This window comes from Streptomyces antnestii, from assembly GCF_004005495.1.
In the GTDB taxonomy this organism is placed as follows: domain Bacteria; phylum Actinomycetota; class Actinomycetes; order Streptomycetales; family Streptomycetaceae; genus Streptomyces; species Streptomyces antnestii.
The window spans coordinates 1-111684 of sequence record NZ_RZYA01000002.1; the positions used below are offsets into that span (position 1 = coordinate 1).

Below are 111684 nucleotides of genomic sequence, written 5' to 3' on the forward strand. Positions count from 1 at the left end.
GGCGCCCCATCGGCGGGTTCTTCCCCGCCGGAGCCCCGGTGACGGCGATCGCCAAGTCGCCCAGCAGCATCGACCTGTTCCTGACCGGGAACGACGGTGTCGTCTACACCTCCTGGTGGTACGAGGGCCAGGACTGGTCGGGTGTCGACAACAACTGGCGCCCCATCGGCGGCTACTTCCCGCCCGGGGCGAGGGTCGCGGCGACCTCGCGCAACGCCGGCAATCTCGACCTCTTCATCACCGGGAACGACGGTGTCGTCTACACCTCCTGGTGGTACGAGGGTCAGGAGTGGTCGGGTGTCGACAACAACTGGCGCCCCATCGGCGGGTTCTTCCCCGCCGGAGCCCCGGTGACGGCGATCGCCAAGTCGCCCAGCAGCATCGACCTGTTCCTGACCGGGAACGACGGTGTCGTCTACACCTCCTGGTGGTACGAGGGTCAGGACTGGTCGGGTGTCAACAACAACTGGCGGCCCATAGGCGGCTACTTCCCCTCGGGTGTACCCGTTGCCGTCACGTCTCGCAACGCCGGAAACCTGGATCTGTTCCTCACCGGGAACGACGGTGTCGTCTACACGCAGTGGTGGTACGACGGCCAGGACTGGTCCGGCGTCAACAACAACTGGCGGCCCATCGGCGGGTTCTTCCCCGTCGGAGCCCCGGTGACGGCGATCGCCAAGTCGCCCAACAGCATCGACCTGTTCATCTCCGGGAACGACGGCGTCGTGTACACGGAGTGGTGGTACGAGGGTCAGGACTGGTCGGGTGTCAACAACAACTGGCGCCCCATCGGCGGCTACTTCCCGGCCGGAGCCCCGGTGACGGCGGCTGCCCGCACGCCCGACAACCTTGACCTCTTCATCGCAGGGAACGACAACCGCATCTGGACCAATGTGTGGCAGAACGGGTCCGATTGGACGGGCCTTAGCAACAACTGGCGGGCCTTGGAGCCGGACGAGAAGAAGTTCTCCCAGGACGTGGTCACGCCGGCGGGTACCGCCCTGGGCGGGAACAGTTCCATCACGGTGCGCCGCGACGGGACGTGGACCTCGACCTTCCACATGCACGACAGTGGCGCGGTCGGCTACGACTTCCAGGTCACCTCGGCCCTGGTCTCGACCAATGGCCTGTCGCTGGTCGCCCAGCACGGCGGTCACGTCGGAGGCACATTCACCTCCGGCGACCGCAACGACGACCACACCGACGACGGATTCAGCCCCTTCATCAAGGACAACTGGGACGCCGTCGCGAACGGACGCTTCTCGGTGTCCAAGGACTACTCAGTGACCGGCGTTGCCGGCGTGGTCGACGACATCGCCAAGGCGATCCTGGACGTGGGGGCCGGAGCGGTCGGCGGTGCCCTCGGCACGGTCATCGCCCTCGGCTCGGAGGCCGGTCAACTGCTCGGCGACCTCGGCCTGGGTGGCACCTTCGGGCTGGTCTCCGGTGTCGTGGTCTTCGCCTTCGGCGGCGGCGTGGTGATGGCGATCGCCGACGGCGTCGTGGTGGGTGCGATGACGAACGAGTTGATCGACCAGCGGCCGCTGGCCCCGGACGAGGCGCAGTTCGCCGACGACGCGGTCTTCAGCGGGTCCCTGCCCGCCGACCGGATCACCCTGACCAACCTCGCGGGACTGGGCGGCCGGGCCTTCACCATTCCGGGCGCCGACGGCCGGATCTACGTCAACCTGGGCGGTGCCGCCTACGTGGCCCCGACGACCTACACCAACGCCAACTACCGGGCCAAGGGACAGTTGCTCATCCACGAGCTGACTCATGCCTGGCAGATTGCCCATTCCTCCTTCCTGCCCGGGCTGGTCTGCCAGGCGGTCGTCAACCAGGCCAACAACCAGGTGGGGGAGAACGTCTACGCATATCCGGGGCCCGGACTCGCCTGGTCCGGCTACAACCTCGAACAGCAGGCTGCCATCGTGGACCAGTGGTTCGGCGGTACCTCCATCGACGCCGCGCCCAACAGGACGCCCATGAACCCCGGTGACCCGTACTTCACCTATATCCGCGACCACATCCGGGTCGGCCAGGCCTGACCGGGAGCGATCGACCGGGCCCGCGCAGTGCGGCAGCGGTTCAGGGTGGTGGAGTTCGCGTTCGTGCTGCCGCGCATGGCTTCGGGGAAGGCGCGCAGGGCCGAGCTGCGCGAGCGGGCGGCGGGGGTCGAGTTCCGGGGTAGTCGGTGCCGCAGGCCGGGGCCGGGGCTCGTCATCCGACGGGCCCCGGCTTTCTGGCGTCCGGGGCCTAGGCGCCGTGCCGGGCGTAATGACGCTGGGCCGTCGGCCCGAGGACCCGCTCACCCCCGACGAGGTCGACCTGCGCGAACGGCTCCGGACCCAGCCCCACCCGAACGCCACAGGACACCCCCGTGGATGACGTCGCGACCGTACGCGCGAAGGTGTACGACGAACTTCTCACGCCGGCACTCCACCCGGAAACGCTGGCACTCCACCCGGAAAAAGTCGGCACTCCCCCCGGAAAGGCTCCACCCCTGAACGCCTCACTCGCAGAAGCATTGTCCGTCGTCCTGCTCCTGGCGGTGCTGGCCTGCGCGGTGATCCGGCCGTGGGGCTGGCCGGAGGCGGTCGTGGCCGTCCCCGCCGCCGGAGTGGTCATCGCCACCGGCTCGATCTCCCTCTCGCACGCGGCGGCCGAGGCCGCCCGGCTGGGCCCGGTGATCGGCTTCCTCGCGGCCGTCCTGGTCCTGGCCCAGCTGTGCGACGACGAAGGCCTGTTCCACGCCTGCGGCGCCTGGATGGCCCGCAGGGCGGCCGGCCGGCCCCGCCGCCTTCTCGTCCTCGTCTTCGTGGCCGCCTCGCTGATCACCGCGGTGCTCAGCCTGGACGCCACGGTGGTGCTGCTGACCCCGGTGGTGTTCGCCACCGCCGCCCGGCTCGGCGCCCGCGCGAAACCGCACGTCTACGCCTGCACCCACCTGTCGAACACCGCCTCGCTGCTCCTGCCGGTCTCCAACCTCACCAACCTGCTGGCGTTCGCCGCGAGCGGCCTGAGCTTCACCCGCTTCGCCGCGCTGATGGTTCTGCCGTGGCTGGTCGCGATCGGCGCCGAGTACTTGGTGATCCGCCGCTTCTTCGCCACCGACCTGGACGCGGGCGCCGAGGCCCCGCCCGCCGACGAGCCCCGCGAACTGCCGCTGTTCGCCCTGCTCACGGTGGCGGGCACCCTGGCGGGCTTCGTGCTGACCTCGGCACTCGGCATCAACCCGGCCTGGGCGGCGGCCGCAGGCGCGGCCGTCCTGGCGGCCCGTGCCCTGGCCCAGCGCCGCACCACCCCCACGGCGATCGTCCGGGCCGCGGCCCTCCCGTTCTGCGCCTTCGTGCTGGCGCTGGGCATCGTGGTCCGCGCGGTGGTCGACAACGGCCTCGGGGCCGCGCTGGGCCATCTGGTTCCCGGCGGCACCGGCCTGCCGGCCCTTTTGGCCCTCGCGGCACTGGCAGCCGTACTGGCGAACGTCATCAACAACCTGCCCGCCGTCCTGGTGCTGCTGCCGCTGACCGCCCCCACCGGACCGGGCGCCGTCCTGGCCGTGCTCCTCGGGGTGAACATCGGCCCGAACCTCACCTACGCCGGCTCCCTGGCCACCCTGCTGTGGCGGCGCATCGTGCGCGAACACGACACCGACGTGGAACTGGGCGAGTTCACCCGGCTCGGCCTGTTCGCCGTGCCCGCCGCCCTGCTGCTCTCGGTGGTGGCACTGTGGGTCTCACTGCAAGCGATCGGAGGCTGAACACCGTGACCGTCATCGTCTGGATCGTGGAGGGCACCTGGCCCGCCTGCGTCGATGCCGCGCGCACCCACGCGCCCGCAGACGCCGACCTGGTGCTGCTGCACGTCACCGGCCACGAGGTGCCCGGCGCCGCGCACGGTGCCTATGCCGGACTGCTGGGCCGGGCACGTCCCGACCGCGATCCCGGCACCGCGGTGGAACACCTGGCCGCCGCCTCCGCCGAACAGCTCCTGGCCGGCGCGGCCGAGCGGCTGGGACGCCCGTGCACCCGGCAAGAGCGCTCGGGCCGTGTCGAACGGGAAGTCGTGGCCGCCGCAGAAGGCGCCGACCTGCTCATCCTCGCCCGCGACGGGGACCGCACCCACCTCGGCCCCCGCAGCCTCGGCCCCGCCAGCCGGTTCATCGTCGACCATGCCCCCTGCCCCGTCCTGCTGGTCTGGCCGGAGACCGCACCCAGTACGGTCAACATCCCGCCACCGCCACCCCACCCGCCGCACCACCGCTAGCGGCAGCCAGGCCGGTCCCTCCACCGCTCAAGATCAAGTCCTTGGCGCCAACGGCTGTACCGATGGTCCCACCGACGCCAATTGCATCGGATGCGAATAGGCGACACTCGTCCTGGCAGCTGGCCGGAGACTGTACGGAAGCGGTCCGAGCAGGGCCGTTGGCCTCGGAGTCACCGGTAGCGGTCTTGTTGGCTGCCATCTGCGGGCCTCACTCCATCGAGCGATTGAACTGCGAAGACGCCTCCGAGTCGCATCTGATGCGAAATTCTCGCGTCAGATGCGATAGACGGAGAGTGATGGCGGATGGGTGGGGACGGTCTCGTTCCAGGGTCTGCTCGGCTGCACCTGATCGACGGTCTGCCGTTGCTGCGGCCGGACGAGCAGGTCTTCGAGGCGATGATCAAAGGCTGGCGCAACCAGCAGCTCGCCCGGAACCTCTCGCCGGGATACGTCGATGACCAGGAACGCACGGTCCGCGCCTTCACCCGGCACGCTGACGCGATGCCGTGGCAGTGGACGCCGCAGCACGTCGATGAGTGGTCGGCCGATCTGCGGGCCGTGCACGGATGCGTCCGCTCCACCCTGCGCAACTACCAGGGCTCCGTGCGGCAGTTCTGCGACTTCCTGACCAACCCGGCCTACGGCTGGAGCGACGAGTGCCTGCGGCACTTCGGTACCCACCCTGTCCAGGTGGTCTACGACTGGAACGCTGCCACGCACGCCGACGAAGCCGAGGGCGAGCCGGAACGACGGGCCTTCACCCGGCCCGAGCTGGAAGCGTTCTTCGACCACGCCGACGAGGAAGTGCTGCGTGTTCGCGGCAAGGGCCGCAAGGGCTGGCTGCCGGCCTTCCGGGACGCCGCCCTGTTCAAGGTCGCGTACGCCTACGGCCTGCGACGCAACGAGACCCGGATGCTCGACCTCACCGACTTCGGCCGCAACCCAGAAGGCCGGGAGTTCGGTGAGTACGGCACCCTGCTGGTCCGCTACGGCAAGGCCAAGAAGGGCTCGCCGCCCAAGCGCCGCAGCGTGCTGACCGTCTGGCGCTGGACACCCGGCACGATCGAGGAATGGATCAGCGAAGTCCGGCCCGGGATGCGGCATTCGCCAAGCCGGGCCCTCTGGCCGTCCGAGCGAGGCCCGCGAATCGGGGTCCAGCGGCTGGACTCCCGCTTCGCCGCCTACCGGGACGCCGTCGGCCTGGACCCCGCGCTGGAGTTCCACTCGCTGCGCAGGTCCTACATCACCCACCTGATCGAGGACGGCCACGACCCACTGTTCGTCCAGCAGCAGGTCGGCCATGCCCACGCCTCCACCACCGCGATCTACACCTGCGTCTCCTCCGACTTCCGCACTCGCTCCCTGCGCCGCGTCCTGGACGCCACCATCGAGGCCGCTCTGCGGCCGGGAAGGACCTCCTGATGCCACGCCAGATCAGCTACCGGTGGCGCCTGCGCGAGCTGATGGCCGCCCGCGGCATGTTCACTGTCGCCGAGCTCATGCCGCACCTGACCGAACGCGGCATCACGCTGTCCTCCTCTCAGGTCCACCGCCTGGTCTCCGGCACCCCGGAACGGCTCTCCCTGCCGGTGCTGGCCACCCTCTGTGACATCCTCGACTGCACGCCCACCGACCTGATCACCACCTCGGCCCAGAACCTCCCGGCCCGCCGCGCCGCCGGCGAAGAGTCTCCGATCAACCTGGCCGCCCGGCGACCCACACGGGTCCGGCTGACGCCGGAGGGGTGAGCGGTGACGCCGGAGGAGTACGAGCGGTGGATGATCCGTGACTGCGCACGCTGCGGCCGTCGGGCCTCGAAGTCCGCCGAGTGGTCGGACGGCCCGATCTGCCGGACCTGCTACGAACGCGCGATGCGCGTCCGCGGCCGCTGCCCCTGTTGCGGCACCGACCGGCTGCTGCCCGGGCGGGACACCGATGGCACACCGATCTGCCGCGACTGCGCGGGCATCGTCCGCGACTTCTTCTGTGATCGCTGCGGCTTCGAGGGGCTCCTACTCGGCGGGCGTCTTTGCGAACACTGCACCCTCGCCGACACGCTCGCCCACCTCCTCGACGACGGCACTGGCCGTGTCGCTCCGGCGTTCCTGCCGCTGGTCAAGACCCTGCTGGAGATGGACCGGCCCAAGAGCCGACTGATCTGGCTGCGCAACTCCAACGTCGTCCGCCTCCTCCAGGGACTGGCCACCGGCAGCATCCCACTCACCCACGACGGGCTGCACCAGGAAACCCCCTGGCGAACCGTTACTCACCTGCGTGACCTGCTGATGGACAGCGGAGTCCTGCCACGCCTCGACCGGCAGCTCCTCCTCTACCAGCGGTGGCTGACCGAACGGCTCGCCACCATCGAGGAGCCCGAGCACCGTCAGCTTCTCCGGCACTTCGCCACCTGGCACCAGATGCGGCGCCTGCGGGCAAAGGCAGAGAAGGCACCACTGGGACGCTCCCAGACCAACCACACCAAGCAGGAAGTCACCCAGGCCGGTGCCTTCCTCGCATGGCTCGCCAGCCAAGGACGTGCCATCGGGCAGTGCCAGCAGTCCGACATCGACGCCTGGCACACCGAGAGCCTGGCCACCCGCCGTCCGTCCCAGTCATTCCTGCGGTGGTGCATGAGGACCGGCCGGATGCCCCGCCTCACGCTGCCGCCCGCCGTCATCACCCAGGACCCGGAACCGCTGCACCAGCACCGCCGGCTCGCGATGCTCCGCCGCGTCCTCAATGACGACTCCTTGCCCCTGCGGGCCAGGGTCGCCGCCGCGCTCGTTCTCCTCTATGCGCAACCCGTCAGCCGCATCGTCCGCCTCACCATCAACGACGTCACCGACGACGAGATCACCGTCACCGTCCAGTTGGGAGACCCACCGTCCCCGCTGCCGGCGCCCGTCGCCGACCTGATGCGGGCCTACATCCGGTCCCGCCAGCACCTGCCCTACGCCAGCAGCAGAAGCTCACAATGGCTCTTCCCCGGCCGCCAGCCCGGACAGCCGATGAACCCGGTCAGCCTCCAGGTCCATCTGCGCGAGATCGGCGTCCCGCCGCAGCGCGGCAGGGCCTCCGCAATCCGGCACCTCGTCCTCCAAGCCCCGGCCCCCGTCATCGCGAAGGCACTCGGCTATCACGACAAGACCACTACCCGCCTGGTCACCGAGGCCGGCGGAACCTGGAGCCGATACGCCCCCGGCGACCACTGAGGAGTGCGTCCTCGATGGGGCCACGTGCCTGTCAGCCCCGCTCGATAGGGTCCGCATCGCAGCCAGCCGCGGAAGGACTCTCACATGACAACGTTTGACGAGCTCACTGCCTGGGCCGGCACAGGGAACGTCACAAGGGCAGACTCGGAAGTCGTGTCGGGCTGGCAGATCCCCGAGGATCAGAAGGCACTACTGGTTGATGTCGGGATCCCCATCGTCGACCAGTTGATCGAGTACGTATCGTTCCAGGTGGAAGCGGCTCCAGCACTCCAGACGTCAGATGGTAGGTCGCTCTACCGCCTAACCCAGAATCACCATGGCAACCTCGTGCCCGGCATGGAATGGTCGTTCGGCGTCGAACCCGGGACAGGCACGGTCCACTACGTCCTTCCGCAAGGCGAGGCATGGTTCGCCAACTCCTCCATCGACCTCTGGCTGCGGACCCTTCACCACTACGGCCGGCACGTCAGCGAGTCCGAGATCCTCAGCGATCCGGATGACCGCGAGGAGGAAGCCCTGGCCGAGCTCAGCATGCTCGCTGACGAACTCAAGAAGATCGATCCACCTGCCTTCGACGGCTACAACGGTTTCATCTGGGCCGAGTTCCTCGACCGCTGGCTCTGGTAGTTACCCGCGGCCGCCACGATCCCCAAGCGATCACTCACCGTGTCCCGCGAGTCGAGCGGCTCGCGAATACGCGACACCGCAACATGCGAGCCCACCAGTCCCACAGCCGGTCCTCGACGGCACCGCCGACGCGGCGGTGGACACGCTCGTTGAACGGACCGAGGACGTAGCGTCTGCCAAAAATTCTGACAGCTGCAACGGTTCCCTGTGGGTTCCCTGTTCAGTTCCTAGGGGGCCACCAAGTAGTTCCGCAGGATCCCGGCCCAGGCCCCGCCGACTCCGAGGTGTCCGGAGACGTACGTCGGGAAGTCGGGCGTGAAGCTCTAGCCGTCGAGGCCCGACTCCAGGGGCTGCCAGTGGTGTCCGGCTCCGTGCGGACCCGACCAGGCCCGCTCGATCGCGGCCCGGGCCCAGCCTGCGCCGGGCTGGGTTCTACGGTGGTTCACCGTGCGTCAGATCTGGTCCGCGAGGCGCACGTAGTCGTAGTAGAGAGGATCCCCGTCCTCGTCCACCGGGTACTCGTAGCTGCTCTGGTTGGCGAGGACGACCTTCAGATCCGGCAGCTCGTCGAAGCCGAGGTCGTTCTCGGTGATCTCGTGGCCCCGCTCCGCGAACAGCTCGAAGAGGTCCGCACTCGGGGTGCGGAAGACGTCGAGACCGTCGAGGAGTACGCGTACGTCGGCGTCCTCGTCGAGGAACCGGAACAGCTCCACGCCGCTCAGCGCGCCCTTGGTGAAGCCCAGCATCACGTTCAGGCCGGACGGGTCGTGCTTGAGCAGGATCTGCCCCGGCTCCGGGTCACTGGAGGCGACCCGCAGCAGCCCCCACGCCGGGACCGCGTCGCGCGCCTCCCGCGCCGACATGCCGAGCCGCAGCGGCCCGACACCGACCAGCGGCAGCAGTTCCAGTTCCATGTTCCGTACTTCGCCTTTCCCGATGCCCTGGTGACGTGCCGCCGGCCTCATCTGTCGCCTCGGCGATGCGGCGGCCGTCGGCCACGTCGAGCGCCACGCACAGGCGAGCGGCAGCGGTCGGTTCCCGCGGAGATCCGCGCCCATGTCGCCGATCACGGCGAGGCGCCGATGGTCGCGATCCGGCTCCTGGGCGCGTGGGCGAGCAGCCGCCCCTGGGAGGTACCCCGCCGCGGCAGGGTGTGGGCGGGCAGCCGCACGTGCCGGGGCGAGCGGCAAGCACCGGCCCCGGCAGATGCGGCCGTTGCTCAGCGCCGTGCCTCGCCGAGGTACTGGTCGGCCCAGGCGCTGATGATGTGCGCGGCCCGCTGTGCCTGCCCTCGCGCGGTCAGCAGATGGTCCGCCCCTTCGAGCGAGATGAAACTGCGCGGGTGCCGGGCCTCTTGGAAGATCTCCGCGGCATTGGAGATGTCGACGGTGGAGTCGGTGGGGGAGTGCGCGACGAGGAGCGGAACGTTCAGCTCGCCGATCCGGTCGCGCAGGTGTGCCTTGCGCACGTCCTCGACGAAGGCGCGCTTGAGGACGAGGGTCCGCCCCCCGACGAACCACTCGTGCGCCCCGTCGCTGAGCACGCGGTCCAGGACCGAGTCGTACTGCCGCTCGACGTGGCTGGGGTCGACGGGTGCGGCGATCGTGGCCAGCGCGCGCAGGCCGGGCATCTCGCCGGCGGAGGCGAGGGCGGCGGCGCCTCCCCACGAGTGCCCCACCAGCAGGTCCACGGGTGTCCCGCGCTCGGCCATGAATGCCGCGGCGCGGACCGTGTCCTGCACCTTGACGGTGAAGGAACCGTCTCCCCAGTCACCGTCGGAGTCTCCGATGCCGAGATTGTCGAAGCGCAGCATGCCGATGCCCTCGCGGGCCAGCTGCTTGCTGACGCGCGAGGCGGCCGGCGAGTCCTTGCCGAGGGTGAAGCCGTGGACGAAGAGCCCCCAGCCCCGGACCTTGCCCTCCGGCAGGTCGATCACCCCGGCAAGTTCGGGGCCGACGACGCTCGGGAATCGCACTTTTTCTTTCATCTGTGGTGCTCACCTAGGCAGAAATCGATCAGTGGGACAAGGGGCGGCGGCCCGCTCGGCGCCCGCACGGGACACGAGCGACACCAGCCGGCGCCACCGCTAGCCGACGAGCAGCATGCCACGTGCTGATCACCAGTCTCGACAGGCAAGACGCCAACCGCTCAGTGGAGGACCCGGCAACCCTCCGCCACCCACCAGCGGCCACGCGCCGCCACGCGGGCGGGCCGACGGCTGGAGATCCGCCCGGGCGAGTATCGACACACGCACCAGGGTGGCGTCAGGCGGGCTGCCGGGCGGGCGTCACCGAAGCGGCCACGACGGTGCGGGTCTCGCGCAGTATCAGCAGGCCGTTGACCACCATCAGGGTCGCGGTCAGGCAGTGGACGCCCAGCGCGGTGGCTACGGAGCCGTGGTGGGCCAGCACGTTGGTCATGTCGCCGTACGCGGCGAAGGCCTCCACCAGCATCGCCCAGCCCAGCGCCCGGCGATGCCCCGTCACCAGCAGGATGCCCAGGACCAGGGCCATGACGACGTCGCGGGTTCCCTTGACGATCAGGAAGCCGCCGCCGTCGCCGGACGGCCAGCTCGGCAGGCCGAAGGTCGGCGCCACCGTCTCCGGGATCAGGATGAACTCCGACCCGAACCAGAGGATGAAGAGGATGAAAGCGGCGGCCAGGACGGTGTTGATCTTCTTCAGCGACATTGCTGTTCTCCTTGCGAGTCTTCGTCGGCTTGGTGAACTTCGTGGAGCGTGCTGAGTCGTGTGAGGCCTGATCAGGCCGCGCGGACGCGGCTGATCGAGGGGAGTGGTTGGCCGGGATCGCCGTTGTGGGGTCTGAGCGGCAGCTGCGTTCCCGGATGGAGGCAGTTCGGCTGCCTGCTGCCGCCCGGGGAACGGGGATCGTGCGCCACCGGCGCGGCGTCGGCCCGCGGGCTCAGACGAGGGCGGCGACGAGCAGGGTGAAGGCGGCGATGATGACGGCGACGCGGGCGTAGTGGTAGCGCTCCCAGCGGTGCAGTTGCTGCTTCCAGTCGGCGGGCCGGTTCTCGGGGGTCCAGGTCTTGTTCCGGTTGTTGATCGGGACGAGCAGCACCACCGACATGACCACGCTGACGATCAGCAGTCCGGCGGCGGTGACGACGAGGCCGGTGCCGGGGTGGCCCCATCCGGCGACGGCCCAGACCGCGACGAGGACGACCGAGCCGATGTACCAGACCGGCATCACGGCGCCGAGCATCCGGCCGCCGTGGGCGTGGCCGAGCTGGCGGCTGTCCTCGGGAAGCGCGTCCAGGATCCGGTTCATGACGAAGACGACGGAGAACTCCACCCCCACCATCAGCCCGACAGTCACGGTGGTGAACACCTCGAGTGCGTTGAGCATGATGCCCCTCCAGAATCTAGCGTTGCTAGCTGATGAGGCAACGATAGTGCTGCTATCGCTCGGTTGTCTAGCGATGCTAGGATCGAATCATGTCGGTACAGGAACGCAAGCAGCGTGAACGGGCGGAGCGCGAACGCCTCATCGTGGCCACGGCCCGCGAACTCGCCGAGCAGCAGGGCTGGGACGCGGTCACCACCCGCCGGCTCGCCGAGAGCATCGAGTACAGCCAGCCCGTCCTCTACAGCCACTTCCGCGGCAAGCGGGAGATCATCGGCGCCGTCGCGCTCCAGGGCGCCACCGAGATGGCCGTGGCGGTGCGGGCCGCGACCGCTGCCGCGGATGGGCCCCGCGCCCGGGTCGCCGCGCTCGCCCACGCGTACCTCGACTTCGCGGCACGCAACCCAGCGGTCTACGACGCCCTGTTCCAGCTCGACGGTGGTCTGGCGTACGCGCAGGAGGACACCCCGGAGCCGCTGAAGGACGCCTTCGCCGCGCTGCTGGAGAGCCTGGGCGAGGTCGCCGGGGACGGCGTTCACCCGGGACTGTTCACCGAGACGTTCTGGGCGGCCCTGCACGGACTGGCCACCCTGACCCGCGCGGGACGGCTCCCGCCGGAGGACACCGAGCGCAGGGTGGAGCTGGTGGTGGACCGGCTCGCCATCGCCTGACACACCATCCAGGCAGGCACACAGCCGGGCCGCCCCTCGGACCCTGCCTGCCTACCTACCTACCTGCCTGCGGCAACGCTTCCGGTCGGGGCAGCTGAGGCGGGGCCGTTGCTGCGGCGGCCGACGGCGAGGTCGGCCGCATCGCACCTGGAGTCACTGCCGTGGCGGCGTCGCTCTTCACCGGTGTCTCCAGCTGTCCGGCCCAGACCGAGCTGAAGAGCCGAACGGGCGGCGGGCAGCCTCAGCCGGGAGGGCAGCGGCAGCCTCGCCCGGGAGGGCAGCGGGTCAGCGACCGCGAGCAGGCTGCGGGCCTGTACCGCGCGGCCAGGATCCGCGGCGGTGGCGGCGGGCGCCCGCTCGGCGTGTAGGCGATGAGTACCTCGTCGGCCAGTGCCGGCGGCCGGACGGGGCTTCGGGGGGCCTCTGCCCAAGCCACGTGCAGCGGCAGCGAGTCGAGGCCGAATTCAGAGGCCGCCAACTGGGGCTGGGATGCGCGGAGCCGATCGGCCAGGGGGCCGGGCAAGCCAGACAGTGCCACCCGAACGGCCCACGCTGGGGTGCTCTGTGTGGGGCTCACTGCGGTTCAGGTGGGCCAACGGTGCGCGCTCTTCAGGGCAGGGGCGTGGGCCCCGAGGGCCCGCCTGCGAGCAACTGAGGAGGTCCGGGTCGTCTACGGCAGCCGTCACATGGGGGCGCCGTGAACGAGCGGCGAACCAGGTGACAGGTAGCCCTTCGGCAGCCTGCGGATCGATGGAACGTCTTGGCCAGGGGGTGTGGGTCGGCGCGCCGGAGACGGACGCGGCTAAGCCTGGGGGTCGGCCGGTTCCCGAGTCGTGGTCTGTTGCGGGTTTTCGGTGGCGGCCCAGGCGGCGAGAAGCTGGAGCTTGTCGTGGTCGGGGGTGTTGTGGGGCGCGCTGTAGGCGGTGAGGGTGAGGCCGGGCTGGGCGGGCAGTTCCATGGCGTCGAAGTCGAGGGTGATCTCGCCGATGGCGGGATGACGGAAGGACTTGCGGCCGCCGTAGTGGAGGCGCACGTTGTGCTTGGCCCAGGCGGTGCGGAACTCCTCGCTGCGGGTGACGAGTTCGCCGATCAGTCCGGTCAGTTCGCTGTCACCGGGCGCGCGGCCGGCCTCGGTGCGCAGCAGGGAGACGGTGGTGTTCACCGATTCGTCCCAGGCAGGGAAGAAGTCGGGCCCGGCCGGGTCGAGGAACTGGAAGCGGGCGATGTTGGCCGGCTGCCGCATGTCGTCGGCGTAGAGAGGGCTGTACAGGGCCCGGCCGAGAGTGTTGGTGGCGAGGATGTCGAGGCGGCCGTTACGGATGAAGGCGGGGCAGTCGCTCATGGAGTTCAGCACACGCAGGGCGCTGTCGGGCAGAGGGCCGCGGGGCCGCCTGGTGCGGCGGGCGGGGCGTTTGGCGGTGGCGCGGGCCAGGTCCTGCAAGTGGGCGCGTTCGGCGTCGTCGAGCTGGAGGGCGTTCGCGACGGAGCCGAGGACTTCCTCCGAGGCGCCGGCGAGGTGGCCGCGCTCCAGGCGGACGTAGTAGTCGATGCTGACGCCTGCGAGCAGGGCGACTTCCTCGCGGCGCAGACCGGGCACGCGCCGGTTACCGCCGTAGGCGGGCAGTCCGGCCTGCTGCGGGGTGATCTTGGCTCGGCGGGAGGCCAGGAAGGCGCGGATGTCGTCCTGAGTGCTCACGCCCTCCAGGCTAGGGCGAAGGGCCCCTGCGTGGGGGGTTCTGTCAGTACCTGTAACGGCAGACCCTTCTGCACCCTGGTGGCCTGAGGTTTCCTCGATATCAGGCGCCGGTCGTACCGGCCGGCGCCGCCCCGACGAGCGGCCCACGGGCTGCCGCGGGAGCCCGGAACACCCAGGGTGGACCGTACTGGACCGTACCCACCCGCTGAGATCGAAGGACCCGTACTTCATGCCGAAGCAGCGTGCGCCGCAGGAGCTGGCCGCCATTGCGCCCAAGCTGGTCGAGGTGACCAACGACGTCCTGTTCGCCGACGTCTGGGAGCGCCCTGGGCTCTCCCCGCGCGACCGGAGCCTTGTCACCGTGAGCGTGCTGGCCGCGCTCTACCGCAGCGAGCAGCTTGGCTACCACCTCGGTGTCGCCCTGGACAACGGACTGAGCGTCGAGGACTTGTCCGAGGCCATCACCCACCTCGCCTTCTACGCAGGTTGGCCCAACGCCATGACCGCGATCACCCAGCTCAAGAAGATCGCCGACGAGCGCGCGAGCGCCTGAACCGCATCCCCTCCCGCCCCACCCGTACAGAACTGAGGAAGCAGTCAGCATGGAGCACATCACCTCGACCCCGACCGGCAAGGCCCCCGCGGAGCGGTTCACCGGTGACGTCTACCTCAACATGATCGAGGCGCCGACCGAGCCCGCCCGACTGGCCGCCGGCCTGGTCCGCTTCACCCCTGGCGCCCGCACCAACTGGCACACCCACGCCAACGGCCAGACCCTCTACATCACCGACGGCACTGGCCTGGTCGGCACCCGCGACGGCCACGTCGTGAAGGTCACCGCGGGTGAGACCGTCAAGTGCCCCGCCGGTGAGGAGCACTGGCACGGCGCCACCGAGAACACCCTCATGGCCCACATCGCAATGGTCGTCGGCGACGGCAACGGTGACGGCACCACCTGGCTGGAGCCCGTCACCGACGAGCAGTACGCAAAAGCTCAGGCCACCGTCGCCTGACCGCCCAGCCCAGCCCTGACCAGGGAACCCGCGGCCGTCAGCATGTCCGGCCACCGCGTGATCACCTTGTTCAAGGTCACCCGGTTGCTTGCGGGCCAGGTCCTCCACCTCCCCGTACGTGCCCGTCCCGACGCCGGGCATCGTGGCCCGCCAGAACCGCTGGTCGTCCTCGTCAGCAAGCCAGGGCGTTGTTGGAGTGTGGTCGCATGCGATGGCACGGCCCGAGATATCGAGAGGCTCAGGGAGAGCGTGGAGGCGTTCCTGGCTCTGGAGGCTGAGCGTCAGACTGCGGGACAGCACTGCCTGCGGTGAGGAGACGGCGCCCTGAGCGCCGGTGTGGATCCTGCGGTGGTCTGGAGCGAACTGGCCCGGCTGCACTGGCCGTTGGGTCCGCCAAGCGGCAGGTCGCAGGCGCGTCGTGTCGATCTTGCAGCCGAGATCCGTGCCTGTACTTCGAAGAAGGCGGCACTCACGGTGCTGGACCGCGAGCGGATCAAGCCGGAAGGCAGCCGAAGCCTCAACGCCCTTGCCGAGCAACTGGTCAAGGAGCTGGCCGGATACAGCGTGGAACTGGATCGCGGCGCCGCCCATACGTATATGGCCGAGCTGCACAAACACTGACAGCCCCAGCCGTTACGGATGACCTGGTGGGTGGCCCGGGTGCTCTGCTTCTACGGCGAGTTCGACGAACGGGACGCCGTCATCGCCGAGCGCACCTACCCCGGACGTCGTCCGCTGAGCAATCGGGCTCACGACCTGGAGGTACATCCCGCAGGACCCGGCGCGGGCCGTGTCCCGGCCGAAGGGTGAACTGGGCACTCATCACCACGATGACCCGCTGCCTGGCCCACCCCCCCCGCACCGACAACGGGTCGAAGAAGGCCAGGGCTGCTCAGGGGTGATTCCATACGAGCGTATAGCGCCAGAACAGCCGTCGCCGTATCCGCGCTCCGGGGAGGACGTCTCCGGCTTCACGGACGATGTCGTCGAAGGTCATGTCCGCTGAGCGAGTAGGAGCCGTCATAGAGACGGGCCGCGGCGAGGGACGGCCTCTGTTCTTCAGCCAGCCCATGACGACGTTCGCCGCAATGGCAGCGCCACCAAGCAAATGGTCAACAGAGGTCTGGGCGCGGGACAGGCCGACGACCACCAAGGTTCCTCCGGGCTCCAGATGCCGGCGGAAACAGGTGAGTGTCTGGGCGAACGGCAGATGGTGGATCGTGGCGACGCAGGTGATGACGTCGTAGGAGCCCGCAGGGAACTCGGCCACTGCATCCGCGACGGTGAAAGCCACGGGAAGCGCAGCAGGTGTCAGCTCCTGAGCCTGAGCGGTGATCACCGGATCAGAATCGACTGCCTTCACGGCGGAGGCACGTCCGGCCAGGAGCCGTGCGAGGTCACCACTCCCAGAGCCGACGTCCAGGGCATTGTTGAAGCGTCTCGGTAGTTGCCGCAGGATCCAGCGGTGGTAGTGGGCGTTGTGATCCCACGGATAAGCGGCATTGAACCGTTCAAGGGCCCGAAGGACACAAGGCGACAGCATCTTCATCCACCCAATCCACCTAGTCCACCTAGTCCACCTAGTCCACCAAGTCTCGGAAGCCAGCACACTCAGGCGGGCGCCAACAGTCCTACTCGCGGGTTACGTGTCCCCTGGTGTCCGAGGTGGGAATCCGGGGCGAAGATCGCCGCTGTCTTTCGCTGTCCTGCCGTAACCGCAGCGGGGTGGGGGGCGGGCCGGGCGCTGGATTGCAGGACCGACCGGGCGCGCGTCACCCTGATAGTCGAGGGCAGGTGCTGACGTGCACACCAGCGACGAGGTCTACCACCGGGTGCTCTGGGACCCGCGCTTCGACCCTGAGCGGTTCGTGATGGGGATCGCCGAGCGCGGGGCCCCGCCGAAGCGGGTCCTGCTCGGCGACTTCGTACCGGGCGGGGAGATCCCCTGGCACCGGGTGGTGTTCTTCGAGGCGGACGGCCAGGTCGTCTGGGACCGAGCCTTGGGCATCGACCGGCTCGACGAGACCCTCGTCTGGCCGGTCGGTCCCGTGCCGGCCCCGGCACCCGGCGACGTCCTCGCCGTCCCGTCGACGAACCGCACCGCCGTCGCCTGGCTGCCGCCGGCCAAGTTGTGGCCGCCGATCCAGCATATTCGCCGCGAACACGACCGGCAGATCCGCCGCTGGCCGCCGCACGTCAACGTGCTCTTCGGTTTCGTCCCCGAGGGCGAGTTCGCCCGGGCCCTGCCGCTGGTCGCCGCGGCGCTCGCCGAGACGCCGCCGTTCACCGCCCGCCTGGCGGGCGTCCGCTGGTTCGGACACCGCGAGGACGCGACCGTCTGGCTCGACCCGGCCGCCGCCGATCACGAGCCCTGGGCGCGGCTGCGGGAGTCCCTGGAGCTCCGCTTTCCGCTCTGCGGATCGCACGCGCACGGCTTCACCCCGCACCTGTCCCTCGGCCGTACCCCGAACCCGCGCCTCCTCGCCCCCAAGGCGGAGGCCCTCCTCGGCTCCATGACGGCCCGGGTCGACGAACTGGTCCTGCTCTCCCGGCGCGGCGACGAGCCGATGCGGGTCCGGGCCCGCGTACTGCTCGGCAGCGGTAACGTACGTCGCCCGGAGAATCCGGCCCTTCCGGGCAACTCTCCGCCGTCACCTCCCGTCTAGCCAGAGCCTGTCCGGCGAATCATTGCGGCCGAGAGGGTGCGCCGGGCCGTCTACCGCTGATTTGCCCGCACCGGACGCGCGCCGAGTGTGCCGGAGCTCTCCGCACTCACCGCACTCGCCTCCGACCGGGTGCGACAGGAGATGCGCACCCTCGACGCACGCCACGATGTGGTCCTGGACCCGCAAGACCAGGACCAGGACCAGGACCAGATCGGAATGGCCCACCCCTTCGCCTCTGTACCGCTCGGCTTCTCCGTCATGGGGACGCGCACCCTGTAGTGGGGCGGCGGCGCCTGGGACTCGTTCGCCCTGCCTCACCTGCTCAAGGACGAGCCTGACGTCCTGGTCGCCACCCGCTGCATGGCCTGTGGCACCCCGCACGCCTGGGTGGTCGGCCGGGAGGCGCCCCCGAAGGGTGACCAGGTGGCCCACTTCCTCACCCCCATGAGCCGGGCCTGGGACGACGTCGTGCACACCTGCGGAAACCAGCGCCTGTTCTGCTCCACCGACTGCGTCGACACCTGGCTGCACAAGACGAGCCACGAGCGCGGCTACGTCATGGATCTGCCCACGCTGTGGCGCTTCCCCGGCGACTGGTACACCGGACGCCTGGACGCGGGCTATGTCCGCCGTGACCCCGCCGCCGCAGCCTCCTACTTCGCCGAAGTCGGCCTGCACGGTTCGTTCTGGGGCCTGCCCGACTGAGATCCGTACGCCGCTCGGCGCGGAGCCAAGCCGGCCCTCCACCGCGACCAGGTCGCGCTGCGCATCCACGACGGCGCGTTCTCCGCGACGGACCTCACCGCCCGCCACCCACCCACGCATCGGCGAGCTGCTGTCCACCGTGAAGTTGAAGTTCATGGTGCAGACCCTCGCCGCCGGCGAACTCCAATGAGACCTCCAGCGCGAGCTGACCTACGACGGACTGCGCGCCGCCGAAGCCAAGGGCAACAAGGGGTGGACGCCGCCCGGCCGTCACGGCCGAGGACGGCGGCCAAGGTATCCCCGCAGTCCTGGCCCAGCGCAAGCCCGCCGCGAGTACGAGAACCGACCGAGTCGGCACCCTTACGCCCTGACCCTGATCGCTCTCAGCGCCAACGGCTGCGGAGCACGTGGTCTGCCGGGGAATGCGTGGGGCCCGTCCGCGCAGTGCGTGGACGGGCCCCACATGATCGAGCGCCGGGCAGGCCTTGCACCTGCATTTCCCCGCAGGAAGCGGGACGTCCTTCCTTGGACCACCAACGCAACACCAGCCGACCGGAGTTGCGGCGACCAGCTCAAGATCAAGTGTAGCGGATACGGTTCAGTGCGCCGTCGCACTACAGCGTGCTGTTCGCGATGCTCCGCGACGGCACGTTCTCCGAACCCCGATCCCCACGCCTCGCCTCGCCTCGTCTGACGAAACTGTGAGTCTTTACCTGGCTGGTCCGGGACCGGCTGGCAAGGTTGACGTCGGTCGCCCCGTCGCTGTCGTGACTCGTGACGAAAGTGGCCCCAAAGGGTGCCCTGCCTATGAACTGTCCGACTGCGGCGGGCGGCCGGCGTCGACCCGGCCCACCTCGGTGGCCTGATAAGAAGCCTGCCCGACCCTGAAGGGGCCGTGGCCCATCACAGTTCTGCCTCGAAGTGACCTCTCCCGGGCACGGCGCCGGTCCGCAGCGACCGCGATTACCGTCTCACGGAGAGGAATTCCGATCGCGTGAACACCATTGTCGCCCACACACGTTCGTTCGTCATCGGCGTCGATACCCACGCCAGGACCCACACCTACGCTGTCCTCGCCGCGAACGGCGAGCACCTGGACACGGAGACATTCCCCAACACCCACGCCGGCAGGGCTCGCGCGATCAACTGGGTCGGACGCCGCACCGGCGGGGACCTTGGCGCCCTGTGGGTTATCGAAGGCATCGGCAGCTACGGGGCCCAGATTGCCCGCCAGAGCGCCCTTGCCGGCTACCGGGTGGCCGAGGCCGCCCGCATGGGCCGCGGCGGGCGCCGCGGAATCGGCAAGTCCGACCCAATCGATGCCCGGCGCATAGCGGCAGCCGTGCTTCCGCTCCCCGAAGAACAGCTGCGAAACCCGCGGATGGACGAAGGGATCCGCGCGGCAGCCCAGATCCTCCTCACCGCGCGGGACGAACTCACCAGCGAGCGAACCAGGGCTGTGAACGCCCTGACCGCCCTGGTGCGCACCGCTGACCTCGGCATCGATGCCCGGCGTTCCCTCGGTGCCAAGAAGGTTGGCGAGATGGCTCGTTGGCGTCCCCGCGAGGAAGACCTCGCCACCGCGACGGCCCGCACCGAGGCAGTCCGTCTCGCCAAGAGGATCCTCGTCCTCGATGCAGAGATCACGGACAACACGAACCGGATAGGCGAGTTGGTCGACGCCAGCCCTGCCGCCGAGCTGGTTGAGGAAACCGGAATCGGTCCCGTCACCGCCGCCACCGTCCTGGTCGCTTGGTCTCATCCAGGTCGGATCCGCAACGAGGCCGCGTTCGCCGCCCTCGCCGGAGTGAGCCCGATTCCCGCCTCCTCGGGCAACACCACCCGCCACCGGTTCAACCGCGGTGGCGACAGGCGTCTCAACCGCGCCCTGAACGTCATCGCCATGGTCCGCATGGTGCATCACCCCCAAACCCGCGCCTACGCCGACCGACGGCGCACCGAGGGCAAGACAGACCGCGAGATCCGCCGCTGCCTCAAGCGATACCTCGCCCGACGCCTCTATCGCCACCTCAACAACGCCGCTGCGCCGATTGGGGTTGACGGGATATAGAAGCTTCACAGGGGAGTGGGCGGATGTGGAAGGCTTGCGCCTCGCCACCCGTCCTCTCCCGGTCGGACGTCGAGTACGACGGGCATTGCCCTTCGCAGCCAGATTGGATGTTGTCTCGTGACCAGCAGCGCCACGCCTCCGCCGTTCCGTCTCGTCGTGACGGGCGGTGGAACCGGCGGTCACACCTACCCGGCACTCACCGCCGTGCGTGCCCTGCGGAACCGGCTCGCCGGTGAGGGGCGTGGCCTGGAAGTCCTGTGGATCGGTACGGCCGAGGGCCTGGAGGCGCGCGTCGCGCCCGCCGAGGGCATCCCGTTCACCACGGTCGCCACAGGCAAGATCCGCCGCTCGTCGAACCCGCTGAAGATGCTGGGCCCGGCGAACGTGAAGGACATGGCGCGCGTACCGCTCGGCGTCGCGCAGGCCCGGTCGCGGATCTCCGACTTCGCCCCGGACGTCGTCCTCGCCACGGGCGGATACGTCGCCGTCCCCGCCGGCCTCGCCGCCCGCCTGTGCAGGCGCCCCCTCGTCCTGCACGAACAGACCGTGCGCCTGGGGTTGGCCAACCGGAAGCTTGCCGGATCCGCCACCCGCATCGCGGTGTCTTCGGAGTCCTCCCTCCCCTTGCTGCCGCAGGACGTGCGCGCGGCCGCCGTCGTCACGGGCAACCCCATCCGGCCGGAGGTGCTCACCGGCAACGCCGACAGGGCCGTTACCGCACTGGAGTTGACCGGATTCGACCGGCGCCTGCCCACCCTCTATGTGACGGGCGGCGCGCAGGGCGCGCAGCAGATCAACCAGGTGATCGCCCAGTCGCTGCCGTGGCTGCTGGAGCGCGCGAACGTGGTCCACCAGTGCGGTCCGGCGAACGTCGACGAACTGCTCACCGTTGCGGCGTCCCTGCCCGCAGCGCTGTCGGGGCGCTATCACCTGACGGGCTTCGTCGGACCGGAGCTGCCGGACGTACTCGCTCTGGCCGACGTCGTTGTGTCCCGCAGCGGCGCGGGCACCCTCGCGGAGCTCACGGCGCTCGGCAAGCCTGCCGTGTTCATTCCGCTCGCCTCCTCGGCGGGCAACGAGCAGGCGCACAACGCACGCCACCTACAGGAAGCCGGTGCCGCCGTCGCTCTGGAGGGAGAGACGAGCCCGGAGCGTCTGCAGGCGGCGCTCGGACCGCTCCTGACCGACCCGGCCCGGCGTGCGGGCATGGCTCGGGCCGCCCGCGAACACGGGCGGCCCGACGCGGCGGAGCGGCTCGTCGACGTGCTCCTCGAGGCCGCCCGCGTCGCGTAACAGCGCCAGCTTGACCGGTCGGGCCCGCGGTACTGCGGCAGCCTCGCGGGATGGCAGTTGACCATCATGGTGGCGGCATCGATAGGGGACCAGATCATGCCGAGCAGTCGCATTCCGCGCGCCCGCCCGGGGTCCTCCTCGGTGCGCGGCACGATCGCTCCGCTCTGCCCGCAGGTGAGTGTCTAGGGCGTGTTGCGAAAGTGCTGACCGTGCCGCACAACGTTGTCTGATTTCCGCGAGCAAGACGCGTCGTTGCTGATCATGCTGGCGGCATGACGATGTCATCCAATGTGGCGCTTGAGACGGTTGATTTCGCACTCCACGGCATGCCGCTCGCGGTAGTCGGTCTTGTCGAACTTCGGTGGCCGACCGCCCCGGGAGCCGAGCCTCTGGCGGTTGCGGACCCAATCCGAGGGCACTGGGATCGTCGCCTTGATCCCGCGTCTGCGCAGGTAGGCCCGGTTACTACGAGAGTCGTACGCCTATTGGGCCTACAGCAACGGACCTCGCCGTGACTACCTGCGCCGACGCGGCATCCGGCACACCATCCCGGAGAAGTCCGACCGCCAGGCCACCCGCCTGCGCAAAGGCTCACGCGGCGGGCGGCCACCCGGCTTCGACGAGGAGCGGTACAAGAAACGCAACACCGTCGAGCGAGCGATCAACAAGCTGAAGCAGTCCCGGGCTGTGTCCACCCGTTATGACAAGCGCGGCTACGTCTTCCTCGGCACTGCCACCGCGGCAGCCGTGGTCATCTGGCTCCGTACGTGATCGCTCGGACGGGTCCTTAATCGACCCGCACTTCGGTGTTCTGGCCGGCGTGCAGCAACCAGCTCCCGTCCTCCTGCTTGGTCATGACGTAAAGAGGGGCGCCCTCCGTGTCGCCGTCTGCGGAGTGGTAAACCTGCCGGACCTTGACGGCCACCACGTCGGGCCGCAGGAACTGCGTGTGCACTGCCTCGTAGGTGACCTTGCCGTCCCAGCTCGCATTGGGCAGGACGGCGCGGGTGAACTCGGTGATCGCGTCGAAGCCGATGAGGACCTTGCCATGGGCAGTCGTCCAGAGGGCGTCGGGATGGAAGAGCGCGAGGAACCCCTCGACGTCTTTGGCACGCTGAGTGCGCTCGACCGTAGCCACGACCTGTTCGATGGCCTTGATGTCTGCGGTTTCGGTGTTCATGCAGATCACCCTGAGCCCTCAAGTCAGCTTGAGGTCAAGGGCCGCAGCCGTCGAGATCGCCTGTACAAGTCCTGGTCAACCCGCCGCGGGACCGACCGAGTTCGTGGTCGGCCGGCTCGACGGGCATGCCGATCTTGATGCCCGAGCCGGGGACGGGGATTGAGGAACCTCCGTTGTGCACGGGTCGGGCACCCCTTGTCGTTCCGTCGGGGTGGCGGCTCACCGGAACCAGCAGGCGGCGAGGATGCCGAATCCTGTCGTGGCGAGCGCGAGCAGTCGGGCCGGCACGTACTCGCCCGTCAGCCGCCACCCGCCGGCGCGAAAGCCGAAGTACGGGCGGTGGGACGGCTCGGGAGCGGACTCGGGTTCGGTCGGGACGGCGGCGCTCTCGCTGCCCAGCGAGGCGAAAGAAGCCCGCGGTCTGCTCAGATCTGTGTCTGTGAGCTTCTGGCGTTACGCGGTGCCTTGGTCCCTTCGCTGGTTGAGTGCTCGCCATGTCTCTGTGACCGACAGCGTGACAGCTCCGATCCAGCTCGGCTGCTCAGGGTCGTCCCACGTCGCCGGATCTCGGAGGACTTCTGGGATCTCCGCACGGTGGAGTGGCGCGCTGTACGTCGCCCCTCTCTGTCCATCCGGCGCGGTCCAAGGCTCCAAGCGGTGCACTTGTACCCAACCGCGGTCAACAAGACCGAGCACGACACACGGGAGATCGAAGGGTCGGCCGTCCTCGTCCGTGCCGTTCGTCGCGTAGGCGAGGATGCCCCACGCCTCAGTTGCACTGATCATCAGGTCATGCTCGACCCGGGTGAGTGCCGTCCACGGAGAATCGATCACGTGGGGAGGATGTCATGCTCACGGGAGAGGTCCAGTTGTGGCCTGCTGCGCATGCGTGCTCGGGAACACCGCTTGAGGAGTTCGATCAACTCCTGCCCCAGGCGCCGTCGTCGGCCGGTTCGGCCGTCTCCCATAGGCGCCGCCGCTGTGTGCCGCCGTCCGGCCTCGTTGATGTCAACTGTGGATGTCGGACGGCTCTGGCATCCTGCGCCAGTGAGAATGACATGGGCCGCCTTCTGGGCGCTGATTGCCACCCTGAACGGCAAAGTCACGCAGGCGAGTTGCCAGCGTCTGGCCGAGGAGCTGAGCCGCCGTTCCGTCCCCGACATCATCGGCTTCGCGGAACGACATGCCGAGGCTCTCTATCGCCTGGACCAAGAGAAGTTCGGGACGCTTCCCGTTGCCGACATGACGGGCCGGAACGGCACCCCCTTCCCGCAGTGCGCCGACGGGTTCCTGTACGCCCGTTGCGCTGTAGTCGCCGCAGGACAAGCCGTATGGGAAGGGGTCTTCTTCGACGTCGACAAGTTCGCCCCGTACACCTCCACCGAGTGTGACGGGGAGTGGCTGCTGTATGTGCCGGATCAGGCATACGAACTCGCTACCGGGAAGGAGTGGGACCGCTCAACCCGGTACCGCTGCGAGAGCTACTCCAACAGGGACGGGTGGCCACACATGTAATGGTTTGCTGCGTTGTCCGGCGATCTGAAGACTTCCGCCGCCTGCACTCCGGAGCGCCATAGGGACGACCAAGGTAGCAGCGGAGTTGATCTCGAGAAGGAGCCTCAACACCCGTGCGATTGCGCTGTGCTGAGGGAGAATCACCCCACATTGATCTCCCGGGTGACGGGCAGCTTCCCGGGGAATCCGGGGCACACCCGGTAGGCGGCGTGCTCGGCGCCGGAGGCACCCTCGGCTCGTGAATCAGCCAAGTACCCTCGGCTCCGTGCCCCGCCATCCGAAGAAGCCCCGTCGACTGATTGCCGACGGGCGAACGTATCTGTGGACGCTCCGTCACAGCCACAGCGTGGCCGACAGCGGCCGGTCATGCTGCGAGACCCTCACGCTGCATACGCAGCCGGCCGGCACGGGCGGCTCACTGCGCATTGTCTTCACCCAGGGTCCGGGCCGGTACGTCCCGGGCGGGGCTCCCCTGGGCTCTGGGGACGTGGGGTACACCCGGGGCGCCTCCTTGAACCTGCACGAACCCGGCGCCGTCCGAGCCCTGCTCGACACGGCGTTGACCCGCGGGTGGCAGCCGGAGGGGCGGCGGGTGAGGGAGATCGACGGCTGGTCCCTGCTCGAGGCGGCAGCCTCCGCGCAGGCTGAGGCCTCAGATGGTCGATGATGCGGTCCGGTCCGCCGCCGACTTGGACACCGCGAACAGTGAAGTGAGCTGGCACATCGTCAAGTCCGTTCGCCGACACGCCGACACGCCGATACGCTGATACGCCGACACGCAGGCACGTCGACGTCGTCGATCAGCTGTCGGTCGACCAGCAGAGTGTCAGCGGTCGGCAACACGAGGTTTGTCGGTGGTGGCGGCGGCTTCGTCGTGCGCGGCCGGCGTCCGGTGGAGGGCGGAGCGGCCGACGCCGAGGTGCCGGGCGATCGCCTCATCCGTCGGTCAGGCCCGGAAGTCACTCTTGTAGAAGATGCTTGAGTCGAAGGTGGCCGGTGGCGAGCCGGTCTTCGAGGAGAAGCCGAAGGCGAGCCTGGGCGCCCTGCCGACCCGCCAGATGGCGATTCCCTGGGGCTCGCGGCCCGGGAGGGACCTTCCGGCGGTCGTGCGGAACTTCTCGACATAGCTCGACCCGGTGCCGTTCAGGTCGAGAGTGACGAGGTAGGAGGAGCCGTTCGGGCTGCCGAAGAGGAGATACGCGTAGCGACCGCAGGATGTGATGCCCTGGAAGAGGTCGTGGTCGGTGAGGCCCACCGTCGGCTGTGGGCTGTGGACGAAGCTGGAGACCCTGGGGGTTCGGTCGTAGGTGGAGGCGTCCGTAGTCTTCAGCGTCCCGCCATCGACCCAGCGGAAGCGGGCGACCTGGTTGCCGGAGTCGTTGGCCGAGTGGCTTTCGATCCATAGGTAGGGTCTGCTGCCCGCGCCCGTCGCCTTCACTCCCATTGACGAGCCGTGGCCGAAGCTCTTGAGAGCCATGGTGCTCAGCACTGTGCCGGACAGGTTCGTCTTGCTCAGCCAGAGATCCCCGGTTTTGCTGCCCGCTTGTGCTGGGCGAAGTAGATGCGGCCGTTGACGCTGTCGTAGGCGAACGACTGCATCGCCCCGTAGGGCTTATGGAGTGTCCGGCTCCGGACCGGATTGCCGCCCGCCCGGCAGATAGAACTTCGGCGAATTGGCCACTGCTGCCTGTGCGGGACTGCTGCGAGCAGACCGCCGCCGCCGAGCACCGCCGCCCCCGCGGCCGGCTTGATGCCGCCGGTCAGCAGGCTTCTGCGAACGGTCACGTAATTTCCCGGGCCGGCGTCACGTAATTCCCCAGGTCCTGGCCAGCCGGCAGGGAACGATGTATCGCTCTGGGCACGAGAATCACCCGGTAGACGCCGCCTGGGGTGCGCGGCTGATGACGGCCGGGTGTGCTGGACGGTGCGGGGTGTCCGGGGCAGCAGGGCCGCCGTTCACCCAGTCCCCCCGTGCGGAGCGCGGCTGCCGGCGGATGCGAAGGAGTGCACGATGCGACGAACTGCGTTGCGGCCGGAGCTGGCCGCGGCGGCGGGTGCGCTGCTGCTCGCGGTAGCCGTGAGCGCCTGCGGCAGCACCGGACCGAGCGCCTCCGCACTGGACAGCTCCTTCCTGAAGACCGTTCACCAGGGCAATCTCGCCGAGATCGCAGCGGGCAAGGACGCGCAGCGCAAGGCCACAGGCGCCTGCACCCAGAAGGTCGGGGAGGTCCTCGTTCGCGATCACACCGCGCTCGACGCCGGAGCCGAGAAGCTCGCGGCCCAGCTGCACATCACGCTGCCGAAGGGGCCGACCACCGCGCAGCAGCAGCAGCTCGCCCAGATCGACGAGCACGCCGGGACCCCCGCCTACGACGCGCAATGGCTGGCGGCCGAGGCCGCCGGCCACCAGGACACGCTCACGCTCATCGACCACGAGATCACCGCCGGCCGAGATCCGAAGGTGACGGCTGCGGCCCGGCAGGCGCGCCCGGTCGTGGCCCGGCACCTGAGCCTGCTGCGGTCATGCCTGGCCTCGGCGTCGCCCAGCGCCAGCCCCGGCGTCAGCTCGTCATCGCCTGGACGAAACCAGTGACGGCGTCTCGGCGCGGGCCCTCCGCGCCGCCAGCCACAACAGTCCTCCGGGCAGTGTCATCAACCGCCTGTTTCTCCTGGTGGCCATGCCGATCTGTGTCACTGATCGGCTGTCCTGTGTCACCCCCCCCGGCGCCGCCGGGTGCGGGATGATGCGCATGAGGCCCAACTGCGGGCGGCCCATGCGTCCTTCGACTACCCACCGATGAAGGTCGCGGGGACGGGTCTGATGTTCCTGCTCGTCACCCCGAACCGGGGCTACCCGTGCGCGGGAGCGCTGGCCGAGGGGGAGCGGACCCCGGTGCCCCACGGTGCTGACGCTGCTCGACACACCGAAGAGCACGACGCAGCTCGTCGCCCTGGCCGGGCAGCAACTTGTCTCTGTAGGCCGTCACTTGAGGGTGCTGCTCGACTCGGGACTGGCACAGCGGCGCCGGGCGGGCCGGTCGGTGCTTGCTCTACCACCGGACCGCCGCGGCCGACGTGCTCGTCCGGGCGCAGGACGGGTGGAGACCAGCGGCGGACGGCCGGAACACAGAGCCGTCATAACGCTCCGGACCCGGACCCGGACCTGGTGCGCGGACGGCCGGTCCGCCGCCGGTCGCGCGCTCACCCACGCCCCCGCCCCGCTTCGTTGCGCGGCACGGGCCGGCAGGGCCGTCGAGGCGAAGGCCAGGAGCACGGCTGTCGCGATGCACCGCGACCTGCCCCCAGACGGCGCCTGCACCCGCGTGCCCGCCCAGTCAGCCGTGCCCGCCGGTCATCCGCGCCGGGTGATCTCCGCCGGGCCGTAGCAAGCGGCGGTTTCCCCCGTGATCAGAGCCCAGTAGCGGTCACCGTAGGACCAGTGCCACCACTCGGTGGGGTAGTTGATGAAGCCGGCGTCGCCCATGGTTCGGGCCAGGAGGTCGCGATTGCGGCGTGCTCGGTCGGACAGTCCCGGGGCGTCCAGCGGACAGTACCTCTCGTCTCCGGTGCGGTGGCCGTTCACGGCGCCACCCATGTCCAGCTCGACGCCGTCGGCATCAATGAGCGTCAGGTCGAGGGCCGCCCCGGCACAGTGTGGCGCCACCTCGACCGGGGAGACGAAGGCGCTGGCCCGGCGCCGCAGGTCGACAGGGTCGGTGATGCCTGAGCGGCGTAGGCGGTTCTCGTAGAGGGCAAACCGCCGCGCCTGCTCGGTGCTGCTGCGATGGCCTTCTATGACGAGGAACCTGACGCCGTCGGGAAGCCGCTCGGAGGCCGAACCGAGACGTTCGAGCACGCCGGTCCTGACCCGGCCGTACGCCCCTTCCTCGTCTCGCTCCCGGGAGTCCAGTGCAATCGCCGGGACCGAAGCGATCTCTGCGAGAGGCTCGCCGCAGTCCTGCACCGGGATATTGACCACCTGGGGATCACTCAGCAGGATCATGATCCTGAGCCTAAACGTCGCGGCCCTACGACGAGATCGCCCCCGCGTGCTGTCGGCACGACCAGCCCCCAACCGCCGGGCGCCTACAGGCCAGGACCTGCCGTCGATCGCGGAAGCGGCCGTGACCCGGCAATCGCCCGCAGGCCAGGCCCCTGGAGCCGATACGCCCCCGGCGACCACTCAAGGTGACCCAGACCTACTCACCGGCGACATCTGGAGCCGCCTGCCTCCCTCATGTCTCCTTCATGCGCCTTCACGCTCCTTCAACACCAATGTGCGTGTGGTGGTGACGAGGGGCGTCGATCTCGTCGAGCAGGGCGAGCGCGAAGTCACTGTGGGAGATGCAGCTGGCCATGTTGACACCGGTCACGGAGTACCGGCCGGAGCGCGCTCCGGCGTTGTCGAAGTCACCGGCCGGGCTGACGATCAGCCAGTCCAGAGCAGTCACCGAGGCACGCAGCACAGATGTCCCGGCCGCATGAGCGAGGCGGAAGGGCCGGTATTCCTGCGGGAAGCCCGGAGTGTCCATCAAAGGCATCCCGTCATCGGTCTCCAGTGTTGCCGCCAGGCCGACAGCGACCAACCGTCCCACACCCGCTCGCGCCAGCCCATCGAGGAGAGCGTGGGCAGCGGCGGTGAAGAAGTCACCCGGCTGGGCGCCGGAGTCGTAGGCGGCCATGATCGGCCCGGTCACGCCGATGAGGCACAGGTCGGTGCAGCCCATCTCGACAATGTGGAGGAACCGGTCTCCTTGCAGCGCGTCCGGGTGGTCCACGTGATGGAATCCCCGCGGGGTGCCGTCTGGAGGCTGCCGGTCCATGGTGAACAGCCTGCAGTCCTCCAGCGGAAGCGGGCCCTAGAAGGGGCCGGCACCGCTGCCTCCGAGTTCGACGAGGAACTCGCGGTAGGCCGACGGCAAGGCGATGTGGTGTTTACCCTCGAAGGTGTCCGCCTGCGCGGAGCTGACGCGCGGGCCAACGCGAAACTGATGGCGCTCGGCGCCCATCGAGTGGCTGCGCTGTGCCTGGTACGGCGCCTTCGCCAACTTGGAGCGTATGCGCGATATACGGGAGTCCATCGGAGGATCTCTTCTCTCGTCTGCCACCACTCTACGGGCGCACTAGTCGCGGTGAAGTTGCCCTCGGCGAGGGCGTGCAGAGGCAGGCTCGTTGGTGCGGTCATCGTGCTGATCTCATCTTTCTGCCTTGCTTTCTTACCTGGTCGGAGTTGGTCTGCATGGTTCGGACGTGGGTGGTTCCCCGGCCGAAATCTTGCGTTGTCTTTGCGCCCCGGGTCTCGCGGATCGGAGAGGATGATCCTGCAGTGCGAGAACCAGCAGGGTGGGAAAATGTGCACGAGAGCAGACATTGGAAACGAAGGGGGCGCAGGTCAGACCGTCGAGATCTGCGCAGACGGCCTTCAGTACTACTCGGATGCGCTGCAGGGTCGGCCCACACGCGGTGAGTGTCCGCGATGCCTGCTCGACCTGGGGCTCGTCCAGCGTGTGCCGGACGGGACACTGGCCCCGATCCCGCCGCGACTGGCAGCCGGCGCCCAGATGGACCACATGGAACGCGCCATCGAAGAGAAGAGGAACGCTCTGGCGGCCATGCGGGCCGCCGTCGCCCAGGCGCAGGAGATCTATCTGGACAGTTACGGCAAGGGGGAGTCACATCTGATCCGCGTGGTCCAGGGGGCCAACGCGATCAGCGCCACCCTCTCGGCGGCGGTGCATGCCTGCCGGGAGGAACTGCTGACGGCGCAGCCCGGCGGCGGACGCCCCCAGGAGCTGCTGGACAAGGCGCTTGCCAGCGATCTCGGGGCGATCGAGCGGGGTGTGTCGCAGCGGACGATCTACCAGCACACGATCCGTTCTCACCAGCCCACGCTCACGTACGTCGAGCACATCGTGCAGGCGGGCGGAGAGGTGCGGACACTGGACGAAGTCTTCGACCGGCTGATCATCTGCGACCGCAAGGTCGCCTTCATCCCCGATCCCGGCTTGGAGCGGAGCGAGACCGCGCTCGCCGTGGAGCATCCGGGTGTGGTCCGGTACCTGGTCGGCCTCTTCGAACACACCTGGCAGCGGGCGTCGCCGCTGCGCAGTTTCCCCAGCACCCGGCTGCCCCCGCTGCTGACGGACGAGGTGCGCCGGGTGATCCTTCGGCACATGGTCAACGGCCACACGGACGAGGCGATCGCGGCCCGGCTCGGCATGAGCACCCGCAGTGTGGCCAACCACATGCGCTGGGCGGCGGAGCTGTTCGGGAGCCGCAGCCGGGCGCAGCTGGCGTACCTGATCGCCAAGAGCGACTTCCTGGACGACGTACCGGAGTGACGACGTACCGGAGTGACGGCGTGACATGCCAGACGGCGGGGATACGGCTTCAACTTCCCCCGGGCGTCATGTACGTTGTGCCCGCAGCACCATTCCTGTGTGGCCGTCTCTCGGCCGTCGCACCGCGCAGACCGGTTGGTTCCCCGTCGCGCCACGCTGGGCCCACGTCCCGGGTCATGATCCCGGTGGTCCGTGCCCTGTCTCTTCTCTCGTGCGCCCCGTGCCGTGCTCTTCGTACGGTACGGGGCGCACGTCATGGCGCGTTCCCACCGTCCGCCCCGGCGAAAGTCCGCCCGGCGAAAGGAATACGGGTCTTGACCGTCTACGCCCCATCCGTCTCCGTCTATGCCCCATCCGTCTCCGTCTACGCCACGTCCGTCGCTGACTGCGCCATCTCCGTGCCCGACGTACCGCCGCTCACGCACCCGCCCGGATGCCCGATGCACGCCGCGGCGGCCGGGCCGTCAGGGGCGGTTCGGCGAGCCGTGCGCGGAGTCGCCGCACGAGCCGGCCGACCTGGTGGCCACCGAGCTGATTCACAGTCAGGACGCCTATCCAGGCCAGCCGTTCGGCGTCTTGGGGCAGGGCATGGGCGCCTCCCTCGCCTTCGAGCTGGCCAGCCGGCTCCGCGACGCCGGATTCCCGCCCGCGATCCTGTCCGCTGTCCGCTGTCCGCAGCGACTACGTGGCAACCGAGACGTACCCCTTCCGCGGTGCCACGCCGCTTGACTGTCCCATCACGGCCCTGACCGGCGACATCGATCCCCGAGTCGGCGAGCCCGCCGCAGGCGCCGGCCTGGCGCACCCACACCACCGGAGCCTTCCGCCTGCGCGTCTGCGCGGGCGGCCACTTCTCTCTCCTGCCCCATCTGGACACCACCCCCATCCGAAAGGACCTGTCATGAAGTACCGCGTCATCGGAAGCTCCCCCGAAACCCGCCGCGAGGTCAGTGTGCTGAGCCTCGGCACCATGACCTTCGGCACGATCGTCGACGAGTCCACCTCCTTCGCGATCCTCGACCGGTTCGCCGAAGCCGGCGGCACGTTCATCGACACCTCCAACAACTACGCGTTCTGGGTGAACGGCACCCAGGGCGGCGAGAGCGAGGAGCTGGTCGGCCGCTGGCTGAAGAGCCGGGGCGTCGGCGACGAGATCACCATCGCCACCAAGCTCGGCGCCCGCCCCAACCAGGCGACCACCGGCTTCAGCCGGGACGTGGAGGGCCTGTCCGCCAAGGTCATCCGCGAGTCCTCGGAGCGCAGCCGCGAACGCCTCGGCATCGAGAAGATCCACCTGCTGTACGCGCACATCATGGACGAGAACACCCCGCTGGAGGAGACCGTCCAGGGCTTCGCCGACGTGGTCGCGGACGGTGTGGCCGGTCTTCTCGGCGCGAGCAACCACTGGGCCTGGCGCATCGAGCGCGCCCGCACCCTCGCCGCGGCGGCGGGCGTGCCCGGCTACGAGGTGCTCCAGCACCACCACAGTTACCTGCGTCAGCGCACCGACATCCCGAGCCTGCGCTCGCCCGACGGTAACCAGGGCCTGGTCAGCGGCGACCTCCTCAGCTACCTGCGCGCCAACCCGGAGCTCACGCAGGTCTCGTACTCGCCGCTGATCGCAGGCGCGTACGTAAGGGACGACAAGCCGCTCGGCCCCGGCTTCGAGCACGCCGGCACCCAGCCGCGCCTGACGGCGATCCGCGAAGTGGCGGCGGAGACCGGCGCCACCGTCAACCAGGTGGTGCTCTCCTGGCTGATGGGCGGCGACATCCCGGTCCTCCCCCTCGTCGGTGCCTCGTCGGTGGCCCAGCTGGATGAGAACCTGGGCGCGGTCGACCTCGAACTGACCGCGGAACAACGGGCGAAGCTCGACTCCGTGAACTGACGCTCCGTGAACTGTCGCTCCGGGGGCCCGGAGCGGGCTGGGGGTACGGGCGCCCGCGATGGGAGGATCGCCGTGCCACCACACCGTATCGAGGAGGGGCCGAGGTGCCGTCCACCGAGCTGAAACACACGTTCCGGATCGCGGCGCCGCCTGAGGAGGTCTTCGCGCACCTGGCCGAACCGTCGCATTACGTCGGCCTGTCGCCGCTCCTCGTCGCCGTCCGCGACGTGCGCCGCAGCGGCGGGACCGTGCACTACACGGCCGTGGAGCGCTTCCGGTTCCTCGGCGTCCTACGGCACGACAACATCATCGGCGTCACGCTCGTCGCCTTCTCGGACGGTCTTCCGGAGTCCGCCGAGATTTCCGGCGAGGTCCGCAGCCCCGGCCGGGTCCACATGAGCTACCGCTTCACCATCGACCGGCATGAGGCCGGCTGTGTCGTCATCGACACGCTGCACCTGCGGACGCCCCCGGGCCTGCTCCGCTTCGCCGCCTCCCAGGCGGGGGCGGTCCAGCAGGCCAGGGCCCGTGTTCTGGCGGCCCGCCTGGAGCGGCCGGCCTGACGTCGTGCCCGTCGACGTGGGTGCCTGATGCAACCTGTGCGTTCAACGGCACGGGACCGACGTGGTGGAGGTGTCGGTCGGGTCCGGCCGGGTCCGGTCGGAGCGGGACGCTGACCGTGGCCCGGATGCGGTGACAGCGCGTCACCTCCCGGCCGGGCGCTTCGTCGCCGAGTTGACATGAAATTTACCCGAATCACACCTGAACACCAGGGTTGTTGATGAACCGGTCACGGCCGCTGCCCGTCTGTAACACGTGACGATCTCCGCGTGAGCTCGTCATCGCGCCGCCACCGCCGGAGGCCGGGCGGCCGGACGAGAGGGACATGACGTGTACGACGCTGCCCGGAGCGACCGGGTGGGCCGGATCGGCCGATGGCCGGTGCGCCGGCACCACGCGCTGCTGACCGCTTGGACAGTGTGCTGGTTCTTCGTCGCGGAACGCCACGGCGGTGTGTCCTGGCACTACCTCAAGACCGGTGAGCAACTGCTCTTCGACCAGGTGCCGGGCGGCGGTCTCGCGCTCTACGCCAACCACCCGGAGCTGCAGATCGGGCCGGTCAGCTTCCTGTGCGCGGCAGTGTTCTCACCGTTCCCGCCCGATGTGGGCGAGAACCTCGCCGAGGCCGCGATGTCGGGGCTCGGGCTGTGGATGCTCGTGCTGATCGGGCGCATGGCCGCCGAGCACAATCTGGGCACCGGGGTCAACCACAAACGTCTCCAGCAGCGGGTGCTGATCGCCGGGCTCGCGTTCATTCCGATGTGGGTCGAGGTGTCGGTGCGGTTCGCGCACCTCGACGACGTGATGGCGCTGTTCTTCACCACCCTGGCCCTGGGCGCGCTGGTACGCGGCCGGAGCACGGCCCCGGCGGTCTTCCTGGCGCTGGCGGTGGACTCCAAGCCGTGGGCGGTGGCGTTCCTGCCGCTGCTGCTGGCGATGCCGAAGAGGAGCTGGCCGCGCTCGGCGGTGTGGGTGGTCGGGCTGGTGGCGGTGGCCTGGCTGCCGTTCTACCTCGGCAACCTGCACACCCTGGCGGCGGCCCACTTCACCATCCCGAACCAGCCCGCCTCGGCGCTGCGTTGGTTCGGGGTGAACGACCCTGTCACCCCGTGGTGGGACCGCCCCGTCCAGATGGCGCTGGGCGCCGGCCTCGGCGCGTTCGCCGTCCGCCGTGGCCGCTGGCCCGCCGTGGTGCTGGCGGCCGCCGACGCCCGCATCGTGCTCGATCCCAGCGTCTACACGTACTACAGCGCCTCCGTGTTGCTGGGAACCCTCATCTGGGACGCCGTCGGGCAGCGCAGACTGGTGCCGTGGGTGAGCTGGACCGCGCTCGTCTCGCTGTACGGCAGCGCACTGATCGTGCCGGACGACTCGGCGCGCGGGCTGATCCGGCTGGCCTTCGCGGTCGGCTCAGCCGCGTACGTCCTGCTGTGGCCGATGAACGGCACCCGTAACCGCGACGCGATGCGGCGGCAGCCGGGAATGCCCCGCCGGCGCGGACCCGTCGCTCCGCATGAGCAACTCCCTTAGTGCCCATGCTTCTCGGCACGTGATGGGCCGATGCGGACTTCTACGGAGGCAGGCCGCGTCGCCGCCCCAGTTCCCGCAAGGACCTGCGCAAGAAGCCACGTGGACAAGGAAATTGCAATATCGACATGGCTCGCAGAGACAGCTACGTTCATCTGGTCTTCGGCGGTCGCCCATGGTCGCCCACGGTCGCGCAGGCGTTCCTGCAGGATGGGCGGCCGGCCGCGACGTGATGAGTCGGTCACGCCCCACGAATCCTCGCCCCTCAACCAGAGAGAGACGCATGCCCCATCTTGCTCTGTACACATTCGGCGTCCTGAAGTCACCTCTCGCCGATCCCGCACCTCTCACGCGCGAGTTCTACGACGTGGGTGAGGCCGTCTACCAGAAGATCGGTCAGCACCCCGGATACCTCGCGCGTGCTGAAGTGGTAGACGGTGACCGGGGCATGCTCTTCGAGGCGGACTGGGGTGCATGGGGTGAGTTCGCCGTACCGACCTGGTACAGCAAGGGCCGTACGGTGGAAACCACCGCCCTGGCAGCGACACTCTCACTCTGGACCGACCTGAACCCCGCCTTCGACGCCGTCTACACCGGTCTGCACCGTGACGCGTTGAACAGGCGTTACGACTGGTTCGAGAGGACAGGGCACGCGAATTACGTGTGCTGGTGGGTCTCCGAGGGCGTGATACCCACCTGGCGGGACGGGGTTTCCAGGCTGGAGCACCTTCACGACCACGGCTCCGCGCCGCACGCCTTCACCTTCCACGACTCGTTCGCCCCGGACGGAACTCCGGCCAGGACCAGCGGCATCGGACCGAAGCGCGACCAGGTTCGCTGACCAGGTTCGCTGACAAGGAACGCGCGCCTGACTGGTGAAAGGCCAGGTCAGGCGCCCCTTGTTTCGTGCCTCCAGCAGAAGCCGAGTTTCTGGGCCGAGTACGAGACGAGAAGATTCCTCGTCTGCTGGTGGTACACGAGCGTGATACCCAATGACCTGGGGGATCGGGAGGGGCGATGCGTATCGGGGCGCCCCGCGTGAGGCGGCTTCCCCCGGGCCGATCGGGACCTGGACATTAAGTCATTCGACTGTCGCCCCTGACCTGTGCCTGAACGATCCTGAAACGGTCGCCCGCGCGCCGGTGCCGGGTGATCGTCATGCTCGGAGGAGCCAGCCGTGAACCGCACTCCCGTCGTGTTCATCCACGGCACCTGGCTGCACGCGCTTTCCTGGGAGTCATGGGCGGTGCGCTTCGCCAGCCGGGGGTTTCCCGCCTTCATGCCCGGATGGCCGGGGGAGGTGACCGCCGCCCGGGCGATGCACAAGCCCTCCGAGAAGCTGGCAGGCATCGGCCTGGACGTGCTGACGGACCACTACGCAGAAATCGTACGTTCGTTTGAAATTGCGCCGGTGATCGTCGGCCACTCGGTCGGCGGCCTCATCGCGCAGCATCTCATCGGCGCCAACATCGGCCGGGCCGCGGTGGCCATCGCACCCGCCCCGATCAACGACATCCCGCTGCTCGCCTCCCCTCCCCGGTTGTGGACCCTTGGCCAGGCCGACGCCGCCGAACGGCTGGTGTCGCTGTCTCCGGAGCAGTTCCACCTCGGCTTCGCCAACACCGTTGCGGCGGAGGAGTCCCACCGTCTCTTCGAACGCTATGTCATGCCGACGCCGCGCAGTCTGCTCGCCGACCTCGGGTGTGCGGGCGGGGTGCGCAGCCCGCGTGCCGTGGTGGATGTCGGCAACGCGGACCGTGGCCCGCTCCTGCTGATCTCCGGGCAGGAGGACCTGCTGGTGCCCGACTCCGTCACGCGCGCGGTGTACAAGCAGTACGGCGACTCCACGGCCGTGACCGACCTGAAGCAGTTCCCGGACCGCGCCCACTCCCTGGTCATCGACAGCGGATGGAGATTCGTCGCCGACTACGTGCTCGGCTGGCTGGACGAATGCGGCCTCCGCGCCTGCCCCGCGTAGGGTCTCGACGTGCCGCGTTCGCAGGCCGGCACGGTCACACGTTCTGGTCGCCGGAGATCTTGCCCAGGGCGTCGCGCAGGGCGGCGCGTGAGGTGATGCCGAGTTTGGGGAAGACGCGGTAGAGGTGTGAGCTGACGGTGCGGGGGGACAGGTGCATGCGTTCGCCGATCTCTTTGTTGGTCAGGCCGCTGGCGGCGAGGTCGGCGATCCGGCGTTCCTGCCAGGTCAGTTCGGCGAGCTGCGCGGACGTGGTGTGCGTGGTCAGGCCTGACGCCTTGAGTTCGGCCCGGGCGCGTTCGGTCCAGGTGGGTGCGCCCAGCCGCTCGAATGTTTCCATGGCCTGGATGAGGAATCGCCGTGCGGTTTTGGGCCCTTGGGTGTGGCGTTGGCGGATGCCGTGGGCGAGGCGGATGCGGGCGAGTTCGTAAGGGAAGTGGGGGGCGGCGGGGTGGGTTTCGGCGCGGTGGAACATGTGGTCGGCTTCGGTGAGGTCGGTGGTGGTGATGGCCAGGGCGCCGTAGGTGGTGAGGGCGAGGCGGGGGGATATGTGGGGGAGGCCGGCTCGCTGTGCGGCGAGGGCGTGGGTGCGGGCTTGTTGGGCGCGGCCGGTGTGGAGGGCTGCTTCGACGAGGTCGAGGAGGGTGCGGGGGGCTTGGTGGGCGTAGGGGGTGAAGGTGCCGGGGGGTGTGATGCCGATGGCGTGGAGGTAGGCGGCTTCGTAGTCGCCTTCCGCGAGGGCGGCGGTGGTGCCGATGGCGTCGGTGATCTGGGTGAGCAGTCCGACGCCACGGGGGCGGGCCCAGGCATCGACGGTGGCCTGCAGCTCCCGCGCCCGGTTTATCCGACCCCGCAACGCGGCCACCAGACCCAGCTGTGCCTGCGTGTGAAGAAGGAACAGTGTGTGCCGGTGCGTTGTCGTCAGCTCCAGGCAACGCTGTCCGGTGCGCTCGGCCTCGTCCCACTCGCCGGCCGTGATCTGGTCCATCATGATCAGGAGCAGCATGGTCGTGGCGTTGACCAGGGCCCCCGTCTCCACCTCGCGGTCCACGGTGCGCTGCAGATACGGCCGGTACCGGCTGAGCGTGTCCACGTGGTAGGCGGCGACGGACAGCCGGGCGACATCCCACGGTTCCAGGTCGGGAAGACCGGCGAAGGCGCGTTCCACCCGCTCTCCCACACCGGCGCCGCGACGCCCCACGTCGCCCCAGGCGTCCTGGTAGACGCGCGAACGCGAGGACACCAGGTCGCCCAGCGAGTCCAGGAGCTCATGAGTCCGCTCCCACGCGTCCTCGTCACTCGCGTACAGGTTGATCCCCAGCAGCAGGTCGACCAAGCGCGTGAGCACCTCGTTCGGCTCCCGCACCCCGACATCGCGCATGCTCTCGATCGCCGCGAAGACCTGGCGCTGTGAGGACCGCAGGTCCCCGTCCTCGAGGGACGCGACATAGCCCGACGCGACCACCGAGGCCGGGGAATCGTTGTTGCCGGACCCGGTGTCCGAGCGGACCAACTGCCGGACCTGGTCCAGCTGGCCGGCCTGCGCGGCGACGTGCGTCGCGCTGCCCAGCCGTCTGGACCGTTCCTCGCGGCTCTCGCTGAGCTCCGCGGCACGGGTCAGCCAGGCCACGGCGGCAACCGCGCCGCCCCGCCGCGTGGCGGAGTCCGCGGCTGCCTCCAGCGTGGCCGCGACCTGCTCGTCGGGGTCGATCGCCGACGCGGCCAGATGTGTGGCGCGCCGCTCGACGTCGTCGCGGTGCACCTGGGCGAGAGCCGCGTGAGCCGCACGCCGCTCGTTGGGGGTGGCCACTTGGACGACCGTCGAGCGCACCAGGGGGTGCCGGAAGACGAAGTCGCCGTTGAGCGGGTCGATGTCCAGCAGACCGCAGGCAGCGGCCTCGTCGGCGTCGCGCATGCGGTAACGCGTGCTCCGGGTGCGGTCGGCCGCCGTGCCCGCTCCGACGCCGTCCAGGGCACCGCGCAGCAGCTCGGCGCGCACCAGCTCGCCGAGGGACTTGATGCGGGCGCCGTACACCTGCTGCAGGCGCAGGGGTAGCGGGATGCCGGTGTAGCCGAACAGTTTCTCGGGATTGCGTCCCGCCAGGCCGCCGTGCACGTAGGGCGGCAGTTCGAGCAGGGCCAGCGGGTTGCCCTGGGCCTCGTCCAGCACCAGACGGCGGATCTGGGGATCGAGACCGGGGTGGCGCATGTCCAGGAGTCGCTCGGCGACCTTCTCCGACAGTGTGGTGACCGGCAGTTCGGGCAGCGCGGCCGTGTCGAAGCCCGAGGGCACGCCGGAGCGCAGGCCGACGACGAACTTCACCGAGCTGCCGGTGAGGCGGCGCCCTACGAAACCGCACACCTCGGTGCTGGAGGTGTCGAGCCACTGGCCGTCGTCGAGCACCAGCAGGAGGGGCTGCTGCGAGGCCGCCAGGGAGAGCAGGTCGAGGACGGCGATCCCGAGCGTCATGACCGAGGGGGGAGCGCCCCCGCCCCTGCCGAAGACGACGTCGAAGACACCCCGGTGCGCGTCGTCCAGCCGGTCGATGGAGGTGAGCAGCGGATACAGGAACTGATGCAGACCGGCGAACGGCAGTTCCGACTCGGCCTCGACGCCGGCCGCCCTGATCACCCGGTGATTCTCGGCCGTTGCGAGTTCGACGACGTGGTCCAGCAGGGCGCTCTTGCCCACACCCGCGTCACCGCGCAGGACGAGAGCCCGGCCCCCAGGGGCCGCCACGAACGCCGACAGCGCCTCCTGCTCGCTTTCGCGGCCGATTATGGTCCCGAAGACCGACTCCACCGTCCCCCCACTCCCTTCCCCCCGAACGCTCTCGCGTCCGTGCATACGGATCATGCCAGGCGCAATCGCGAGGGTACGTCGTTGTCCTCCCCTGCCCGGACTTCGAGGGTGGTGCGCTTCCGGCAGCTACACCTTGGGCGGCCGGGCGTGTGACAGCACGGCGATGGCCGGCTCCTCACATGCTCGGTGCGGTCCCCCCTCACACCTCACGCAGAAGACTAGGTGCCTCCGGCGGACTCCGTCAGCCTGTGTCAGGACGTTCCGAGGCCGTTCAGCAGGGTGTCGACGACGACGTCCGCCGCCTGTCCGGGGCCCAGTTCGGGCAGCTGCCGGGACACGAGGTGCATGAGCTGGGGCAGCAGCGCGCTCGCCCATCCCTCCGGGAGCCCGGGGCGCAGGAGGCCTTCGTCGGTGGCGCGCCGGAGGAAGGCGTCGACCTCGTGGACGGACGCGTTGCGGCGTGCCTGGACGGTGTCGTCGGCGAGCATGCGGGTGAGGTCGACGGGCCAGGTGCGGTTGACGGTGATGATGTTCTCGACGTAGCGGTGCAGGGCGACGGCGACGGGTGCCTCGCGCAGTCGTGCGTCCTCGATGGCGTGCTCGATGGCCGTCAGACGGGATGCGTAGATGGCCGCGAGGAGGTCCTCGCGGGAGGCGAAGCGGCGGTAGACGGTACGCCGGTCCACACCTGCCTCGGCGGCGATGCTCGCCATGGTCGTGCCGGGATCGGCGGCGAGCATGCGTGCTCCGGTGGTCAGGACGGCTTCCAGGTTGCGTGCTGCGTCGGCTCTCACCGCACCGAGTCTAGTGGCGGAATGTGAAGCCTGAGACATCTAGTGCCTCTTGTGAGTGGAACCCTCCCTATTAATTGCCACAGTTATGTGTCAGATTCGGGCGCGGCCTCAGGGGAGGACTACCGCTGTGCGCCGGCTTGGCGCAGATGGCGCCTGACATCGCCGGCGAGGTTGATGCGGACCTGACGCTCCATGAAGCGCCACTGCCCAGCACGGCGCTCGAAGCGGTCGTGGTAGCGACCGCCGGCGATGGGTTGCAGCGGCAGGTCGGGCAGAGCCTGTAACACGGTGACGTAGGAACGCGAGACCGCCGAGTTCGTCTGTTCGTCGACCTCGATGGCGACATTGGTCGTGACGTGCTGGGTTCGCGGCGTGCCGTCCTCGTGGAGGATCACAGTGTCCTGGAACATCTTCTCGATCGCGTCGCGGCCGCTCACCGGCTCGCTGCTGCCTGTGAAGGTGGCGTCGGCGAGAAGGGCGCCGAGCCCGGCGAAATCACCGTCGTCCACGAGCTCGGCGTACCGTGCGATCAGGTTCTCGATGGCACGGTAGCTCGACGCCGGATCGGCGGGCATGCGGGTGGACGTAGACATGGTGTCCTCCAAACGAGACGGGCGATTTCCAGTCTGCTGCCCTCAGCGACAGAGCAGCACCCGGGTGGGGGCGGGCGGGTTCACCTGCCCGGGACGTGGCCGGGCCGCTGGGCACGCCGGTCGCGCGCGTGACGGTCGAGAGTGTGCGGTCCTCCGGTCCTCCGGTGCTCAGGTGGTCACGGTGCCCTGTCCTTCGCCCCGCCGGTTCCGTTTGCTCCGCGATTGGTGCCGTAGGCCGCGCTGTTGACGCGGTGTTCGACCCACCAGGTGCGGAAGTCGGAGTCCCTGATGGTCAGTTCGCCCACGAGGCGGGCGAGGTCGGGGTCGGCCGCGGCCTCCATGGTCAGCGAGGCGACGGCGTCCCGGGCGTCATGTGCCGCCGGTACGGCAGTGAAGCCGGTGTAAAGCGCAATGGCCGAGGGGGAGTCGAGGATGTCCAGGCGCTTGCCGAGGACGAGGGCTGGTGTGTGGGGGAGCTGGTCGAGGAGGTGGTGCATGTCGGGCCGGGTGCGTCGGGCGGGTCGGCGGCGGTGTGGGCGTGCGTCGGTCCGGCCGGCGAGTTCGCAGAGGTATCGCTGTTGGTCGTCGTCGAGGCGCAGGGCGTGGGCCAGGTGGTGAGTACGGGGGTGGAGGCGCGGACGCGGCCCTGTTCGAGGCGGGTGTAGTTGTCCACGCCGATCGCGGCAAGGCGCGCGACCTCCTCGCGGCGCAGTCCCGCGACCCTGCGCGCGGAGCCCGTCTCGGGCAGGCCGCCCCCCCCCCCCCGCGGATCCAGCTGCGCCCGACGGGCTCTGAGAAAGGCGCCGAGCGCACAGGAGGGGCGGAGTGTGAGGTCATGGCGTCGATTCTCCTGAGGACCGCACACCCTGTGAGGTGTGCCGGTGATGTACCCCAGGACGGCGGGACCCGGGGTCCCGCCGTCCTTCGAGGGATGTCAGCGGACGGTGGCGTGCGCGGCCCGCTCGATCACGTCGGCCACCAGGTGGGGGTGGGAGACGGAGACCGAGTGGGAGGCGGCGATCTCGGTGGTGTGCGAGCCGGCGCGCTTGGCCATGAAGCGCTGGACGGTGGCGGGGATGTTGAGGTCGCGGGTGGTGACGATGTCCCAGCTGGGCTTGCTCTTCCAGGCCGCGGTGGTGGCCTTCTCCTCCAGGGCGGCCTGGGCGATGGGGCGCTGCTCGGCGGCCATGAGGGCGGCCTGCTGGGCGGGCACATCGGCGGCGAACTGGTGACGGAACTTGTCCTGCTGGATGTACAGGTCGGTGGCGGTGGAGCCGTCGGCCTGCTGGTAGGTGACCGGGTCGAGGGCGTCGGGGAGGGTGGAGCCCGGGTACTTGTTGGTGAGCTCCAGGGCGCTCTCGCCGGGGGCGGGCAGGAAGGCGGCGACGTAGACCAGGGCTTTGACCTCGGGGTCGTCGGTGGCGGCCTGGCTGATGACGTTGCCGCCGTAGGAGTGTCCGACGAGGATCTTCGGGCCCTTGACATGGTCGAGGACCGTGCGCAGGGAGGCGGCGTCGGAGGCCGGGCCGCGCAGTGGGTTCGCGGCGGCTATGACCGGGTAGCCGTCGGCTCGCAGCTCTGCGATGACCCCGTTCCAGCTGGAGCCGTCGGCGAAGGCGCCGTGCTCCAGGACGATGGTCGGTTTGGCGTGTCGGCCCGCGTCGGCGGCCTCGGCGGTCTTGGGCGCGCCGTTGGCGGTGCCGCTGAGGGCGAACGCGCCGAGCGCGAGACCCGCCGTGGCCGTCGCGACCGCACCCGTCACCAGCCGCTTGCGTCCACCCTTGATACTCACCACGAAAAACCCCTCTCAGGCAATTTCCAGATATATGGGCGGGTCGATGCTGCCGATGTTCGTCACCGCCTTGACTGGTGATGAAATTGTCATGCACCTCATCACCTGTCAAGCCGGTGACGAAATTTGCGGGGTTCCGGGCCGATGTGGGAGCCCGGAGCCTGCGCTGTCAGGCGCAAACAGAAAGAGTGGGGTCCCATGAGAGCGACGCCGAGGGGAGGCGCTGCCGGCGGGTGGCTGCTTCTGGGGCATGCAGGAGCCGATCCGGGCACTGCCCGGTGTGGTGCACGCCCGAGTGGGCGCAGCGGTGACGACGACAAGCCCGAGCCCGCCTGTCGCGACCACGGAAAGCACGCGGAGCCGATCGAGATCACCTTCGATCCGGCGGTCACCGGCTTCCGCGCGATCCTGGAGTACTTCTTCCAGATCCACCCCCCGAGCACGAAGGGCCGGTAAGGCGACGACATCGGCCTCGGCCACCGCTCCGCCATCTTCTACGCCGATGACGAGCAGCTCCGCATCGCGCGGGACGCCATCGCGGCGCAGCGAGTCCTGAACGCCGGCGTGGCCGGGAGGGGTGACACCCTTCCCGGCCACGCATCCGGGCCCGGCGCACATGTGTTCCGCTGCGAACCGTCCGCCGGGCCAATGGCGGATGCGGATTTCAGAGGTGGTCGGCGTCGACCACGGCCTGGGCGAAGGTGGTGGGCGCTTCCTGCGGCAGGTTGTGGCCGATGTTCGCGATGGTGCGGTGTTCGTACGGGCCGGTGAAGTGGCCGCGGTAGGCGGAGCCGTCGCCGGCCGGGGTGAAGGGGTCGAGGGCCGCGTCGAGGGTGATGGTGGGAACGCCGATGTGAGGCTGGGCCGAGAGTTGCTTCTCGTAGCGGTCGTAGCGGTGTTCACCCTCGATGAGGCCGATGCGCCAGCGGTAGTTGTAGAGAACGACGGCGGCGTAGTCGGGGTTCTTGAAGGCCTGAGCGGTGCTCTCGAAGGTGGCGTCGTCGAAGTCCCAGTTGGGGGAGACGAGGGTCCACACATAACGGCACAACGCGATGCGCTCGTCGACGTTCTCCATGCCCTTCTTGCCGCGCTCGGTGGCGAAGTACCACTGGTACCACCAGTTGTGCTCGACGGCCGGGAGAGCGGGTTCCAGCTGCGCCTTGCGGTCGGTGATCAGGTAACCGCTGGTGGAGACAAGGGCCTTGACGCGCTCGGGCCACAGGGCGGAGATGATGTCGGCGGTGCGCGAGCCCCAGTCGAAGCCGGCGAGAACAGCCTTGTCGATCTTGAGAGCGTCCATCAGGGCGATGATGTCCAGCGCGATGGCGGACTGCTCCGCGGTTCGGGGGGTGTGCCGGGACAGGAAGCGGGTGCTGCCGTGGCCGCGCAGGTAGGGAACGATGACGCGGTACCCCTGATCGGCGAGGAGCGGGGCTACGTCGACGAAGCTGTGGATGTCGTAGGGCCAGCCGTGCAAGAGGAGGACGGCCGGGCCGTGGGCGGGACCGGCCTCGGCGTAGCCGATGTCCAGGACACCCGCCTTGACCTGCTTGATCGTGCCGAACTCGGTGTGGGTGCCCGGGGCGATGGCAGGCACAGTGGGAACGGAAGCGCGGCCCGACGTGCGAGCGGTGGTCGCGGCGGATGCGCTGGTCTGCAGGCCGGACAGGGAGACCGCGGCCGCGCCGGTGCCCAGGCCGACGGCCTTGCTGAAGGTACGCCTGTTGAACATGTGAAGCCCTCCGTCGTGCGTTTCCGGTGACCGGCCCGAGCCCGGGAACCCCCCGCTCGCTGTTCCTCTTCAGGGGCGGGGCCGGCGGCACACACTGTCGTCCCCGATGAACCTGGACGCATCAGTCATGTGACGGTCGGCGTCGTGCGGCGTCGGCCCTCACTCCTTAACGGTGACGCTTCTATGGAGGGTGCAGCCATAACTGTCATCTCTACGTGCCGATCACAGTATTAAGTGCTACATTAGTGTGACAGTTGAGTGACGCATCTGAAGGCGAATTGAACCGAAACACCGGAAGAGAGACAGCGCGTGATCACCTACGACCGGCTTTTCATCGGAGGCTCCTGGGTCGAGCCGAGCAACCCGGGACTGCTCGACATCGCCTCGCCGCACGACCGGTCGGTGGTCGGCCGTGCCGCGCAGGCGCGGCCGGTCGACATCGACCGCGCACTTGTCACGGCGCGGGCGTCCTTCGAGGCGGGCGAGTGGCGCCTGACCCTGCCGGCGGAGCGGATCGAGGTCCTGCGGCGGTTCAATGCACTGCGCGAGGAGAACGCGGAGAAGATCGCGCATCTGATCTCGCTGGAGAACGGTTCGGCCGGATGGTTCACCCGCGCCGGACAACCCGGCCTGACCCGGCAGGCGAACGCCTACCTGAAGGCGGCGGAGGAGTTCGGCTGGGAGGAGGTGCTCGTGCCCTCCGACCCGGCGTCCCCGGTGCGCAGCGTGGTGCGCCGCGAGGCGGTCGGCGTCGTGGCCGCGGTGATCCCGTGGAACTCGCCCTTCTCCTCGGCCACTTCGAAGATCATCCCGGCCCTGGTCGCCGGCAACTCGGTGGTCCTGAAGGTGTCCCCGGAGAACTCGCTGAGTATGGGCTTCCTGGCGGAGCTGCTGGAGCGGGTGGGCCTGCCCGAGGGTGTGATCAGCGTCCTGCCCGCGGACCGGGAGACCAGTGAGTACCTGGTGTCGCACAAGGAGGTCGACAAGATCGCATTCACCGGTTCGACTCGGGCGGGCCGCCGTATCGCGTCGATCGCGGGCGAGCAGCTCAAGCGGGTCAGCCTGGAGCTGGGCGGCAAGTCCGCCGCGCTCATCCTCCCCGACGCCGACATCGAGAAGGCCGTCGCCGGCGTGAAGTTCGGCTCCCTGCTCAACAATGGCGAGTCGTGCATCGCCCAGACCCGGATCCTGGCCCCGCGCATCCGGTACGAGGAGGTCGTGGCCGCGCTGAAGGAACTGGTGGAGTCGTTGAAGGTCGGCGACCCGGGCGACCCGGACACGTTCATCGGCCCGATGATCCGCCCCGACCAGCAGGAGCGGGTGCGCACCTACATCCGACTCGGCATCGAGGAGGGCGCCCGCCTGGTCACCGGGGGCCCACAGATCCCCGAGGGTCTGGAGAAGGGCAACTACGTCAGGCCCACCGTCTTCGCCGACGTCGACAACTCCATGCGGATCGCGCAGGAGGAGATCTTCGGCCCAGTCCTGGTGGTCATCCCTTACGACGACGAGGACGACGCCGTCCGCATCGCCAACGACTCCGAGTACGGCCTCTCCGGCGGCGTCTGGTCCTCCGACGAGGCCCACGCCCTGGACGTCGCCCGCCGCGTCCGCACCGGAACCGTCACCATCAACGGCGCCTCCGTAGCCTTTGACGGCCCGTTCGGCGGCTTCAAGGCCAGCGGCATCGGCCGCGAGTACGGCGCGGTCGGCCTCGGCACCTATACCGAGTACAAGACCATCACCGTCTGACCCCCCCGGCCGACCGACCTGGTCGAGCTCGACGCCGATGCGCCGCTGGGTGTCGCTGCCCAGGACGTTCGACGAGACCTACTACGCCAAGGTCGCCCGGTCCCTACTGCGGTTTGACTACGAAGGCAATTGGCCGGACCGCAGGATCGCCGATCCGCCCTCCATGCGTCACCACCTTGACAGGTGATGCATGGAGGGGCATGCTTCTAGTTGTCCAAGGCGACAATCAGGACGCCTTCCACGAGCGACGAAGTGGATCAGGTCATGAACAAGGAGCTCACCACAGACGCCGCCGCGGCCGTACGGCACGCGCGATACGGCAGGCTTCCCGAGCGCATCCGTTTCGAGGACATGGCCGAAGAAATCGATGTTGCGGACGGCAGGGTGAACGCGTCGTGCAACCCCGAAGGCTCGTGGCAGTTCTACTCCTGCCTCGCCCTGGATCTGGGGCTGTAGACATCCGGCGCAGCACGCCTACTTTCCCGGCGGCAAGGAGGAACTCCTGCTCCCCGTCGCCCAGTTCGAGGCCGACGGCCTCATCGGCCCGGCAGTCGACGCCGACCGGACCGCAGCGGCGATGATCGCCGCAATTCAGGGCGGCGTCCAGATGCTTCGGTCGACCGGTGACAGCACCCACCTCGAAGCGGCTGTCGACATTCTCATCGACCATCTCAAAGGCTCACACGTCGAAAGACGTTGAGGCCGTTCACCCGAAGGGCGCGCGACTGAACCGGCCCCGTAACTCACGCCGGGGTCGAGCTGCGACGGCAGTCGTGAGCGTCGCCAACGAGCGGACGTGACTCATCGGTTACGTGTTCCACCGGCGCGCTGAGTGCCGTTCGTCGGGTGTGAGGGCGATGGCTGACCGCGGTGTGCCGTCGGTCGAAGGGGCATCGGTCCGGCCTGGGGAAAGCCTCGCATCACCATCTTGACGGGTGACGAAGGAGGCTGTCATGATTACGTCACCTCCTTAACCGGTGATGCAAGTGGCCTGGTCGGCAGGCGTCCGAAGACCTTTTGGCTCAGATGGGGAGCACCAGTCATGGCAATCAGCTACACCGCCGTTGTCGACGTCGACGGAGAAGGCCGGAACGGCGGCCACGCGCGCTCCTCCGACGGTCTGCTGGAGACCGGCCTCGCGCTCCCCGAGGAGCTCGGCGGCGCGGGCACCGCGACCAACCCCGAGCAGCTCCTCGCCGCCGGCTGGGCCGCCTGCTTCCTGGGCGCCCTGCGCCGCGCTGCCACCACCCGCAAGATACGGCTCACCAGCACCACCATCACCGCCGAGATCACCCTCAACCACGGCGACGACGGCGAGTTCTCCCTCTCCGCGGTTCTCAACCCCGTTCTCGGCGGTGTCGACCAAGCCACCGCCGAGGAGCTCGCGAACGCCGCCCACCAGATCTGCCCGTACTCCAAGGCCATGCGCGACAACATCCCGGTCACCATCAACGCCGACGCCGCCGCCTGACCCATCCCTCCCCTGGACCGCGGGTCCCGTGTTCCCCTGCACGGGACCCGCCACCCCTCAGCCGTACCCACACCGCCGACCGAAGAGCGAGGGCAGGACATGGCCTCCATGACGCACACACACATACGGACCGCCCCGCAACCGCGTACGCGCTTCGGCAGTGTCTCCGGCGAGCGGTCGTCCCGAGACGTGGCGAGCGCCGAGGACCGTGACTGGCCGACGGACACGCAGGTGTCGAACTGGGCGGAGAGCGCGGCGCTGTCGGGGTACGGCCCCACGGCCTCGAGCTTCCTCTGAGGGGGCACGGCGACGCGAACGGACTGGTCCGGCACCGGATCGTGCTGGACCGGTCACTTTGCCAATTCCGCCCGGCGGCGCGTTCTCACGCCCAACCCGGCGTCCGCGGGACGAGCGCGGAGGTATCGATCCGAGCTGTCCGACTCGCCCGGCTGGACCAGGGTGTACCTGACGGAACGCTGTTGCTTGTGCCGCCTGATACGTCCCTTGGCGACCAGGGATCCGAGAGTCTTCCGTACCACCTGCGGCGTGGGGTTGCGCTCCGGGTGTTTCTCGACGAGTTCGTCTCGCAACTGCTCGGGCAGACGGGGCGCGTCCGCGAGATCCTCGTACTGCTCGCTCTTCACGATGCGCCGATGTGCCCGCGCAGAGAAGAAGTGCGGAATCTGAACCTTCACGCACATGCTGCCTGGTAAGTCCCGGGGGCAGGTGTCGGGTCGCCCCTCCCAGGTGAGGTCAGCGCGCCGTCACGACGGACGCGTCCTTCTTGCGTGCGCGGTACGCGGCAGCCTTGATCTTGTTGCCGCAGGAGTCCATGCCACACCACTGGCGCCGCATGCCCCGGGAGCGGTCGATGTAGACCCGGGTGCACTCGGGGTTGCCGCACTCCTTCATCAGGGGGACGTCCGGGCCGCTGAGCAGTTCCACGGCCTGCCGGGCGACGGTCGCCAGCGCCTGCTCGGGTGACGCGTCGGTGTGCCGTCCGGCCATGGTGAGCTGTGGAGTCACGGGGGTCTTGCGCGCGGCGGCGTTGACCACGGCGAGCGCTTCGCGATGGAACTCCTTGCCGAGCCGGCGGTCCGTGACGAGGTGGTAGATGGCCTCGCGCACCGTCGTCGCCTCCCGGACGTCGTCCTCCGTGCCAGGCGTGATCGCGTCCACCAGTCCCGACTCCAGGTACCAGGCATTCAGCCGCTCCGGCGTTACGAACATTTCGAACCGGGTCGAGCGCCGGGCACGGAGGGTGGCCGCGAAGTCGAGGGCCGGGTGCCCGCATACGAATACATGGTCAAGATTCACATCACCATTTTGACAGGTGACTCTCCTCGAACGCAAGAAGCGTCACCATTCCAGATGGTGATTCCGTGTGGCAGCGGCAGCGGCAGCGAGATCGAGATCGTACGGCACCTCGCACGGTCCGCGCCGGTCAGGACCGTAGACGGGCGCGGACCGCGAGCGGGCCTGCTTCAGGACCCGGAGCAGGTGAGTGCTGTCTCCTCTTCCCGTCAATCGCGTCCCGGTGCCAGACGGAGCTCGCGGCCCTGCCACCGGCGGCGCAGCCAGCGGTCGTGGCTCGCCACGACGATCGCGCCCGGGCCAGGGCCGAGTGCGGCCTCCAGTTCGTCGCACAGGGCAGGGGAGAGGTGGTTGGTGGGCTCGTCGAGCAGCAGCAGCTGGGGCGGACGGGCCATCAGGAGAGCCAGCGCCAGGCGTCGGCGCTGTCCCACGGACAGCTGCCCGACCGGTTTGTCCAGATCGGCCTCGTGCAGGAGACCGAGCGAACTCAGCGGCACCTTCTCGGCCCGCGCCGGGCCCAGCGACACGTCGTACGTGTCCCTGACCGTACGGTCAGACCGCTCGAACACGGTGTCCTGGGCGAGCAGTCCCACTGTCAGTCCCCGCCGCCGGCGCACCTCGCCCTCGGCCGGGAGACGTCCGGCGAGCACGGCGAGCAGCGTCGACTTGCCCGCCCCGTTACCGCCCGTGATCAGCAGCCGGTCCGTCGCCGACACCTCGAGACCGTCCAGCGCGAGCCGGCCGGGCACCCGCACGTAGCGCAGGGACACCAAAGGCCGCTGTTCCTCCTCGATGCGCGCGGCCGGCTCCGCGACCGCGAACCGCAGCGGGCGCGGCGGTTCGGCGACCTGTGTGCGTTCCAGTTCCTCCAGCCGCCGGGTGGCGTTGCGCACCCGGCGGGAGATCTGGCTCTGCACCCGGCCCGCCCGATGGCCGTAGCCCATCTTCTCGTTGTCGGTGCGGCCCCGGTCCGGCGCGACCCGGTGCGCGGTCACCCCCGTCGCGTGCCGCAACTTTGCCAGTTCCTCCTTCTCCTCGGCGTACCGCCGCTCCCAGCGCTCCCGCTCGGCGCGCTTCTCCGACAGGTAGGCGCTGTAGTTGCCGCCGTAACGGACCGGGCCGTCCGCCGCCGGGTCGAGGTCGATCAGGTCGGTGCAGACGGCGTCGAGGAACGCCCGATCGTGGCCGGCGGCGACCACGGTCCCGGGCAGGCCGCGGATCTGCTCCTCCAGGAAGGCGGCGGCGGCGTCGTCGAGGTGGTTGGTGGGCTCGTCGAGCAGGAGCGCCGACGGCCGCCGGACGAGCAGTGCGGCCAGGGCCAGCCGCCCGCGCTGTCCGCCGGACAGCGAGCCGAGCGTGCGGTCGTGCCCGAACGCGCCGAGACCCAGGCCGTCCAGCACCAGGGCCGCACGACGGTCTGCGTTCCAGGACTCCCGGTCCTGGGCCTGCTCAAGCCGCCTTCCGTAGGCGTCGAGGATGTCCTGGTGGCCGGGGTCGTCTTCGGGGACGCGGGCGAGTTCCTCGCCGAGCCGGTCCAGTTCGGCGAGGTCCTCGCGGGCCTCGCGCAGCGCCTCGTCCAGCACCGCGGCGATGGTCGAGTCGGCGTCGTACGGCATCTCCTGGTGGAGGAAGCCGAGGCCGCCGGGGCGGATGACGCTTCCCGCGTCGGGTTCGTCCACGCCGGCGAGTACGCGCAGCAGGGTGGACTTGCCGACGCCGTTCTCCCCGATCAGGCCGATGCGGTGGCCGGGGGAGGCGGTCAGGGAGATGCCGTCGAGGACGCGACGGCCGCCCATGTCGCGGACGAGGTCGTGGGCGAGCAGAGGGGGCTGAGGCATGGGGAACCGTCCGACGTGATCGGTGTTCGGCCCGCGGGGCGTACTGCCTCGGACGCGGGCCACTGCACACGCCGGAGGCTCACACCGCGGGGGCTCCGGTCTCCGTGAGCGTCCCGTCGGTCAGCCGCAGCCACCGGTTCACCCCGATCTCGGCGAGGAACCGTTCGTCGTGGCTGACCACCAGGAAGGCGCCCTGGTAGGAGTTGAGCGCGCTCTCCAGCTGGCCCACGCTGACCAGGTCGAGGTTGTTGGTCGGCTCGTCGAGCAGCAGCAGATGCGGGGCCGGTTCCGCGCACAGCACGCAGGCCAAGGTGGCGCGCAGGCGTTCGCCGCCGGAGAGCACCCCGGCGGGCAGGTGTGCGCGGGAGCCCCGGAAGAGGAAGCGGGCGAGCAGGTTCATCCGCTCCGCCTCGGGACGCTCGGGGGCGAACGCGGCGAAGTTCTCCGCCACGGTGCGATCCAGGTCCAGCAGGTCCAGGCGCTGCGAGAGGTAGGCGATCCGGCCGTCGTTGCGCTTGATCTCCCCGCCGTCCGGGGCGAGTTCGCCGGTGATCAGACGCATCAGGGTGGTCTTTCCAGCGCCGTTGGGACCGGTCAGCGCGATGCGCTCGGGGCCTCGGACGGTCAGGTCGACACCGCCCGCGGCGAACACGGCCTTGTCCCCGAGGCGGACCTGCATCCCCTCGCCGAGGAAGAGGTTGCGCCCGGCGGGCACCTGGGTGTCGGGCAGGTCCAGGGTGATGCGCTGCTCGTCGCGCAGCGCGCGTCCGGCCTCGTCGAGGCGGGCTTTGGCCTCGCCGACCCTGGATGCGTGCATCTGGCCGGCCCGGCCCGCGGACTCCTGCGCGCCACGCTTCATGTTGCCGGCGAAGATACGGGGCAGGCCGGCGTTCTTGAGGTTGCGGGCGGCGTTGCTCTGGCGGCGCTCGGCACGTTCGCGGGCCTGCTGCATCTCCCGCTTCTCGCGCTTGAGTTCCTGCTCGGCGTTGCGGACGTTCTTCTCGGCGACCTCCTGCTCGGCACGCACGGCCTCCTCGTACTCGGTGAAGTTGCCGCCGTAGAAACGCAGTTCGTCGCTGCCCAGCTCGGCGATGCGTTCCATGCGGTCGAGCAGCGCGCGGTCGTGGCTGACCAGCAGCAGGCAGCCGGTGAAGTCCTCCAGCACGTCGTAGAGCTGGTGCCGGGCCTGGAGGTCGAGGTTGTTGGTGGGCTCGTCGAGCAACAGCACGTCCGGGCGCCTGAGCAGCTGGGCGGCGAGACCGAGCGAGACGACCTGGCCGCCGCTGAGCGTGCTCAGGCTGCGGTCCAGGGTGAGGTCGGTGAGGCCCAGGCGGTCGAGCTGGGCGCGGGTGCGCTCCTCGATGTCCCAGTCGTCGCCGATGGTCGTGAAGTGCTCCTCGCTCACGTCCCCGGACTCGACGGCGTCCAGGGCCCGGATCACCGTGGCGACGCCGAGTACCTCGGCGACCGTGAGGTTCCCGGTCAGGGGGAGGCTCTGCGGGAGGTGGCCGAGCGTGCCGCCGATGGACACCGACCCGGTGGCGGGCTTCAGTTCGCCGGCGATCAGTTTGAGCAGGGTGCTCTTGCCGGAGCCGTTGGGGGCGACCAGGCCGGTACGGCCGGCGGGCATGGCGAAGGACAGGTCGTGGAAGACCGGGGTGTCGTCGAGCCAGGCGAAAGAGAGGTTCGAGCAGATGATGGCGGCGTCGGACATGGAGGCGACCTCAAGAGTGTGAGGGCAGAGACAGACTTCTGCCCTGGGCAGACGTGGCAAAAGGGGTACGACAAGACGGACCACATCGGCAGCGCTCCTGAGCGCCGGCCGGTGGTCGTCAGATCCGGATCTCATCCGGAGATGTCGTCTTCACCCACCACGTCTGTGACTCCTCGATACACGGCCTACGTCGCTCGCAGCCTAACAGCCGTACGTCCTGCGCGGTCGGGAGTATGTCGGACCGCGCTTCGACGGCGCCTACGGCGAGAGCCCCACCCTGGAGCAGGCGCGCCGTTCGGACGTCCGGACAGCCACTTGGCCGACTTGTAGAAGTACATGGGGGCCACGTAGAGGCGGAGCGGTCCGCCGTGCTCGTGGGTGATGGGCTTGTCCTGGATGTTCAGCGCCAGCAGGGGGCTTCGGGCGGTGCGCAGCAGGCGGAAGTCGCCCGAGGCGCGCCCGTTCGGCAAGTTCAACGCGGGCAACCACTCATGGACGTGACCATCAGGTGCCGTCGCCCGACCAGTTGGGCCAGCGGCCCGAGGTACAGACAGGCCGCGGTCGCAAGGCACAGCAGCATCAGATAGCCGGCGGCCCGGTGAATCAGGCGCTCGGCGGTGCTGAAGCGGCGGACACGTCCGGTCGGTTCAGGCCGCGTTGCCGTGCCGGTCGGCGTTGTCGAGCCAGCCGTCGACCGCATAACCGCGCTCCTCCCAGTGGCCGGGGGGCTCCTCCCTCCTGCCTTCCGCGCGGACCTGCGCAGGATCAACCGCTTCGCGGTGTACGACCAGCAGTGGCGCGGCTGGGGATGCGCACCGGACACGTCTGCCGGTCCTGGGCGGACCGGCACCACTTCCGGTGGCTGCGGGAGGAGCGTGAGGGCACCGTGACCGTGCCGGCGGCGGGCCGTCGGACCGTCGAATGACTTAACGCGTCCTTCCCGCAGCCCGGCCGGGGGTCGTCGGCGGTATGCGAGGCCGCGTGGGCCCGTGGGCGCGGACAGTCAAGTGACGGTTGTGGCGTCTGCGGTGCGCACCCAGAGTGGGACCAGGCCGAGAGTGCCGTCCGCTGTCGGTCACCTGAGTTCGATCCGATCGTGTCGTCATCACCTTGATGGGTGATGCGGCCCGGTCGGTCTTCGGTGAACCCGAGGCTGCCTCGGGTCGCATACCAAGGGCCACGGACACACCTGCGCGGACGTCGTCCGCGATGAACCTGTCGGCCCGGGCCACTGTCCTGCTCGTGTGACATGCACATGTGTCGCCGCTGCCAGGCGCACACCTACTTCTTGGATGGGTAACCAATGAGACGACTTCTCACTTTGCTTGCTGCCGGAGTGCCGCTGGCTGCGGCGGTGTACCTGCCGACCGCGTCGGCGGCGCCCGAGAACAGCACAGCATCCGCGCCGTTCAACTGCGCGACGCCGTCCTTGAAGGCCCCGGCCGGCACCGAGGTGGAATCCGTGACCGCGGTCCGCCAGGCGGGCGGCACCATCCACGGCACCGGGATCCTGGGTGGCACGGTCGACGACGTCCCGGCCTTCTGCCAGGTGACGGTCACCCTCACCCACCCGGGCGACAACGACCACGCCAAGGTGCAGACTTGGCTGCCGGTGAGCGGCTGGAACGGCCGCTTCCAGGCGATCGGGGGCAGTGCCTACGCCGCCGGGGACGGAGGCGTAGGTCTCGGCACCGCGGTCAAGAACGGCTACGCGGTGACCACCACGGACGCCGGCGTCGGTGACGTCGTCGACACCAGCTGGGCGCTGAGCAGCGAGGGTCAGGTCAACACCGCGCTGCTGAAGAACTTCGCCTCCCGCTCCCAGCACGAGGCGGCCGTCGTCGGCAAAGAGGTCGTCGGTGCGGTCTACAGCAAGCGGGCCGCCTATTCCTACTTCACCGGCTGCTCCACCGGCGGACGTCAGGGCTACATGGAGGCCCAGCGCTACCCCGACGACTATGACGGCATCCTCGCCGACGCGCCCGCCGTCAACTGGGACGAGTTCGAGGTTGCCACCCTGTGGCCGCAGGTGGTCATGAACAACGAGAAGACCTACCCCACCGGTTGTGAGTTCGACGCCTTCACCAACGCCGCCGTCAAGGCCTGCGACTCGCTCGACGGTGCCAAGGACGGCCTGGTCAACGACCTGGAGCGGTGCAACTTCGACCCCCGAAGCCTGATCGGCACCAAGGTCGTGTGCGAGGGCAAGGAGCTGACCATCACAGCGGCCGACGCGGCCGTGGTGAGCAAGATCTGGGACGGCCCGCGCACCGCCTCGGGCAAGAAGCTGTGGTCCGGCGTCCCGATCGGGGCCGACCTGAAGGGCCTGGCGGAGATCGAGGTGGACACCAACGGCACCGTCAAAGGCAAGCCTTTCCCGGTACCCGCCGTCTGGGTCCAGCTCTGGCTGAAGAAGGACCCGTCCTTCGACGTCTCGACGATCACCTACAGTCAGTTCACGCAGCTGTTCGAGCAGTCCCAGGCCGAGTACGACAAGGTCATCGGCACGGACGACCCCGATCTGTCCGCTTTCCGCGAGTCCGGCGGCAAGCTGCTGACCTGGCACGGCCTGGCCGACCAGTACATTCCCACCCAGGGCACCGTCGAGTACCGCAAGCAGGTCGAACAGGAGATGGGCGGCTCCGGGCGGGTCGACGACTTCTACCGTCTCTTTCTCGCTCCGGGCACCGACCACTGCGGTCTCAACGGCGCTGACGGCTCGGCCGACGGCCTCGGTGCCCTGAGGGCCTGGGTCGAGCACGGCAAGGCGCCCAGCACCCTGCCCGCCACCCTGATCAACGCCTCCCAGCAGAGTGTCACCCGTGACCTGTGCAGCTACCCGCAGGTGTCCCGCTACGACGGCTACGGCGACCCGGCCGTCGCCTCGAGCTTCCGGTGCGTCTCCCCGTCCCGGCACTGACTGGAATCATGAGTACGCACAGCCATGCCGGCCGGGCTCTCCCCGACAGATTGGAGAGCCCGGCCGGCATGGCGTTCAACGCGGTGCTGAGCACGTTTGCTGCCATCGCGGTCGGTATCGCCGTGGGTATCGGCGGCGCGGCCCCGAACTGGGCAAGCAGTGGCCGATGCTGATCGCGGGCGGACTGTCCTTCGTTGTCGGCATCTTCTACAACATCCAGGCCGCGGGCGACGATCCCTCTCTCGACGTCCTGTCCGTCTACGCCACAGGCGGCGGGGTGTTCTTCATCGTCCAGGCCGGCCTGCTGGGCTGGAAGGCCCGCCAGCCGCACACGCGGACCGCCCGACGGCCGTACCTCGCTGTTACGTCCCGGTTCGCGCCTTCACGGCGCGGGCCGGGACGTTTCTCGCGCGGGGTCGTCCATTCCGGAACTGAAGTGAGTGTCTGTCGTCAGCCGACGCGATAGCGCACCAGAAGGGACAGCACGCCGCGGATGATGCCAGAACCGATCCAGGCCAAGGAGTCCGCCGGGGCGACGAGTTCCAGTCCGGGGACGCGGCAGGACGATGATCGTCGCCAGACGGGCGAGCGGGGCACCCAGGCAGAAGTGGCGCCCACTTCGATGTCCTGCGCCGCGTAGCGGCTGTGTGCCGAGACCCTGTTCGTCGCCACTTTGGTTGGTGACGCAATGAGAAGCAAGCCATCTGCGCGTCTCTGCGGTGGCGGTCATTCGGTCCCTGGTCCCGGGCCGTCGAGTAGCTCCAGGAGGAAGGCTGCCCCAGTTCATACCGTCCATCTCTGCCTCGGCCGAGGTGATCCGGTAGGTCGCGTCGAGCCACTCCGTCAACGGCGCGACGGGCACCTCGAGCAGGGCCTCCACCTCCTGCGATTCGAGAAGCAGCCAGGACGAGGGTCGCTCCCCGGGCAGCGCCGGCCACATTCGTACGTCGCCGCAGCCGCTCATCGACGTCAAGCCGCTATGCAGGAGTTCGCGGCCGATGCGCCAGACGAGAGTCGGTCCTCGTTCCGCCAGGAACTCGACCGTGCCCTGGCGCCGAACGCGCCTGCAGGGGCGACTGATCGCGGTGCATGACAGGAGTTCCCCTCCGTGGGGCGAGGTCTGTGCTTGCAACTCTTCGCCGGCAACAGAACCCGCACATCAGTCACTTGACCGTCAAAGCACAGCCCTGACCCGTACGGCGATATGACGAAGAGGCCGACAGCTCACGCTGCCGGCCTCTCGTCGTGCGAGCCCTGCCGCACCGTTGGCCCCTGCGGATCAGGGGCCGGGAGCGCGTCACTTCGCGTGCAGGGGTCCCGCGAAGGACCTGCGCAGCGACGCGGGAGCGGCCAAGGGGAGGAGCACGGCGAGCATCTTGCCCTTGACCGTGCTCGGCTGCCGCGTCAGCTCGACGTCGACGCGGGTGCCGTCGCTCTCGGGGGTCATCCGGAAGACCCAGCCGCCGCCGGCTCCGAAGAGCTTGGAGTCGAGTGTGGTGACGGTGACCGTGTCGCCGGCCGGCTCCCACTCGTATCGTGCGCGCTCCCAGGCTGTGGCGGTCCCTTCAGTGACCTCGGCCCAGGTGTCACCGAGTTCGTGGACCTCGAAGTGCGCGGCGTCGATCGTGGGCCAGGCCTCGGCGCGTGAGGGGCCGAAGTCGGTCAGGACCTCCAGTACATCTTTCGGGTCGAGCTTGGAGACGAGATGGAACCGTACGACTGTCATGGGATGCCCTCATCAAGAAGTAACCGTTCTGACCGGTGACGAGAGATTCCCATGGTGTCGCGTCACCCGTCAAGACGGTTACCTGTCAAGGTGTTCAGCTGCGGGGTGAGTCGCGCAAGCCGGGCTCGGTCGAGAGCGGGATGAGCGACAGGCGCCTGACGGGTGAAAACCCAGGTCAGGCGCCCTTTCTTGTGGTATACGAGCAACAACTGTGCTGACCAGCGGAAACGGTGGTCTTCTGGGATCAGGTCAGTGGCGTGGACCGGGTGTGGTCCGGATCTTGGTCAATCGGCAGGTGTCACCGGCGGGCCGTGGAGCCACCGCCCTCGGCCGGCGTTGTTGCGAGGGGCGCGGTCACCGTGCTGCTGCTGCGGCTGCGCCCGACACCGGCCCGGCTGTCACGACATCCGAAGTCAAGGCCCCCGCGCACCGGTTGGGCTCCGGCCGGACGGGCGGCCGGAGTGGCGGCAGCCCCGGCCATGGCGTCCGCGCCCCGGGCCACGGTCGGGCTCAGCAACTGCTCCGGCTCCGCCGTGCGCACCTAAGCTCCCTGCCGAGCGACCCCGTGCTCGTCCCGCGTACGCCACGGTGACCGACTCCGACATCTCGATCCAACCGCTGACCGAGACCTACGTGCACGTCCAAGGCCGTTACGGCACCAGAGCTCTGGTCCCTCAATGACGTCCACCCGACGCAGGGTTCGTCAGACCACCCCGGCTCCCTCCCGCCGAGGCCGGATGGCCGCAGGTGGTGGCGCTCGGTCGACCATGCCGTGGCTCGCACGCGGCGCTCTCATAGGTGAGCGGGAGGCCCTTGACGAGTTCCGGGCTGCTGCAGCCGGGCCGCGAGCTTCCCGGGCAGGACGTCCCGGTTCGCCGCAGTGAGGTGGACGACCTCGATGTCGGCACGCCGCCTGAGGGCGTCGGTGAACGGATCGCGGTGCGTGTGGACCGTGGCAACGACGTCGACCTCAGCGACGAAGAGAGCATCGACCGCGTCCCGGAACGCGGTACACGCCAGTTCCATCCGCCCCAGCTCGTCGATGAGCACCAGGCGCCCTACCGACTCCGCCGTCGCCGTGGGCCGCAGCGTCGGCAGCGCCAGTCGTTGCATGACGCCCAGGTCGACGCCGTATTTCCCTACCCGCGGCGGACCGGGCAGGTCGACATGGGCGAGCACCTCACGTCGGCCTGTCAGGGTCTCCAGGGCGAAACCGACCCGGGCGCCGGATTGCCGGATCTCCTCGGTGGTGAAGCCGGTGACCGGGCGGGTCGGCAGCAGCGCGGCCAGCCGCCGGAGGGCGGTTGTCTTGCCCGCGCCAGGGCGGCCTTCGAGCAGGATCCTTGTCGGCACACCGCCATTTTCGCCCCGCCTCCCGAGCTGGGCCGGGTGGGCTCGGCCGAAGGAGGGGATTCGGGTGCGGACCGGTGCCGACGCCGTCGCTCGCGGGTAGGGCGACGCGCATGAGCGGAATTGAACTCAGCAGCACCGCGTTCGAGGACGGAACGGTGATCCCTCGTCGCCACAGCGGGGAGGGCGAGAACATCTCACCGCCCCTGACCTGGTCGGGGGTGCCCCAGGAGGCCACGGAGCTGGTGCTCCTGTGCGAGGACCCGGACGCGCCGGGGACGACCTTCCTGCACTGGCTGGTGACCGGCATCGATCCGGGAACCACCGGTGTGGCGGAGGGCCAGAAACCCCAGGGCGGACTGCCGTGGCCCAACGGATTCGGGCGCGTCGGCTGGGGAGGGCCGATGCCCCCGCCGGGGCACGGGCAGCACCGCTACTTCTTTTGCCTGTACGCCCTGGCCGAGCCGCTGTCGCTGCACGGCCACCCGGGCGCCGAGGACGTGCACCGTGCCTTGAAGGGCAGGGAGCTGGCCTCGGGCACCCTCGTCGGGACCTATCAGCGCTGAGCGTGTCATCGCCGGTGGCGTCACCGCGCATGTCGACGGCGGGCGATGCGCTACTGGATTTGCGGGTCAACGCCCGCGTGGTGGCGCGAAATACGGGTGCCCGGTGGCCCGCGACTGGGCGTGCACGTTCGGTGCCAGAACTTGAGATGTGGAAACGCCCGTCTGGTGTGTCGACGTCAGTCGAGGGGCCGCGGAGGTTGCTGCCTGTGATCGCTGTGTCTGCGTCGTCTCTCAGCGTTGGACAGCCGTCGGCGGGGTGGGGGTGCCGTTCAGGCAGTGGTCGAGGAGTGCGTGCATGCGCGGAATGGGGAGGGCCGGATTGGCCGCGGCGCCCTCGGCGGTGGCCGGGTCGGCGAGGAGGGCCTCCAGGGTCTCCGGTGTCAGGTTCGGGTTGGCGGCGGCTGCCTGGCGCATCGACACGTGGGGGTCCTCCAGCGGAGGGTCGGGCACGGTGGGATCGGCTGCGGCCATGGCCCGTACCTCGGGATCCGGATGGTCGATGAGGTGAGCCCAGCCGGTACGGGGGAGCGCGGGCAAGGTCAGCAGGTGCGGACGGTGGACCGGGCGGGTGACGAAGGCGTCCAGGAGGAGGTGCGGCGGAGCCAGCGGGTGGTGGCAGGCCAGCCGGATCCTCACCTCCTCGTCGTCGTCCTGGGCGAGCGCCACGACGAGTTCTGCCGACAGGCCCGGCCAACTCGCCGCAACCCGGCGCAGCCCTGGTGCCTCGGACACCGCACAGGTCTCGAACCTTCGCCAAGGAAGCTGGCGTCGACCAACTGGCCATCCGCGAGCCGCAGAGGCGGCGACGACCTGCAGGTAGGCGGCTTCGACCGGTCCGTGGTCGGCGTTTGCGGGCTCGGCGCCAATGTAGTGGCCGTGCTGATCGCGGTCGGCGGGGTCGTACTTGGTGACCTGATAGACGTAGGGCAGCACAGTCACTGCCTGTCGGAGGTCGACGGGGCTGCTGCTGGGATCTGGTGGCGTTCAAGGACGCGGTAGACGGTGGCGCGGCTGCCGGAGAAGAGCTCGGCGAGGTCGGCGATGGTGTGTTCGCCGGACTGGTGCTGCTGGACCAGGTGCGCCTGCTGGCGTGCGGTGAGTTTGGGCTGCTTCCCCTTGAGTTTGCCCTTGGACCGCGCCACCGCCACGCCTTCGCGGGTGCGTATGCGCAAGAGGTCGACCTCGAACTCGGCGAAGGTGGCCAGGTTGTTGAAGAACATCTTGCCCAACGGGTCGGCGGGGTCGTACAGTGTGCCGCCGAGCGAGAGCTTGACGCCGCGGGCGGTGAGGTCCTGCTTGTCCAGACTGCATCTCGAGTAGCCGACGCATTCACTCATGTCCGGCAGCGTACGGAAAGCCCCTGCTCAACGTACAGATCAGGGGACACCCCAAACGCAGCCCGGCGAGGTCGCACAGCATCTGGAGACGTTCGAGCGGCTCCGCAGCATGGCCGTCTATGACGCGGACGCGCGAGCACTGATCGTGAAGGCCATTGACGCCCTGGGCTGACCCGCAGAACAGGGGAGTGCACAGAACACCTCCCCCCACACACACACGGCCACGTGCGGCCGTTGGGGGGCTCCAAAATGCCTGGCAGGTCCGGGGCAGGTGCTGTCTAATGCGCGGATGGAGACCCCTCCCCATACTCAATCCGACCCTCCCGCCGACCCATGGCTCGGACGCCTCGCCGAACTGGGACACCCGGGGGCTCGCCGGATCGGCGCGGGAGTGGAGGGTGTCGTCTACGCGCTGGGCGATGGCCGGGTCGCCAAGGTGTGGACTGGTCGGCCACCGACCGAGCTCACCCGTCAGGTGTACACGGACATCGCAAGACACCACCCGCCCTTTGCGACTCCGGAGATTTTCGAGGTCCAGGAGCACGAGGGCGTTGTGGTGACGTACGAGCGTGAGCTTCCAGGCGTCCCGATGCGGGGAGACTCGGCGCACGAGGTATTCGAGCGCGAGTTGTCCGCCCGACACCGGAACGGGCTGCTCGCCGTCCTGCGTGGCCTCGCCTCGGTTCCGGGATCAGACGCAATGCGCCGGCTGACCGTTCAGGGCGACAACCGTCCGCTGTGGCAGGGGCATGACCGCTTCCCGGACGCGCTCGCGGCCCTGGTCAGCCGGGCTGTGGCCCGGCACGGCACCAGCCTGGCCATGCACGTGGCGGACTTCGAGGCAGGGGTGGAACGCACACTCAACGCGCTCGCGCAGCTCCCCGACGTCCCGGTGACCGCGATCCACGGCGATCTCGTCCCACCCAACATCCACGTAGACGCAGCCGGCCGGCCCGTCGCCGTACTCGACTTCGGCTTCTACACAACTGCGGGCGACCCGGCCTTCGAGGCCGCCGTCACCGCAGCCATCTGGGACATGTACGGCCCGTACGCCCAGGAACACACCGCGGAACTCACGCAACTCTTCGCGCAGGAACTCGGCTACGCTCCCGCCACCCTCACCGTCTACCAGGCCGCATACGCCCTCACCACCTACGACCTCTTCGGCATGGGTGACAATGACGGACACTTCCCGTGGTGCGCCGAACAGCTGCGCCGCAACAGCGTGTTCACCAGGGCGAACGTTTCCTGATGCGGCACCCGAGCCCAGTGCATCGGGAACACCGCGCCCGGGCATGCGAAGGGGATTCCCGCCCACGAGACCGTGATCCGTATCCCGGTACACCTGGGTACCCATGCTGAGGGAGGCGTGCGCTGCCGCCGAACGCCGAGCCGAGCTTCAACGATCTGTTCGAGGCCGCCGAGCGCTCCGCCGTACATCTGGAGATTCGCGACGTCTACGGCGTCGGAGATGACGCCGACGGCTTCCGTCGGTGGCAGGGGACCGGGCGCCGCGATGCCGACCCGGGGTCCGCGTACTGGGCGCCCTGGGTAGACCTGTCTCGCGGGCGACGGTGCGCGGTGTCGAGGTCCGCCGGGCGCGCGTCGTGTCGGAACCGGTGACGGACTACATCCGGTACGAGCGCGCGGGGACCAGCGTCAACGTTCGGCCGCCTGCGCGGTCTGCGAAAAACCGCCGGGCTCACGGTCGTTGAGCTGGCCCGGCCGGCGCCTGGGTGCCCACGTCCTGGGCCTCGTGGCGGGTGCGCACGTCCGGGGCCAAGCGGGCTGCCAGTGAGGACGAGGTCTGCAGGAGCAGGTCCTCGCGGCGCTCGATGACCTTGCCGATGTGGTAAGGCAGGCCGCAGTTGGCGTAGGAGACGTGCGGGCACCGTGCCGGGACGACGATCTCGGCGTTCTCGTCGAGCCGCCGCAGCCGGGTGGCTGCTGACATGCCACCTGCGACGCCACCGACCACGATGACCTTCAACTCGGTTGCTCCTGCCGGGAAAGGTGCCTTCGACTGTCCCGAAGGCTGCGGTGGAATAGGGAGCACCGTTCACAGCGGGCCTCGTCGGCGTCCTCTGCCGCCGGTGCTGCGGCGCTCAGTCCTCGGAGCCCGCGAGGGAGGTAAGGGCCGCGTCGAGGCGGCGGGTGGCTTCCTCGGCCACGGGGGCCATGGCGTCGAGGCCGGTGAGGGTGACCATCGTGCCGGGATCGACGGCCTGCACGACCACACGGTCGCCGTCGGCCCGGACGACCACGTTGCAGGGCAGCAGCAGCCCGATCGAGCGGTCGATTTCCAGGGCCTGGTGAGCCAGCGGCGGGTTGCAGGCGCCGAGGATCAGATAGGGCTCCATGTCGTGATCGAGCTTGGCCTTGAGGGTCGCCTGCACGTCGATCTCGGTCAGGACGCCGAAACCCTGATCGGCCAGGGCCCGGCGGACATCCTGCTGCACCTGATCGAACGGTGCTTTCACGGTCACGGTGCGGTCGTAGGTCATGGGAACTGCCTCCTTCACCTCTCGTCACGAGCGGCCCGGGCACCGGGTCGGGGCCCTGGCGCCATGACGGCTGCCATCCTGGAAATATACCCCCGGGGGTAATGGTGTTAGAGTCGATGACATACCCCAGGGGGTAATTTTCGTGCGGAAGGAGTATTGAGGTGTTCTTCGTTGACGTGATCGATCTGGAGGGTCTGGGCAACCGCAGCTACCTCGCCGGCGGCGAGTCGGCGGCGGTGGCGGTCGACCCGCCCCGGGACGTAGACCAGGTGCTGACCGCGGCCGCCCGGCGCGGAGTGCGCATCTCGTACGTGGTGGAAACCCACGTACACAACGACTACGTCACCGGCGGTCTGGAGCTGGCCCGGATCACGGGCGCCGTCTACCTGGTGCCGGCCGGTGCCAACGTCTCCTTCGTCCGGACCCCGGTCTCCGACGGTGACACGGTCGACGTCGATCCGGACGCCGGCCTGACCCTGGCCGCCGTCGCCACGCCCGGGCACACACCGCACCACACCGCCTACGTTCTGCAGGAGGCGGGCCGGCCCGTCGCCGCGTTCACCGGCGGCTCGCTTCTCATCGGTACGGTCGGCCGCCCCGATCTCGTCGAGCCGCGGCTGACCGAGCAGCTGGCCCGCGCCCAGTACGCCTCTGCGCACCGGCTCGCCGACGCTCTGCCCGACGACACGGCGGTCCTGCCCACTCACGGGTTCGGCAGCTTCTGCTCCTCGGCGCAGTCGGACGGCGACACCACGACGATCGGCAAGGAGAAGGCCGCCAACACGGCGCTGACCGTGGACGTGGACACGTTCGTCGCCGAGCTGCTCGCGGGCCTCGAGGACGTGCCCGCCTACTACGCGCACATGGGACCGGCCAACGCGGGCGGCCCCGACCCGGTCGACATGACCCCGCCCGCCGTTGCCGACCCGCAGGACATAGCCGCCCGGCTCGCGGCAGGGGAGTGGGTCGTGGACCTGCGCAGCCGGATCGCCTTCGCCGAGGGGCATGTGGCGGGCTCGTTCAACTTCGAGCTGGACGGCAAGCTCGCGACCTATCTGGCCTGGATGATCCCGTGGGGCAAGCCCGTCACCCTGCTTGCCGAGACTGCCGAGCAGCTGGCCGCAGCCCAGCGCGAGCTGGTCCGGGTCGGCATCGACCGGCCGGCCGCCGCCGCGACCGGCGGCCCCGCCACGTGGCTGCGCGACGGTGAGCGCCCGGCTTCGTTCCAGCGGGCCACGTTCGCGCAGCTCGCGGCCCAGGATCACGACGGGATCGTGGTCCTGGACGTACGCCGTGATTCCGAGCGGGCCGAGGGCTGGATAGCCGGCTCGGTCCACATCCCGATCCACCAGGTGCACCGCCGACTCGGCGAGGTCCCGGACGGCACGGTCTGGGTGCACTGCGCGGGCGGCATGCGCGCGGGCATCGCCGCCTCCCTGCTGGACGCCGCCGGACGACGCGTAGTGGCCGTGGACGACGGCTTCGACGCCGCCGCCGACGCCGGACTGACCGTCGTCACCGGCTGAGCCGTCCCTGAACGCGACGTACGAGAGATACGAGAGAAAGGCGAAACCGACGATGTTCCTCTTGACCCGTAAGGCGCCGCGCCTGTCCGTGGACGAAGCGCGCACCCGTACCGGCGGTGAGCGGCCCGAGGCAGTCCTGCTGGATGTGCGGGAGAAGCGCGAGTGGAAGGCCGGGCATGCCCCGGACGCCGTCCACGCCCCGCTGACGGGACTGGTCGCGGGCGCGGCCCTGCCCGCGTCGGCGCAGGGGCGGGCGCTGGTGGTGATGTGTCGCAGCGGGCACCGCTCGCAGCGGGCCGCGAAGCTCCTGGCCGAACGGGGCGCGGACGCGGTGGACGTGAAGGGCGGCATGAACGCGTGGGCCGCCGCCGGATACCCGGTCGTCGACGAGCGCGGGAACAGCGGCTCGATAGCGTGAGCACCCTCATACTCGCCCTGGTCGCCGGGGCCGTCATCGGCCTGGCCCTCGGCGCCCTGGGCGGCGGCGGCAGCGTGCTCGCGGTCCCGGCCCTGATCTACCTGCTCGACTTCTCCCCGGCATCGGCGACCACCGCCAGCCTGATCATCGTCACCGCGACCTCCGCCACCGCCCTGTACGCCCATGCCCGGGACGGCAACGTCGCCTGGAAGACGGGGGCGCTGTTCGCGGCTGCTGGCATCGTGCCCGCCTTCCTCGCCGGAGCCGCGGCAGGGCACCTTCCGGCCGCCGTGCTCACCGGAGCCTTCTCGGTCGTCGCCGCCCTGGCCGCCCTGCGGATGCTCCGCCCGGCCACATCCGAGCCGCCCGAGCGGGTGCGTCCCGTCAAGGCGGTCGGCGCAGGCGTCGGACTCGGTGCCGTGACGGGATTCCTCGGCGTAGGCGGCGGGTTCCTCGCCGTCCCGGCCCTGGTCGGGGTCCTCGGCCTGCGGATGAAGCAGGCGGTGGGAACCAGCCTGCTGGTCATCACCGTCAACTCCCTGGCCGCCCTCACCGCGCGGACGGGGACGGGCGGGGACCTGCGCTGGGAGGTGATCGCCCCCTTCACCGGGGCGGCGATCCTCGGAGCCTGGGACGGCAAACGTCTCGCGTCGAAGATCACCGGGCATAGCCTGCAACGCATCTTCGCGTTCGTTCTGCTGGCCGTGGCGGCCGTGATGCTCATCGACGTGATCATCTGAGCCGGCCGCCTCCGCCGTCCGACGGATCAGGCCAAGGACAGGAAAAGCTTCTCCAGCCGGCCGCGCATCTCGTCGCGGTCCTCACTGGTACGGCTGCCGTCCTCCATCTCGGTCAGGCACTGCTGGAGCCCGGTGGCGATGATCGCGAACCCGGCCCGGTCCAGCGCCCGGGACGCGGCCGCCAGCTGCGTGACGACCTCCTCGCAGTCCCGGCCTTCCTCGATCATCCGGATGACTCCGGAGATCTGCCCCTGCGCACGGCGCAGCCGGTTCAGGACCGCCTTCAGCTCCGCACCCGCCAGATCAAGCTCCATCTTCACTCCTCATCACATACCCCCAGGGGTAATATACTCCCTACTTTTGGGGCCCCGCCGACAGCAAAGGATGTCTCTGCCATGACCACGCCCACCACCCTCGGCACCGGTGAGGCCCGCACCCGCCTGCACGAGCTGACCGTGATCGACGTCCGGACCCCGGGCGAATACGCCGGCGGCCACCTGCCCGGCGCCCTCAACATCCCCCTGGATCAGATCCAGCGGGCGCTCCCCGACATCCGCCACGCCGCCGAGCGCGGTGACGTCCTGGTCGTCTGCGCGTCCGGAGCCCGCTCCGAGAACGCCTGCCGCATCCTCGCCGACAACCACATCGCCACCGCAAGCCTCTCCGGCGGCACCGGCGCCTGGGCCGCTGACGGCCACGACCTGCACCGCCCTCAGAGCGCCACCCGTGCCACCTGGGGCATGGAACGTCAGGTCCGTTTCACCGCCGGCACGATCGTCCTGATCGGCCTGCTCCTCGGACTCCTCGTTCACCCGGCCTTCCAGATCCTCTCGGCGGGCATCGCCGCCGGACTGGTCTTCTCCGCCCTCACCAACACCTGCGGCATGGCCGCCATGCTCGCCAAACTCCCCCACAACCGCCCGCGCGCCGCCGACCTCGACCACACCCTGGCCGAGCTCCGCAACCGCTGAGCAGTAAAGACGGCAGCAAACCGGGCCTCCGGTTCTGCTTCGGTGCGGGCTTCCCCGGCGGCCGTGGCAAACCGGAAGTCCCGCCAGTGGGACCAGTGGCACCAGAATCGCCAGGCGCAGGAGGCCACTGCCGCGGCTGCCCATGCCTTCAACTGCATCCGCCCGACGACCGGCGCGACACGAGCCCCCTTCTCGGGCAATTCCTACAAGGAAGATTCTGCCGACAAGGCATCGACGCCGTCAGCTGCATACGCGACGAGACTCAGCAACGAGTCCATCGCCCCGGCAGCTGTGCGGCCGGCGTCGGGACTAGATCGGGGTGCCGTCTTCGTCAGGCTGCTTCGGCCTCGGGGTGCCCGACGTGGCGGCCAAGCTCCATGCGCACAAGGGCTACGACTATGGTTCCTGACGCGCCGGATGCCTGGCCATGTCATCACCGGTACGAACCCGAAGGCCGAGCACGTACTCGCCTTCGTGGGTGTAGCCGCTGCCCTCAGCAGATACCGCCGACGCATCAACTGCACGGTGTCTTGCAGGTGCTGCGATGATGCCGGCTGTGGAGAGTCCCGAGGTGGAGTCCTGGTATCGCTTCTTGATCGGGTCGTTGGCAGTGGTGGCTGCACGCCCGGACGAGCTGATCACCTCCTGGCTGGACGCGCACAGGTTCGACATCGATGACGTGGTGCTGGATTTCGAGTGTGCCGTGGGGCCACTCGTTCACTTGGTCGAAGTCGGCCGCGTGACCGAGGAGATCGCGAGCCTGCTCCGAAGAATCACGGCTGCGTTCGATGAGTTGAGCAGAGCTGAGAACGCCGGGCGCTGGACGGACGAGGCACTGGCTACCGACCCAGCCTGGGCGGAGGTTCGCGACCTCGCGCGGCGGTCCCTCCACGGCCTGACTGGCCAACGCCAGGTGCCGTTGCCCCAGATTGATCGCGGCACAGGCAGGACGTGACTCGGCCTCGGGCGCGGCGCTGGCGGTGGCCCACGCCGGGATGCACGGCCCGACGGCGGCGCTGTATGCGGAGCCTGGCCCAGCGCCACGATCTGGGTGCTCGCGGGACTGATCGGGCTCGGGTGGGCAATGGTCTGCCGCGAGACCCGCTGCCTTGATCTCACCGGCGGGTGATGACCGGGCGGGCCGCGCGTTCTGCACGAATCCGCAGCAGGTTTGCGCGAATCCGCAGCAGGTTTGCAGGAATCCGCAGCTGTGTCGCGACGGCTCCGCCCTACGCTTGGAGCCGGAGGAGGTGAGGCCGGTGAGCGAGGTGCTCCGGGGGCTGGAGGAGCGTCACACCGCCGGTGACCTGCTTGCGGAGATTTCCGAGCGGACACCGGTGCTGGGCGGCAATCCGGGGGACTGGCCGGGCCTGACCTTCTACCGGTACACCCAGCCGGTTGCACCGCAGTGGGAAGAGGTGCAGTCGCTGTCGTTGTGCATCATCGCGCAGGGCCGCAAGTGTGTGGTCACCGACGGGCAGAGGCACTGCTACGACCCCTTCGACTACCTTGTGCTCAGCGGGCGCCAGCACTTCACCGCGGAGATCTTGGAAGCCTCGCCGGCCAGGCCGTTCCTGTCGCTGGTGCTCCAGATCGACCCGGATCTCGTCCGGCGCGTCTCGGCCGACGTCGTCGACCGGCGGGCGACGGCCTTCGGCCCGCCGCCTGCGCGCGCGAGCACGGATCGGGCGTTCGTCACCCCGCTCGACACCACGCTGATGGCCGCCACGGTCCGCTTCCTGCGGTCCGTGGCCGCCACGGGGGCCGACCGGCGGGTGCTCGCCCCGATCTATCTCGCCGAAATGGTGTACCGGGTCCTGCAGGCCGAGCAGTTCTCCCGCCTGATGGATCTCGCCGCCACCGAAGTGGCGCGCAACCCGGTGAGCGAGGTGATTTCGCACGTACGGGAAAACATGTCCGAACTGCTCACCGTGAGCGATCTCGCGGAGCGGGTCTCGATGAGTTCCTCGGCGTTCTCGCATCTCTTTCGCGAGGTCACCGGAAAATCGCCCTACCAGTTCGTCAAGGAAATTCGCCTGAATCGTGCCAGAGAGCTGCTCGTTGAGGGCGAGCTGACCGTCACCCAGGTTTCCCGGGCGGTCGGTTACGGCAGTACGTCACATTTCATCAACGAGTTCCGCTCTCGGTTCGGTGCGACCCCGAGAGCGTATTCCGATCTTCGTTCATTGCGGGAGGAACTGAGCAGCTGACTGCATGTGGGAACAGGGCGGGGCCGGTGAGGGCGGGGGCCCTCACCGGCCGTCGCTCATCGGGCCTGCCCGACCAATTGCAGCGTGGTCACCAGCTCTTCGGCCAACGGTGCCGACGATGCCGGGTTCTGTCCGGTGTGGAGGGTGCCGTCCACCACGACGTGCGGTTCCCACGGGCCGCCGCTCTTCTCGAACCGGCCACCGGCGCCGGCCAGGCGGTCCTCCAGCAGCCACGGTGCCCGGTCGGCGAAACCGACCTGGCCCTCTTCGACGTCGGAGAAGCCGGTGACCCGCCGCCCGGCGAAGAGCCAGTTCCCGTCCAGGCCGGTCGCCGGCAGCAGCGCGGCCGGGCCGTGGCACACCGCCGCCACCGGCTTGCCCGCGGCGTCGAAGGCCGCCACGAGCTTGCCGAACTCCGCCGACACCGCAAGATCCTCCATGGGTCCGTGCCCGCCCGGTACGAAGACGAGATCGAAGCCGGTGGCATCGACGCTGTCCAGATCGGCCGGTGCGGCGAGCTCGGCGTCGATGTCGGCGAGGTAGGCGCGGAACCGTTCACCGGGTTCGGGTGAACCGCCGTTCATCTCGGGGCTGAAGCCCGCCTCGTCGGCCGTCGGCCGGACGCCGCCCGGCGTCGCGATCACGATGTCGAAACCGTGGTCCCGGAAGACGCGGTGCGGCACGGCCAGTTCCTCGGGCCAGAACCCGCACGGGTGCCGGGTCCCGTCGGCGAGTGTCCAGTGGTCCGACCCGGAAACTGCGAACAGTACGCGTGTCATGGATTCCTCTTTCTGCCGGAATGATGTCTCGGCGGCAGCCGGAACGACCCGACGATAGCGACTTGTTGGGCGACGGTGCCGTTCGCTGCACGAATCTTGCAGAGGTCAGCAGGAACCCGCACCCGGGCGCCGGGGTCGTTGGCGGAATCCGCATAACTTGCGTCGGAATCTGCGATGCGATCGGAGTCACATGCCGCTTAACGTTTCGGCACGCCATCGAAAACCGCACATTCACATGGAGGTGATATGGCGCGCATCGCTTATCTGGTCTCGAGCGCGAGGGAGATCGAGCTCGCCGACGGCAGCCGTCATCCCACGGGCTACTTCGCCGAAGAAGCCGTGAAGCCTTACGAACGGTTCACCGCCGCCGGTGCCGAGGTGGTCGTGCTGACTCCCGACGGCCGTCCGCCGTTCGCCGACCCGTACGGGCTGGAGCACTTCTTTCACTATCCCGAGGAGGACCAGGACTTCTTCGCTTCGGTCATCCGGACCTTCCACCATGATCCGGACGACATCCGGGTGACCCTGCACCAGACGACCGAACTGGATCTCGTCGCGGCGCGGCGGATCGTCGCCCGGTTGACGGCGCGCGGCGGCGCTCCGGCCGAAGGGCACGCCTTGGTGAGCAAGGCCGCCAAGATCGCCTGGCAGGAGGATCGTCGGCTGGGTGAGGTGATGGTCTCCGAAGGACTCGACGGCGGGCTGTCCGCCGGTGAGATCCAGGCTGCCGTCGACGAGCTGGACGAAGCCGCACGGCAGCTGGCCGCCGAACGGAAAGCGCGGTTGGACGCCATTCCCGGCTTCCTCGAGCCGGTCTCGCTCGCGTCGCTGAGCGACGAGGAACTGGCGCGGTTCGATGCGGTGTTCACCCCCGGCGGGCACGGCCCCATGGTCGACCTCGCCGACAACCCCGACGTGCGCCGGCTCCTGACGGTGCTGCACGGGAAGCAGGCCCCGATCGCCTCACTGTGCCACGGGCCGGCCGTCCTGCTGTCCGCACCCGACCGCGCAGACGGGCAGTGGCTGTTCGATGGCTACCGCCTCACCTGTTTCACCGACGAGGAGGAGGACCAGACGGTGCCCGGCAAGCGGGGGCTGCCCTGGTACGTCGACACCGCACTGAAGAACGCCGGCGCGGTGTTCGACGACGGCCCTTCGGCGTGGGTCTCGCACGTGGTCGTCGACCGGAATCTGATCACCGGCCAGAACCCGGCGTCCACCGAGGCGACCGCGGACGCGCTGCTGAAGGCGGTGTCGCTGCGGTGAAGCTGTTCACCCGCCGGGCCGCGCGCCCCGAGGAGGAAGAGGAGCAGGAACCGATGACGACTGCCACCACCACGACCATGACTCCAGCTCGGACGGTGACCGCGTTCCTCACCGCGTTCGGGCAGGGCGATGTCGCGACCGCACTGTCCGTCGTGGACGAGTCGGTGCGCGTGAACCTGTACGCGACCGGTCTGCGCGGAGCCGGGAAGGCCGAGCTGGGCCAGTTCCTGGTGGACACCGCGACGGCTTTCCCCGATCTACGGCTGACCGTCCGCCGCACGATCGAGGCGGGGCCCGTCGTCACGGTCGAGCTCAAGTTCGAAGGCACGCAGGCGGCCGACTACCTGGGTGCGATCAACCAGGAGAAGCACCTCGACGTGGACCAGGCCTGGCGGTTCACCGTCGAAGGCGATCGCATCGCCGGAGTGGATGCCTACTGGTGCCAGAACCAGCTGTACCGGCGCCTCGCGGTGAAGCGCCTCGACCAGATCTCGCTCGTCTGAGGGGTGGAACCGATGATCACGACCGAATCCCGGCCCACCGCCGCGGCCTCCGAGGCTCTGGTGCGCGCGTTCTTCGACGCCTACCGCCGGCAGGACGTCGACACCATGACCGACCTGTGTTCCGACAACGCCGATTTCTCGTACGTGCCTTACGAAGTATGGGGCAAGCAGCGGGTGTTGCGCGGCGACGGCAAGGTCAAGACCGTCGGCAAGACCATCTGGACCGGGCTGGTCAACTCGTTCCCCGACCTGACCAACACCGTGCACACGGTGGACGCCAACGACGCCGGCGACGTGGTGGTGACCTGCGACATCGGCGGCACGCAGCAACTGGCGTGGGGGCTCGCCGAACCACGCGGCAAGGGCTTCTCCGAACCGCACCTGTTCGTGTTCCACGTGGACGACGCCGGTGAGATCGACCGCATCAGCGCCTACTGGGACGGCGCCGGCATCAACCGGCAGCTCGGCCACCTCGAAGTCGACTGAGAAGGGAAGCAGCACCGATGGCTCTGCTGAAGCGTGAAGAATGGCAGCAGTACGTCCGCGACGTGAACTGGACCTACAGCTACGTCGACGACGAGGCGGTCTACCCGGAGTGGCACAGCGGCACCGGCAAGGTCCCGCGCAGTGCATGGCTCACGTGGGAAGAGGACTACAAGGTCACTTATCCCGAGTATGTGGCGACCCAGCGGGACAAGGAGTCCTCCGCTTACGCCGTGAAGGCGGCGCTGCAGCGCTCGACGACGTTCGACCACCTCGACGAGGGCTGGAAGTCGTCCACCAAGATGCACTTCGGCGGCGTGGCGCTCGTCGAGTACGCGGCGGTGCTGGGCGAGCTGAAGATGGCCCGCTTCGGGCTCAACGCCGCGTGGCGCAACATGGCCACTTTCGGCCAGCTGGACGAGCTGCGGCACGCGCAGATCACCACCTTCTTCGGGCACGAGTTCGTGAAGAAGGACCCGCAGTACGACTGGACCCAGAAGACGTTCCACATGGACAACTGGGTGCCGATCTCGTTGCGGAACCTGTTCGACGGCATGATGATCGCGCCGAACGTGGTCGACTTGGCGATCGCGCTGCCGTTCACCTTCGAGACCGGCTTCACCAACCTGCAGTTCGTCGCGCTCTCGGCCGACGCGCTGGAGGCCGGCGACGTGAACTTCGCCAACATGATCTCTTCGATCCAGACCGACGAGGCCCGCCACTCACAGCAGGGCGGCCCCACGATGGAGATCCTCGTCGAGCACGATCCGGTGCGCGCCCAGTGGATCATCGACAAGAACTTCTGGGGCTCGGCCCGCGCGTTCGCCGCGCTCACCGGCCCGGCGATGGACTACTACACCCCGCTCGAACACCGGAAGCAGTCCTACCGGGAGTTCATGGAGGAATGGATCATCGACCAGTTCGTGCACACGATCGAGGACTACGGCTTGAAGAAGCCGTGGTTCTGGGACGAGTTCATGCGCGGCCTGGACACCTGGCACCACGGGCTGCACATGGGCCTGTGGTTCTGGCGCCCGACGCTGTGGTGGCGCCCGAAGGCCGCAGTCAGCAAGGACGAGCGCGACTGGCTGCGCGAGAAGTACCCGAACTGGGAAACGGTCTACGGCGACAAGTGGGACGTGATCATCGACAACATCAACAACAACAATGTCGAGGCCACGCTCCCCGAGACGCTGCCGTGGCTGTGCAGCATGTGCAACCTGCCCTGCTGCAACGCGGTGCAGGCCCGCAACGGCCGCTGGCGCGTGCCGGAGTGGTCCCTGACCTATGACGGCAAGACCTTCCAGTTCTGCAGCAACGCCTGCCGGCAGATCTGGTGGAAGGACCGGGACAACGTCAACCACGAGACGCTGATCGACCGGTTCCTCGCCGGGCAGATCCAGCCGATGGACGTCGGCGGGATTCTCACGCACATGGGCCTCACGCCCGAGGTGATGGGCGACGACCCGGACTACGAGGCGTGGACCAAGGACTACGCCGGCCGTCCCGCGACGGGCATCGCGGCGGTGGCCGCGCCGGCCGGACAGGAGGGTGCGTGATGACCGGCACGGTCGAGCTGGGGGTCGAGGACCAGGCGCCGCAACCGGTGCCGCTGAACGCCGTCTTCGCCACGGACTTCGTGCAGATTCTGGTGCCGGTCACCACGGCCGACACGATGCGTGAGGTCGCCGCCGCGGTGGCGCACCACGCCGAGGGCAAGCGGGTACGGGCCCAGCCTTACGAAAAGGTCGTGTTCCACCACGGCCGCCGGCTGCCACCGGAGATGACCGTGGCCGAGGCCGGGATCCAGCCGCTCGAGCACGTACGAGTCGAGTACGACGTTCCGGAGGGAGCACAGTGAAGAATCCGGTGGGCCCGGTCCTGCGGATGGGCGACGAGGTGGAGCAGGTCATCGCTGCCATCGAGGACGACAACCCGGGCATGGAGATCGAGGTCATCGACCGAGGCTCGTACGTGCGAGTCCAGGGCGAGGAGCGCATCGTGCTGACGCGGGACACCCTGCGGGAGTACCTCGGCCACGAGTTCGAGATCCACACGCTCGGAGCGATGATGTCGAGTTTCGTCGGCCGCGTCATCACGACGAGCGACGCGATCGTATGGGAACGCATCTCGGCCCGGCGTGAGGCGCCGGCCGGGGAAGGAGTGCCGGCATGACCACCGCCCAGCCGCGCAGGAGCCGGCCGCACAAGACGTTCAGCGCCTTCGGCGACATCCGCCGGATGCCCTCGGACTACGAGGTCGTCACGCACGCCCAGAACTGGACGATGCGCAAGAACCGCACGAGCGCCTTCGAGCAGAACCCCTCGTCTCCGCCCAACCTGTGGTTCCTGACCTACCGCGACCACTCGCCGCTGCAGGTCGAGGACTGGGACGCCTTCCGCGACCCGGACGCGTTGACCTACCGCACTTACGTCGGGCTGCAGGCGGAGGCAGAGACCAAGACCGGCGGAGTGCTGGAGCAGTACGCGGAGGCCGGTGCGGACGCGACGCTGAGCCCCGGCCAGGTCTCCCTGCTGACCAAGGTCTTCACGCCGTCGAGGTACCTGCTGCACGGCATGCAGCAGGTGGAGGCCTACCTCGGGTACCTGGCGCCCACGTCGTACGTCACCAACACCGCGGGTTTCGCCACGGCCGACTGTCTGCGGCGCGTGACACTCGTCGCCTACCGCACCCGGGAGCTGGAGCTGGCGCACCCTGGGGCCGGAGCCGGCTCCGCCGACCGCGGGGTGTGGGAACGCCACGAAGCATGGCAGCCCGCGCGGAAGGCGATCGAGAAGGCCCTCATCGCCTACGACTGGGGCGAGGCGTTCACCGCGCTCAACCTGGTGCTCGCCCCAACGCTCGACGACGTGCTGCTGCGCCAGTTCAAGGAGGTGTCGCGCGACAACGGCGACCAGGAGTCCTGGCTGCTCTCGTCGTACCTCGAAGAGGACAGCGACCGGCGAGCACGGTGGAGCGGCGCGCTGGCGCGATTCACCCTGGAGCACCGTCCGGAGAACGAAGCGGTGCTGCGCCGGTGGATCGACCGGTGGGCCCCGATCGCCGACGCCGCGGCAGCCGGCCTCGGCACCCTGCTGGAGACGCTGCCCGAGCGAGGTCGCAGCGCGCGGGAGGTCGAGTCCGGCGCCCGTGCGAAACGGGAGGAGTTCCTCAGCGGGATCTTCTCGGGGGCGGACGTGAGCACCGGGAAGGAGCGTGCAGGACGGTGAACGGCACGGTGACCGGACAGTGGCGGGCGACGCTGCACATCGACGAGCTCTGGGAAGGGGAGATGGAGGGCGTCGAGGTCGGCGGGGAGAAAGTGCTGCTGATCAATGTGGACGGTGAGGTGCGCGCCTATCGCAACCGGTGCCCGCACCAGGCGTGGGCGCTCGACGAAGGTGACTTCGACGGCCAGACGCTCACCTGCGTCCGGCACATGTGGGTGTTCGACGCCCGTAGCGGCACCGGGGTCAACCCGGACAACTGCCGGCTGAACTCGTTTCCGTGCAAGGTGGACGAGGACGGCACGATCCTGGTGGACGTCGGATGAGCACCCGCAGATGCGTGCTCGTGGGAGGAGGGGTGGCGGCCGCGTCGGCCGCCACCGCCCTCCGCAGGCGCGGCTACGACGGTGAGGTCGTCCTGGTCGGCGACGAGCCGATAGCGCCGTACGAGCGGCCGCCGCTGTCGAAAGACTTCCTCCTCGGAGGCACGCAGCTACCGGATCTTCATCCGCAGGCACCCGGGTGGTACGAGACCGAGCAGGTCGAACTGCGGCTGGGTACCCGGGTGACGGCCGTCGACGCCGGCGCGCGGAGCGTCACTCTGTCCACGGGGGACCGGCTGGGTTACGACGACCTCGTCCTCGCCACCGGGGTGCGGGCGCGCCGGCTCCCGGGGTTCGACGGGGACGGCGTGCACTACCTGCGCACCGCGGCCGACGCGACGCGGCTGCGCGAAGAGCTTGCCGCGGCCGACCGGATCGCCGTCCTGGGCGCCGGTTTCGTCGGCTGTGAAGTGGCCGCCGCGGCGGCTTCGCTCGGCAAGCAGGTCACCGTGTTCGAACCGGCACCGGTTCCGCTGGCCCGGGCGCTCGGCGAGGCGATCGGCACAGTGCTGATGGACATCCACCGTGAGCACCGAGTCGAGATCCGGGCGGGGGAGCACGTGACGAGCTTCGAACGCGGGTCCGGCGGGTTCGTGCTCACCACCGGCAGGGGCGAGCGCATCGAGGCCGATGTGATCGTGGTGGGCGTCGGCTCGCTGCCGAACGTGGAGCTGGCCGAAGCGGCCGGTCTGGCCGTCGACGGCGGGATCGTGGTCGACGCGTACGGGCGGACGTCGGCTCCGCACGTGTATGCGGCGGGCGACGCCGTCATCCAGCACCACCCCCGCTACGGCGAGCCCATTCGGGTGGAGCACCACGACACGGCGGTGCGCCAGGGTGCGCATGTCGCGGCCACCGTGGCGGGCGAGCCGGAGCCGTTCGAGGAGGCGCACTGGTTCTGGTCCGACCAGTACGAGCACAGTCTCCAGTCCACCGGCCGCATGGGTGCGCTCGACACCGTGGTGCTCCGGGGGAGCCTGGCCGAGCGAAGCTTCTCCGCCTTTTCCCTGGTGGACGGGCGCATCCAGGGCGTGATCTCACTCAACCGGCCCCGCGACGTGCTCGAAGTCCGCCGGGTGCTGTTCACCCCGCACGAGGTCACGGCCGAGCAGCTCACGGACGAGTCCGTGCCGCTCAAGCGATTGTTCCCGCGCGCGAAGCCCGTCCGCGCGCGCTGATTCCGTTCGGTGAGCCCCCGGGAGACAGGGAGAAGGACATGACGACGCTGGCCGTCCTTGAGACAGTTCAGAACCAGGCCCGAGTACCGGCGGAGGAGGCGCGTTCGGCGCTGGCGAAGGTCCGTGGTCTCCGGGCCGGCGAAGCGCTGGCGAAGCTGCGCCTCGGTCCCGGCCGCACGTGCGAGCCGGTGGCTCGCGTGCTCGACCGTGCCCTCGTCGAAGCGGCGGACGCCGGGCTCGGTGCCGATCAGCTGGTGGTGGCGGGTGGCAGCGCCGAGCCGGCCGAGCCGATCGTCAGGGTCCGCCGGAAGGCCCACGGCAAGGCCGACTGGATTTCGAGCCCGACCGCCGACGTCCGGGTCGAGCTGCAGCCGCTCGGTGTGTGGGAAACGCAGACGTGCGAGACCGTCGTGCGGCCCGCCGAGCCGGAGCCGCTCCTCGCCGTTCCCGCCTCGGGGGAGCCGGGAGCGCGGGCGGCCGAGGTCCGTGAGGCGCTGAAGGACGTGCTCGACCCCGACCTCGGCGTGAACGTGGTCGATCTCGGTTTCGTCCGCCGCGTCGAGGTCGACGAGCACGGGTTCGCCGTACTGACGATGACGCTGACCTCACCGGCGTGTCCGCTCACCGGAGTCATGGAGGACCAGATCCGCACCCTGTTGTCGGTGGAGACCTCGCCGGTCACCGGCTTCCGGGTCGAGTGGGTGTGGCTGCCGACGTGGCGCCCCGCCGACATCAGCGAGGAAGGCCGCGAGCAGCTCCGAGCGATCGGTTTCACTCGATTCTGATCGAAAGTCAAGATGACCAAAAGTCAAACAGACGAAGGAAGGCACAAGATGGCCTATGTAGTGCTCGCAACGTGGATCGCCAAGCCCGGTGAAGCCGACGCGATCCGGAAGATCCTCGAAACAGTGACCCCGGGCAACCGGGGCGAAAAGAAGGTGCTGGCTTTCCAGGCCCACGTCAGCAAGGACGATCCGAACACCTTTGTCCTCTACGAGAAGTACACCGACGCTTCCGGCTACGCCGATCACCGCGAGACCGAGGCCTTCAAGACCCACGTGCTCGGCGACGCGATTCCGCGCCTCGCCGACCGGACGGTCCGGGAGTTCGAGACGATCGACTGACCGGAGTCGGACGACCTGCCGTCGAGAGCATTTCGCGAGTACGCTCTCAACCCTCGACGGCAGTGACGCCGCCTCGTGTCGGCGGCTCAGTGAGGTGGGAGGCTGACATGGTGCGGTCGGTTCCACCCTTGGAGGACCGGTTGACACCCGGTGACCTCGTCGCGGAGCTGGCGGAACGCGCCCCGGACATCGGTGGCAACGTCGGTCTCTGGCCTGGGCTCACGATCTACCGGTTCCACGAGCCGGCCGCCCCCACGTGGGAGGAAGTGCAGTCGCTGTCATTGTGCGTGGTCGCCCAGGGCCGCAAGTGCGTGACGGTGGACGGCGAGCCGTACTTCTACGATCCCTTCAAGTATCTCGTCCTCAACAATCATCTCCACTTCCAGGCGGAGATTCTGGAGGCCAGTCCGGCAAAGTCGTTTCTCTCCTTCGTGCTGCAAATCGATCCGGTGATCGTGCGCAAGGTGTCGGTGGAGATGCTCGAGCAGCGGCGCAGCGAGATGCTCGCCGAGGCGACACCGAAGCCGTCGACGGCGTTCGTGTCGGCTTTGGACGCCGGACTGATGAGCTCGGTGATCCGCTTCCTGAGGGCCCTGACGACCGGCCCCGATCGCCGCATTCTTGCGCCGGCCTACCTGCAGGAGATGGTCTACCGCGTGCTGCAGGCCGAGCAGTATGAGCGGCTCCTGGAGATTGCCGCCAGCCAGCAGAACCACGATCCGGTCGCCCGGGTGATCGCCTATCTCCACGAGAACCTGGCCGAGCCGGTCACGGTGGCGGATCTGGCCGAGCAGGTCGCGATGAGCCCTTCGGGGTTCACCGCCCTTTTCCGGCAGAGCACGGGCAAGTCCCCTTACCAGTTCCTGAAGGAGATGCGCCTGACCCGGGCCCGGGATCTTCTCGTGCGCGGCAGCGGCACGGTCGCCTCCGTATCCCGGGCCGTGGGCTACCCGCACGCTTCGCACTTCAACAACGAGTTCCGTCGCCGCTTCGGGCTTTCCCCTCGCGCCTACTGCGACTTGAGTGTCCTGCGGAGCGAGCTCGGGCACCGACCGGAAACCGCGCCGCAGTAAGGCGGCCCGGCGTCACGGGTTCCTGGACACCCACTCGTCGACTCCGTGCGTCGCGGCACCGCTGAATGCGCCGGCGGAGCGGGGTGCGCGCCTGCGCTGACATCTCCATCGCGTGGATGCGGCCGGTTCTGCGCCACCACGGTTCCTGCCGCAGCCCAGCGACGTCGGCCGCCGTTCGGAGGTGCTGCGGTGGCGCCCGGCGCGGGCGGCCCACAGGCTGGAGCCCGGATGAGGACGACTCGCCGCGTACCGTCGGCGGCAGGGATTCCAGGAGGCTCGTGTGACCGCTTCGCCACCCGCCGCCGACGTGCCACCGGCCCGGTACGACGACCTGCGCGCCCTGGTGATCAACTGCACCCTCAAGCGTTCGCCGGAGACGAGCAACACCCAGGGGCTGATCGACCGCAGCACCGCCATCCTGGACGCGCAAGGCGTGCACGTCGATGTCGTCCGGGCCGTGGACCACGACATCGCCACCGGGGTCTGGCCCGACATGCGGGAGCACGGCTGGGAGACGGACGCCTGGCCCGGCCTGTACCGGCAGGTCATGGCGGCCGACATCCTCGTGCTGGCCGGCCCCATCTGGCTCGGCGACAACAGCTCGGTGACGAAGCAGGTGATCGAGCGCCTGTACGCCTGTTCCAGCCTGCTCAACGAGGCCGGCCAGTACGCCTATTACGGCCGCGTCGGCGGCTGCCTGATCACCGGCAACGAGGACGGCGTCAAGCACTGCGCCATGAACGTCCTCTACAGCCTCCAGCACCTCGGGTACACCATCCCGCCCCAGGCGGACGCCGGCTGGATCGGCGAGGCAGGTCCCGGCCCCTCCTACCTCGATCCCGGCTCCGGCGGCCCGGAGAACGACTTCACCAACCGCAATACCGCCTTCATGACATGGAACCTGCTCCACCTGGCCCGCGCGCTGAAGGACCTCGGCGGCATCCCCGCCTACGGCAACCAGCGCACGGCCTGGGACGCAGGCTGCCGCCGCGACTACGAGAACCCTGAACACCGCTGAGCAGAACGGTCACCAACAACTGAGTCCGCGTTCTCTCGGCGGAACAGGCCGTTGAGGGCGCACGCAGCACGGGGCAGTGGGTGCCTGGAAGGGGGAAGGGTCCTCCAGGCACCCGACTTGAGGCTTAGAAGAACCCGAGCTTCTGCGCCGAGTACGACACCAGAAGGTTCTTCGTCTGCTGGTAGTGCTCCAGCATCATCTTGTGGTTCTCGCGGCCGATGCCCGACTGCTTGTAGCCGCCGAAGGCCGCGTGGGCCGGGTAGGCGTGGTAGCAGTTGGTCCAGACCCGGCCCGCCTGGATCGAACGGCCCGCGCGGTAGGCCGTGTTGATGTCGCGTGTCCACACGCCCGCGCCGAGGCCGTACAGCGTGTCGTTGGCGATTTTGATGGCGTCGTCGTAGTCGCTGAAGGAGGCGACCGAGACGACCGGGCCGAAGATCTCCTCCTGGAAGATCCGCATACGGTTGTTGCCCTCGAAGATGGTGGGCTGGACGTAGTAGCCGCCCGCCAACTCGCCGTCGTACTCGATGCGTTGGCCGCCCGTGAGGACCTTCGCGCCCTCCTGCTGGCCGATGTCCAGGTAGGAGAGGATCTTCTGGAGCTGGTCGTTGGACGCCTGGGCGCCGATCATCGTGTCCGTGTCGAGCGGGTTGCCCGGCCTGATGGCCTCGGTGCGGGCGACCGCCGCGTCGAGGAACTCGTTGTAGTGGCCCTGCTGGATCAGCGCGCGCGAGGGGCACGTACAGACCTCGCCCTGGTTCAGCGCGAACATCGTGAAGCCTTCGAGCGCCTTGTCGCGGAAGTCGTCGTCCTTCGCCCACACATCGTCGAAGAAGATGTTCGGTGACTTGCCGCCGAGTTCGAGCGTGACCGGCTTGATGTTCTCGGACGCGTACTGCATGATCAGCCGGCCCGTCGTCGTCTCGCCGGTGAACGCGACCTTCGCCACCCGTGCGCTGGACGCGAGCGGCTTGCCCGCCTCCACGCCGAAGCCGTTGACGATGTTGACCACGCCCGGGGGGATCAGGTCGGCCACCAGGCTCAGCCAGTAGTGGATCGAGGCGGGGGTCTGCTCGGCCGGCTTGAGGACGACGGCGTTGCCCGCCGCGAGCGCCGGCGCCAGCTTCCAAGTTGCCATGAGGATAGGGAAGTTCCAGGGGATGATCTGCGCCACTACGCCGAGCGGCTCGTGGAAGTGGTACGCGATCGTGTCGTCGTCGATCTCGCTGAGCGAGCCCTCCTGTGCGCGCAGGGCGCCCGCGAAGTAGCGGAAGTGGTCGATGGCGAGCGGGATGTCGGCGGCCAGTGTCTCGCGGACCGGTTTGCCGTTCTCCCAGCTCTCGGCGACGGCCAGCTTCTCGAGGTTGACCTCCATCCGTTCGGCGATCTTCAGGAGGATGTCGGCGCGCGCGGTGGGTGACGTGCGGCCCCAGGCCGGTGCGGCGGCGTGCGCCGCGTCGAGGGCGCGCTCCACGTCCGCCTCGGTGCCCCGGGCGATGTCCGTGAACGGCTGCCCGTTGACCGGGCTCGGGTTCTCGAAGTACTGGCCCAGCGCCGGCGGCACGTACTCCCCGCCGATGAAGTGGTCGTAGCGCGGCTTGTAGGAGACGACTGAGCCGTTGGTGCCGGGCGCTGCGTAAAGGGTCATTTGGCTGGCCTCCCGTGCGGGCCGCCCACCGTCGGGCGGCTTTCGCAGGGAGGCTAGGAGCGCGGACGTTGCAGATACGTTGCGTACGGCCCCGAGGCGACCGGACCGACCGGGCCGACCGGCACGGCCTGCTCCGCGTCGAGTTCGCGCAGGCGGGCCAGTACGGGCGGCGTCGGACGCACCGTGGCCAGCGTCCGCCACACGTCGAGGTCCTCCTCGCCCCACGGAGCGTGCGCCCAGTCCGCGAGCAGATCGGGGTCGCCCCGCGCGATCAGCGCGGCCCGCATCCCGTCGGTGAGCCGGCGCCGGATCCGGACGACGGCCGGGGCCTGCGAGCCCGGCAGCAGCGGCCCGCCGAACGCGGCGGCCGCCGCCGTCACCGCGCCCGTCCCGAGGCGCCGCTCGACCGTGCCGAAGTCCGAATCGACGGGCGCCGCAAGGCGGTACGGGCGCGAGCGCAGGACGTCCGGGCCGAGCACCCGGCGCAGGCGGGCGAGTTCGGCCCGCAGCGTCACGGGCGTCACCGACTCGTCCTCGTACAGCGCGCACAGCAGTTCGTCGCCGGTCAGGCCCTCGGGGTGGCGGGCCAGCAGGACGAGGATCTCGCTGTGCCGGCGGCTGAGGCGGATCTTGCGGCCGGTGTCCGTGACGAGAAGTGCCTCGTCGCGGCCGAGCGCGGTGAGCCGGAGGCTCGCCGTGTCGGAAGGGGCCGGCGCGAGGAGTGCGAGCTGCGACTCCGCCGCTCGGGCCACCGCCTGCACGAACGCCAGGCTGTGCGGATGCGCGAGCCCGTCCCCGCCCGTGATGTCGACAGCGCCCAGGAGCCGGCCCGAACGCGGGTCGTGCACGGGGGCCGCCGCGCACGTCCAGGGCTGGACCCGGCGGATGAAGTGCTCGGCGGCGAACACCTGGACGGGCCGGTCGAGCGCCACCGCCGTGCCGGGCGCGTTCGTCCCCATCGTCGTCTCCGACCAACGGGCGCCCGGCACGAAGTTCATCCGGTCCGCCCGCTGCCGTGTCGTCGGGTCGCCCTCCACCCACAGCAGCCTGCCGTGCGCGTCGCACACCGCGAGAAGATGCTGCCCGTCCCGCGCGAACGTGCCCATGAGTTCCCGGAACAGCGGCATGACCCGGGCCAGCGGATGCTCCGCGCGATACGCCCCGAGGTCGCCGTCGCTCAGCTCGACCGACGCCGACGCGTCCGGGCTGACATGTGCTCCCGCGGAGCGCCGCCAGGAGTCGGCCACCACGGAACGCACCGGCCGCGCCACGGTCCCCGCGGCGGTGAACGTCTCGTGGGCGCGGCGCAGGACCCGTACCCGCTCGGACGGATCGGTGCCCGGCTCCAGGGCCACCCATGGATCGGTCAAGTCGGCCTCCCCGGCGGGCGATGCGGCGTTACATCGCTGTGGGGACATCGTCGCGCCGGGGACGCGGAGGGACAAGCGTCCCGGCACCGATCCGCACGGATGGGTCACAGTGCGTGCGCGCCGGGCAGGCCGGATCGTCGTGCTTCCGGCCGCTCCTCAGCTCCTCAGGCGAAGTTGACCATTCTGATGTAGCGCGTCCAGTCCCAGTACGGGCCCGGGTCGGTGTGGTCGGTGCCGGGGACCTGGTAGTGCCCGATGATGTGCTGGCGGTCCTTGGGGATGCCGTACTTGGTGCAGATCGCGGCCGTCAGGTTGGCGGAGGACTGGTAGAGGGCGTCGGTGAAGTACTGCGGCTGGTCGACCCAGCCCTCGTGCTCGATGCCGATGCTGCGGGTGTTGTAGTCCCAGTTCCCCGCGTGCCAGGCGATGTTGCGCTCGCGGACGCACTGGGCGACGTGGCCGTCGGAGGAGCGAACCACATAGTGCGCGGAGACCTTCTTGGCCGGGTTCTGGAAGATGGCCAGGGTGTTGGCGTACGTCTCCTGGGTGACGTGGATGATCACGTAGTTCAGGGGATAGCTCGTGGGGCGGTTGGACACCGTGTAGTTGGAGGTGCTGGCCGGGACGGACTCCGCCCCGGGATAGTCGACCGCCAGCACCCCGGCGGAGGCATGGGCGGCCGGCAGGAGCGCGCCGGGCACGGCGGCGAGCGCGCCCGCCTGGAGTAACCGGCGCCGGCTCGGAAGTGACCTTCGGTCCATGGGGGGTCTACCTCTCTTGTGGGGGTGGGAGTTGAGGGGCGGGGACCGTCGGGGTACGGGCGGCTCCGCCACGCGCGGTCAGGATCCTGGGGCGCCCATCGCTGTACGGCTCTGCTCTGTCAGTTAAGGGCCTCGGCGGTTGAGGCGGAAGAGGGCGCGGCGCGCCTGTGGATAACTCGCCCATTGTGAACAACCGCACGTCAGAGGTCCGAACCTCTGGCACTTCGCCCCTCCGGGGGTGCCCGGGCCGACGGTGCGCGCCACCGCGCCGGTGCCCGCCACTGCGCCGGTGCGCCCCCGCCCAGGCCCTACGCGCCGGCCGTAGCCGTAGCCGTAGCCGTAGCCGTAGCCGTAGCCATCGCCGGGTCGTCGAGGACCGCCCGCACCACCGAGTGCGCCGCGCCCAGCAGCGGACCGTCCGGTCCGATGCGCGACACCAGCACTCCGTCGGCCGGGGTCGCCGTGCGACGGGTCAACTCCCGTTCCAGAGACGGCAGAAGCCATGGTGCGAGCCGCGACAGCGCCCCGCCGAGCACGACGGCCCGCGGGTCGAGAAGGTTCACCGCCCCGGTCAGCGCGATCCCCAGGGCGGACCCGGCGCCACGGAGAGCCCTCCGCACCCCGGTGTCACCGGCACCCGCGCGTTCGGCGAGCAGTCCCACCCGGTCCTCGCCCGGAGCCACGCCCGCCGCGCGCAGCACCGCCTCCTCGCCCGCGTACTGCTCCAGGCACCCGCGCCCTCCGCACGGGCAGGCGGGGCCCTCGGGACGTACCGGAACGTGGCCGAGCTCGCCGGCGAACCCGCGCGTTCCGCGCAGCAGCCTGCCGTCGACGACGAGCGCCGCGCCGATGCCGATCTCGGCCGAGACGTGCAGGAAGTCCGCCGGGGTGCCGTCGCCCAGCCAGAGTTCGGCGAGGGCGCCGAAGTTCGCCTCGTTGTCGACGCTCAGCGGCAGACGGGTCTCGAGGAGGGCCGAGACGTCGGTGTCGTGCCAGTCGAGGTTGGGGGCGCGGACCACCGTGCGCGTGCCGCGTGCCACCAGGCCGGGCACGGCGACGGCGAGGCCCGCGGGGCGCAGCCCTTCGCGCTCGGCGCGGGCGGTCACCTCCCGTACCAGGATGGAGAGTTCACCGAGTACGGGGCCTGGCGCGCGGCCGCGGTTGGCGACGCGGCGCACGGCACGCGCGCGTATCTCGCCGCTCAGATCGACCACGCACGCCGCGAGATGGTCGACACCCACCTCGGCCCCGACCCCCGCGGGACCGCGCCGGCTCACGACGAGCGCCGAACCGGGGCGCCCCACCCTGCCGGGCCGCTGAGGGCCCAGCTCCTCGATCAGACCCGCCCGGATCAGCTCGTCGACGAGGGTGGACACCGCGGCCCTGGTGAGCCCGATGCGCTGGGCGACCGCGGCCCGCGACAGAGGGCCCTCGGTTGCTACGGAGTGCATGACCCGGGAGAGGTTGCGCCGGCGCATGCCCTGCTGGGTGTCGGGCGTGCCGGGCCGGGTCTCGTGCAGTGGTGCGGTCATGCCTCCGAACGCTCCCATGGGGTCGGGCCGGCGTGCGGGGCCGTCGGCTTTCCTGGATCCTCGGTCGGCGACGCTGCGGTGGTCGGCGGGCCGTCAGCGCGGGCCCCTGTCCAGGAGCGGGGCCGCGTCGGAGAGTACCCCGGAGATCCGCGCCAGCGTCGCGGCGTCCCGCTCCACGGGCTCCAGGACCGGCCCCCGCGCCGTTCCCCAACGTCGCGCGACCGCCGCCGGATCCTCCCCGGTCAGCAGGCCCGCGGCCTGTGCCGCGGCGCCGAGCGCGACCAGTTCGCGGGCCTCGGGCACCTGCACCGCGCGGCCCGAGAGCCGCCGCACGGTCCGCTGCCAGGCACCTCCGCGCGCACCGCCCCCGATGAGCAGCAGCGGCACCGACAGGTCGGCGTCGGTGTCGAGGACGAGGTCGAGCGCGCCCAGGAGGGCGTGGACCGCGCCGTCGTAGGCGGCCTGCAGGAGCTGGCCTCCCGTGGTGTCGTGCCGCAGCCCGTGCAACAGCCCCGAGGCGTGCGGCAGGTCGGGGGTGCGCTCACCGTCCAGGTACGGCAGCAGCGTGATGCCGCCGCCGGGTTCCACGGCCTCGCGGTCGAGGCCGAGCAGCGCGGCAAGGCGGTCGACGGCCTGGGTGCAGTTCAGGGTGCAGGCGAGCGGGAGCCAGTCGCCGCGCGCGTCGGCGAACCCCGCGACGGTGCCGGTCGGGTCCGCGGGGCGGCGCCGCGACACCGTGTACACCGTGCCGGAGGTGCCGAGGCTGAGGACCGGGGTGCCGGGGCGCAGTCCGAGCCCGAGGGCGGCCGCCGCGTTGTCACCGGTGCCGGCGGCCACCAACGTGCCCTTGGAGAACGGCAGTTCAGCCCCCGACCCGTGCACCGTGCCGGCCACCTCGCCGGGGCGCACGACCCGGGGCAGCAGTGCCGGATCGAGCCCCACGCGCGCGAGGATGTCCGCGTCGTACGACTCCGTGGCCGACGCCCACCATCCCGTGCCGGAGACGTCGCCGCGGTCCGTCGTGCCGTCGCCGGTCAGCCGCTGGGTGAGGTAGTCGTGCGGCAGCCGTACGGCCGCGGTGGCGCGGGCGGCGTCCGGCTCGTGCTCGGTCAGCCAGGCCCACTTGGCGACGGTGAACGAGGCTCCGGGCACGCTGCCCACGCGCTCGGCCCACACCTTCGGGCCGCCCAGCTCGTCGACGAGACGCCGTGCCTGGGGCGCCGACCGCACATCGTTCCAGAGCAGCGCGGGGCGCACCGGGCGCCCGTGCGCGTCCAGGGTGACCAGGCCGTGCTGCTGACCGCCGACCGACACGGCCGAGGCGCGGCGTGCCGCGTCGCCGCACTGGCGCAGCGCCTCGCACAGGGCCGTCCACCACTGCTCGGGGTCGCTCTCACGGCCCGGTCCCGCGCTGACCGTGTGGGGCGCATGCCCGCTCGCCATGACCGCGCCCGTCGCGGCGTCGACGACCAGGACCTTGGTGGACTGTGTGGAGCTGTCCACCCCGACGACGAGTGGTCCATCGGCTGATGACATCGGTTCTCCCGTTCCCGAAACCCGGCCTCTTCCCAGCGGCGTGCCCGCATACTAATTTGTAAACGGCCATGACGAAATAGCTGTGACCGGCCACCGAGGTGACCGGTGAGGGAGCCGCGACATGACGTACCGACCCACCCCCGACGACAAGTTCAGCTTCGGCCTGTGGACCGTCGGCTGGCAGGGGCGCGACCCGTTCGGCGACGCCACCCGGGCCGCGCTCGACCCGGCCGAGTCCGTGCGGCGCCTCGCCGACCTCGGCGCCTACGGAGTGACGTTCCACGACGACGACCTGATCCCGTTCGGGGCCTCCGACACCGAGCGCGAGTCCCACGTCAAGCGCTTCCGGCAGGCCCTCGACGCCACCGGCCTCATCGTCCCGATGGCCACGACGAACCTCTTCACGCACCCCGTCTTCAAGGACGGCGCGTTCACCGCGAACGACCGTGACGTGCGCCGGTACGCCCTGCGCAAGACCCTCCGCAACATCGACCTCGCCGTCGAGCTGGGCGCGAGGACGTATGTCGCCTGGGGCGGCCGCGAGGGCGCAGAGTCGGGCGCCGCCAAGGACGTGCGGGCCGCCCTCGACCGCATGAAGGAGGCGTTCGACCTGCTCGGCGAGTACGTGGTCGGGCAGGGCTACGACCTGCGGTTCGCCATCGAGCCGAAGCCGAACGAGCCCCGCGGCGACATCCTCCTGCCCACCGTCGGTCACGCCCTCGCGTTCATCGAGCGCCTGGAGCGGCCCGAGATGTACGGCGTGAACCCCGAGGTGGGGCACGAGCAGATGGCGGGACTGAACTTCCCGCACGGCATCGCCCAGGCCCTGTGGTCGGGCAAGCTCTTCCACATCGACCTCAATGGCCAGACCGGCATCAAGTACGACCAGGACCTGCGCTTCGGCGCGGGCGACCTGCGTTCGGCGTTCTGGCTGGTCGACCTCCTGGAGAGCGCCGGCTACGAAGGGCCGCGCCACTTCGACTTCAAGCCGCCGCGCACGGAGGACTACGCGGGAGTGTGGGCGTCGGCCGAGGGGTGCATGCGCAACTACCTGATCCTGCGCGAGCGGGCCGCCGAGTTCAGGGCCGATCCGGAGGTCCAGGAGGCGCTGCGGGCGTCCAGGCTCGACGAGTTGGCCCAGCCGACGGCCGCCGACGGCCTGTCCGCCCTGCTGGCCGACGAGGGCGCCTTCGAGGACTTCGACGTGGAAGCCGCCGCGGCCCGCGGCATGGCCTTCGAACGCCTCGACCAGCTCGCGATGGACCATCTCCTGGCCGCGCGCGGCTGAACAGAACGCGCCGCCCACGCGCGCGTGGCGCACGGTTCGGCCCCCGCCAACTTCTGTGCGGGGGCCGAACCATGACGGGCACGTCACGTCCTACGCGCCCACCCACACCGTGGTGATGTTGCAGAACTCGCGGATGCCGTGGGCCGCCAGCTCACGCCCGTAGCCGGAGCGCTTGGCGCCGCCGAACGGGAACGCCGGGTGCGAGGCCGTCATGCCGTTCACGTAGACGCCGCCCGCCTCGATGTCGCGGGCGAACCGGTCGATCTCCGCCGCGTCGTGCGTCCACACGTTGGAACTCAGCCCGAACGGCGTGTCGTTGGCGAGGGCCACCGCCTCGTCCAGGTCGCCGACCCGGTACAGCGTCGCGACCGGCCCGAAGGTCTCCTCGCGGTGGATCCGCATGTCCTCCGTGATGTCGGCGAGCACGGTCGGCTCGTAGAACCAGCCACTCTTCGCGTACGCCTCGGGCCGCTGTCCGCCGCACATGACCGTGGCGCCGCACTCCACCGCGTCGTCGACGAGCTCCTCCAGGTCGGTGCGGCCCTGCTCGCTGGCGAGCGGCCCGACGTCGGTGTCCTCGTCCATCGGGTCCCCGACCCGCAGGGCCCGCATGCCGGAGGCGAACAGCCGGGCGAACTCGTCGTAGACGTCCGTGTGCACGATGAACCGCTTCGCCGCGATGCAGGACTGTCCGTTGTTCTGCGTACGCGCGGTCACCGCGACCTGCGCGGCCTTCGCCACGTCGGCCGACGGCATCACGACGAACGGGTCGCTGCCGCCCAGTTCGAGGACGGTCTTCTTGACCTCGTCGCTCGCGATCGACGCGACGGAACGCCCCGCCGGCTCGCTGCCCGTCAGCGTCGCCGCCGCCACCCGCTTGTCCCGCAGGATGCCCTCGACCGCGCCGGCTCCTACGAGCAGCGTCTGGAAGCAGCCCTCGGGGAACCCGGCCCTGCGGAACAGGTCCTCCAGGTAGAGCGCGGTCTGCGGCACGTTCGACGCGTGCTTGAGCAGGCCCACGTTCCCCGCCATCAGAGCCGGCGCGGCGAACCGTACGACCTGCCACAGCGGGAAGTTCCACGGCATCACGGCGAGGACGACGCCCAGCGGGCGGTAGCGGACATGGACACTCGAGGCGCCGGAGTCCTCCACGTCCGGTGCGGACGGGTGCTCGTCGGCGAGCAGCTCCTGAGCGTGCTGCGCGTACCAGCGCATCGCCTTCGCGCACTTCGCGGCCTCGGCACGGGCCGCCATCAGGGGCTTGCCCATCTCGGTCGTCATGACGCGCGCGATGTCGTCACGGTCCGCGTCGAGCAGATCCGCGGCCGCCTGGAGCAGCCGCGCCCGTTCGAAGAAGGTGCTGGTGCGGTACGTGCGGAACGTGCCGGCGGCGAGGGCGAGCCTGCGCTCGATCTCCTCGTCGGTCAGGGCGTCGTAGAGCTTGAGTGTCTCGCCGTTCGCCGGATTGACCGTCGCGATGGGCATGGGTCGACCTCCTCTGCGCGGTTCTTCGACCTTCCCGCGCCGCGTGGCACCGCGCAACGCGGCACGCACCGGGTACCCGGCGGCGCGGACGTCAGACGTGCTCGGCGAGCCGGTCGAGGAAGACGGTCTGGGCCTTGACCACCATGCCGCGCGCCGCGTCGAGCCCGAGCCACGCCACCCGGTCGAGCTCGGGGAACTCCGCCGTGCGTCCGGAGCCCCGCGGCCACTCCATGGTGAAGGTGCCGGGTACGACGTCGTCCGGGTCCAGGTCACCCTCCACGGCCCACACGGTGACGTGCTTGCCGCCGGACTGCACGGTGTCACCGAGCGGCACCGGCGTACCGTCGGGCGGCGCGAGGCCCAGCTCCTCCCGGAACTCCCGGCGCGCCGCCTCCCACGGCCCCTCGTCGTCCTCGTACTCGCCCTTGGGCACGGTCCAGGCCCCGGCCTCGCGCCGTTCCCAGAACGGGCCGCCCATGTGCCCGAGCAGCACCTCGGGGCCGCTGTCCGTACGCCGGAACAGGAGCAGTCCCGCACTCCGCTTCTTGTACGTCATGGGACGAGATTCTTGTCCGCCATGGGACCAGTGTCGGCGCGTCACCCGCGGACGGCGCGCCCTCCGGGGCACCCGCCGGGGCGACGACCGGGATGGCCGACGCCCGGGCGGGTGGCGGGATCACGGCGAGGAGTTCGACGCCCGCCCGGACGTGCCGTGCGGCTCCGCCTCGTGCGAGTCCGCCTCATGCGAGTCCGCCTCGTGCGGGTCCCGGGGTGCGGGGACGACCACCGCGCGTTCGGCGGAGACGTCTGCGCGGTGCCGACGCCGCGAGACCCACAGGGCCACGGGTTCCGTGTAGCGGGCCGTGAGCGGGCCGACGATCACGAGGATCAGGACGTACGCCGTGGCCAGCGGGCCGAGCCGCGGCTCGATCCCGGCCGTGACCGCCAGGCCCGCGATGACGATGGAGAACTCGCCGCGCGCCACGAGCGCGCCGCCCGCGCGCCAGCGGCCCTTGACGGAGATCTTCGCCCGCCGCGCCGCCCAGTAACCGGTCGCGATCTTCGTGCAGGCCGTGACGACCGCGAGGGCGAGCGCCGGCAGCAGCACCGGGGGAATGCTCGCGGGGTCGGTGTGCAGGCCGAAGAAGACGAAGAACACGGCGGCGAACAGGTCGCGCAGCGGCAGCAGCAGCGAGTGGGCGCCCTCGGCGGCCTCGCCGGACAGAGCGATGCCGACCAGGAACGCGCCGACCGCGGCGGACACCTGGAGCTGCTGCGCGATCCCGGCGACCAGGATGGTCAGACCGAGCACGACCAGGAGCAGTTTCTCCGGGTCGTCGTGGGACACGAACCGTGAGATGAGCCGGCCGTAGCGCACGGCGACGAACAGGACGAGGCCCGCCGCCCCGAGCGCGATGGCCAGGGTGAGGCCGCCCGCCGCCCAGCCGACCCCGGCGAGCAGCGCCGTGATGATCGGCAGATAGACCGCCATCGCGAGGTCTTCGAGGACCAGGATGCTGAGGATCACCGGGGTCTCCCGGTTGCCGACCCGGCCGAGGTCGCCGAGCACCTTGGCGATCACACCCGACGACGAGATCCAGGTGACGCCCGCGAGGACGACGGCGGCGACCGGGCCCCAGCCCATGAGGAGCGCGGCGGCGGCGCCGGGCAGCGCGTTGAACGCGCAGTCGACGAGCCCCGCCGTGTACTGCGTCTTGAGGTTGCTGACGAGGTCGCTGGCCGTGTACTCCAGGCCCAGCATCAGCAGGAGCAGGATGACGCCGATCTCGGCGCCGATGGCCACGAACTCCTCGCTCGCGCCCAGCGGGAGCAGCCCGCCCTCGCCGAAGGCGAGCCCGGCGAGCAGGTAGAGGGGGATGGGCGAGAACCGGAGCCGGCCGGCGAGTCTGCCGAGCAGGCCGAGCGCGAGGATGATCGCCCCGAACTCGATGAGGAACACCGCGGAATGCATCCGATCACTCCCTGCCGAGTATCGTCGCCGCCGCTTCCACGCCCTCGCGGGTGCCGATGACGATCACGGTGTCCCCGCCGGCAAGGCGGAAGCCGGGGGTCGGCGACGGGATCGCCTCGGCGCGCCGCAGGACGGCCACGATCGAGGCGCCGGTCTCGGTCCGCAGCTGCGTCTCGCCGAGCAGCCGGCCGTTCCAGTGCGAGGTCGCGGCGATCTCGACGCGCTCGGCGACCAGGCCCAGATCGGTGGTGTGCAGCAGGTTCGGACTGTGGTGGGACGGCATCAGCGCGTCGATCAGCGCGGCCGCCTCACCGGACGTCAGCTTCAGCGACAGGTCACAGGCGTCCGGGTCGTCGGACCGGTAGGCGCTCAGGGTGCGCCCGCCGTCCAGGTGCGCGACCACCGACACCTGGCGTCGGTCGCGTGTGGTCAGGTCGTACCGGAAGCCGATCCCCGGCAGTGGTGTGCGGCTCAGACGTGAAGCGGGCACAGCTCTCCCCTTGTCCGTGCTTGATCTTGTTGTCCGTGCGTGAAACTGGGTGATGCGTGGCGCCTGCATCTTCAGGCTCCGGGTGTCACCCTATCGGTCCCAAGATTTGGCAAAGAAACGGTCTGGTCGCGCCGGCCTCGTTCTTACGGCGCCGGGTGCGCGGCGAGCACCGTCTCGACCGTGTCCGCCTCCGCGGCCGTCTTGTCCTCGCGGTACCGCACGACGCGCGCGAAGCGGAGCGTGACGCCGGCCGGGTAGCGGGTCGACTTCTGCAGACCGTCGTAGGCGATCTCCACCACGAGCTCGGGCCGCACCCGGACGACATGCCCGTCGTCACTCACGGCCAGTTCCCGCAGCCGCTCCGTCTGCCAGATGAGCAGCGCGTCGGTGAGCCCCTTGAAGGTCTTGCCCAGCATCGCGAACGAGCCGTCCGGCCCACGCGCGCCGAGGTGCAGGTTCGAGAGCTTGCCCGTGCGCCGCCCGTGCCCCCACTCGGCCGCCAGAACCACCAGGTCAAGCGTGTGTACGGGCTTCACCTTCAGCCAGGACGCACCGCGCCGGCCCGCGCTGTACGGGGCGTCGAGCGCCTTGACGACGACGCCTTCGTGGCCCCGGCGCAGGGTGTCGGCGAAGAACGCGTCCGCGCTCGCCCGGGCCGTCTCGTCGGCCCCGCCGGGTACGACGACGCGGCGCACCCGCATCGCCTCCGGCACGAGCCGGGCGAGCCGCGCGTGGCGCTCGGCGAACGGCAGATCGAGCAGCTCGTCCCCGTCCGCGTACAGCGCGTCGAAGAACACCGGCGTCACGGGAACGCTCCCGGCGGCCGTCGCCACGTCCACCCGGGAGCCAACGCGGCCCGCGATCTCCTGGAACGGACGCGGCCGGCCGTCCCGGTCGAGCGCGATGACCTCTCCGTCGAGGATGAAGCGCTCCCCGTCGAGCCCGGCGGCCGCGGCGATGACCTCGGGCAGCCGGTCGGTGATGTCGTCGAGCGTGCGCGTGTAGACGCGGACGGTGCCGCCGTCGCGGTGCACCTGTACGCGGATGCCGTCCAGCTTCTCCTCCACCGCGCACGCCCCGAGCTTGTCCACGGCCTCCCCGGTCGAGGACGCGCTGTGCGCCAGCATCGGGAACACCGGGCGCCCGACGGTCAGCCGGAACTCACCCAGCGCACCGGGACCGTCGGCCAGCAGGGCCTGTGCCACCACCTGCAGCGACCCCGTCAGCATCACCGCGCGCCGCACCTCCGCCGCCGGGGCCCCGGTGGCCTGCGCGAGGCCCTCGAGCGCCACCGCGTCGAGCGCTCCCTGGCGCACCTCACCGGTGAGCAGACCGAACAGGAAGCGCTGCTCGCCCTCGGTCGCCGCCCCCATCAACTCTCCAACGAGGCGGGTGCGTTCGGCCTGGGACCCGGCGCCGGCGACGTCACCGATCGCGGTCAGCGACGCGTCGACGTCCTGGACCGTGAGGCGCGGCTGCGCGGCGGGCGCGACGCGCTCGCTGAGCACCCGCCACCCGATGCCGAGGCGTCCCTGGGGCAGCCGCCCCGCGAGGTAGGGGATGACGACCGGTACGTCGTCCGCATCCGCCGCCCCGAAGAGCTCGGCGAGCAGCGCGATCTTCCGGGACCTGGCCGAGGCCGCCGCGACCTCCTGGGACACCTGCGCGAGCCGGGAGAACAGCATGGAGTCATCGTGCACCGGCTCGCGTCACGGCGCACACGAATGTGGCCGTTCCGGCGCGATTTCCGGGCGCGTGAGCGCCGGTCCCGTAGCCCACGAATTCACACCGGCATTTCGTCACGCGCAGTCCTCTCTTCGGAATTGCGTTCCGCGATGCGAGACCGGGCCCGGGCATTCTTGACTGGTCCGACCTGCCCCTGCTTGGATCCATGGCATGAACACGAGACTGGACCTCACGCGGCGACGCCATGTCGACCTCGCGCGTGTCTCCAGCTCGTTCTGTTGTCGCGCACGCTGACGTTTCCCCGCGCCCCGGCGCCGGAGCCACCCTCCCGGTGACCCCCGCCGCCGCCGTCATTCCACCGGGCCGCATCTTTCCCGCCCGGATTCCCGCACCACCGCTCCGTGAATTCGCCATGCCCGCAATTCCTCGTCCCGGCATGCCGAATTCCGCCCCGAAGGGTCCGCCATGGCCACCGTCCTGTCCATTTCCGGAAGCCCGTCCGCCACCTCCCGTACGGCACGGCTGCTGCGCACACTCGACGCCCGCCTCGAGGCGCAGGGCCACGTCGTCCTGCCCCTCGACGTCCGTACGCTGCCCGCCGAGGCGCTGCTCGGCGCCGATTTCGCCCACCCGGCCATCGTCGAGGCCACCGGACTCCTCGCCCGGGCCGACGGAGTGATCGTCGCGACGCCCATCTACAAGGCCGCGTACTCCGGACTGCTCAAGGCCCTGCTCGACCTGCTGCCGCAGTACGGACTCGACGGCAAGACCGTGCTGCCGCTCGCCACCGGCGGCTCCACCGCGCATGTCCTCGCCCTCGACTACGCGCTGCGGCCCGTCCTCAATTCCATGGGCGCCGACCACATAGTCCAGGGCTGGTTCACCCTCGACAAGGACATCAGCGTCGCCCATGACGGCAGCGTCAGCGTCGCGCCCGGCTCGGCGGAGGCCCTGGGCCGCGTCGTCGACCAGTTCTCCGCCGCCCTCGACCGCACCGGCGCGCCGGTGCTCGCGGCGGTGAGCTGACCATGTCCCTCACCTTCCACTGGTTCCTGCCCACCAACGGCGACAGCCGTCACGTCGTCGGCGGCGGCCACGGCGCCCCCGTGACCGCGGCGGGCGGCGACCGGCCCCCGACCATCGGCTATCTCACGCAGATCGCCCGCGCCGCCGAGGACCTGGGCTTCGTCGGCGCGCTCACCCCCACCGGCGCGTGGTGCGAGGACGCGTGGCTGACCACCGCCATGCTCAGCCAGCAGACCGAACGGCTGAAGTTCCTCGTCGCGTTCCGCCCCGGCTCCGTCGCGCCGACCCTCGCCGCGCAGATGGCGTCCACGTACCAGCGCCAGACCGGCGGCAGGCTCCTGCTGAACGTCGTCACGGGCGGCGAGAGTCGCGAGCAGCGCGCCTACGGGGACTTCCTCGACAAGGACGCCCGGTACGCGCGCACCGGCGAATTCCTGGAGATCGTCAGGGGGTTGTGGGCCGGCGACACCGTCGACCTGGCCGGCGAACACCTCCAGGTGCAGGACGCCCGCCTCGCCCGGCTCCCCGACCCGGTCCCCGAGATCTACTTCGGCGGCTCCTCACCCGTCGCGGGCGAGATCGCGGCGCGGCACAGCGACGTCTACCTCACCTGGGGCGAACCGCCCGCACAGGTGGCAGAGAAGATCGCCTGGATCCGTGGCCTCGCCGAGAAGGAGGGCCGCACCGTCCGGTTCGGGATCCGGCTGCACGTCATCACCCGCGACACCGCGGAGCAGGCCTGGGCGGAGGCCGACCGCCTCCTCGCGGGCTTCGACCCCGCCACCGTCAGATCCGTCCAGGAGGGGCTCGCGCGCAGCGAGTCCGAGGGCCAGAAGCGCATGCTCGCCCTGCACGGCGGCAGCGCCGACGGCCTGGAGATCCATCCCAACCTGTGGGCCGGGATCGGCCTCGTCCGCGGTGGCGCGGGCACCGCGCTCGTCGGCAGCCACGACGAGGTCGCCGACCGCGTGGAGGAGTACCACCGCATCGGCATCGACGAGTTCGTGCTCTCCGGGTACCCGCACCTGGAGGAGGCGTACTGGTTCGGGGAGGGCGTCCTGCCCCGGCTGCGGGCGCGCGGCCTGTGGGCACACCCGCACCGGGACGCGCCCGCTTTCCGCTAGCCGTCGGTCGCGCGGTCCCGCTCCTGCGGGGCGGGCTCAAGGGCCGGGGCCGCCACGCCCAGATGGGAGCGGCACTGCGGCTTCGGCGCCTCCTCCAGGCGCGGGCGGACGGCCGCCGGACGGATGAACAGGGTGGCCGTCGCCGAACCCAGCGCGAACAGCAGGGCACAGCCGAGGGCCGCCCGGTGGAACGACGTGTTCACCGCGCCGGGAAGCGTGTACGCGTCACCGGACAGGCCGACCGCGAGCGGCAGCGCCGCCACCACGAGGAGCTGCGCGATCCGGGCCGCCGTGTTGTTCACGCCGCTGGCGAGCCCGGCGCGGGCCGGTTCGACCGACGCCAGGACCGTGGCCGTCAGCGGCGCGACGAACACGCTCATCCCGAGGCCAAGGACGGCCACCGCGGGCAGCACGTCGGCCGCGTACGACGCGCCTGGCTCGATCCGCAGCATCAGGAGCACACCGGCCGCCGCGATCAGCGGTCCGGTCACGAGGGGCAGTGTCGGTCCCACGCGGCGCGCGAGATCGCCCGCCCGCGGGGACAGGAGCAGCATCAGGAGGGTGATCGGCAGCGTCGCCATGCCCGCCTCCAGGGCGCTGTAACCGAGCGCGATCTGGAGCTGCACCGGCAGCAGGAACAGGATGCCGCCGATCCCCGCGTACAGACACAGCGTCATCGCGTTGGTGGCGCTGAACAGGCGTGAGCGGAACAGGGAGAGCGGCAGCATCGGCTCCGCGCGCCGGTGTTCCACGACGACGAACACGACACCCGCGGCGACACCGAGCACCGCGGGCAGCACCGTCGACACGACGGACGCGCCGCCGGACGACCCGATGAGCGCGTAACTCACCCCCACCAGGCACAGCGCGGCGAGCGCGGCCCCCGCCATGTCGAAGCGGCTCCCGGCGACCGCCGCGTCGCGGCTCTCCGGGACGTGCCGCACCGCGATCAGTAGCACGACGGCGGCGAGCGGCACATTGATCAGGAAGATCCACCGCCACCCGGGGCCGTCGATCAGATACCCGCCGAGGAACGGGCCCAGGGCCCCCGCCACACCGGTGAGCCCCGACCAGGCACCCACGGCACGCGACTGGTCGTCCGGATGGAACGCGGACCGTACGAGGGCCAGCGAACCCGGCGTCAGCAGCGCACCGCCGACGCCCTGCAACGCGCGGGCGGCGATCAGCACACCCTGGTCGGGGGCGAGCCCGCACAGCGCGGACGCGGCCGCGAACCAGGCCACGCCGAGGACGAGCGTGCGCCGCCGTCCGATCCGGTCACCGAGCGCGCCACCCCACAGGAGCAGGGCGGACAGGGTGAGCATGTAGGCGTTCACGACCCACTGCAGGCTCGACAGGGAGGCGCCGAGGTCGCGGCCGATCGTCGGCAGGGCGACGTTGACCACCGTGCCGTCGAGCATCGCCATCCCGGAAGCCAGGACGACACAGGCGAGAATCCAGCGGCCCCTGGCGGAGGAGAGCCGGATTCCGGAGGAGGACTCGGCGGTGTCGGACGTCATCGCAGCCATTGTCGTGGACGCGGGGAAGGGACGCGAGGCATGGCCGCCGACGCGGTCACCGCGCTCCGCCCGGCAGCGGCGACGCCGGCGGGCGGAGCGGGACATGAGGTGACAGGTGAGAACTACTGGGGGAGATGGGCCTCGATCGTGGCGACCAGCTCGGGCGCGTCCGGCACCACCTGGGGCGAGAAGCGGGCGACGACCTCACCCTTGGGGGAGATCACGAACTTCTCGAAGTTCCAGCGGATGTCCCCGTCGTGGCCCTCGGCGTCCGCCGCGGTGACGAGACGCTCGTACAGAGGGTGCCGGTCGTCGCCGTTGACCTCGATCTTCTCGGTCATCGGGAACGTGACGCCGTACGTCGCGGAGCAGAACTCGGCGATCTCCTCGGCGCTGCCGGGCTCCTGGCCCATGAACTGGTTGCAGGGGACGCCGAGCACGGTGAAACCGCGTCCGGCGTAGCGGGACTGGAGCTCCTCCAGGGCCGCGTACTGCGGGGTGAGGCCGCACTTCGAGGCCACGTTGACGAGGAGGACGGCCTTGCCCTCGTACTGGGGGAGGTTCGCGGGGCCGCCCTGGAGGGCGGAGATCTCGACGTTCTCGTAGACAGACATGCCCTGGATGCTAGCCACTGGACGCGACGGGCCGGGGAGCGCGGTGCAGTCTGCCGCGGGCGATCAGCTCCACCGTGACCGCGACCGCGATCGCCTGCACCGCCATCAGCGCGATCAGGACGAACAGCTGGACCGCGCCCGCCATGACCGGGGACGCGCCGCCGAGGAGCATGCCGACGAACGCGCCGGGCAGGGTGACAAGGCCGACCGTGCGGGTCTGGTCGAGACCGGGGAGCAGCGCGTCCGACGCGGCCGGCCGGGCCACCTCCAGGCGGGCGTCACGGTCCAGGAACCCGAGCGCGAGACAGGCCTCGACCTCGCCCCTGCGGGACGTCAGCTCGTCGAGGGCCCGTCGCCCGCCGAGGACCGTGGCCGTCAGCGCCCCGCCGATCAGGATCCCGGTCACCGGGATCAGGGAGATGCCCTTGAAGGGGAGCAGGCCCGTGGCGACCAGACCGGCCACCACCGGGACGACAGGGCCCGCCACCGGCAGCGCCGCCCACACCCACGTGGGGTTCTGCGTGATGCGGCGCCCCGCCGTACGCGCGGCCACCGAGAACATGACCAGCAGGAAGCCGAGCAGGGCCGCCGTGTAGTGCACCACCCAGCCGATGGCGAGGGACACCACGCCGAGTTGGACGGCGGCCCGCACGCCCGCCACGACGATGTCGCGGGCCCGCCCGAACGACTCGTCGGGCGAGAGCCGGAACGCGGCCGCCGTCCCGGCGGCGAGCACGAGAAGGACGAACAGGGCCACGGCCAGTGCCGTGTTGACGGGAAGCAGCGCCTGGGCCGCGAGTTCGCACACCTCGTCACCCTAGGTCCCCTGACGGCCACCCGTCTGTGAAGATGGCATCGAACGATGCAACGAAGCGAGTGGAGGGCTGATCGTCATGGCGCAGCAGGTGAGAGGCGTGATCGCGCGGGCCAAGGGTGAGCCGGTGCGGATCGAGACGATCGTCGTGCCGGATCCCGGGCCCGGGGAGGCCGTGGTCAAGATCCAGGCGTGCGGGGTCTGTCACACCGACCTGCACTACCGGGAGGGCGGCATCAACGACGAGTTCCCGTTCCTCCTCGGACACGAGGCCGCCGGAATCGTCGAGGCGGTCGGCGACGACGTCACCGAGGTCGCCCCGGGCGACTTCGTCATCCTCAACTGGCGTGCCGTGTGCGGCCAGTGCCGCGCCTGTCTGCGCGGGCGCCCCCAGTACTGCTTCGACACGCACAACGCGAAGCAGAAGATGACGCTGCTCGACGGCACGGAGCTGTCCCCGGCGCTCGGTATCGGCGCGTTCGCGGAGAAGACGCTCGTCGCGGCCGGGCAGTGCACCAAGGTCGACCCGGAGGCGTCGCCGGCCGCGGCGGGCCTCCTCGGCTGCGGTGTCATGGCGGGCCTCGGCGCCGCCATCAACACGGGCAACGTGGGCCGGGGCGACTCCGTCGCCGTCATCGGCTGCGGCGGTGTCGGCGCGGCGGCCGTCACCGGCGCCCACCTGGCCGGCGTCTCCAAGATCATCGCCATCGACATCGACGACAAGAAGCTAGCGACGGCCAAGGAGCTCGGCGCCACGCACACGGTCAACTCCCGCTCCACGGACCCGGTCGAGGCCGTCCGCGAGCTGACCGGCGGCTTCGGCGCCGACGTCGTCATCGAGGCGGTCGGCCGCCCGGAGACGTACAAGCAGGCCTTCTACGCCCGCGACCTCGCCGGAACCGTCGTCCTCGTGGGCGTGCCCACGCCCGACATGCGGCTCGAACTGCCCCTGATCGACGTGTTCGGGCGCGGCGGGGCGCTCAAGTCGTCCTGGTACGGCGACTGTCTGCCGGCGCGCGACTTCCCGATGCTGATCGACCTCTACCGTCAGGGCAGGCTCGACCTCGACGCGTTCGTGACCGAGACGATCGCCCTGGAAGACGTGGAGAAGGCGTTCGAGCGGATGCACCACGGTGACGTGCTGCGTTCGGTGGTGGTGTTCTGATGGCCGCCGCGCACGAAGCCCGCGTCGAACACCTCGTCACGTCCGGCACGTTCTCGCTCGACGGGGGCACGTGGGACGTCGACAACAACGTGTGGATCGTCGGGGACGACAGCGAGGCGATCGTGATCGACGCGGCGCACGACGCCGACGCGATCGCGCAGGCCCTGGGGGAGCGGCGGCTCGTCGCCATCGTGTGCACCCACGCCCACGACGACCACATCGACGCGGCGCCCGCGCTCGCCGAGCGCACCGGGGCGCCCATCCTCCTGCACCCGGCCGACACGGAGCTGTGGAAGCAAAAGCACCCGGACCGCGCGCCCGACGGTGAACTGGCCGACGGGCAGCAACTGACCGTGGCGGGCGTGGAGTTGACGGTGCTTCACACGCCGGGCCACTGCCACGGCGCGGTCAGCCTGTACGCTCCCACGCTCGGCACGGTCTTCACCGGCGACACGCTCTTCGCGGGCGGTCCCGGGGCGACCGGGCGGACGTTCAGCGACTTCCCGACCATCGTCGAGTCGATCAGGGAGCGGCTTCTCACGCTGCCGGCGGAGACCGTCGTGCGGACCGGACACGGCGACAGCACGACCATCGGGGCCGAGGCGCCCCACCTCGAGGAGTGGATCGCGCGCGGCCACTGAGCCGTGACCGGCCGGGCCGGGCGGCAGCCTCAGCGCTGCCGCCCGGCCCGTGCCGTGTGGCGTCAGCTCCTCTTCTCCGGAGGATGCGTCAGCGCGTCCAGGAACCGCCGCATCGCGGGCGGTCCCTCTCCGTGGCGTCCGCGCTCGACGTGCGGTATCGACAGTGTGCCGAGGCGCAGGTCCTGCGCCTCGATCGCCCGGGCCAAGTGCAGTCGTTCCAGGGCGCGTTCGGCGGCTGTCTGACGTACGTACTCGATCACCGTCACGCCCAGGTGGTCCGCGTGCGAGCGGACCGCGTCGAACTCGTCGGGCGTGAAGAGGTCCCGCAGAAGGGCAGTACCGTCCATGGCGGCATGATGCCGCTCCGGGCCGCCACGCGTGGGCGTACGGCATATTCACCGCCCGATCGCGTGGAGTGGACGGGCGCCGCGCGCACTGGCCTCGCTCGCCGATCTCCGATAACTTAGGCAAGGCTTACCTAAGGAGGTTCGGATGGGTGTCCGACAGATCAGTACCGCCGTGCCCACCGCGGCGGCACACGCGCGATCCGTGCTGTCCACCGCCTGGTCGTGCGAGGTGACCACGGACGTCGGGCGGGAGGATCTCGTCGCAGCCCACCGCGTCACCGACGACGGTGAGGTACGGATCAAGGCCCCGGACGACAGCGTCCTGTCCGCCGCCGTGCTCTGCGCGCCCCGCGGGGAGCCGACCACGCTCGTCGAGTTCGCGGACGCGTCCCCCGTACCGGTCAGGGACCGGATCCGCGCCCGCCTGTGGCTCTCCGGGACGCTCGTGCCCGACGGCGAGGAGTTCGCCCTCAGGCCGGTGCGCGCCGTGCTGTGGACGCGCACCGGACGCACCGGCATCGCACTCGACGAACTCGCCCTGGCCGCCCCCGATCCCCTCACCGCGGCCGAGCCCCGCCTGCTCACCCATCTCGCCGACTGTCACCCCGAAGCCGTCGAACAGCTCACCCGCCTCGTCGACGCCGACAGCCTGCAGGGCGTCGTCCGGGTCCAGCCCCTGGCCGTCGACCGGCACGGGCTCACCCTCCGGCTCGAACGCGTCCGTGGCCAGGCCGACGTACGCCTCACCTTCCACACGCCCGCCGACGACCTGGCGCAGCTGAACGAGCGGATGCACGCCCTCCTGTCCTCCGCGCAGGCGGTCAGCCGCCGTCGCAGGTGAGATCGCCGGGACGCATGAAACCGAGGGGTGCGCCATTGTCCGTGCGCGAGACCCGCCACAGCTCGTCCGCGCCCTGCCGCGTGCCGTTGACCGGGGTGCCCGGGTCCAGATAACCGACGATGTCCGTCCACGGATTGGCGCCCGCGTAGATCGGGGCGTCCGGATGCGTGGCGAAACACGTGCCGCCCGCGTGCGCCGTGCCGCCCAGTACGGGCACGGACGCGAGGAGCAGCGCCGCCGGCAGCAGCAGCCGGGAGCGGTGGAGGACGCGGGTGCGGATCACGAGGTGCCTTTCAGCGGGCCGGTCGAAACCCCGCCAGGCTAGAGGCGCTGGACGCAGCGGCCGGGGACCTCGCTCACCGGCGGTTCGGCCTTCGGCGCCGGCTGCGTACGGCGGAACGCCCACGGGATGTTCGGCTCCACGACGAACCGGAAGACCCGCCGCACCGGGGACGTGCAGAGCACCGTGATGACCCCGACCGCCGTGGCCGTCACCGCCAGTTCACCCGCCGGAGTGTGCAGCCACGGATGGTCGTACCAGCCCCAGAAACGCGACGACTTGATCAGGAAGCCGTGCAGCAGATACGCGTACAGCGTCCCCGTGCCCAGCGTCGTGAACACCGTCGTGCGGCCCGGCACCCAGGCGAGGAAGCAGGCGCTGAGGACGACGGCGAGCGCGAACAGAGCCGGCGTCGTGATCAGTCCGGCCCACGCCGGCGCCCCGAGGCCGGTGACGCTGCCCCGGTGGTAGAACCACCCCGCGTCGAACCACGGCGCCACCACGTAGGCGGCGACCAGCGTCGCCGCCGCCACGGGTAGCGACCACAGCCGGGCCCGCCGCGTCCGCAGCCGCTCGAAGTGCTCGGGCCGCAGCGTCAGGCCGAGCACGAAGAACGGCAGGAAACCCACCACGCGCTGCAGCGCCAGGTCACCCCCGGCCTCCGGCGCGATCGACATGAGCATCGCGAGCGCCAGGGCGACCGGCACCGGGTGGCGCAGCTGCAGCCACAGCGGCGTGGTGAGCCGCCAGATGAACAGCGCGGCCAGGAACCACATCAGATACCAGGGATCAAGCAGGCTGATCGGATACCCCGGATCGTCCTGCGCCCACCGGTAGAACAGCGTGTACGCCACCTCGAACACCACGTACGGCACCACCACACCGCCGACGAGACGGCGCAGACGCCCCGGCGCCATGTCGAAACTCCGCGAGAAATAGCCGGAGACGAGGGCGAACGCGGGCATGTGGAAGGCGTAGACAGTGAGATACACGGCCGTGACGGCGCGGCTCCCGTACGTCAGCGGCTCCCATGCGTGCCCGCACGCCACGAGCACGATCGTCAGGTATTTGGCGTTGTCGAAATACGGGTCCCGTGCGCCCCGCCCGCCCGGTCCTTGCCGGCTCTCCATCGTTCCCCTCGTGCCCTTCGTGGTGCATGACCCTGGGTGCCCTGCCCGATGGAAGCCGTTCCATGACAGCTTTCCCGCGTCCGCGGGTGTGAAGGAGGTAAGAGAGAGTCATGCACCGGGGCCGGCTCAGCGCGCGGTGTAGGCGCCGTCCACGAGGTGGTAGCTGCCGTGCACGAACGAGGCACGGTCGGAGAGCAGGAACGCGATCAGCTCGGCGACCTCCTCGGCGTGACCGAGACGGCCCGCCGGGTGCAGCGTCGTCAGCGCGTCGTACGCCTCCTGGTCCATCTGCCGAAGGAGCGGGGTGTCGATGAAGCCGGGGCCGACCGCGTTCACGCGGATGCCCTTCGCCGCGTACTCGGCCGCGGCGGTCTTCGTCAGGCCGACGACGCCGTGCTTGGCGGCGACGTACGCGGAGGCGCCGGCGAAGCCGACCGAGCCGAGGATCGACGCGACGTTCACGATCGCGCCGCCCTTGCCGGCCGCCTCCATGGCGGGGATCTCGTACCGCATCGAGTAGAAGACGCCGTCCAGGTTCGTCCGGACGACCCGGTCCCAGACATCGATCTCGTACTCGCCCACGGGGGCGCTCGCGCCGCTGATGCCGGCGTTGTTGACGGCCAGGTCCAGGCCGCCGAACGTGTCGACGGAGAACTTCACGGCCGCCTCGACCGACTCGGGCCTCGTGACGTCCACGGCGACGGCCGCGGCCGTGATGCCCTCGGCCTTCAGCTCGACGGCGGCCTTCTGCGCGCCCTCGGCGTTGTAGTCGGCGATCACGACGTGCGCGCCGCCGCGGCCGAGGCGGCGGGCCGTGGCCAGGCCGATGCCGGAGGCGGAGCCGGTGACGAGGGCGGTCCTGCCGGCGAACTCCGTCGCGTAGTCGCTGCCGGCCGGGGTGTTCGTGGTGCTCATGGTGCTGTTCACTCTCTGGTTGCGGTGTGAGGGGCCGCTTCGTGTGCGGCCTCCCCGGTCAGGGCGTCGTAGGCCTGTCCCACCAGGTCTGCGAGATCCGTGTCGTGCCCGGCGCCGTCGCGCGCCCAGTGGCGCAGGGCGGCGGTGAGCACGCCGGCCGCGGCGCCGACGACGACGGCCGGGCGGATGTCCCGGTCACGGTCGGTGCCGAGCCGGTCGGCGATGATGCGCACGGACTCCTCCTGGGCGTCCACCCGGAGGCGTTCGTACGCGGCGAAGAGCGCCGGTTCCGTGTCGAGGGCCGCGAGGAGCTCGCGCATGTGCGGCCTGCGGTGCGGGGCGGACGGCTCCGTCAGCCACTGCTCGACGGCCCTGCGGTACGCGAGCAGCGGGGGCTCGCTCGCGGGGCGGGCGCGCAGCGCCTCGTTGATGCGGTGGGCGCCGGTGCGGGTGAAGTCGAGCGCCGCGTCCTCCTTGCCGCCGAAGTGGCGGCTGAAGGTGCGCCGGGTGACGTCGGCCCGGTCGGCTATGGCCTCCACGGTGACGGCGCCTAGACCCCGCTCCAGCACGAGCCCGACGGCCGCCGCGGCGAGCGCTTCCCGGGTCTGCCGGGCCTTGCGCCGCCGCCGGTCCTCGGCGCGCTCCGTGGGTGCGGGGTCCTTCGCGTTCATGTCTTCGACGGTACACCCGTCATGTCTCATGGGGACATGTGTCCCCCTGAGACATGACTTTCAGGTGGCGTCGGTCGGGGCGGGGGTCAGGCGTGCCAGTGCCCGTGCAGCGCCGCGGTGGTGAAACCGGGCCCGTAGGCGACGGCGACGCCTTCCGTTCCGGCGGCGGGCGGGGCGGTGTGGGTGCGCTCCAGAACGCGGAGAATGCTGACGCCGCCGAGATTGCCCTCGTCGGCGAGGGTGTCGGTGGAGTGCCGCGCGGCGTGGGCGTCCAGGCCCAGGGCGGTGGCGGTGTCGGAGATCATGCCGGGGCTCCCCGGATGGATCGCCGCGAACCCGACCTCCCGGCCCGCGAGCCACTCAAGGAGCGCCGGGTGGCTCTCCGCCGCGGCGCGCGGGGCCTTCTTCGTGGAGTCGAAGTGCATGCCGTGGGCGTCGAGCCGGCCGCGATAGCGGTCGTACGTGTCGGGAAGGGTGTACTCGAAGGTGTCCTCGACCGCGAGCCCCGAGGTCAACGGCTCACCCGTCACGACGACGGCGCCGGCGGAATCGGCGAACAGGGCCTTGTAGATCATCGCTTCGATGGTGTCGGCGGAGTGGTTGTAAGAGGTGGAGAGAACCTCCGAGGCGACCACGAGCACCTTGTGGCCCGGACGCACGGCGACCAGGTCCGCGGCTCGGATGAGGGAGTGGACTCCTCCCGCGCACGCCACCGTCGTGAGGGCGATACGACGGGTCGTGGCGCGCAGGCCGAGGCGGTGGATCAGATGGACGTCCAGGTTGGGGACGGCGTAGCCGGTGGCGTGGGTGGTCACGATGGCATCGATGTCGCCCGCTCCGAGACCGGCCGCCTCGAGCGCGGCCGAGGCGGCGCGCTCGGACATGTCGACGGCGTCGTCGAACGCCGCCTGGGTCCTTGCGTGGACGTCCGCCGTGCCGCCGACGGTGGGGGAGTCGAGCGGCCGGGTGAAGTAACGGGTGCGCACGCCGCAGTTGTTGACGACGCGGAGGAAGGCGCCGAGGCGCGGGTGATCGGGATGGTGCGTGCGTATGTCGTCGGCTATCTCCTCGGTGGTGACCTTGTGAGCGCCGAGGACGGTTCTGGGGGGTGAGACGTAGGCGGGCATGGAGTGACTCCCACTGGGCTGAGTTGGGCGCGGGGGGTGTCGCACAACGTACTCGACGCCCGTGACCACACGATCCGGGATCAGTGGGCTCTCAGCATCGGCAGTCGCGGGTGAGGGCGGCTCGACCCGCGCCGGAACACGAGGATGAACAGCCGCGAACCGGGCGCGGTCATGGGCTGCGCGGCACAGATCGACACCCAGCCCGGGCCCTTCCTGCCGTGGAGCAGGGGGCGTTCGTGGCCGTCGGCGTGGATGAGCGTGGCTCCGGTCTCGTACATGTCCGCCGTGTCGGGGTCCTCCAGTACCTCCTTCTCGATCTGCCGCAGCGTCTCGTCCTCCGGCCGCGCGACGAGCGCCGCGCGCAACTGCGGGAGCACCCAGGGGGCCCAGGCGTTGTGCCAGTCCGTCAGAAGCTTCCGGCCCTGGGGGTCGAGGAGCATCCACCGCATCGTGTTCGACGGCATCTGCCCCTCCGGGAACAGGGACGCGAACGCGGAGTTGTGGGCGATCAGGTCCCAGGAGGAGTCGGTGACGTACGCCATGTGTCCGATGCCGTCCACGGCGTCCTGCCAGAAGCCGGGAATCTCCTTGCCCGACGACTGGTGCAGCGGCCCGGGCGGATCCTGGAGCAGGGCGAGGCGGCACAGCGACACCCACTCCTGTTCGTCGAGGTCGAAGAGCAGGGCGACGTCCCGCAGCAGGACGGTCGGTGGATTCGGGTAGTTCCCCGACTCCAGCCGGTGGTACGTGCCCAGCGTCCTGTGCAGCAGCTGGTCGACCTGGTGCTGGGAGAGGCCGGGGGCGCGACGCCCCTGGCCCGTGGGGCGGGTGAAGCCGTGGGATTCGGGGTCTATCAGGGCGCGCCGTTCACGGAGCAGGGCGCCGAGCGCCGTCTTGTTCATGGTGGGTAATCCCTTGAGGTGCACGCCGAGTTGAGCGTGAGCAGTCTAATTACTCCCATGGTCTTTGGTAATAAACATTGCCCGAAGAAAACGATCAGCGAGTGCGTCATGATGGAGCCCGTGGGGTTGCCGACCTGCTGGTTTGACCGCCAGGGGCCGCGTGGCCACGCCGATGGGACACCTGGGCCGGGATGCTCGAAAATGGCTGAATTTCCCGGTGTCGGGTATCCGTCGAACCCTCAGCTCCGTTACGGGGACAGTGCAAGGCCAGTTGTCATATTCCGATCCATGTGACCGGAAAGTGCATTGCTCGGCCACTTCGGGCACTTCCCCCGGGCGGATCGAGGGCTCACTGGCTGCGGCCGGTGCCGTCACTCGCCATTACGTAGCGGCCACGGTACCGGCCGCCCGCGCATGTCCGCCCGCCGCGCGAGCCGTCACCTGGGCTTCTCGGCGCGGGCGGCGATGTTCCTGACGTAGTCCTCGACCGCCGCGTCGAGACCGATGTCGTGCTGGGCCCGCTCGGACAAGTACCAGCGGTGTTCCAGGAGTTCGTGGTACAGCTCGGCGGCGTCCGTCCGGTCCGGCGCGTGGCCGCGCACCGCTCGCACGGTCGGCCGGAACACGTCGCGCACCCACCGGTGGGCCAGCACCTCGGCGCGGGCCGAGAGGGGATCGCCGGGAGCGTGGTCGTCCTGGGTGGCCATCCAGCTCTCCAGGTCGTTCAGGAGACGTCTCGCCTGGTTCTCCTCGGCGTCCATGCCGGTGAGGCGCAGGAGTTGGCGCTGATGATGGCCCGCGTCCACGACCTTCGGCACGAACGTGACCGTGTCCCCCTGGTCGGAGTGCGAGATCTGCATCTCCGCGACGTCGAACCCCAGGTCGTTCAGGCGGCGGATGCGGCGCTCCATGTGGTGGTGCTTGCCCGCCGGGTAGACGGAGGTGCGGGTCAGCTCCGTCCACAGCCCGTCGTAGCGCTCGCCGATCTCCGTGCCGAACGCGATCGGGTCGATGGAGGGATGCAGCGCGCCGGACGCCTCCAGGTCCAGCATCTCGCCGCTGATGTTGACCCGCGCGAGCTCGATGTCGTACGCGCGCTGCCCGTCACTGAGGCGGGGGTGCAGCTCGCCCGTCTCGGCGTCCACGAGATAGGCGGCGTACGCGCCCGCGTCCCGGCGGAACAGCGTGTTGGAGAGCGAGCAGTCGCCCCACGCGAACCCCGCCAGATGCAGCCGCACGAGGAGGACGGCGAGAGCGTCCATGAGGCGGTGCACGGTGCCGGGACGCATCGTCGTCTCGAACATCGACCGGTAGGGGAGCGAGCCGCCGAGATGGCGGGTGATGAGGACCGGTTCGAGGGGTGCCCCACCGGCGTCGGTCCGGCCGGTGACCACGGCGAGGGGGTCGACCGCCGGTATCGCGAACCGGTCGAGCGTGCACAGGAGTTCGTACTCGCGCAGCGCCGGCCGCTCGGCGAGTTCCTTCACGGCGACGACCTCGCTGCCCGCGCGTGCGTAGCGCACGACGTGCCGCGAGATGCCGCGGGGGAGCGGCACGAGGCACTCGTCCGGCCACCGCTCCAGCGGTACGTGCCACGGCAGTTCGAGGAGGAGGGCCGGGTGTTCGGGGTTCGTGGCGCTGATCTGCAACGTCATACGTGCTCAGTCCCTGGGTCGCGCGACGGGTCAGGGGTGATCGGACCCCGAAGCTGCGGTGCGGGTCAAGACCGGGACCCAGGGGGTGTCGGACACCCCCTGGCCCGCACCACCGCCGCACGGGGTCAGTCCTTGAGATGCTCCAGGATCCGGTGCATGCCGCTGTTCCAGTTCTCCTTGAGCGCGACGACCGCCGCGTCGACGTCGCCGCGCTGCAGGCACTCGGCGATCCGCTCGTGCTCCACCGCCGAACGCTCCAGCACGTCCTGGTCGCCCAGGGCCATCTGCTCATAGCGGTGCATCGTCACCTTGAGGGAGGTGATCAGCTTCATCAGCCGGTCGTTCGTGCAGCCCGACAGGAGCAGGTCGTGCCACGCGTCGTCGTACCGCTCTATGACGTCGTGCGGCGCCTGCGGTGCCGAGAACGCGCGCGCCTCCTCGAGGAGCCGGGGAGCCGTCGCCGCCAGATGCCCGGGGTCGCTGGACTCCAGGGCCAGCGCCTCAAGGGTTGCGACGATCGCGGACAGATCGCGGAACTCCTGCGCGCTGAGCGGCGTGAAGCGGAAGCCCTTGCCGCGCTCGCTCGTGATGACGCCCTCGCGCTCCAGCGTGATCAGGGCCTCGCGCAGCGGCGTGCGGCTGACGCCGAGCTCGGTGGCGAGCTGACCCTCGTTGATCGGTTCGCTGGTCGCGATCGTGCCGCGCCCGAGGCGCTTGATCAGTTCCTCCTTGACCTGTTCGCGCAGCGGGCGGTTTTCGATTGGCATGTGAGGCTGCCCTCCCCTTCGTCCGGTCGATTATCGGCTACCGGCGGGTCACGCGGTACCGGCGCCGTCGACGGGGATGATCGCGCCGCTCACGAACGCCGAGGCGTCCGAGGCGAGGAACGCCACGGTCTGGGCGATGTCGCGGGGCTGCCCGATCCGGCCGAGCGGACGGTCCGCCGCGTCGGCGTAGAACGCGTCGGAGCTCTCGCCGAGCTGACGGGCCTCCTCGGCGAGCATCCCGGTCGCGGTGTCGCCGGGGCAGACACAGTTCACGCGGATGTTGTCGGGGCCGTGGTCGATGGCCATGGCGCGCGTCATGTTGACGACGGCACCCTTCGAGGCGCAGTACGAGACGGCCCGGCCGCCGCCCCGGATCCCCCAGCCGGAGCCGGTGTTGACGATGGAGCCGCCGCCCCGCGCCGCCATCCCCGGGATCACCAGGCGGCTCATCAGCATCACCGAGCGGATGTTCACGGCCATCACCAGGTCCCAGTCGTCCTCCGTGATCTCGCAGACGGTGGAACGGCGGATGATGCCGGCGTTGTTGAAGAGGACGTCCACGCCGCCGAACCGCTCCTGCGCCGTGTTCACCGCAGCCTCGCAGTCCTCGCGCCGGGACACGTCGCAGCGCACGAACGTGCCTCCGGTGTCCTTCGCCGTCTGCTCACCGCCCTCCGTGTCGATGTCGGCGATCACCACGCGGGCGCCGAGTTCGGCGAGGACCTGGGCGGTGGCGCGGCCGATGCCGGCTCCGCCGCCGGTGACGAGGGCGCGCTTGCCGTCGAGGGAGATCATCTGGGGCTCCTTATGTTCTATAGGGGGTGTACGGGATGTTCCGTAGGGGGCATACGGGTCACATGGCGAGCCGGTACAGCGACGTACGCCGCCTGCCGGTGATGACGCGGACGTGGCCGGCGAGCTCCGCGTCGAGCGCGTCGTCGCCGGTGTCGAGGAGGAGAGGGCGGCCGCCGAGCGCGGCGAGCTTCTGCTCGGTGCACACCACGAGGAGGTGTGCGCGGCCTCCCGACGCGCGCAGGACCCGGGGCGAGACCTGCTGGTTGCCACGGCCGAGGAGGAAGCCCTGGCCGCCGATGGGGGAGAGCGCGATCCAGGCCGGACCCAGCGTGAGGAGGGTGTCCTCCGTGGCGTCGCGGGCGACGACGTCCGGGGCGGCGCCGGGGCGCAGGCGCAGCACGTCGACCCCGGTGAGGGAGACGTCCGCGCCGAGCGCGGCGGCGACGGCGCGGGTGGTGCTGCCGGGGCCGAGCGCGAGCAGGCCGTCACCGACCCGCTCGGCGACCTCGGCCGCGATGCCGCCGACCGCCTCCGGCGCGGTGGCCGTGCTGCCCGTCTTGCGCTGCTGTACGCGCACGGGCAGGTCGGGGACGGGCAGCCAGCCGAAGAGCCGGGACGTGACACGGCCTTCGGCCAGGGCGTCCTCGTCGCGGTCCATCACCTCGGCGTCGCGCAGGCGCACGGCACCCTTGCGGTTCAGCCACGCGGCGGCGACCTCGCCCGCGGCGCGCGGGCTGACGGCGAAGACGGCCGAGTGCATCTTCACGCCGGTCGGCACGCCGAGTACGGGGCAGGGCGCGTCGCCGAGCGCGGCGAGCACGTCCCGTGCGGTGCCGTCGCCTCCGGCGAAGAGCAGGAGGTCGACGCCCTCGGCGACGACGGCACGCACGGCGGCGGCCGTGTCGGCGGCCGACGTCTCCACGCCCGACGTCTCCACGCCCGAGGCGTCGCGCCCGCCACCGGCCGCGTACACGACCCGCGCGGGCAGCCCGGCGACGGCGGCGGAGTCGGCCCCCAGGGGACCGGCGGCGGTGACGACGAGCGGGCGGGGAGAGCCAGGGGGCGCGTCTACCGTGCCGCCCACCCTCACCCCCGGCGCGACGCGCGCCAGCCCCGCGCCCGCCAACTCACCTGTCCGCAGCGCGAGTTCAGCAAGGGCCGCCGCCGCCCGCACCCCGGCGAGAGGTCGAGACCCGAGCGAGAGCGCCAGGCGCGCCCGCTCCGGCCCGTCCGTGCCGCCGAGGCCGACCCGGCCGCCGAGCCCGGCGACCGGGTTGACCACGAGGCCGACACGCGTCACGGGCGGGCCGCCGCGCCGAGCACCTTGCGCCGGTAGGCGCGCCACGACACCGCCCACGTCGCCGGGTCGTCCAGGGCCTCCGGGCGTACCCGGTGGATCGTCGAGCGGTGCGGGGCCGTCCGTACCGTCTCCGGGTCCTCGTACGCCTCGCGGGCGATCTCAGCGAGGATCGCCGCGTACTCGTCGAGGTCGGCGCGCGTGTAGGACTCGGTCGGTTCAAGCGTCATGGGCTCGGGCACGACGTACGGGTGGTGGCTCGTCCAGTAGTGCGTGCCGAAGTCCGCCGCGCGCAGGCCGATGTCCTCGGAGTGCAGGCCCGTGTCCTGGTGGAGCTTCTCCCAGCTGTAGCGGACCTGTTCGACGCGCGGGCGTCCGGCCGCGTAGGGGACCGAGACGCCGGGGATCTGCCGCACCTTGTGGAGCAGGTAGTTGTTGTTGAGGACGGCCGTCTCGGCGGCGGCCCGCAGGCCCTCGGCGCCGAGCGACATGATCCACGCGTACGCGCGGACCAGGTTCGGGACGACCCCGTAGAACGGCCGCATCTTGCCGACCGACTCGGGCCGGTCGTCGTCGAGCCGGTATGTGCCTGTCTCAGGATCCAACT

The 111684-nt window shown here is 70.0% G+C and carries 114 protein-coding genes and 11 pseudogenes (1 of these 125 only partly in view); 66 read left to right on the forward strand and 59 right to left on the reverse strand.

Features of this window, described 5'->3' with window-relative positions; translation table 11 throughout:
• From EOT10_RS41135 to EOT10_RS04670, 7 genes are all read left to right on the forward strand, one after another.
• Nucleotides 1-2048 (forward strand): PLL family lectin (locus tag EOT10_RS41135; RefSeq protein WP_488803544.1); only part of this gene is annotated, 2048 nt, incomplete at its 5' end.
• 455 nt (nt 2049-2503) lie between these two features.
• Nucleotides 2504-3760, forward strand: coding sequence for an SLC13 family permease (locus tag EOT10_RS04640; protein WP_127827308.1), 1257 nt, complete (start codon nt 2504-2506; stop codon nt 3758-3760).
• A gap of 5 nt (nt 3761-3765) precedes the next feature.
• Nucleotides 3766-4266 carry a universal stress protein gene (locus EOT10_RS04645; protein WP_127826777.1) on the forward strand — a complete coding sequence of 167 codons (501 nt, stop codon included), beginning with the start codon at nt 3766-3768 and terminating at the stop codon, nt 4264-4266.
• A gap of 303 nt (nt 4267-4569) precedes the next feature.
• The gene (locus EOT10_RS04650; protein WP_127826778.1) at nt 4570-5688 is read left to right on the forward strand and encodes a tyrosine-type recombinase/integrase; all 1119 of its coding nucleotides are present in this window, start codon (nt 4570-4572) and stop codon (nt 5686-5688) included.
• A complete protein-coding gene (locus tag EOT10_RS04655; protein ID WP_127826779.1) occupies nt 5688-6014 on the forward strand; it encodes a helix-turn-helix domain-containing protein in 327 nt (108 codons plus the stop codon). Before EOT10_RS04650 ends, EOT10_RS04655 begins: the two co-directional genes overlap by 1 nt.
• A 3-nt stretch (nt 6015-6017) precedes the next feature.
• On the forward strand, nt 6018-7478 hold the full coding sequence (locus EOT10_RS41140; protein ID WP_189491184.1) for a site-specific integrase: 1461 nt from the start codon (nt 6018-6020) through the stop codon (nt 7476-7478).
• Nucleotides 7479-7562: 84 nt separating this feature from the next.
• Entirely contained in the window at nt 7563-8105 is a 543-nt protein-coding gene (locus EOT10_RS04670) for an SUKH-4 family immunity protein (RefSeq protein ID WP_127826781.1), read from the forward strand.
• Between the two features lie 323 nt (nt 8106-8428).
• Here EOT10_RS04670 and EOT10_RS42560 read toward each other — a convergent pair whose 3' ends face one another.
• The 5 genes from EOT10_RS42560 to EOT10_RS04690 form a co-directional block, all read right to left on the reverse strand.
• A complete protein-coding gene (locus EOT10_RS42560) occupies nt 8429-8551 on the reverse strand; it encodes a hypothetical protein (protein WP_262985397.1) in 123 nt (40 codons plus the stop codon).
• A gap of 6 nt (nt 8552-8557) precedes the next feature.
• On the reverse strand, nt 8558-9019 hold the full coding sequence (locus tag EOT10_RS04675) for a hypothetical protein (RefSeq protein ID WP_127826782.1): 462 nt from the start codon (nt 9017-9019) through the stop codon (nt 8558-8560).
• Nucleotides 9020-9324: 305 nt separating this feature from the next.
• The gene (locus EOT10_RS04680) at nt 9325-10080 is read right to left on the reverse strand and encodes an alpha/beta hydrolase family protein (protein WP_223280796.1); all 756 of its coding nucleotides are present in this window, start codon (nt 10078-10080) and stop codon (nt 9325-9327) included.
• A gap of 289 nt (nt 10081-10369) precedes the next feature.
• The gene (locus EOT10_RS04685) at nt 10370-10795 is read right to left on the reverse strand and encodes a DUF4267 domain-containing protein (protein WP_127826784.1); all 426 of its coding nucleotides are present in this window, start codon (nt 10793-10795) and stop codon (nt 10370-10372) included.
• Nucleotides 10796-11027: 232 nt separating this feature from the next.
• Nucleotides 11028-11474 (reverse strand): anthrone oxygenase family protein, encoded by a 447-nt coding sequence (locus tag EOT10_RS04690; protein ID WP_127826785.1) that lies wholly within the window; start codon nt 11472-11474, stop codon nt 11028-11030.
• Between the two features lie 89 nt (nt 11475-11563).
• Here EOT10_RS04690 and EOT10_RS04695 point away from each other — a divergent pair, with 89 nt between their 5' ends.
• Entirely contained in the window at nt 11564-12142 is a 579-nt protein-coding gene (locus EOT10_RS04695) for a TetR/AcrR family transcriptional regulator (RefSeq protein ID WP_127826786.1), read from the forward strand.
• Between the two features lie 802 nt (nt 12143-12944).
• Here EOT10_RS04695 and EOT10_RS04700 read toward each other — a convergent pair.
• Nucleotides 12945-13838, reverse strand: coding sequence for a helix-turn-helix transcriptional regulator (locus EOT10_RS04700; protein ID WP_127826787.1), 894 nt, complete (start codon nt 13836-13838; stop codon nt 12945-12947).
• A 229-nt stretch (nt 13839-14067) separates the two neighbouring features.
• Here EOT10_RS04700 and EOT10_RS04705 point away from each other — a divergent pair, with 229 nt between their 5' ends.
• The 4 genes from EOT10_RS04705 to EOT10_RS41145 all read left to right on the forward strand — a co-directional run bounded on the left by EOT10_RS04705 (nt 14068) and on the right by EOT10_RS41145 (nt 15661).
• Nucleotides 14068-14391 (forward strand): carboxymuconolactone decarboxylase family protein, encoded by a 324-nt coding sequence (locus EOT10_RS04705; protein WP_127826788.1) that lies wholly within the window; start codon nt 14068-14070, stop codon nt 14389-14391.
• A 49-nt stretch (nt 14392-14440) separates the two neighbouring features.
• Nucleotides 14441-14851 (forward strand): (R)-mandelonitrile lyase, encoded by a 411-nt coding sequence (locus tag EOT10_RS04710; protein WP_127826789.1) that lies wholly within the window; start codon nt 14441-14443, stop codon nt 14849-14851.
• Nucleotides 14852-15199: 348 nt separating this feature from the next.
• Nucleotides 15200-15472: a hypothetical protein gene (locus tag EOT10_RS04715; protein ID WP_127826790.1), complete on the forward strand. Its 273-nt coding sequence runs from the start codon at nt 15200-15202 to the stop codon at nt 15470-15472.
• Nucleotides 15473-15490: 18 nt separating this feature from the next.
• Complete coding sequence (locus EOT10_RS41145; protein WP_189491190.1) at nt 15491-15661, forward strand: hypothetical protein; 171 nt, start codon at nt 15491-15493, stop codon at nt 15659-15661.
• Nucleotides 15662-15743: 82 nt separating this feature from the next.
• On the opposite strand, the gene EOT10_RS04720 is transcribed toward EOT10_RS41145, so the two are convergent.
• Nucleotides 15744-16400, reverse strand: a complete 657-nt coding sequence (locus tag EOT10_RS04720) for a class I SAM-dependent methyltransferase (RefSeq protein ID WP_127826791.1) — start codon at nt 16398-16400, stop codon at nt 15744-15746.
• A 253-nt stretch (nt 16401-16653) separates the two neighbouring features.
• Between EOT10_RS04720 and EOT10_RS04730 the strand changes: the two genes are divergently transcribed.
• From EOT10_RS04730 to EOT10_RS04760, 6 genes and pseudogenes are all read left to right on the forward strand, one after another.
• Nucleotides 16654-17517: an RNA repair domain-containing protein gene (locus EOT10_RS04730; RefSeq protein WP_189491193.1), complete on the forward strand. Its 864-nt coding sequence runs from the start codon at nt 16654-16656 to the stop codon at nt 17515-17517.
• 87 nt (nt 17518-17604) lie between these two features.
• Nucleotides 17605-17796 carry a hypothetical protein gene (locus EOT10_RS41745; RefSeq protein WP_223280797.1) on the forward strand — a complete coding sequence of 64 codons (192 nt, stop codon included), beginning with the start codon at nt 17605-17607 and terminating at the stop codon, nt 17794-17796.
• A gap of 12 nt (nt 17797-17808) precedes the next feature.
• A pseudogene (gene merB, locus EOT10_RS41750) lies at nt 17809-18222 on the forward strand (organomercurial lyase); the annotation flags it as partial.
• Between the two features lie 994 nt (nt 18223-19216).
• The gene (locus EOT10_RS04745) at nt 19217-20293 is read left to right on the forward strand and encodes an IS110 family RNA-guided transposase (protein ID WP_127826792.1); all 1077 of its coding nucleotides are present in this window, start codon (nt 19217-19219) and stop codon (nt 20291-20293) included.
• 117 nt (nt 20294-20410) lie between these two features.
• Nucleotides 20411-21586 (forward strand): UDP-N-acetylglucosamine--N-acetylmuramyl-(pentapeptide) pyrophosphoryl-undecaprenol N-acetylglucosamine transferase, encoded by a 1176-nt coding sequence (locus tag EOT10_RS04750; protein WP_127826793.1) that lies wholly within the window; start codon nt 20411-20413, stop codon nt 21584-21586.
• A gap of 489 nt (nt 21587-22075) precedes the next feature.
• Nucleotides 22076-22357: pseudogene (locus tag EOT10_RS04760) on the forward strand (IS5/IS1182 family transposase); the annotation flags it as partial.
• 16 nt (nt 22358-22373) lie between these two features.
• Here the strand turns inward: EOT10_RS04760 and EOT10_RS04765 are convergent.
• Complete coding sequence (locus EOT10_RS04765) at nt 22374-22766, reverse strand: SgcJ/EcaC family oxidoreductase (protein WP_127826794.1); 393 nt, start codon at nt 22764-22766, stop codon at nt 22374-22376.
• Nucleotides 22767-23819: 1053 nt separating this feature from the next.
• On the opposite strand from EOT10_RS04765, the gene EOT10_RS04770 reads away from it, so the two are divergent.
• The gene (locus EOT10_RS04770) at nt 23820-24281 is read left to right on the forward strand and encodes a DUF4240 domain-containing protein (RefSeq protein ID WP_127826795.1); all 462 of its coding nucleotides are present in this window, start codon (nt 23820-23822) and stop codon (nt 24279-24281) included.
• A 946-nt stretch (nt 24282-25227) separates the two neighbouring features.
• Here the strand turns inward: EOT10_RS04770 and EOT10_RS04780 are convergent.
• Nucleotides 25228-25770, reverse strand: a complete 543-nt coding sequence (locus tag EOT10_RS04780) for a hypothetical protein (protein ID WP_488803545.1) — start codon at nt 25768-25770, stop codon at nt 25228-25230.
• 23 nt (nt 25771-25793) lie between these two features.
• Nucleotides 25794-26066: a hypothetical protein gene (locus EOT10_RS41760; RefSeq protein WP_223280799.1), complete on the reverse strand. Its 273-nt coding sequence runs from the start codon at nt 26064-26066 to the stop codon at nt 25794-25796.
• A gap of 226 nt (nt 26067-26292) precedes the next feature.
• Between EOT10_RS41760 and EOT10_RS04785 the strand changes: the two genes are divergently transcribed.
• Nucleotides 26293-26874 carry a DUF4142 domain-containing protein gene (locus EOT10_RS04785; protein WP_127826797.1) on the forward strand — a complete coding sequence of 194 codons (582 nt, stop codon included), beginning with the start codon at nt 26293-26295 and terminating at the stop codon, nt 26872-26874.
• A gap of 192 nt (nt 26875-27066) precedes the next feature.
• A pseudogene (locus EOT10_RS41765) lies at nt 27067-27422 on the forward strand (transcriptional regulator); the annotation flags it as partial.
• A gap of 211 nt (nt 27423-27633) precedes the next feature.
• Here EOT10_RS41765 and EOT10_RS04795 read toward each other — a convergent pair.
• From EOT10_RS04795 to EOT10_RS04805, 3 genes are all read right to left on the reverse strand, one after another.
• A complete protein-coding gene (locus EOT10_RS04795; RefSeq protein WP_127826798.1) occupies nt 27634-28284 on the reverse strand; it encodes a M15 family metallopeptidase in 651 nt (216 codons plus the stop codon).
• A 253-nt stretch (nt 28285-28537) separates the two neighbouring features.
• Complete coding sequence (locus tag EOT10_RS04800; protein ID WP_223280800.1) at nt 28538-29059, reverse strand: NAD(P)-dependent oxidoreductase; 522 nt, start codon at nt 29057-29059, stop codon at nt 28538-28540.
• A gap of 81 nt (nt 29060-29140) precedes the next feature.
• Nucleotides 29141-29362: a hypothetical protein gene (locus EOT10_RS04805; RefSeq protein ID WP_127826799.1), complete on the reverse strand. Its 222-nt coding sequence runs from the start codon at nt 29360-29362 to the stop codon at nt 29141-29143.
• A gap of 489 nt (nt 29363-29851) precedes the next feature.
• Here EOT10_RS04805 and EOT10_RS04810 point away from each other — a divergent pair, with 489 nt between their 5' ends.
• The 7 genes from EOT10_RS04810 to EOT10_RS04840 all read left to right on the forward strand — a co-directional run bounded on the left by EOT10_RS04810 (nt 29852) and on the right by EOT10_RS04840 (nt 36576).
• Nucleotides 29852-30622, forward strand: a complete 771-nt coding sequence (locus tag EOT10_RS04810) for a LuxR C-terminal-related transcriptional regulator (protein ID WP_223280801.1) — start codon at nt 29852-29854, stop codon at nt 30620-30622.
• A 345-nt stretch (nt 30623-30967) separates the two neighbouring features.
• A complete protein-coding gene (locus EOT10_RS04815; protein WP_223280802.1) occupies nt 30968-31351 on the forward strand; it encodes a thioesterase domain-containing protein in 384 nt (127 codons plus the stop codon).
• 172 nt (nt 31352-31523) lie between these two features.
• Nucleotides 31524-32510, forward strand: a complete 987-nt coding sequence (locus EOT10_RS04820; protein WP_127826801.1) for an aldo/keto reductase — start codon at nt 31524-31526, stop codon at nt 32508-32510.
• 104 nt (nt 32511-32614) lie between these two features.
• Complete coding sequence (locus EOT10_RS04825; RefSeq protein ID WP_127826802.1) at nt 32615-33073, forward strand: SRPBCC family protein; 459 nt, start codon at nt 32615-32617, stop codon at nt 33071-33073.
• A gap of 328 nt (nt 33074-33401) precedes the next feature.
• A complete protein-coding gene (locus EOT10_RS04830) occupies nt 33402-34601 on the forward strand; it encodes a hypothetical protein (protein ID WP_431313257.1) in 1200 nt (399 codons plus the stop codon).
• Between the two features lie 280 nt (nt 34602-34881).
• Nucleotides 34882-35439, forward strand: a complete 558-nt coding sequence (locus EOT10_RS04835) for a DUF3291 domain-containing protein (RefSeq protein ID WP_127826803.1) — start codon at nt 34882-34884, stop codon at nt 35437-35439.
• Nucleotides 35440-35775: 336 nt separating this feature from the next.
• Nucleotides 35776-36576 (forward strand): alpha/beta hydrolase, encoded by an 801-nt coding sequence (locus EOT10_RS04840; RefSeq protein ID WP_127826804.1) that lies wholly within the window; start codon nt 35776-35778, stop codon nt 36574-36576.
• 34 nt (nt 36577-36610) lie between these two features.
• Here EOT10_RS04840 and EOT10_RS04845 read toward each other — a convergent pair whose 3' ends face one another.
• The 5 genes and pseudogenes from EOT10_RS04845 to EOT10_RS04865 form a co-directional block, all read right to left on the reverse strand.
• Nucleotides 36611-39376, reverse strand: a complete 2766-nt coding sequence (locus EOT10_RS04845) for a helix-turn-helix transcriptional regulator (RefSeq protein WP_223280803.1) — start codon at nt 39374-39376, stop codon at nt 36611-36613.
• Nucleotides 39377-39627: 251 nt separating this feature from the next.
• Complete coding sequence (locus EOT10_RS04850; RefSeq protein WP_127827312.1) at nt 39628-40116, reverse strand: TetR/AcrR family transcriptional regulator; 489 nt, start codon at nt 40114-40116, stop codon at nt 39628-39630.
• 173 nt (nt 40117-40289) lie between these two features.
• Nucleotides 40290-40763 carry a nuclear transport factor 2 family protein gene (locus EOT10_RS04855; protein ID WP_127826806.1) on the reverse strand — a complete coding sequence of 158 codons (474 nt, stop codon included), beginning with the start codon at nt 40761-40763 and terminating at the stop codon, nt 40290-40292.
• A gap of 224 nt (nt 40764-40987) precedes the next feature.
• Nucleotides 40988-41600 (reverse strand): annotated as a pseudogene (locus EOT10_RS04860) (helix-turn-helix domain-containing protein); the annotation flags it as partial.
• A gap of 97 nt (nt 41601-41697) precedes the next feature.
• Nucleotides 41698-42558, reverse strand: a complete 861-nt coding sequence (locus EOT10_RS04865) for an alpha/beta fold hydrolase (protein ID WP_127826807.1) — start codon at nt 42556-42558, stop codon at nt 41698-41700.
• 247 nt (nt 42559-42805) lie between these two features.
• Between EOT10_RS04865 and EOT10_RS43065 the strand changes: the two are divergent.
• Nucleotides 42806-43326: pseudogene (locus tag EOT10_RS43065) on the forward strand (peptide-methionine (S)-S-oxide reductase).
• Here EOT10_RS43065 and EOT10_RS04875 read toward each other — a convergent pair.
• Complete coding sequence (locus tag EOT10_RS04875) at nt 43220-44287, reverse strand: alpha/beta fold hydrolase (RefSeq protein ID WP_127826808.1); 1068 nt, start codon at nt 44285-44287, stop codon at nt 43220-43222. The pseudogene EOT10_RS43065 and the gene EOT10_RS04875 sit on opposite strands and share 107 nt — an antisense overlap.
• Nucleotides 44288-44596: 309 nt before the next feature.
• Here EOT10_RS04875 and EOT10_RS04880 point away from each other — a divergent pair, with 309 nt between their 5' ends.
• From EOT10_RS04880 to EOT10_RS04895, 4 genes are all read left to right on the forward strand, one after another.
• Nucleotides 44597-46039 carry an aldehyde dehydrogenase gene (locus EOT10_RS04880; RefSeq protein ID WP_127826809.1) on the forward strand — a complete coding sequence of 481 codons (1443 nt, stop codon included), beginning with the start codon at nt 44597-44599 and terminating at the stop codon, nt 46037-46039.
• Nucleotides 46040-46303: 264 nt separating this feature from the next.
• A complete protein-coding gene (locus tag EOT10_RS04885) occupies nt 46304-46495 on the forward strand; it encodes a hypothetical protein (RefSeq protein WP_127826810.1) in 192 nt (63 codons plus the stop codon).
• 586 nt (nt 46496-47081) lie between these two features.
• Complete coding sequence (locus EOT10_RS04890; protein ID WP_127826811.1) at nt 47082-47510, forward strand: organic hydroperoxide resistance protein; 429 nt, start codon at nt 47082-47084, stop codon at nt 47508-47510.
• A 108-nt stretch (nt 47511-47618) separates the two neighbouring features.
• Nucleotides 47619-47807: a hypothetical protein gene (locus tag EOT10_RS04895; RefSeq protein WP_223280804.1), complete on the forward strand. Its 189-nt coding sequence runs from the start codon at nt 47619-47621 to the stop codon at nt 47805-47807.
• Nucleotides 47808-47860: 53 nt separating this feature from the next.
• Here EOT10_RS04895 and EOT10_RS04900 read toward each other — a convergent pair whose 3' ends face one another.
• The 6 genes and pseudogenes from EOT10_RS04900 to EOT10_RS04920 form a co-directional block, all read right to left on the reverse strand.
• A complete protein-coding gene (locus tag EOT10_RS04900) occupies nt 47861-48205 on the reverse strand; it encodes a hypothetical protein (RefSeq protein ID WP_127826813.1) in 345 nt (114 codons plus the stop codon).
• A gap of 58 nt (nt 48206-48263) precedes the next feature.
• Entirely contained in the window at nt 48264-48827 is a 564-nt protein-coding gene (locus EOT10_RS04905; RefSeq protein ID WP_127826814.1) for a CGNR zinc finger domain-containing protein, read from the reverse strand.
• A 206-nt stretch (nt 48828-49033) separates the two neighbouring features.
• Nucleotides 49034-50662 carry an ABC-F family ATP-binding cassette domain-containing protein gene (locus EOT10_RS04910; protein ID WP_127826815.1) on the reverse strand — a complete coding sequence of 543 codons (1629 nt, stop codon included), beginning with the start codon at nt 50660-50662 and terminating at the stop codon, nt 49034-49036.
• A gap of 79 nt (nt 50663-50741) precedes the next feature.
• Entirely contained in the window at nt 50742-52376 is a 1635-nt protein-coding gene (gene abc-f, locus EOT10_RS04915) for a ribosomal protection-like ABC-F family protein (protein WP_127826816.1), read from the reverse strand.
• 302 nt (nt 52377-52678) lie between these two features.
• Nucleotides 52679-52798 (reverse strand): annotated as a pseudogene (locus EOT10_RS41150) (molybdopterin-dependent oxidoreductase); the annotation flags it as partial.
• Nucleotides 52799-52840: 42 nt separating this feature from the next.
• Nucleotides 52841-53076 (reverse strand): annotated as a pseudogene (locus EOT10_RS04920) (cytochrome b/b6 domain-containing protein); the annotation flags it as partial.
• 603 nt (nt 53077-53679) lie between these two features.
• On the opposite strand from EOT10_RS04920, the gene EOT10_RS04930 reads away from it, so the two are divergent.
• Nucleotides 53680-55296, forward strand: coding sequence for a tannase/feruloyl esterase family alpha/beta hydrolase (locus EOT10_RS04930; RefSeq protein ID WP_127826817.1), 1617 nt, complete (start codon nt 53680-53682; stop codon nt 55294-55296).
• 35 nt (nt 55297-55331) lie between these two features.
• A pseudogene (locus EOT10_RS04935) lies at nt 55332-55636 on the forward strand (DUF308 domain-containing protein); the annotation flags it as partial.
• A gap of 42 nt (nt 55637-55678) precedes the next feature.
• Here the strand turns inward: EOT10_RS04935 and EOT10_RS41775 are convergent.
• The 3 genes from EOT10_RS41775 to EOT10_RS04955 all read right to left on the reverse strand — a co-directional run bounded on the left by EOT10_RS41775 (nt 55679) and on the right by EOT10_RS04955 (nt 58375).
• Entirely contained in the window at nt 55679-56428 is a 750-nt protein-coding gene (locus tag EOT10_RS41775) for an SsgA family sporulation/cell division regulator (protein ID WP_223280806.1), read from the reverse strand.
• Nucleotides 56429-56593: 165 nt separating this feature from the next.
• Nucleotides 56594-57022: an SRPBCC family protein gene (locus tag EOT10_RS04950; RefSeq protein ID WP_127826818.1), complete on the reverse strand. Its 429-nt coding sequence runs from the start codon at nt 57020-57022 to the stop codon at nt 56594-56596.
• Between the two features lie 792 nt (nt 57023-57814).
• Nucleotides 57815-58375: a nucleoside-triphosphatase gene (locus EOT10_RS04955; RefSeq protein WP_127826819.1), complete on the reverse strand. Its 561-nt coding sequence runs from the start codon at nt 58373-58375 to the stop codon at nt 57815-57817.
• A gap of 110 nt (nt 58376-58485) precedes the next feature.
• On the opposite strand from EOT10_RS04955, the gene EOT10_RS04960 reads away from it, so the two are divergent.
• Nucleotides 58486-58938 carry a YbhB/YbcL family Raf kinase inhibitor-like protein gene (locus EOT10_RS04960; protein ID WP_127826820.1) on the forward strand — a complete coding sequence of 151 codons (453 nt, stop codon included), beginning with the start codon at nt 58486-58488 and terminating at the stop codon, nt 58936-58938.
• Nucleotides 58939-59169: 231 nt separating this feature from the next.
• Here the strand turns inward: EOT10_RS04960 and EOT10_RS04965 are convergent, their stop codons facing one another.
• Together EOT10_RS04965 and EOT10_RS04975 are read right to left on the reverse strand one after the other, a co-directional pair.
• On the reverse strand, nt 59170-59670 hold the full coding sequence (locus EOT10_RS04965; protein WP_223280879.1) for a hypothetical protein: 501 nt from the start codon (nt 59668-59670) through the stop codon (nt 59170-59172).
• Nucleotides 59671-59873: 203 nt separating this feature from the next.
• Nucleotides 59874-60275, reverse strand: coding sequence for a recombinase family protein (locus EOT10_RS04975; protein WP_127826821.1), 402 nt, complete (start codon nt 60273-60275; stop codon nt 59874-59876).
• A gap of 55 nt (nt 60276-60330) precedes the next feature.
• Here EOT10_RS04975 and EOT10_RS41785 point away from each other — a divergent pair.
• The 3 genes and pseudogenes from EOT10_RS41785 to EOT10_RS41790 all read left to right on the forward strand — a co-directional run.
• A pseudogene (locus tag EOT10_RS41785) lies at nt 60331-60447 on the forward strand (transcriptional regulator); the annotation flags it as partial.
• 117 nt (nt 60448-60564) lie between these two features.
• Nucleotides 60565-61527 carry an aminoglycoside phosphotransferase family protein gene (locus EOT10_RS04985; protein ID WP_127826822.1) on the forward strand — a complete coding sequence of 321 codons (963 nt, stop codon included), beginning with the start codon at nt 60565-60567 and terminating at the stop codon, nt 61525-61527.
• Nucleotides 61528-61649: 122 nt separating this feature from the next.
• Nucleotides 61650-61942 (forward strand): annotated as a pseudogene (locus tag EOT10_RS41790) (DUF6879 family protein); the annotation flags it as partial.
• Nucleotides 61943-61977: 35 nt separating this feature from the next.
• Here EOT10_RS41790 and EOT10_RS04995 read toward each other — a convergent pair.
• Together EOT10_RS04995 and EOT10_RS05000 are read right to left on the reverse strand one after the other, a co-directional pair.
• Nucleotides 61978-62229: an NAD(P)/FAD-dependent oxidoreductase gene (locus EOT10_RS04995; RefSeq protein ID WP_223280807.1), complete on the reverse strand. Its 252-nt coding sequence runs from the start codon at nt 62227-62229 to the stop codon at nt 61978-61980.
• A gap of 151 nt (nt 62230-62380) precedes the next feature.
• Nucleotides 62381-62779 (reverse strand): DUF302 domain-containing protein, encoded by a 399-nt coding sequence (locus tag EOT10_RS05000; protein ID WP_127826823.1) that lies wholly within the window; start codon nt 62777-62779, stop codon nt 62381-62383.
• A 161-nt stretch (nt 62780-62940) separates the two neighbouring features.
• On the opposite strand from EOT10_RS05000, the gene EOT10_RS05005 reads away from it, so the two are divergent.
• The 3 genes from EOT10_RS05005 to EOT10_RS05015 are packed head-to-tail and all read left to right on the forward strand — an operon-like array spanning nt 62941 to nt 65463.
• Nucleotides 62941-64305: an MBL fold metallo-hydrolase gene (locus EOT10_RS05005; RefSeq protein ID WP_127826824.1), complete on the forward strand. Its 1365-nt coding sequence runs from the start codon at nt 62941-62943 to the stop codon at nt 64303-64305.
• A gap of 52 nt (nt 64306-64357) precedes the next feature.
• Nucleotides 64358-64723, forward strand: coding sequence for a rhodanese-like domain-containing protein (locus tag EOT10_RS05010; protein WP_127826825.1), 366 nt, complete (start codon nt 64358-64360; stop codon nt 64721-64723).
• Complete coding sequence (locus tag EOT10_RS05015; RefSeq protein WP_127826826.1) at nt 64720-65463, forward strand: sulfite exporter TauE/SafE family protein; 744 nt, start codon at nt 64720-64722, stop codon at nt 65461-65463. The genes EOT10_RS05010 and EOT10_RS05015 overlap by 4 nt, the downstream gene beginning before the upstream one ends.
• A gap of 26 nt (nt 65464-65489) precedes the next feature.
• Here the strand turns inward: EOT10_RS05015 and EOT10_RS05020 are convergent, their stop codons facing one another.
• Nucleotides 65490-65777, reverse strand: coding sequence for a metal-sensitive transcriptional regulator (locus EOT10_RS05020; RefSeq protein ID WP_127826827.1), 288 nt, complete (start codon nt 65775-65777; stop codon nt 65490-65492).
• Nucleotides 65778-65858: 81 nt separating this feature from the next.
• On the opposite strand from EOT10_RS05020, the gene EOT10_RS05025 reads away from it, so the two are divergent.
• From EOT10_RS05025 to EOT10_RS05035, 3 genes are all read left to right on the forward strand, one after another.
• A complete protein-coding gene (locus EOT10_RS05025) occupies nt 65859-66434 on the forward strand; it encodes a rhodanese-like domain-containing protein (RefSeq protein WP_127826828.1) in 576 nt (191 codons plus the stop codon).
• Nucleotides 66435-66990: 556 nt separating this feature from the next.
• On the forward strand, nt 66991-67389 hold the full coding sequence (locus tag EOT10_RS05030; protein WP_127826829.1) for a hypothetical protein: 399 nt from the start codon (nt 66991-66993) through the stop codon (nt 67387-67389).
• Nucleotides 67390-67693: 304 nt separating this feature from the next.
• Complete coding sequence (locus EOT10_RS05035) at nt 67694-68644, forward strand: AraC family transcriptional regulator (protein ID WP_127826830.1); 951 nt, start codon at nt 67694-67696, stop codon at nt 68642-68644.
• Between the two features lie 56 nt (nt 68645-68700).
• Here the strand turns inward: EOT10_RS05035 and EOT10_RS05040 are convergent, their stop codons facing one another.
• Nucleotides 68701-69423 (reverse strand): type 1 glutamine amidotransferase domain-containing protein, encoded by a 723-nt coding sequence (locus tag EOT10_RS05040; protein WP_127826831.1) that lies wholly within the window; start codon nt 69421-69423, stop codon nt 68701-68703.
• A gap of 246 nt (nt 69424-69669) precedes the next feature.
• Between EOT10_RS05040 and EOT10_RS05045 the strand changes: the two genes are divergently transcribed.
• From EOT10_RS05045 to EOT10_RS05105, 14 genes and pseudogenes are all read left to right on the forward strand, one after another.
• Nucleotides 69670-70689, forward strand: coding sequence for a DJ-1/PfpI family protein (locus EOT10_RS05045; protein ID WP_127826832.1), 1020 nt, complete (start codon nt 69670-69672; stop codon nt 70687-70689).
• Entirely contained in the window at nt 70686-71192 is a 507-nt protein-coding gene (locus tag EOT10_RS05050; protein WP_223280808.1) for a nuclear transport factor 2 family protein, read from the forward strand. The genes EOT10_RS05045 and EOT10_RS05050 overlap by 4 nt, the downstream gene beginning before the upstream one ends.
• Nucleotides 71193-71204: 12 nt before the next feature.
• A complete protein-coding gene (locus EOT10_RS05055; protein ID WP_127826833.1) occupies nt 71205-71678 on the forward strand; it encodes a nuclear transport factor 2 family protein in 474 nt (157 codons plus the stop codon).
• A 17-nt stretch (nt 71679-71695) separates the two neighbouring features.
• Nucleotides 71696-73234, forward strand: a complete 1539-nt coding sequence (locus EOT10_RS05060; protein WP_127826834.1) for a ferritin family protein — start codon at nt 71696-71698, stop codon at nt 73232-73234.
• Entirely contained in the window at nt 73234-73536 is a 303-nt protein-coding gene (locus EOT10_RS05065) for a toluene-4-monooxygenase system B family protein (protein ID WP_127826835.1), read from the forward strand. Before EOT10_RS05060 ends, EOT10_RS05065 begins: the two co-directional genes overlap by 1 nt.
• A complete protein-coding gene (locus tag EOT10_RS05070) occupies nt 73533-73850 on the forward strand; it encodes an MmoB/DmpM family protein (protein WP_127826836.1) in 318 nt (105 codons plus the stop codon). The genes EOT10_RS05065 and EOT10_RS05070 overlap by 4 nt, the downstream gene beginning before the upstream one ends.
• Complete coding sequence (locus tag EOT10_RS05075; RefSeq protein ID WP_127826837.1) at nt 73847-74905, forward strand: ferritin family protein; 1059 nt, start codon at nt 73847-73849, stop codon at nt 74903-74905. Before EOT10_RS05070 ends, EOT10_RS05075 begins: the two co-directional genes overlap by 4 nt.
• Nucleotides 74902-75228, forward strand: a complete 327-nt coding sequence (locus EOT10_RS05080) for a Rieske 2Fe-2S domain-containing protein (RefSeq protein WP_223280809.1) — start codon at nt 74902-74904, stop codon at nt 75226-75228. The genes EOT10_RS05075 and EOT10_RS05080 overlap by 4 nt, the downstream gene beginning before the upstream one ends.
• Nucleotides 75225-76463, forward strand: a complete 1239-nt coding sequence (locus EOT10_RS05085; RefSeq protein ID WP_127826838.1) for an NAD(P)/FAD-dependent oxidoreductase — start codon at nt 75225-75227, stop codon at nt 76461-76463. The genes EOT10_RS05080 and EOT10_RS05085 overlap by 4 nt, the downstream gene beginning before the upstream one ends.
• A 38-nt stretch (nt 76464-76501) precedes the next feature.
• Nucleotides 76502-76819 (forward strand): annotated as a pseudogene (locus EOT10_RS41795) (uL22m family ribosomal protein); the annotation flags it as partial.
• A 54-nt stretch (nt 76820-76873) separates the two neighbouring features.
• On the forward strand, nt 76874-77248 hold the full coding sequence (locus tag EOT10_RS41800) for a metal-sulfur cluster assembly factor (RefSeq protein ID WP_223280868.1): 375 nt from the start codon (nt 76874-76876) through the stop codon (nt 77246-77248).
• A gap of 48 nt (nt 77249-77296) precedes the next feature.
• A complete protein-coding gene (locus tag EOT10_RS05095; RefSeq protein WP_127826840.1) occupies nt 77297-77587 on the forward strand; it encodes a putative quinol monooxygenase in 291 nt (96 codons plus the stop codon).
• A gap of 107 nt (nt 77588-77694) precedes the next feature.
• Nucleotides 77695-78660 carry an AraC family transcriptional regulator gene (locus EOT10_RS05100; protein ID WP_127826841.1) on the forward strand — a complete coding sequence of 322 codons (966 nt, stop codon included), beginning with the start codon at nt 77695-77697 and terminating at the stop codon, nt 78658-78660.
• Nucleotides 78661-78940: 280 nt separating this feature from the next.
• Nucleotides 78941-79678, forward strand: a complete 738-nt coding sequence (locus tag EOT10_RS05105; RefSeq protein ID WP_127826842.1) for a flavodoxin family protein — start codon at nt 78941-78943, stop codon at nt 79676-79678.
• Nucleotides 79679-79802: 124 nt separating this feature from the next.
• Here EOT10_RS05105 and exaC read toward each other — a convergent pair whose 3' ends face one another.
• From exaC to xylB, 5 genes are all read right to left on the reverse strand, one after another.
• Entirely contained in the window at nt 79803-81326 is a 1524-nt protein-coding gene (exaC, locus tag EOT10_RS05110) for an acetaldehyde dehydrogenase ExaC (RefSeq protein ID WP_127826843.1), read from the reverse strand.
• A 53-nt stretch (nt 81327-81379) separates the two neighbouring features.
• Entirely contained in the window at nt 81380-82696 is a 1317-nt protein-coding gene (locus EOT10_RS05115; RefSeq protein ID WP_127826844.1) for a GAF domain-containing protein, read from the reverse strand.
• Nucleotides 82697-82860: 164 nt separating this feature from the next.
• Nucleotides 82861-83457, reverse strand: a complete 597-nt coding sequence (locus EOT10_RS05120; RefSeq protein ID WP_127826845.1) for an N-acetylmuramoyl-L-alanine amidase — start codon at nt 83455-83457, stop codon at nt 82861-82863.
• A 308-nt stretch (nt 83458-83765) separates the two neighbouring features.
• Nucleotides 83766-84989 (reverse strand): ROK family transcriptional regulator, encoded by a 1224-nt coding sequence (locus EOT10_RS05125; protein WP_127826846.1) that lies wholly within the window; start codon nt 84987-84989, stop codon nt 83766-83768.
• Nucleotides 84990-85082: 93 nt separating this feature from the next.
• Nucleotides 85083-86525, reverse strand: coding sequence for a xylulokinase (gene xylB / locus EOT10_RS05130; RefSeq protein WP_127826847.1), 1443 nt, complete (start codon nt 86523-86525; stop codon nt 85083-85085).
• Nucleotides 86526-86646: 121 nt separating this feature from the next.
• Here xylB and xylA point away from each other — a divergent pair, with 121 nt between their 5' ends.
• A complete protein-coding gene (xylA, locus tag EOT10_RS05135) occupies nt 86647-87813 on the forward strand; it encodes a xylose isomerase (RefSeq protein ID WP_127826848.1) in 1167 nt (388 codons plus the stop codon).
• 90 nt (nt 87814-87903) lie between these two features.
• On the opposite strand, the gene EOT10_RS05140 is transcribed toward xylA, so the two are convergent.
• From EOT10_RS05140 to EOT10_RS05160, 5 genes are all read right to left on the reverse strand, one after another.
• Nucleotides 87904-89298, reverse strand: a complete 1395-nt coding sequence (locus tag EOT10_RS05140; RefSeq protein WP_127826849.1) for an NADP-dependent succinic semialdehyde dehydrogenase — start codon at nt 89296-89298, stop codon at nt 87904-87906.
• Nucleotides 89299-89389: 91 nt separating this feature from the next.
• Entirely contained in the window at nt 89390-89854 is a 465-nt protein-coding gene (locus EOT10_RS05145; RefSeq protein ID WP_127826850.1) for an NUDIX hydrolase, read from the reverse strand.
• 120 nt (nt 89855-89974) lie between these two features.
• Complete coding sequence (locus tag EOT10_RS05150) at nt 89975-91270, reverse strand: cation:proton antiporter (protein ID WP_223280810.1); 1296 nt, start codon at nt 91268-91270, stop codon at nt 89975-89977.
• 4 nt (nt 91271-91274) lie between these two features.
• A complete protein-coding gene (locus EOT10_RS05155; RefSeq protein WP_223280811.1) occupies nt 91275-91760 on the reverse strand; it encodes a cation:proton antiporter regulatory subunit in 486 nt (161 codons plus the stop codon).
• 143 nt (nt 91761-91903) lie between these two features.
• Nucleotides 91904-93445: an ATP-dependent DNA ligase gene (locus EOT10_RS05160; protein ID WP_127826852.1), complete on the reverse strand. Its 1542-nt coding sequence runs from the start codon at nt 93443-93445 to the stop codon at nt 91904-91906.
• Nucleotides 93446-93656: 211 nt separating this feature from the next.
• Here EOT10_RS05160 and EOT10_RS43070 point away from each other — a divergent pair, with 211 nt between their 5' ends.
• The 3 genes from EOT10_RS43070 to EOT10_RS05170 all read left to right on the forward strand — a co-directional run bounded on the left by EOT10_RS43070 (nt 93657) and on the right by EOT10_RS05170 (nt 95596).
• Entirely contained in the window at nt 93657-93740 is an 84-nt protein-coding gene (locus EOT10_RS43070) for a putative leader peptide (RefSeq protein WP_375991879.1), read from the forward strand.
• 171 nt (nt 93741-93911) lie between these two features.
• Nucleotides 93912-94472: an NADPH-dependent FMN reductase gene (gene ssuE, locus EOT10_RS05165; RefSeq protein ID WP_127826853.1), complete on the forward strand. Its 561-nt coding sequence runs from the start codon at nt 93912-93914 to the stop codon at nt 94470-94472.
• Nucleotides 94473-94474: 2 nt separating this feature from the next.
• Nucleotides 94475-95596, forward strand: coding sequence for an LLM class flavin-dependent oxidoreductase (locus EOT10_RS05170; RefSeq protein WP_127826854.1), 1122 nt, complete (start codon nt 94475-94477; stop codon nt 95594-95596).
• Here EOT10_RS05170 and EOT10_RS05175 read toward each other — a convergent pair.
• The 3 genes from EOT10_RS05175 to EOT10_RS05185 all read right to left on the reverse strand — a co-directional run bounded on the left by EOT10_RS05175 (nt 95593) and on the right by EOT10_RS05185 (nt 98538).
• Nucleotides 95593-97116, reverse strand: a complete 1524-nt coding sequence (locus EOT10_RS05175) for an MFS transporter (RefSeq protein WP_127826855.1) — start codon at nt 97114-97116, stop codon at nt 95593-95595. The two genes, EOT10_RS05170 and EOT10_RS05175, sit on opposite strands and share 4 nt — an antisense overlap.
• 122 nt (nt 97117-97238) lie before the next feature.
• Entirely contained in the window at nt 97239-97730 is a 492-nt protein-coding gene (locus tag EOT10_RS05180) for a glutathione peroxidase (protein WP_127826856.1), read from the reverse strand.
• A 10-nt stretch (nt 97731-97740) separates the two neighbouring features.
• Nucleotides 97741-98538, reverse strand: coding sequence for an ABC transporter permease (locus EOT10_RS05185; RefSeq protein WP_127826857.1), 798 nt, complete (start codon nt 98536-98538; stop codon nt 97741-97743).
• 85 nt (nt 98539-98623) lie between these two features.
• Here EOT10_RS05185 and EOT10_RS05190 point away from each other — a divergent pair, with 85 nt between their 5' ends.
• Complete coding sequence (locus tag EOT10_RS05190; protein WP_127826858.1) at nt 98624-99709, forward strand: S-(hydroxymethyl)mycothiol dehydrogenase; 1086 nt, start codon at nt 98624-98626, stop codon at nt 99707-99709.
• Nucleotides 99709-100350: an MBL fold metallo-hydrolase gene (locus tag EOT10_RS05195; RefSeq protein ID WP_127826859.1), complete on the forward strand. Its 642-nt coding sequence runs from the start codon at nt 99709-99711 to the stop codon at nt 100348-100350. The genes EOT10_RS05190 and EOT10_RS05195 overlap by 1 nt, the downstream gene beginning before the upstream one ends.
• A 62-nt stretch (nt 100351-100412) precedes the next feature.
• Here the strand turns inward: EOT10_RS05195 and EOT10_RS05200 are convergent, their stop codons facing one another.
• Complete coding sequence (locus EOT10_RS05200) at nt 100413-100697, reverse strand: hypothetical protein (RefSeq protein WP_127826860.1); 285 nt, start codon at nt 100695-100697, stop codon at nt 100413-100415.
• A 145-nt stretch (nt 100698-100842) separates the two neighbouring features.
• Here EOT10_RS05200 and EOT10_RS05205 point away from each other — a divergent pair, with 145 nt between their 5' ends.
• Nucleotides 100843-101538, forward strand: a complete 696-nt coding sequence (locus EOT10_RS05205) for a DUF2470 domain-containing protein (protein ID WP_127826861.1) — start codon at nt 100843-100845, stop codon at nt 101536-101538.
• Here EOT10_RS05205 and EOT10_RS05210 read toward each other — a convergent pair.
• From EOT10_RS05210 to gcvPB, 11 genes are all read right to left on the reverse strand, one after another.
• On the reverse strand, nt 101519-101821 hold the full coding sequence (locus tag EOT10_RS05210) for a hypothetical protein (RefSeq protein WP_127826862.1): 303 nt from the start codon (nt 101819-101821) through the stop codon (nt 101519-101521). The genes EOT10_RS05205 and EOT10_RS05210 overlap by 20 nt on opposite strands.
• A gap of 38 nt (nt 101822-101859) precedes the next feature.
• Nucleotides 101860-102948, reverse strand: coding sequence for an acyltransferase family protein (locus tag EOT10_RS05215; RefSeq protein WP_127826863.1), 1089 nt, complete (start codon nt 102946-102948; stop codon nt 101860-101862).
• 126 nt (nt 102949-103074) lie between these two features.
• Nucleotides 103075-103863 carry an SDR family NAD(P)-dependent oxidoreductase gene (locus tag EOT10_RS05220; protein WP_127826864.1) on the reverse strand — a complete coding sequence of 263 codons (789 nt, stop codon included), beginning with the start codon at nt 103861-103863 and terminating at the stop codon, nt 103075-103077.
• Nucleotides 103864-103871: 8 nt separating this feature from the next.
• Nucleotides 103872-104534: a TetR/AcrR family transcriptional regulator gene (locus EOT10_RS05225; RefSeq protein WP_223280812.1), complete on the reverse strand. Its 663-nt coding sequence runs from the start codon at nt 104532-104534 to the stop codon at nt 103872-103874.
• Nucleotides 104535-104620: 86 nt separating this feature from the next.
• Nucleotides 104621-105661, reverse strand: a complete 1041-nt coding sequence (locus tag EOT10_RS05230; RefSeq protein WP_127826866.1) for a beta-ketoacyl-[acyl-carrier-protein] synthase family protein — start codon at nt 105659-105661, stop codon at nt 104621-104623.
• An 80-nt stretch (nt 105662-105741) separates the two neighbouring features.
• Complete coding sequence (locus EOT10_RS05235) at nt 105742-106563, reverse strand: MmyB family transcriptional regulator (protein ID WP_127826867.1); 822 nt, start codon at nt 106561-106563, stop codon at nt 105742-105744.
• A gap of 437 nt (nt 106564-107000) precedes the next feature.
• Nucleotides 107001-108218, reverse strand: coding sequence for a DUF4032 domain-containing protein (locus EOT10_RS05240; protein ID WP_127826868.1), 1218 nt, complete (start codon nt 108216-108218; stop codon nt 107001-107003).
• Between the two features lie 125 nt (nt 108219-108343).
• Nucleotides 108344-108985, reverse strand: coding sequence for a GntR family transcriptional regulator (locus EOT10_RS05245; RefSeq protein WP_127826869.1), 642 nt, complete (start codon nt 108983-108985; stop codon nt 108344-108346).
• A 48-nt stretch (nt 108986-109033) separates the two neighbouring features.
• Nucleotides 109034-109780 (reverse strand): SDR family NAD(P)-dependent oxidoreductase, encoded by a 747-nt coding sequence (locus EOT10_RS05250; protein WP_127826870.1) that lies wholly within the window; start codon nt 109778-109780, stop codon nt 109034-109036.
• 58 nt (nt 109781-109838) lie between these two features.
• A complete protein-coding gene (locus tag EOT10_RS05255) occupies nt 109839-111080 on the reverse strand; it encodes an ATP-NAD kinase family protein (RefSeq protein ID WP_223280813.1) in 1242 nt (413 codons plus the stop codon).
• Nucleotides 111077-111684, reverse strand: the final stretch of a protein-coding gene (gene gcvPB / locus EOT10_RS05260; protein WP_223280814.1) for an aminomethyl-transferring glycine dehydrogenase subunit GcvPB. It continues 994 nt past the right edge of the window; only the last 608 of its 1602 coding nucleotides appear in the window; its start codon lies beyond the right edge, outside the window — the gene reads right to left on this strand; the stop codon is at nt 111077-111079. Before gcvPB ends, EOT10_RS05255 begins: the two co-directional genes overlap by 4 nt.

Excerpts from the sequence above, each read along its gene's own strand:
- EOT10_RS04810 (WP_223280801.1), top strand. The coding sequence starts at position 29,852 with ATGGAACGCGCCATCGAAGAGAAGAGGAACGCTCTGGCGGCCATGCGG.
- EOT10_RS04855 (WP_127826806.1), bottom strand. The coding sequence starts at position 40,763 with ATGTCTACGTCCACCCGCATGCCCGCCGATCCGGCGTCGAGCTACCGT.
- EOT10_RS04720 (WP_127826791.1), bottom strand. The coding sequence starts at position 16,400 with ATGAAGATGCTGTCGCCTTGTGTCCTTCGGGCCCTTGAACGGTTCAAT.
- EOT10_RS05010 (WP_127826825.1), top strand. The coding sequence starts at position 64,358 with ATGTTCCTCTTGACCCGTAAGGCGCCGCGCCTGTCCGTGGACGAAGCG.
- EOT10_RS04995 (WP_223280807.1), bottom strand. The coding sequence starts at position 62,229 with ATGTCAGCAGCCACCCGGCTGCGGCGGCTCGACGAGAACGCCGAGATC.
- EOT10_RS04895 (WP_223280804.1), top strand. The coding sequence starts at position 47,619 with ATGACGCACACACACATACGGACCGCCCCGCAACCGCGTACGCGCTTC.
- EOT10_RS05230 (WP_127826866.1), bottom strand. The coding sequence starts at position 105,661 with ATGCCCGCCTACGTCTCACCCCCCAGAACCGTCCTCGGCGCTCACAAG.
- EOT10_RS05250 (WP_127826870.1), bottom strand. The coding sequence starts at position 109,780 with ATGATCTCCCTCGACGGCAAGCGCGCCCTCGTCACCGGCGGCGGAGCC.
- EOT10_RS04675 (WP_127826782.1), bottom strand. The coding sequence starts at position 9,019 with ATGGAACTGGAACTGCTGCCGCTGGTCGGTGTCGGGCCGCTGCGGCTC.
- EOT10_RS04975 (WP_127826821.1), bottom strand. The coding sequence starts at position 60,275 with ATGAGTGAATGCGTCGGCTACTCGAGATGCAGTCTGGACAAGCAGGAC.
- EOT10_RS05225 (WP_223280812.1), bottom strand. The coding sequence starts at position 104,534 with ATGAACGCGAAGGACCCCGCACCCACGGAGCGCGCCGAGGACCGGCGG.
- EOT10_RS05145 (WP_127826850.1), bottom strand. The coding sequence starts at position 89,854 with ATGACGTACAAGAAGCGGAGTGCGGGACTGCTCCTGTTCCGGCGTACG.
- EOT10_RS05140 (WP_127826849.1), bottom strand. The coding sequence starts at position 89,298 with ATGCCCATCGCGACGGTCAATCCGGCGAACGGCGAGACACTCAAGCTC.
- EOT10_RS04985 (WP_127826822.1), top strand. The coding sequence starts at position 60,565 with ATGGAGACCCCTCCCCATACTCAATCCGACCCTCCCGCCGACCCATGG.
- EOT10_RS04910 (WP_127826815.1), bottom strand. The coding sequence starts at position 50,662 with ATGCCTCAGCCCCCTCTGCTCGCCCACGACCTCGTCCGCGACATGGGC.
- EOT10_RS05075 (WP_127826837.1), top strand. The coding sequence starts at position 73,847 with ATGACCACCGCCCAGCCGCGCAGGAGCCGGCCGCACAAGACGTTCAGC.
- EOT10_RS05100 (WP_127826841.1), top strand. The coding sequence starts at position 77,695 with ATGGTGCGGTCGGTTCCACCCTTGGAGGACCGGTTGACACCCGGTGAC.
- EOT10_RS04655 (WP_127826779.1), top strand. The coding sequence starts at position 5,688 with ATGCCACGCCAGATCAGCTACCGGTGGCGCCTGCGCGAGCTGATGGCC.
- EOT10_RS04695 (WP_127826786.1), top strand. The coding sequence starts at position 11,564 with ATGTCGGTACAGGAACGCAAGCAGCGTGAACGGGCGGAGCGCGAACGC.
- EOT10_RS04960 (WP_127826820.1), top strand. The coding sequence starts at position 58,486 with ATGAGCGGAATTGAACTCAGCAGCACCGCGTTCGAGGACGGAACGGTG.
- EOT10_RS05060 (WP_127826834.1), top strand. The coding sequence starts at position 71,696 with ATGGCTCTGCTGAAGCGTGAAGAATGGCAGCAGTACGTCCGCGACGTG.
- EOT10_RS05125 (WP_127826846.1), bottom strand. The coding sequence starts at position 84,989 with ATGACCGCACCACTGCACGAGACCCGGCCCGGCACGCCCGACACCCAG.
- EOT10_RS04690 (WP_127826785.1), bottom strand. The coding sequence starts at position 11,474 with ATGCTCAACGCACTCGAGGTGTTCACCACCGTGACTGTCGGGCTGATG.
- EOT10_RS05200 (WP_127826860.1), bottom strand. The coding sequence starts at position 100,697 with ATGGACGGTACTGCCCTTCTGCGGGACCTCTTCACGCCCGACGAGTTC.
- EOT10_RS04710 (WP_127826789.1), top strand. The coding sequence starts at position 14,441 with ATGGAGCACATCACCTCGACCCCGACCGGCAAGGCCCCCGCGGAGCGG.
- EOT10_RS04785 (WP_127826797.1), top strand. The coding sequence starts at position 26,293 with ATGCGACGAACTGCGTTGCGGCCGGAGCTGGCCGCGGCGGCGGGTGCG.
- EOT10_RS05235 (WP_127826867.1), bottom strand. The coding sequence starts at position 106,563 with ATGAACAAGACGGCGCTCGGCGCCCTGCTCCGTGAACGGCGCGCCCTG.
- EOT10_RS05020 (WP_127826827.1), bottom strand. The coding sequence starts at position 65,777 with ATGGAGCTTGATCTGGCGGGTGCGGAGCTGAAGGCGGTCCTGAACCGG.
- exaC (WP_127826843.1), bottom strand. The coding sequence starts at position 81,326 with ATGACCCTTTACGCAGCGCCCGGCACCAACGGCTCAGTCGTCTCCTAC.
- EOT10_RS05065 (WP_127826835.1), top strand. The coding sequence starts at position 73,234 with ATGACCGGCACGGTCGAGCTGGGGGTCGAGGACCAGGCGCCGCAACCG.
- EOT10_RS05150 (WP_223280810.1), bottom strand. The coding sequence starts at position 91,270 with ATGCATTCCGCGGTGTTCCTCATCGAGTTCGGGGCGATCATCCTCGCG.
- EOT10_RS05190 (WP_127826858.1), top strand. The coding sequence starts at position 98,624 with ATGGCGCAGCAGGTGAGAGGCGTGATCGCGCGGGCCAAGGGTGAGCCG.
- EOT10_RS05220 (WP_127826864.1), bottom strand. The coding sequence starts at position 103,863 with ATGAGCACCACGAACACCCCGGCCGGCAGCGACTACGCGACGGAGTTC.
- EOT10_RS04815 (WP_223280802.1), top strand. The coding sequence starts at position 30,968 with ATGCCCCATCCGTCTCCGTCTACGCCACGTCCGTCGCTGACTGCGCCA.
- EOT10_RS04890 (WP_127826811.1), top strand. The coding sequence starts at position 47,082 with ATGGCAATCAGCTACACCGCCGTTGTCGACGTCGACGGAGAAGGCCGG.
- EOT10_RS04835 (WP_127826803.1), top strand. The coding sequence starts at position 34,882 with ATGCCCCATCTTGCTCTGTACACATTCGGCGTCCTGAAGTCACCTCTC.
- EOT10_RS04765 (WP_127826794.1), bottom strand. The coding sequence starts at position 22,766 with ATGAACACCGAAACCGCAGACATCAAGGCCATCGAACAGGTCGTGGCT.
- EOT10_RS04770 (WP_127826795.1), top strand. The coding sequence starts at position 23,820 with ATGACATGGGCCGCCTTCTGGGCGCTGATTGCCACCCTGAACGGCAAA.
- EOT10_RS04850 (WP_127827312.1), bottom strand. The coding sequence starts at position 40,116 with ATGCTCGCCGCCGATCCCGGCACGACCATGGCGAGCATCGCCGCCGAG.
- EOT10_RS05215 (WP_127826863.1), bottom strand. The coding sequence starts at position 102,948 with ATGGAGAGCCGGCAAGGACCGGGCGGGCGGGGCGCACGGGACCCGTAT.
- EOT10_RS05180 (WP_127826856.1), bottom strand. The coding sequence starts at position 97,730 with ATGTCTGTCTACGAGAACGTCGAGATCTCCGCCCTCCAGGGCGGCCCC.
- EOT10_RS05095 (WP_127826840.1), top strand. The coding sequence starts at position 77,297 with ATGGCCTATGTAGTGCTCGCAACGTGGATCGCCAAGCCCGGTGAAGCC.
- EOT10_RS05205 (WP_127826861.1), top strand. The coding sequence starts at position 100,843 with ATGGGTGTCCGACAGATCAGTACCGCCGTGCCCACCGCGGCGGCACAC.
- EOT10_RS05240 (WP_127826868.1), bottom strand. The coding sequence starts at position 108,218 with ATGACGTTGCAGATCAGCGCCACGAACCCCGAACACCCGGCCCTCCTC.
- EOT10_RS04685 (WP_127826784.1), bottom strand. The coding sequence starts at position 10,795 with ATGTCGCTGAAGAAGATCAACACCGTCCTGGCCGCCGCTTTCATCCTC.
- abc-f (WP_127826816.1), bottom strand. The coding sequence starts at position 52,376 with ATGTCCGACGCCGCCATCATCTGCTCGAACCTCTCTTTCGCCTGGCTC.
- EOT10_RS43070 (WP_375991879.1), top strand. The coding sequence starts at position 93,657 with ATGAACACGAGACTGGACCTCACGCGGCGACGCCATGTCGACCTCGCG.
- EOT10_RS05000 (WP_127826823.1), bottom strand. The coding sequence starts at position 62,779 with ATGACCTACGACCGCACCGTGACCGTGAAAGCACCGTTCGATCAGGTG.
- EOT10_RS04950 (WP_127826818.1), bottom strand. The coding sequence starts at position 57,022 with ATGACAGTCGTACGGTTCCATCTCGTCTCCAAGCTCGACCCGAAAGAT.
- EOT10_RS05045 (WP_127826832.1), top strand. The coding sequence starts at position 69,670 with ATGGCGCGCATCGCTTATCTGGTCTCGAGCGCGAGGGAGATCGAGCTC.
- xylB (WP_127826847.1), bottom strand. The coding sequence starts at position 86,525 with ATGTCATCAGCCGATGGACCACTCGTCGTCGGGGTGGACAGCTCCACA.
- EOT10_RS05160 (WP_127826852.1), bottom strand. The coding sequence starts at position 93,445 with ATGCTGTTCTCCCGGCTCGCGCAGGTGTCCCAGGAGGTCGCGGCGGCC.
- ssuE (WP_127826853.1), top strand. The coding sequence starts at position 93,912 with ATGGCCACCGTCCTGTCCATTTCCGGAAGCCCGTCCGCCACCTCCCGT.
- EOT10_RS05175 (WP_127826855.1), bottom strand. The coding sequence starts at position 97,116 with ATGACGTCCGACACCGCCGAGTCCTCCTCCGGAATCCGGCTCTCCTCC.
- EOT10_RS05055 (WP_127826833.1), top strand. The coding sequence starts at position 71,205 with ATGATCACGACCGAATCCCGGCCCACCGCCGCGGCCTCCGAGGCTCTG.
- EOT10_RS41145 (WP_189491190.1), top strand. The coding sequence starts at position 15,491 with ATGACCTGGTGGGTGGCCCGGGTGCTCTGCTTCTACGGCGAGTTCGAC.
- EOT10_RS04930 (WP_127826817.1), top strand. The coding sequence starts at position 53,680 with ATGAGACGACTTCTCACTTTGCTTGCTGCCGGAGTGCCGCTGGCTGCG.
- EOT10_RS04885 (WP_127826810.1), top strand. The coding sequence starts at position 46,304 with ATGAACAAGGAGCTCACCACAGACGCCGCCGCGGCCGTACGGCACGCG.
- EOT10_RS05195 (WP_127826859.1), top strand. The coding sequence starts at position 99,709 with ATGGCCGCCGCGCACGAAGCCCGCGTCGAACACCTCGTCACGTCCGGC.
- EOT10_RS04670 (WP_127826781.1), top strand. The coding sequence starts at position 7,563 with ATGACAACGTTTGACGAGCTCACTGCCTGGGCCGGCACAGGGAACGTC.
- EOT10_RS04805 (WP_127826799.1), bottom strand. The coding sequence starts at position 29,362 with ATGGACTCCCGTATATCGCGCATACGCTCCAAGTTGGCGAAGGCGCCG.
- xylA (WP_127826848.1), top strand. The coding sequence starts at position 86,647 with ATGACGTACCGACCCACCCCCGACGACAAGTTCAGCTTCGGCCTGTGG.
- EOT10_RS05025 (WP_127826828.1), top strand. The coding sequence starts at position 65,859 with ATGACCACGCCCACCACCCTCGGCACCGGTGAGGCCCGCACCCGCCTG.
- EOT10_RS05085 (WP_127826838.1), top strand. The coding sequence starts at position 75,225 with ATGAGCACCCGCAGATGCGTGCTCGTGGGAGGAGGGGTGGCGGCCGCG.
- EOT10_RS04820 (WP_127826801.1), top strand. The coding sequence starts at position 31,524 with ATGAAGTACCGCGTCATCGGAAGCTCCCCCGAAACCCGCCGCGAGGTC.
- EOT10_RS04650 (WP_127826778.1), top strand. The coding sequence starts at position 4,570 with ATGGGTGGGGACGGTCTCGTTCCAGGGTCTGCTCGGCTGCACCTGATC.
- EOT10_RS05245 (WP_127826869.1), bottom strand. The coding sequence starts at position 108,985 with ATGCCAATCGAAAACCGCCCGCTGCGCGAACAGGTCAAGGAGGAACTG.
- EOT10_RS04795 (WP_127826798.1), bottom strand. The coding sequence starts at position 28,284 with ATGATCCTGCTGAGTGATCCCCAGGTGGTCAATATCCCGGTGCAGGAC.
- EOT10_RS04705 (WP_127826788.1), top strand. The coding sequence starts at position 14,068 with ATGCCGAAGCAGCGTGCGCCGCAGGAGCTGGCCGCCATTGCGCCCAAG.
- EOT10_RS05170 (WP_127826854.1), top strand. The coding sequence starts at position 94,475 with ATGTCCCTCACCTTCCACTGGTTCCTGCCCACCAACGGCGACAGCCGT.
- EOT10_RS04875 (WP_127826808.1), bottom strand. The coding sequence starts at position 44,287 with ATGTTCAACAGGCGTACCTTCAGCAAGGCCGTCGGCCTGGGCACCGGC.
- EOT10_RS05120 (WP_127826845.1), bottom strand. The coding sequence starts at position 83,457 with ATGGACCGAAGGTCACTTCCGAGCCGGCGCCGGTTACTCCAGGCGGGC.
- EOT10_RS05040 (WP_127826831.1), bottom strand. The coding sequence starts at position 69,423 with ATGACACGCGTACTGTTCGCAGTTTCCGGGTCGGACCACTGGACACTC.